The sequence below is a fragment of the Ensifer sp. Root558 genome, from assembly GCF_001427045.1.
Lineage (GTDB): Bacteria > Pseudomonadota > Alphaproteobacteria > Rhizobiales > Rhizobiaceae > Ensifer > Ensifer adhaerens.
In genome coordinates this window covers 111781-226547 of the sequence record NZ_LMGC01000001.1, presented here as the reverse complement: position 1 = coordinate 226547, position 114767 = coordinate 111781, and the positions used below count along the sequence as shown (strand labels likewise).

General features: G+C 63.5%; 103 protein-coding genes, 1 other RNA gene and 1 riboswitch (2 of these 105 only partly in view). Of the genes, 36 read left to right on the top strand and 68 right to left on the bottom strand.

Going from position 1 to position 114767, the window contains the following annotated elements; all coding sequences use genetic code 11:
- A protein-coding gene (locus tag ASD63_RS01085) for an EthD family reductase (RefSeq protein ID WP_034792570.1) crosses the window boundary here: on the bottom strand, positions 1-287 show its 5' portion. Its footprint begins 28 nt before the window's first position; the window shows 287 of its 315 coding nt (coding positions 1-287); it begins with the start codon at positions 285-287; its stop codon lies off the left edge, out of view.
- Here ASD63_RS01085 and ASD63_RS01080 point away from each other — a divergent pair.
- The 5 genes from ASD63_RS01080 (at position 280) to ASD63_RS01060 (ending at position 5814) form a co-directional block, all read left to right on the top strand.
- On the top strand, positions 280-657 hold the full coding sequence (locus tag ASD63_RS01080; protein WP_156623605.1) for a hypothetical protein: 378 nt from the start codon (positions 280-282) through the stop codon (positions 655-657). The genes ASD63_RS01085 and ASD63_RS01080 overlap by 8 nt on opposite strands.
- Complete coding sequence (locus ASD63_RS01075; RefSeq protein ID WP_034792564.1) at positions 633-1277, top strand: hypothetical protein; 645 nt, start codon at positions 633-635, stop codon at positions 1275-1277. Before ASD63_RS01080 ends, ASD63_RS01075 begins: the two co-directional genes overlap by 25 nt.
- A gap of 124 nt (positions 1278-1401) precedes the next feature.
- On the top strand, positions 1402-1809 hold the full coding sequence (locus ASD63_RS01070; protein ID WP_060528758.1) for a carboxymuconolactone decarboxylase family protein: 408 nt from the start codon (positions 1402-1404) through the stop codon (positions 1807-1809).
- 133 nt (positions 1810-1942) lie between these two features.
- Positions 1943-4408, top strand: coding sequence for a UvrD-helicase domain-containing protein (locus ASD63_RS01065; protein WP_034792560.1), 2466 nt, complete (start codon positions 1943-1945; stop codon positions 4406-4408).
- 155 nt (positions 4409-4563) lie between these two features.
- Positions 4564-5814 (top strand): adenylate/guanylate cyclase domain-containing protein, encoded by a 1251-nt coding sequence (locus ASD63_RS01060; RefSeq protein WP_034792559.1) that lies wholly within the window; start codon positions 4564-4566, stop codon positions 5812-5814.
- Positions 5815-5833: 19 nt separating this feature from the next.
- On the opposite strand, the gene ASD63_RS01055 is transcribed toward ASD63_RS01060, so the two are convergent.
- From ASD63_RS01055 to ASD63_RS01045, 3 genes are all read right to left on the bottom strand, one after another.
- The gene (locus tag ASD63_RS01055; RefSeq protein ID WP_034792558.1) at positions 5834-6295 is read right to left on the bottom strand and encodes a GNAT family N-acetyltransferase; all 462 of its coding nucleotides are present in this window, start codon (positions 6293-6295) and stop codon (positions 5834-5836) included.
- A gap of 42 nt (positions 6296-6337) precedes the next feature.
- Positions 6338-6973, bottom strand: coding sequence for an isochorismatase family cysteine hydrolase (locus ASD63_RS01050; protein WP_034792554.1), 636 nt, complete (start codon positions 6971-6973; stop codon positions 6338-6340).
- A 170-nt stretch (positions 6974-7143) separates the two neighbouring features.
- Positions 7144-7815, bottom strand: coding sequence for a phosphoribosyltransferase (locus tag ASD63_RS01045; protein WP_034792548.1), 672 nt, complete (start codon positions 7813-7815; stop codon positions 7144-7146).
- A gap of 333 nt (positions 7816-8148) precedes the next feature.
- Here ASD63_RS01045 and ASD63_RS01040 point away from each other — a divergent pair, with 333 nt between their 5' ends.
- The gene (locus ASD63_RS01040) at positions 8149-9393 is read left to right on the top strand and encodes a GGDEF domain-containing protein (protein WP_060528757.1); all 1245 of its coding nucleotides are present in this window, start codon (positions 8149-8151) and stop codon (positions 9391-9393) included.
- A gap of 153 nt (positions 9394-9546) precedes the next feature.
- A complete protein-coding gene (locus ASD63_RS01035) occupies positions 9547-10041 on the top strand; it encodes a CreA family protein (protein ID WP_034792543.1) in 495 nt (164 codons plus the stop codon).
- Between the two features lie 244 nt (positions 10042-10285).
- On the opposite strand, the gene ASD63_RS01030 is transcribed toward ASD63_RS01035, so the two are convergent.
- The 3 genes from ASD63_RS01030 to ASD63_RS01020 form a co-directional block, all read right to left on the bottom strand.
- Complete coding sequence (locus tag ASD63_RS01030) at positions 10286-10594, bottom strand: hypothetical protein (protein ID WP_034792540.1); 309 nt, start codon at positions 10592-10594, stop codon at positions 10286-10288.
- Between the two features lie 260 nt (positions 10595-10854).
- Positions 10855-11319, bottom strand: a complete 465-nt coding sequence (locus ASD63_RS01025; RefSeq protein WP_034792537.1) for a chemotaxis protein CheW — start codon at positions 11317-11319, stop codon at positions 10855-10857.
- Positions 11320-11321: 2 nt separating this feature from the next.
- Complete coding sequence (locus ASD63_RS01020; protein ID WP_034792534.1) at positions 11322-13421, bottom strand: methyl-accepting chemotaxis protein; 2100 nt, start codon at positions 13419-13421, stop codon at positions 11322-11324.
- Positions 13422-13791: 370 nt separating this feature from the next.
- Here ASD63_RS01020 and ASD63_RS35545 point away from each other — a divergent pair, with 370 nt between their 5' ends.
- The 3 genes from ASD63_RS35545 to ASD63_RS01010 all read left to right on the top strand — a co-directional run bounded on the left by ASD63_RS35545 (position 13792) and on the right by ASD63_RS01010 (position 15925).
- Complete coding sequence (locus ASD63_RS35545; protein WP_034792531.1) at positions 13792-13950, top strand: hypothetical protein; 159 nt, start codon at positions 13792-13794, stop codon at positions 13948-13950.
- A 338-nt stretch (positions 13951-14288) separates the two neighbouring features.
- On the top strand, positions 14289-14888 hold the full coding sequence (locus ASD63_RS01015) for an SCO family protein (protein ID WP_034792528.1): 600 nt from the start codon (positions 14289-14291) through the stop codon (positions 14886-14888).
- A 161-nt stretch (positions 14889-15049) separates the two neighbouring features.
- Entirely contained in the window at positions 15050-15925 is an 876-nt protein-coding gene (locus ASD63_RS01010; protein ID WP_034792526.1) for a 50S ribosomal protein L11 methyltransferase, read from the top strand.
- A 10-nt stretch (positions 15926-15935) separates the two neighbouring features.
- On the opposite strand, the gene ASD63_RS01005 is transcribed toward ASD63_RS01010, so the two are convergent.
- On the bottom strand, positions 15936-16391 hold the full coding sequence (locus ASD63_RS01005; RefSeq protein WP_051659252.1) for a hypothetical protein: 456 nt from the start codon (positions 16389-16391) through the stop codon (positions 15936-15938).
- A gap of 551 nt (positions 16392-16942) precedes the next feature.
- Between ASD63_RS01005 and ASD63_RS01000 the strand changes: the two genes are divergently transcribed.
- Positions 16943-18778, top strand: coding sequence for an aminopeptidase P family protein (locus ASD63_RS01000; RefSeq protein WP_034792524.1), 1836 nt, complete (start codon positions 16943-16945; stop codon positions 18776-18778).
- A gap of 121 nt (positions 18779-18899) precedes the next feature.
- Here ASD63_RS01000 and ASD63_RS00995 read toward each other — a convergent pair whose 3' ends face one another.
- The 5 genes from ASD63_RS00995 to panC all read right to left on the bottom strand — a co-directional run bounded on the left by ASD63_RS00995 (position 18900) and on the right by panC (position 22264).
- Positions 18900-19139 carry a hypothetical protein gene (locus ASD63_RS00995; protein WP_034792522.1) on the bottom strand — a complete coding sequence of 80 codons (240 nt, stop codon included), beginning with the start codon at positions 19137-19139 and terminating at the stop codon, positions 18900-18902.
- A gap of 182 nt (positions 19140-19321) precedes the next feature.
- Entirely contained in the window at positions 19322-19636 is a 315-nt protein-coding gene (locus ASD63_RS00990; protein WP_034792520.1) for an AzlD family protein, read from the bottom strand.
- A 2-nt stretch (positions 19637-19638) separates the two neighbouring features.
- Positions 19639-20355 (bottom strand): AzlC family ABC transporter permease, encoded by a 717-nt coding sequence (locus ASD63_RS00985; RefSeq protein ID WP_034792518.1) that lies wholly within the window; start codon positions 20353-20355, stop codon positions 19639-19641.
- 210 nt (positions 20356-20565) lie between these two features.
- Positions 20566-21387, bottom strand: a complete 822-nt coding sequence (gene panB / locus ASD63_RS00980; protein WP_034792516.1) for a 3-methyl-2-oxobutanoate hydroxymethyltransferase — start codon at positions 21385-21387, stop codon at positions 20566-20568.
- Position 21388: 1 nt separating this feature from the next.
- Entirely contained in the window at positions 21389-22264 is an 876-nt protein-coding gene (gene panC, locus ASD63_RS00975; RefSeq protein ID WP_034792514.1) for a pantoate--beta-alanine ligase, read from the bottom strand.
- Positions 22265-22513: 249 nt separating this feature from the next.
- Between panC and ASD63_RS00970 the strand changes: the two genes are divergently transcribed.
- The 3 genes from ASD63_RS00970 (at position 22514) to ASD63_RS00960 (ending at position 24401) form a co-directional block, all read left to right on the top strand.
- Entirely contained in the window at positions 22514-22813 is a 300-nt protein-coding gene (locus tag ASD63_RS00970; RefSeq protein WP_034792512.1) for a hypothetical protein, read from the top strand.
- Between the two features lie 320 nt (positions 22814-23133).
- A complete protein-coding gene (locus ASD63_RS00965) occupies positions 23134-23544 on the top strand; it encodes a VOC family protein (RefSeq protein WP_034793603.1) in 411 nt (136 codons plus the stop codon).
- 203 nt (positions 23545-23747) lie between these two features.
- Positions 23748-24401, top strand: a complete 654-nt coding sequence (locus ASD63_RS00960) for a CatB-related O-acetyltransferase (protein ID WP_060528756.1) — start codon at positions 23748-23750, stop codon at positions 24399-24401.
- Positions 24402-24435: 34 nt separating this feature from the next.
- Here the strand turns inward: ASD63_RS00960 and ligA are convergent, their stop codons facing one another.
- The 10 genes from ligA to aqpZ all read right to left on the bottom strand — a co-directional run bounded on the left by ligA (position 24436) and on the right by aqpZ (position 37935).
- Positions 24436-26589 (bottom strand): NAD-dependent DNA ligase LigA, encoded by a 2154-nt coding sequence (gene ligA / locus ASD63_RS00955; RefSeq protein ID WP_060528755.1) that lies wholly within the window; start codon positions 26587-26589, stop codon positions 24436-24438.
- Positions 26590-26664: 75 nt separating this feature from the next.
- Positions 26665-27654, bottom strand: coding sequence for a hypothetical protein (locus tag ASD63_RS00950; protein ID WP_060643522.1), 990 nt, complete (start codon positions 27652-27654; stop codon positions 26665-26667).
- 159 nt (positions 27655-27813) lie between these two features.
- Entirely contained in the window at positions 27814-29487 is a 1674-nt protein-coding gene (recN, locus tag ASD63_RS00945; protein ID WP_034792506.1) for a DNA repair protein RecN, read from the bottom strand.
- Positions 29488-29524: 37 nt separating this feature from the next.
- Positions 29525-30391, bottom strand: coding sequence for an outer membrane protein assembly factor BamD (locus ASD63_RS00940; protein WP_034792504.1), 867 nt, complete (start codon positions 30389-30391; stop codon positions 29525-29527).
- 173 nt (positions 30392-30564) lie between these two features.
- Complete coding sequence (lpxC, locus tag ASD63_RS00935) at positions 30565-31518, bottom strand: UDP-3-O-acyl-N-acetylglucosamine deacetylase (protein WP_034792502.1); 954 nt, start codon at positions 31516-31518, stop codon at positions 30565-30567.
- A gap of 334 nt (positions 31519-31852) precedes the next feature.
- Entirely contained in the window at positions 31853-33640 is a 1788-nt protein-coding gene (ftsZ, locus tag ASD63_RS00930; RefSeq protein WP_034792500.1) for a cell division protein FtsZ, read from the bottom strand.
- A 105-nt stretch (positions 33641-33745) separates the two neighbouring features.
- Positions 33746-35077, bottom strand: a complete 1332-nt coding sequence (ftsA, locus tag ASD63_RS00925) for a cell division protein FtsA (RefSeq protein WP_034792498.1) — start codon at positions 35075-35077, stop codon at positions 33746-33748.
- Positions 35074-36024 carry a cell division protein FtsQ gene (gene ftsQ / locus ASD63_RS00920; RefSeq protein ID WP_034792496.1) on the bottom strand — a complete coding sequence of 317 codons (951 nt, stop codon included), beginning with the start codon at positions 36022-36024 and terminating at the stop codon, positions 35074-35076. The genes ftsA and ftsQ overlap by 4 nt, the downstream gene beginning before the upstream one ends.
- Entirely contained in the window at positions 36012-36938 is a 927-nt protein-coding gene (locus ASD63_RS00915; RefSeq protein WP_034792494.1) for a D-alanine--D-alanine ligase, read from the bottom strand. The genes ftsQ and ASD63_RS00915 overlap by 13 nt, the downstream gene beginning before the upstream one ends.
- Positions 36939-37248: 310 nt before the next feature.
- Positions 37249-37935 carry an aquaporin Z gene (aqpZ, locus tag ASD63_RS00910; protein ID WP_034792491.1) on the bottom strand — a complete coding sequence of 229 codons (687 nt, stop codon included), beginning with the start codon at positions 37933-37935 and terminating at the stop codon, positions 37249-37251.
- Positions 37936-38255: 320 nt separating this feature from the next.
- Here aqpZ and ASD63_RS00905 point away from each other — a divergent pair, with 320 nt between their 5' ends.
- Positions 38256-39566: an MFS transporter gene (locus ASD63_RS00905; protein ID WP_034792460.1), complete on the top strand. Its 1311-nt coding sequence runs from the start codon at positions 38256-38258 to the stop codon at positions 39564-39566.
- A 167-nt stretch (positions 39567-39733) separates the two neighbouring features.
- On the opposite strand, the gene ASD63_RS00900 is transcribed toward ASD63_RS00905, so the two are convergent.
- From ASD63_RS00900 to ASD63_RS00810, 18 genes are all read right to left on the bottom strand, one after another.
- Positions 39734-40207 carry a hypothetical protein gene (locus ASD63_RS00900; protein ID WP_156623604.1) on the bottom strand — a complete coding sequence of 158 codons (474 nt, stop codon included), beginning with the start codon at positions 40205-40207 and terminating at the stop codon, positions 39734-39736.
- A 240-nt stretch (positions 40208-40447) separates the two neighbouring features.
- Positions 40448-41422 (bottom strand): UDP-N-acetylmuramate dehydrogenase, encoded by a 975-nt coding sequence (gene murB, locus ASD63_RS00895; protein ID WP_034792458.1) that lies wholly within the window; start codon positions 41420-41422, stop codon positions 40448-40450.
- Positions 41423-41424: 2 nt separating this feature from the next.
- Positions 41425-42834 (bottom strand): UDP-N-acetylmuramate--L-alanine ligase, encoded by a 1410-nt coding sequence (gene murC / locus ASD63_RS00890; RefSeq protein WP_060528754.1) that lies wholly within the window; start codon positions 42832-42834, stop codon positions 41425-41427.
- A complete protein-coding gene (gene murG / locus ASD63_RS00885; protein WP_034792449.1) occupies positions 42831-43955 on the bottom strand; it encodes an undecaprenyldiphospho-muramoylpentapeptide beta-N-acetylglucosaminyltransferase in 1125 nt (374 codons plus the stop codon). Before murG ends, murC begins: the two co-directional genes overlap by 4 nt.
- Positions 43956-43958: 3 nt before the next feature.
- Positions 43959-45113 carry a putative lipid II flippase FtsW gene (gene ftsW / locus ASD63_RS00880; RefSeq protein WP_034792447.1) on the bottom strand — a complete coding sequence of 385 codons (1155 nt, stop codon included), beginning with the start codon at positions 45111-45113 and terminating at the stop codon, positions 43959-43961.
- A 96-nt stretch (positions 45114-45209) separates the two neighbouring features.
- Positions 45210-46601 (bottom strand): UDP-N-acetylmuramoyl-L-alanine--D-glutamate ligase, encoded by a 1392-nt coding sequence (gene murD / locus ASD63_RS00875; RefSeq protein WP_034792444.1) that lies wholly within the window; start codon positions 46599-46601, stop codon positions 45210-45212.
- Between the two features lie 7 nt (positions 46602-46608).
- Positions 46609-47709, bottom strand: a complete 1101-nt coding sequence (gene mraY / locus ASD63_RS00870) for a phospho-N-acetylmuramoyl-pentapeptide-transferase (protein WP_034792441.1) — start codon at positions 47707-47709, stop codon at positions 46609-46611.
- 231 nt (positions 47710-47940) lie between these two features.
- A complete protein-coding gene (locus ASD63_RS00865) occupies positions 47941-49395 on the bottom strand; it encodes a UDP-N-acetylmuramoylalanyl-D-glutamyl-2,6-diaminopimelate--D-alanyl-D-alanine ligase (protein ID WP_034792439.1) in 1455 nt (484 codons plus the stop codon).
- Position 49396: 1 nt separating this feature from the next.
- A complete protein-coding gene (locus ASD63_RS00860) occupies positions 49397-50860 on the bottom strand; it encodes a UDP-N-acetylmuramoyl-L-alanyl-D-glutamate--2,6-diaminopimelate ligase (protein ID WP_060528867.1) in 1464 nt (487 codons plus the stop codon).
- Between the two features lie 66 nt (positions 50861-50926).
- Positions 50927-52675 carry a penicillin-binding protein 2 gene (locus ASD63_RS00855; RefSeq protein ID WP_034792437.1) on the bottom strand — a complete coding sequence of 583 codons (1749 nt, stop codon included), beginning with the start codon at positions 52673-52675 and terminating at the stop codon, positions 50927-50929.
- Positions 52675-53058, bottom strand: coding sequence for a hypothetical protein (locus ASD63_RS00850; protein WP_034792423.1), 384 nt, complete (start codon positions 53056-53058; stop codon positions 52675-52677). Before ASD63_RS00850 ends, ASD63_RS00855 begins: the two co-directional genes overlap by 1 nt.
- A gap of 6 nt (positions 53059-53064) precedes the next feature.
- Complete coding sequence (gene rsmH, locus ASD63_RS00845) at positions 53065-54090, bottom strand: 16S rRNA (cytosine(1402)-N(4))-methyltransferase RsmH (protein ID WP_034792418.1); 1026 nt, start codon at positions 54088-54090, stop codon at positions 53065-53067.
- A 14-nt stretch (positions 54091-54104) separates the two neighbouring features.
- Positions 54105-54545, bottom strand: coding sequence for a division/cell wall cluster transcriptional repressor MraZ (mraZ, locus tag ASD63_RS00840; RefSeq protein ID WP_034792415.1), 441 nt, complete (start codon positions 54543-54545; stop codon positions 54105-54107).
- A 556-nt stretch (positions 54546-55101) separates the two neighbouring features.
- An RNA gene (gene rnpB, locus ASD63_RS00830) (RNase P RNA component class A) lies at positions 55102-55501 on the bottom strand.
- Positions 55502-55607: 106 nt separating this feature from the next.
- Complete coding sequence (locus tag ASD63_RS00825) at positions 55608-56798, bottom strand: FAD-binding oxidoreductase (protein WP_034793594.1); 1191 nt, start codon at positions 56796-56798, stop codon at positions 55608-55610.
- Positions 56799-57088: 290 nt separating this feature from the next.
- Complete coding sequence (locus ASD63_RS00820) at positions 57089-57616, bottom strand: lytic transglycosylase domain-containing protein (protein ID WP_034792405.1); 528 nt, start codon at positions 57614-57616, stop codon at positions 57089-57091.
- A gap of 223 nt (positions 57617-57839) precedes the next feature.
- Complete coding sequence (locus tag ASD63_RS00815) at positions 57840-58604, bottom strand: N-acetylmuramoyl-L-alanine amidase (RefSeq protein ID WP_060528753.1); 765 nt, start codon at positions 58602-58604, stop codon at positions 57840-57842.
- On the bottom strand, positions 58601-59308 hold the full coding sequence (locus ASD63_RS00810; protein ID WP_034792391.1) for a DnaJ family molecular chaperone: 708 nt from the start codon (positions 59306-59308) through the stop codon (positions 58601-58603). Before ASD63_RS00810 ends, ASD63_RS00815 begins: the two co-directional genes overlap by 4 nt.
- A 430-nt stretch (positions 59309-59738) precedes the next feature.
- Here ASD63_RS00810 and ASD63_RS00805 point away from each other — a divergent pair, with 430 nt between their 5' ends.
- The 3 genes from ASD63_RS00805 (at position 59739) to ASD63_RS00795 (ending at position 62871) form a co-directional block, all read left to right on the top strand.
- A complete protein-coding gene (locus ASD63_RS00805) occupies positions 59739-60956 on the top strand; it encodes a pyrophosphate--fructose-6-phosphate 1-phosphotransferase (RefSeq protein WP_034792390.1) in 1218 nt (405 codons plus the stop codon).
- A gap of 128 nt (positions 60957-61084) precedes the next feature.
- Positions 61085-61720 (top strand): LysE family translocator, encoded by a 636-nt coding sequence (locus ASD63_RS00800; RefSeq protein WP_034792388.1) that lies wholly within the window; start codon positions 61085-61087, stop codon positions 61718-61720.
- Positions 61721-61836: 116 nt separating this feature from the next.
- Entirely contained in the window at positions 61837-62871 is a 1035-nt protein-coding gene (locus ASD63_RS00795; RefSeq protein ID WP_034792386.1) for a lytic transglycosylase domain-containing protein, read from the top strand.
- A 67-nt stretch (positions 62872-62938) separates the two neighbouring features.
- Here ASD63_RS00795 and ASD63_RS00790 read toward each other — a convergent pair whose 3' ends face one another.
- Positions 62939-64291, bottom strand: a complete 1353-nt coding sequence (locus ASD63_RS00790) for a serine hydrolase (RefSeq protein WP_034792383.1) — start codon at positions 64289-64291, stop codon at positions 62939-62941.
- Between the two features lie 129 nt (positions 64292-64420).
- Entirely contained in the window at positions 64421-65980 is a 1560-nt protein-coding gene (locus ASD63_RS00785) for an EAL domain-containing protein (protein ID WP_082572746.1), read from the bottom strand.
- A gap of 178 nt (positions 65981-66158) precedes the next feature.
- Between ASD63_RS00785 and ASD63_RS00780 the strand changes: the two genes are divergently transcribed.
- From ASD63_RS00780 to ASD63_RS00760, 5 genes are all read left to right on the top strand, one after another.
- Complete coding sequence (locus tag ASD63_RS00780; RefSeq protein WP_034792379.1) at positions 66159-67409, top strand: DUF3419 family protein; 1251 nt, start codon at positions 66159-66161, stop codon at positions 67407-67409.
- A 36-nt stretch (positions 67410-67445) separates the two neighbouring features.
- Positions 67446-68081: a class I SAM-dependent methyltransferase gene (locus ASD63_RS00775; protein ID WP_051659249.1), complete on the top strand. Its 636-nt coding sequence runs from the start codon at positions 67446-67448 to the stop codon at positions 68079-68081.
- 239 nt (positions 68082-68320) lie between these two features.
- Positions 68321-69112, top strand: a complete 792-nt coding sequence (locus ASD63_RS00770; RefSeq protein WP_034792376.1) for a GH25 family lysozyme — start codon at positions 68321-68323, stop codon at positions 69110-69112.
- A gap of 141 nt (positions 69113-69253) precedes the next feature.
- Entirely contained in the window at positions 69254-70483 is a 1230-nt protein-coding gene (locus tag ASD63_RS00765) for a lytic murein transglycosylase (protein ID WP_034793581.1), read from the top strand.
- Between the two features lie 294 nt (positions 70484-70777).
- Entirely contained in the window at positions 70778-71716 is a 939-nt protein-coding gene (locus ASD63_RS00760; RefSeq protein ID WP_060528751.1) for a DMT family transporter, read from the top strand.
- Between the two features lie 743 nt (positions 71717-72459).
- Here the strand turns inward: ASD63_RS00760 and metF are convergent.
- From metF to ASD63_RS00740, 4 genes are all read right to left on the bottom strand, one after another.
- The gene (gene metF / locus ASD63_RS00755) at positions 72460-73407 is read right to left on the bottom strand and encodes a methylenetetrahydrofolate reductase [NAD(P)H] (protein WP_034792372.1); all 948 of its coding nucleotides are present in this window, start codon (positions 73405-73407) and stop codon (positions 72460-72462) included.
- Between the two features lie 2 nt (positions 73408-73409).
- On the bottom strand, positions 73410-74429 hold the full coding sequence (locus tag ASD63_RS00750; protein WP_034792368.1) for a metalloregulator ArsR/SmtB family transcription factor: 1020 nt from the start codon (positions 74427-74429) through the stop codon (positions 73410-73412).
- Positions 74430-75033: 604 nt separating this feature from the next.
- Positions 75034-76683: an energy-dependent translational throttle protein EttA gene (gene ettA / locus ASD63_RS00745; RefSeq protein ID WP_034792366.1), complete on the bottom strand. Its 1650-nt coding sequence runs from the start codon at positions 76681-76683 to the stop codon at positions 75034-75036.
- Between the two features lie 209 nt (positions 76684-76892).
- Positions 76893-77675 (bottom strand): ribonuclease, encoded by a 783-nt coding sequence (locus ASD63_RS00740; protein ID WP_051659248.1) that lies wholly within the window; start codon positions 77673-77675, stop codon positions 76893-76895.
- 186 nt (positions 77676-77861) lie between these two features.
- Here ASD63_RS00740 and ASD63_RS00735 point away from each other — a divergent pair, with 186 nt between their 5' ends.
- From ASD63_RS00735 to ASD63_RS00725, 3 genes are read left to right on the top strand one after another with little or no spacing between them, the layout of a single operon-like run.
- Positions 77862-78797 (top strand): alpha/beta hydrolase, encoded by a 936-nt coding sequence (locus ASD63_RS00735; RefSeq protein WP_060528750.1) that lies wholly within the window; start codon positions 77862-77864, stop codon positions 78795-78797.
- A gap of 11 nt (positions 78798-78808) precedes the next feature.
- A complete protein-coding gene (locus tag ASD63_RS00730) occupies positions 78809-79762 on the top strand; it encodes a DMT family transporter (RefSeq protein WP_034792361.1) in 954 nt (317 codons plus the stop codon).
- 47 nt (positions 79763-79809) lie between these two features.
- Positions 79810-81456: a thiamine pyrophosphate-binding protein gene (locus ASD63_RS00725; protein ID WP_034792359.1), complete on the top strand. Its 1647-nt coding sequence runs from the start codon at positions 79810-79812 to the stop codon at positions 81454-81456.
- A gap of 309 nt (positions 81457-81765) precedes the next feature.
- On the opposite strand, the gene ASD63_RS00720 is transcribed toward ASD63_RS00725, so the two are convergent.
- The 3 genes from ASD63_RS00720 to ASD63_RS00710 form a co-directional block, all read right to left on the bottom strand.
- Complete coding sequence (locus ASD63_RS00720) at positions 81766-82116, bottom strand: cupin domain-containing protein (protein WP_034792357.1); 351 nt, start codon at positions 82114-82116, stop codon at positions 81766-81768.
- A gap of 63 nt (positions 82117-82179) precedes the next feature.
- A complete protein-coding gene (locus ASD63_RS00715; protein WP_034792356.1) occupies positions 82180-82518 on the bottom strand; it encodes a TIGR01244 family sulfur transferase in 339 nt (112 codons plus the stop codon).
- Positions 82519-82610: 92 nt separating this feature from the next.
- Positions 82611-83456 carry a DUF4432 family protein gene (locus tag ASD63_RS00710; RefSeq protein ID WP_051659247.1) on the bottom strand — a complete coding sequence of 282 codons (846 nt, stop codon included), beginning with the start codon at positions 83454-83456 and terminating at the stop codon, positions 82611-82613.
- A gap of 164 nt (positions 83457-83620) precedes the next feature.
- On the opposite strand from ASD63_RS00710, the gene ASD63_RS00705 reads away from it, so the two are divergent.
- From ASD63_RS00705 to ASD63_RS00690, 4 genes are all read left to right on the top strand, one after another.
- Positions 83621-85075 (top strand): L,D-transpeptidase, encoded by a 1455-nt coding sequence (locus ASD63_RS00705; protein WP_034792355.1) that lies wholly within the window; start codon positions 83621-83623, stop codon positions 85073-85075.
- A 386-nt stretch (positions 85076-85461) separates the two neighbouring features.
- Positions 85462-86751: an FAD-binding oxidoreductase gene (locus ASD63_RS00700; protein WP_034792353.1), complete on the top strand. Its 1290-nt coding sequence runs from the start codon at positions 85462-85464 to the stop codon at positions 86749-86751.
- A 262-nt stretch (positions 86752-87013) separates the two neighbouring features.
- Positions 87014-87379: a hypothetical protein gene (locus tag ASD63_RS00695; protein WP_034792351.1), complete on the top strand. Its 366-nt coding sequence runs from the start codon at positions 87014-87016 to the stop codon at positions 87377-87379.
- A 156-nt stretch (positions 87380-87535) separates the two neighbouring features.
- Positions 87536-88066 carry a dihydrofolate reductase family protein gene (locus ASD63_RS00690; protein WP_034792349.1) on the top strand — a complete coding sequence of 177 codons (531 nt, stop codon included), beginning with the start codon at positions 87536-87538 and terminating at the stop codon, positions 88064-88066.
- A 159-nt stretch (positions 88067-88225) separates the two neighbouring features.
- Here ASD63_RS00690 and ASD63_RS00685 read toward each other — a convergent pair whose 3' ends face one another.
- From ASD63_RS00685 to ASD63_RS00645, 9 genes are all read right to left on the bottom strand, one after another.
- Positions 88226-88768 carry a GNAT family N-acetyltransferase gene (locus tag ASD63_RS00685; protein WP_034793572.1) on the bottom strand — a complete coding sequence of 181 codons (543 nt, stop codon included), beginning with the start codon at positions 88766-88768 and terminating at the stop codon, positions 88226-88228.
- Between the two features lie 204 nt (positions 88769-88972).
- Positions 88973-90493, bottom strand: a complete 1521-nt coding sequence (locus ASD63_RS00680) for a globin-coupled sensor protein (protein ID WP_051659245.1) — start codon at positions 90491-90493, stop codon at positions 88973-88975.
- 269 nt (positions 90494-90762) lie between these two features.
- Entirely contained in the window at positions 90763-91482 is a 720-nt protein-coding gene (locus ASD63_RS00675) for a ParA family protein (protein ID WP_034792347.1), read from the bottom strand.
- A 187-nt stretch (positions 91483-91669) separates the two neighbouring features.
- On the bottom strand, positions 91670-92416 hold the full coding sequence (locus ASD63_RS00670; protein ID WP_051659244.1) for a ParA family protein: 747 nt from the start codon (positions 92414-92416) through the stop codon (positions 91670-91672).
- 238 nt (positions 92417-92654) lie between these two features.
- On the bottom strand, positions 92655-93800 hold the full coding sequence (locus ASD63_RS00665; protein ID WP_034792313.1) for an iron-containing alcohol dehydrogenase: 1146 nt from the start codon (positions 93798-93800) through the stop codon (positions 92655-92657).
- On the bottom strand, positions 93797-95182 hold the full coding sequence (locus tag ASD63_RS00660) for an aldehyde dehydrogenase family protein (protein WP_034793564.1): 1386 nt from the start codon (positions 95180-95182) through the stop codon (positions 93797-93799). The genes ASD63_RS00665 and ASD63_RS00660 overlap by 4 nt, the downstream gene beginning before the upstream one ends.
- An 84-nt stretch (positions 95183-95266) precedes the next feature.
- Positions 95267-96631 (bottom strand): glutamine synthetase family protein, encoded by a 1365-nt coding sequence (locus tag ASD63_RS00655; RefSeq protein WP_034792288.1) that lies wholly within the window; start codon positions 96629-96631, stop codon positions 95267-95269.
- Between the two features lie 192 nt (positions 96632-96823).
- Positions 96824-98371 (bottom strand): amino acid permease, encoded by a 1548-nt coding sequence (locus tag ASD63_RS00650; protein ID WP_034792285.1) that lies wholly within the window; start codon positions 98369-98371, stop codon positions 96824-96826.
- Positions 98372-98484: 113 nt separating this feature from the next.
- Positions 98485-99258: an N-formylglutamate amidohydrolase gene (locus ASD63_RS00645; RefSeq protein ID WP_082566243.1), complete on the bottom strand. Its 774-nt coding sequence runs from the start codon at positions 99256-99258 to the stop codon at positions 98485-98487.
- A gap of 175 nt (positions 99259-99433) precedes the next feature.
- Here ASD63_RS00645 and ASD63_RS00640 point away from each other — a divergent pair, with 175 nt between their 5' ends.
- The 6 genes from ASD63_RS00640 (at position 99434) to ASD63_RS00615 (ending at position 105379) form a co-directional block, all read left to right on the top strand.
- A complete protein-coding gene (locus tag ASD63_RS00640; protein WP_034792277.1) occupies positions 99434-100312 on the top strand; it encodes a MurR/RpiR family transcriptional regulator in 879 nt (292 codons plus the stop codon).
- A gap of 204 nt (positions 100313-100516) precedes the next feature.
- Entirely contained in the window at positions 100517-101623 is a 1107-nt protein-coding gene (locus ASD63_RS00635; protein WP_034792275.1) for an ABC transporter substrate-binding protein, read from the top strand.
- Between the two features lie 183 nt (positions 101624-101806).
- Positions 101807-102688 carry an ABC transporter permease subunit gene (locus ASD63_RS00630; RefSeq protein ID WP_034792273.1) on the top strand — a complete coding sequence of 294 codons (882 nt, stop codon included), beginning with the start codon at positions 101807-101809 and terminating at the stop codon, positions 102686-102688.
- A complete protein-coding gene (locus ASD63_RS00625) occupies positions 102685-103467 on the top strand; it encodes an ABC transporter permease (protein ID WP_034792271.1) in 783 nt (260 codons plus the stop codon). The genes ASD63_RS00630 and ASD63_RS00625 overlap by 4 nt, the downstream gene beginning before the upstream one ends.
- Positions 103468-103478: 11 nt before the next feature.
- On the top strand, positions 103479-104540 hold the full coding sequence (locus ASD63_RS00620) for an ABC transporter ATP-binding protein (RefSeq protein WP_034792269.1): 1062 nt from the start codon (positions 103479-103481) through the stop codon (positions 104538-104540).
- Between the two features lie 122 nt (positions 104541-104662).
- Positions 104663-104812, top strand: a riboswitch (FMN riboswitch).
- A 93-nt stretch (positions 104813-104905) separates the two neighbouring features.
- Positions 104906-105379 carry a 6,7-dimethyl-8-ribityllumazine synthase gene (locus ASD63_RS00615; RefSeq protein ID WP_034792248.1) on the top strand — a complete coding sequence of 158 codons (474 nt, stop codon included), beginning with the start codon at positions 104906-104908 and terminating at the stop codon, positions 105377-105379.
- Between the two features lie 251 nt (positions 105380-105630).
- Here ASD63_RS00615 and ASD63_RS00610 read toward each other — a convergent pair whose 3' ends face one another.
- The 9 genes from ASD63_RS00610 to ASD63_RS00570 all read right to left on the bottom strand — a co-directional run.
- On the bottom strand, positions 105631-106914 hold the full coding sequence (locus ASD63_RS00610; protein ID WP_034792246.1) for a low temperature requirement protein A: 1284 nt from the start codon (positions 106912-106914) through the stop codon (positions 105631-105633).
- A gap of 211 nt (positions 106915-107125) precedes the next feature.
- Complete coding sequence (locus ASD63_RS00605) at positions 107126-107569, bottom strand: RpiB/LacA/LacB family sugar-phosphate isomerase (protein WP_034792218.1); 444 nt, start codon at positions 107567-107569, stop codon at positions 107126-107128.
- 41 nt (positions 107570-107610) lie between these two features.
- On the bottom strand, positions 107611-108378 hold the full coding sequence (locus ASD63_RS00600) for a triose-phosphate isomerase (protein WP_034792216.1): 768 nt from the start codon (positions 108376-108378) through the stop codon (positions 107611-107613).
- Entirely contained in the window at positions 108375-109154 is a 780-nt protein-coding gene (locus tag ASD63_RS00595; protein ID WP_034792214.1) for a DeoR/GlpR family DNA-binding transcription regulator, read from the bottom strand. Before ASD63_RS00595 ends, ASD63_RS00600 begins: the two co-directional genes overlap by 4 nt.
- Before the next feature lie 100 nt (positions 109155-109254).
- Positions 109255-110193 carry a TIM barrel protein gene (locus ASD63_RS00590; protein WP_060528749.1) on the bottom strand — a complete coding sequence of 313 codons (939 nt, stop codon included), beginning with the start codon at positions 110191-110193 and terminating at the stop codon, positions 109255-109257.
- Between the two features lie 14 nt (positions 110194-110207).
- Positions 110208-111059 (bottom strand): TIGR01459 family HAD-type hydrolase, encoded by an 852-nt coding sequence (locus ASD63_RS00585; RefSeq protein WP_210339096.1) that lies wholly within the window; start codon positions 111057-111059, stop codon positions 110208-110210.
- The gene (locus ASD63_RS00580) at positions 111056-112342 is read right to left on the bottom strand and encodes an FGGY-family carbohydrate kinase (protein WP_060528748.1); all 1287 of its coding nucleotides are present in this window, start codon (positions 112340-112342) and stop codon (positions 111056-111058) included. The genes ASD63_RS00585 and ASD63_RS00580 overlap by 4 nt, the downstream gene beginning before the upstream one ends.
- On the bottom strand, positions 112339-113391 hold the full coding sequence (locus ASD63_RS00575) for a class II aldolase/adducin family protein (protein WP_034792208.1): 1053 nt from the start codon (positions 113389-113391) through the stop codon (positions 112339-112341). The genes ASD63_RS00580 and ASD63_RS00575 overlap by 4 nt, the downstream gene beginning before the upstream one ends.
- A gap of 10 nt (positions 113392-113401) precedes the next feature.
- Positions 113402-114767, bottom strand: partial view of a glycerol-3-phosphate dehydrogenase gene (locus ASD63_RS00570; RefSeq protein WP_090425622.1) — the 3' portion only. The gene runs 152 nt beyond the window's last position; only the last 1366 of its 1518 coding nucleotides appear in the window; its start codon lies off the right edge, out of view — the gene reads right to left on this strand; the stop codon is at positions 113402-113404.

Sequence of the window (114767 nt, the reverse complement as noted above, 5' to 3'; positions counted from 1 at the left end):
ACGATGGGCGCGATGTCCGTATAGTTGGCGACGTCCGCGGCAATCTCGGCGCGGTGGGGACCTAACGCCTCCTGGAATGTCTCGAGGCTCGGCGAGTAGACGTGGCACGCCGCGACGAACCCCGGCGCGCTTCCAGGCTCGCGACCCGCAAGGCCCTTATCGATCTCGTAGCGCAGGCAGGCATCGCCGAGCCGTTCCTGGATCAGTGGCATGTGGCGGGTGCGGTAGTAGTCGTGATCGAACTTCGAGCCGCCATCGGCCGGATAGTAGACGCTCATCTTGATCATGGTCGGGCTCCTGCCTGAACGCCGCTCCGAGCGTTCGAAGCTTCTTCTAGGTCACCGACCTGTAGAGCACAACCAGGTTTTGGCTGAAGCGAGTTTGACGAGAGCAAGGTCGTTTTCGCTGTGCTTGTCGAAGCCGGTGACGACGGCACGGAAGTTCCTGAGTGCTGACGAAGCGTTCGACGAGGTTGCGATAGCGACAGAGGAAGGTGCTGAAGGACGCGCATCGTTTGTGGACGGCAACGATGCCGCGGGGTTGATCGAGCGCGGCAAAGGAAGGCGCTTGTTTGCGGGCAAAAGTCTTCGGGAGTATCTTGGGCAGCGGTACGGACAATGGCGGGGGTCGTCATGGGGCCGCATGCATTTTGCCTGACATTCGCGCTCGTCTCCATGGGCCTGCTTCTTGCGGGGTGTCAGACCGTGACTGTCCAGGCGGACGACAAGACCGGCCCGACCACGAAACTCGAAATCACCGGCATCCTGGATGACCATGGCAATCCCGACCCGGTCTTCAACGACAGCGGCTGCTGTAACCGCCGCCGAAGCGTCCCCGATCTGGCCCCGCTCACCATTGCGGCTTCGGCCGAGGATCCCGAGAGCGGTGTGCGCGACATTGCCGTCTGGATCTGGGCCATCAAGCGGTGCCGCTACGACGACAGCACGGCGGATTTTCAGATCACGCAATCGACCGTGGCCGCTGCAGGCACGGCTTCGGGGACGTACCCACCCGGCAGTTCCGCGCCGCTCAGCCGCAGCTCGACGGCAACCGTTCGCATGGCCGACACACCCTATGGCGCCTGCAACCCCAAGACCGTCACTGACGCCAGTGGCCAGACGCGCGTGGTTGCCGCGCAGCCGACGGGCTTCTGCGGCCGCAGGGTCTTCATCGTCACGCAGAACGGCAACGCCTATCAGGGTTCGAGCAAGGGCGTGCTGTTTACGACCGGACCATTCGGCTCGAACAATCAGCCGTGCAACGAAATCCCCAACTGAACGCATCGGCGACGGCTTCCCCAAAACGCAGCGCTGGCAATCGCCGCGACGTCGGCTATCGTCACCGCTTCAGGCGACAGGCCGGCCCGCACACAACCGCCGAGAACAACAGCGAAGGAGCCCCATGAGCACCGTATCCCCGCCTCAGAACCCGGAAGCCGATCCGCGTGTCAAAGCCGTGTTCGACGACATTCGCACCACCCGCAAATCCGACTTCATCAACAATATGTGGCTGTGGCTCGCCTTCGATCCGGAGCTCCTGGAACAGACCTGGCGCGACGTGAAGGCCGTGATGGCAACGCCCTCGGCGCTCGATCCGCTGGTCAAGGAGATGCTCTATATCGCCGTCTCCGTCACCAATGGCTGCGGCTACTGCGCCCATTCCCATACGGCGGCGGCAAGGGCGAAAGGCATGACCGACGCCGAGCATGCGGACCTGCTCAGGATGATCTCGCTTGCCGCCCGCACCAACCAGTTGGCGACGGCGCTGCAGGTGCCTGTGGATACCGCCTTCGACAAGACAAAAGAATAGACCGCGCGACCAAGAATAAGCGGTCTCGAAATCGCCTGTCTTTCCACAGGCTTGGTGCGGCTGGCGCAGAAAACGGAATAAAAGAAGAACATCCTTTCTGGCCTTTCCCCACCGAATCACTACATTGAGCCGCATGATGAGTGGTTTCGACGATATTCCCTTCTTCGACGAGGAGCCGGCGCCGCGCAAGCAGCAGCCCGCCCCCGCAGGTATTCCGGCAACGGGCGGCATCGCCGCGCGCGCCATGGCGGCGCGCGATCGCGCCCAGCCGCGCCCGGACTATCTCTCCGGCCTCAACCCGGAACAGTCCGAAGCGGTCGAGACGCTCGATGGCCCCGTGCTCGTGCTTGCCGGCGCCGGCACCGGCAAGACCCGGGTGCTGACGACCCGCATCGCCCATATCCTTTCGACCAACCGCGCCTTTCCCTCGCAGATCCTGGCGGTGACCTTCACCAACAAGGCGGCGCGCGAGATGAAGGAGCGCATCGGCGTGCTCGTCGGCCATGCGGTCGAAGGCATGCCCTGGCTCGGCACCTTCCACTCGATCGGCGTCAAGCTGCTGCGTCGTCACGCCGAGCTCGTCGGCCTGCGTTCCGATTTCACCATTCTCGACACCGATGACGTAGTGCGGCTGATCAAGCAGCTCATCCAGGCGGAAGGCATCGACGACAAGCGCTGGCCGGCCAAGCAGTTTGCCGGCATGATCGACGGCTGGAAGAACAAGGGCCTCGATCCCGCCCAGATCCCCGAGGGAGACGCCCGCGCCTTTGCCAACGGCAAGGGCCGCGAACTCTATGCTGCCTACCAGAACCGGCTCTTGACGCTGAACGCCTGCGACTTCGGCGATCTTCTTTTGCACCCGATCCGCATCTTCCGCATGCATGCGGATGTGCTGAAGGACTATCACGACAAGTTCCGCTACATTCTCGTCGACGAGTACCAGGACACCAACACGGCGCAGTACATGTGGCTGCGGCTGCTTGCCCAGCGCCCCAAGGGCGTACCGCAGAACGTCTGCTGCGTGGGCGACGACGACCAGTCGATCTATGGCTGGCGCGGCGCGGAAGTGGACAATATCCTGCGCTTCGAAAAGGATTTCCCGGGCGCCAAGGTGATCAAGCTTGAGCGCAACTACCGCTCGACCGAGCACATTCTGGGCGCTGCCGGTCACCTGATCGCCCACAACGAGGGCCGCCTCGGCAAGACGCTCTTTACCGACCGCACCGATCCGGATGATGAGAAGGTGCAGGTGCACGCCGCCTGGGATTCCGAAGAGGAAGCCCGCGCCGTCGGCGAAGAGATCGAGCAGTTGCAGCGCAAGAGCCACAAGCTCAACGACATGGCGATCCTTGTGCGCGCCTCGTTCCAGATGCGCGAATTCGAAGACCGCTTCGTCACGCTCGGCCTCAACTACCGCGTCATCGGCGGCCCGCGCTTCTACGAGCGCCTCGAAATCCGCGATGCCATGGCCTATTTCCGCCTCGTCTGCCAGCCGGCCGACGATCTCGCCTTCGAGCGCATCGTCAACACGCCGAAGCGCGGTCTTGGCGACACCACCGTGCGCACGCTGCACGACTATGCCCGCGCCCGCGACATCCCGATGCTGGCGGCGGCCTCCGAGATCATCGAGACCGACGAGCTGAAGCCGAAGGCGCGCAAGGCGCTGTTCGACGTCGTCACCGATTTCCGCCGCTGGCAGAGCCTGCTGGAAACGACCGTGCACACCGAGCTTGCCGAGCAGATCCTCGACGAGAGCGGCTATACGGCCATGTGGCAGAACGACAAGACGGCGGAAGCCCCCGGACGGCTGGAAAACCTGAAGGAACTCATCCGCTCGATGGAAGCCTTCGAGAGCCTGCGCGGCTTCCTCGAACACGTCGCTCTGGTCATGGATGCCGAGCAGAACGAGAACCTCGATGCCGTCTCGATCATGACGCTGCACTCGGCCAAGGGCCTGGAGTTCGATACCGTCTTCCTGCCCGGCTGGGAGGAAGGCCTGTTCCCGCACCAGCGCGCGCTTGATGAGGGCGGCCGCTCCGGCCTTGAGGAAGAACGGCGCCTCGCCTATGTCGGCATCACCCGCGCCAAGCATCGCTGCCACATCTGGTTCGTCTCCAACCGCCGCATCCACGGCCTCTGGCAGTCGACCATGCCGTCACGCTTCCTCGAGGAGCTGCCGCTCGCCCATGTGGACGTGGCCGAGAATGAACAATCCTATGGCGGCTATGGTCGCGGCGGCTACGGCCAGTCGCGCTTCGACAAGGCTGATCCCTTCCAGAACAACTACTCCACGCCCGGCTGGAAGCGCGCCCAGCAGCACCGCTCCGACGCCACCCGCGACAACTGGGGCACCCGCTCCGGCCACGCGGTCGAGCGCATCGGCTACGGCGAAAGCGGCCCGCGCGGCCGCACGATCGACGGCGAGCTGGTGGCGAAATCGACGGCCACCGAACCCTCGCGTTTCTCGGTCGGCGACCGCGTCTTCCACATGAAGTTCGGCAACGGCAACATCGCCGCCATCGAAGGCAACAAGCTCACCATCGACTTCGACCGCGCCGGCCAGAAGCGGGTGCTGGATGGATTTGTGGAGAAGGCGTGAGGAGGTCGAAGCCCTCCTCACGTGCACTCCCTATGGACTGCACAACCATCGATCTCATGGCGCCAACCGGCGAAGTGCAATAATATTGCGGGCACAATTCTCGCGTTTGAACGAAACCATGTACCGATCTCCCTCGACGCAAAGTGGGTGGAGACATGTCCTGGACGAGCGCTGTTCGCAGCCTGCTGGAGCTGGGCGCCGCAAATGTTGCGGAGGGTGACCGTGAAGGCATCCTCGTCGCGAATGTCGCGGCCTGTGTGATCGTCGTCACCACCACGAGCTTTGCCCTCATCTACGCACTCTATGGCGAGCCGAGCCTCATTCCCCTCGTCTATGCCAATCTCGCCCTAGCCGTCGCGGCCGCCATGACGCCGCTTTTTCATCGCTTCGGCCGCGTCGCGTCAGGGCTTTGGGAATTCGGTATCTGCGTGGTGGTCCTCGTCTGGATCGCCTCCTATGTCGGTCGGGACTCCGGCGTCCTGCTGACGCTGCTCGGCGTGACGCCGGTCGCCTTCGCGATCCTCGGGTTTCAAAACATGGCGCTGGTCACGGTCCTCAGCGCCATGGCTGCGATCACGGTCATCGCCGCATCCATCGCGTTTCCTCAGGCGCGGTCGGGTGTCTATGACGACACCCGTTTCCTGCAACTCCTCCATTCGTCGTCGATCATCACGCTCACGCTCATGTGCTTCGCAACGATCTACTATGCCTTCCACCTGGCGAGAGAGGCGCAGGGGCGGCTCGCCCGCCTGATGACGTCGATCATGCCGGACGAGATCGTGGCGCGCCTGCTGAGGAACGAGCGTGAAACGATCATCGACGAATTCGAGCATGCGACTGTTGTCCTGATCGACATCGTCCAGTTCGTGGCCCTGTCAAACAGCCTGGGGCCGGAACGGACGGTCAACCTGCTCAACGAGCTCTTCAGCGAGTTCGATCGCCTGGCCGCAGCAACCGGTGTCGAAAAGATCAAGACCATCGGCGATGCCTATCTTGCGGTGGCGGGCGTGCCCGCCCGGCACCCCACGCCCGAGAAGGCGGCGGCAGTGTTCGGCTTCGGCGCCATCGCCGCGGCCCGCGAGATCGGCGAACGCCATGGCGTCGTCCTCAAGCTGCGCGCTGGCATGGCCTCGGGATCGGTAACGGCTGGCGTGCTTGGGCGAGCGAAATACGCCTATGATATCTGGGGTGCACCCGTGAACCTTGCCGCGCGCCTGGAAGCGATCGGCAAGCACGGCTGCATCACCACCACCGCAGAAATCAGGCAGCGACTAGGCGAGTCTTTCCTGTTCATTTGCTCCGGCCGCGAGGACATCAAGGGCTTCGGCCCGACTGAGATCTGGACCTCGCGGATGCTGGATCCCGATGCATGTGCCCCTGGCATCCGCGCACACACGGCGAAGTGAGCAGCCGAAAGGAGAGCCCTCAGACCGCCTTGCGATAAACGAGAAACCCCGACTTCTCCGCCACCTTGTCGTAAAGCGTCATCGCCGTCTCATTGGTCTCGTGCGTCATCCAGTAGACGCGTGGCGCGCCGACGGCACGTGCCGCCTCATAGACGCCCTCAATCAACGCTCGTCCGACGCCCTTGCCGCGGGCTTCCGCATTGGTGAAGAGGTCCTGTAGGTAGCAGTTCGGCTGGATCATCGTCGTGCTGCGGTGGAAGAGGTAGTGCGTAAGCCCGATCAGCCGCCCTTCGCTCTCCGCCACCAGCGCATGCACCGGCTCGTAGGCGTCGAAAAAGCGCGACCAGGTCATGGCGGTGATCGCCGGGTCCAGCGCGGTTTCGCCGGAGCGGCCGTAGAAGGCGTTGTAGCCGTCCCAGAGCGGCAGCCATTGTTCGTAGTCGGTCCGGGCTATCGGGCGGATGTGAAGCTTGTCGGTCATTTGTCGGTCCTGTGATCGATTGGATGGAGCGGCACTGCGGCCCTAGCGTTTGGTCATCGCGGCGGTGATTGCCTGAACGTCGGTCATGATCGCATCGCCCATGAAGGCGATGTTTTCCATCGCGCGCTCACCGGCCTCGTGATGCCCTGCCCCGCAGGCGTCACGCACGACGACGGGCACCAGGCCGAGATCGGTCGCATGGCGCACGGTCGGGTCGATGCCGATTTCCGTGGCGATACCGCAGATGGCGAAGGAAGTAAGCCCGAGGTCGCGCAGGATCATGGCGAGCGGCGTGCCCTCGAAGGCGGAAAACGTGATCTTGTCGAGGATCGCCTCGTCGTCACGGGGCGCAAGTTCGGGCACCAGCTCGGAGCCCGGCGTGCCGCGCAGAAACCAGGGGTGCACCGCATCCGGATCGTCTGTCCGCTGCCAGGCCATCGCCTGGCGTAGCTGGAAGGCGCCCATCAGCGGCCTCGGCATCGACAGATGCCGGAGAAAGATCACCGGAAACCCGCCGGCCCGCGCAGCGTCCAGCACCTTCAGCACCTTGGAAAGCACCGCCGGGCCGTTCTTGACCTGATTGGTAATCCCCACCTGCATGTCGTAGACGATGAGCGCCATCCGCTCCGGCCGGCAGAAATCCTCAAGCGTCTTTCCGATTTCCAGTTTCGCGGCCATGACATCTCCTCCGGGCTCCTCCTCTGGCGCCCCTCTCCCGGCAACATCGCGCGCCGGGAATGTGGCGCGGGAGAAGGAGGCTTGCAAGACGGTTTCGGCCGCCTCGCGCAACTATTCGGATGCCTGGCGGAAATCGCGGCAACCGGAGCCCGGCTTGCCCGGAACATGGATCAATCGCGCTCGTTGCGCAGCCGCGCCTTCTCCATCAGCGCCAGCACCTCTTCGTCCGCCGTCTGTTCGAAATTGCGGTAGTACAGGCCGACGGCACGGAACGCGAAGGGCGTGGCGAGGCAGACGATGCGATCGACCTGGCTGCGCAGTTCGGTAAGTTCGCTTTTCGGCGCTACCGGAACGGCAAGCACGAGGCGCCCCACCCCCATTCGCCGCAGCGCCTTGATCGCCGCCCGCACGGTGCCGCCGGTGGCGATACCGTCGTCGACGAGGATTACATCACGGGCTCGGGACGACGCCGGCGCGCGGTCGCCGAAATAGAGCGTGCGGCGGCGCAGGATCTCGGCGCGCTGGCGCTCCGTTTCGGCCTCCAGATAGCCTTTCGGCGGACGGACCAGCCGGATCGCCCGACGGTTGAGCACCAGTTCCGGCTCCTCGCCATCGACCAGAGCGCCCAGACCGAATTCCTCATGCCCAGGCGCGCCGATCTTGCGCACGATCAGGATTTCCAGCGGCGCCGCAATATGGACGGCGATTTCATAGGCGACCGGAACGCCTCCGCGCGGCAGCGCCATGACGAGCGGATCGTCAAGCCCCTCGTCTTCGACCGCGCGCGCCAGCTGGCGCCCGGCATCCGCCCTGTCCTCGAAGAGCCACGTTGCCGTGAACATGTCGCCTCTCCCGGTTCGTCCTCCTGCGTGAGTATCGGGCCCTGAAAACAAGGGGCGCGCATGCCTGGCCCGAGGCTCGGATCGCGCTGCCCGAAGGGCCTCACCCCGGGGCTGCGGGCGGTACCGTTCATGCACGCCTCTTCGCCTGCCGGCGTGCCGCCCCACGGTTGATCGGGCGCCGCTGTGAACAACCGTGCCAATCCCGACCAATCGCTAAAATTGCAACGGATTTCGCCGGGTTTCGTTAAGGCGCCATCGCTACCAATTGGCGTCACATATCTGGCTGAGACGCAAGCCGCCTTTGTTGATTTTAGCACGACAGGCCGTTTCGAAATGAGCTTTCTCCCTGCCATATCGATCATCGCTCTTCTGGCGATGCTCCCGGTGCTGATTTCCCTGCGGGCCTCCATGGTCGAGGGGGGCACGGATTTTGCAGCCGCCTGCGCCATCGCAGCGGCGGCAACGCTGTTTCTGATGCTGTCCGAGATCCCGGCGCTGCGGCCGTTGTCGCTGATCGGCATCGTCTTTCTCATTGGCGCCTGTCTTTTCGTGCTCTCGGGCTTTCACCGGGCGCTCGGCGTCCTCCGGCCGATGTCGACGCCGCTGGTCGCTGCCGCCTCGATTTCGGCCGTGGTGGTGCTGATTGCCGCCTTCGGCCCGCACAGCGCGACATTGCACGCACTGTCGGCCGTCGGCATCGCCGCCGCCTTCGTGCTGATCATCGCCGTCTGTTCGCAGCACCGGCGCGCAGCGCCCGGGCCGATCGAGCGCCTCTGCGTCATCGGCTGCGCCGCCATCGGCTGTTCCGCCCTGATTGCGGTCACGATTTTCTCGCCGATCGCCCACGGGACCGCCGAAACCCCGCTTGCGTCGGCCAGCTGGGACTTCGCCTGCGTCGTGCTTAGATATTTCTACCTGCCTGTGCTGTTCCTCGGCGTGATCCTGATGATCCAGAACCGGGTGATCACCGACCTCAAGAGCGCCATTGCCCGCGATGAGTTGACGGGCGCCCTGTCGCGCCGCGCGCTGCTCGACCTCGGACAGCGGGCGCTGGCAGTGGGTTTTGCGCGCCAGAGACCCGTCACCTTCCTGCTGCTCGATCTCGATTATTTCAAGCAGATCAACGACCGCTACGGCCATGCGGTCGGCGACACGGCGCTCGGCCACTTCGCCGGCACGGTCGCCGCCTGTCTCAGCGGGCGCGGCACGCTCGGGCGCATCGGCGGCGAAGAGTTCGGCATCGTCCTGCCCAATCACTCGGAAGATGCCGCCTTTGCGGTGGCCGAGGAGATCGGCCGCACGGTGCGCGATACGCCGATCGGCCGCTTCGACCGCCCGATCCGGCTGACAGTGAGCATTGGCCTTGCCGAGGCCGAGCCCGGCGATACTATCAGCGACATCATGATCCGCGCCGACATGGCGCTCTACGACGCCAAAGCCGACGGCCGCGACCGCTGCACCATCGCCGGCCGCTTCCAGCCCGAGGCCAGCGCACGGGCTCTTGCCGCCGCCGCCGCGCAAATGCGCGCTGCCGACCACCGAAACCTCGAGCCGCAGCTTCTTCGCGGCACCGGTTGAGCCGGCACGCCTTGTAAAGCCAATTCCCGAACCTATGTGAACCTGGCTGCCCGAGCGCATGCCTTCCCGGGGATTGCCTCGGCAAAAACATGCGTCAATTCAAAATGCTACGGCGACCTTGCGTGAGACGTCAGGCGCTGCAGGAGGACATCCATGTCGCGTTCGCTTCGTGCGCTCTTTTTTGCCGGCCTTGCCATAGCCGCCACAGCCCTGCCCGCTCGCGCCGAAACAGTCGGCGAAGTCGGGGTCGACTGGCTCGGCAACGACATCATGATCGATGCCGTGAGCGACCCGAAGATCAAGGGTGTGACCTGCCACGTGACCTATTTCGACCGCAGCGTCATCGACCGGCTGAAGAACGGCAACTGGTTCGAGGATCCGTCGAACAATTCGATCGCCTGCCGGCAGACCGGCCCGATCGAAATCGGCGACATCGATCTTTCCAAGGAAGGCGAGGAAGTGTTTCGCGCCGGCTTGTCGCTCGTCTGGAAGAACCTGCTCGTCACACGGATCTACGACCGAAGGAACGATACGCTGATCTATCTGGCGCATTCGCGCGAATTGACGGATGGCTCTGCCAAGATGTCGATCACCACCATTCCGCTCTACGGCCAGACGGTCAATTGGCAGAACGGCAAGCCGCAGTAGGAGCGGTCCCTGCCGCCGGTATCGGCGTGCAAGGCGATCGGTCAAAGGTTGAAAGCGCCCGCCGCTTTGCGGGCGCTTCCGAAACCTCTTCGGTGCGAAACAGGGAGAAGTCTGGGAGCAACCCGTTCCGCTTTTGTAAGCACCTGACGTTCCGTGCGTTCACACGAACCTACGTGAACTCCCTGGCGCATTCATGCCAAATCGAATTTCCGCTTTCAACGTTTCCACTTCACCGCGGGATGATCTAGTAGGCCGTCGGCGGAACGATGCCCTGGTAGTAGTCGCCATCACCGCCCTGGTATCCGCCATAGGGGTTGCGATCACGGTAGACCGGCGTCGGCGCCGGCGCCGACATTCTGTTGATGCTGCCCGTCGACATCGTGTCAACCGAAGCGCTCGGCCGCTTCATTGGCGTCATCATCTTGTGTGTGTTCTGCGTTCCGGGAGGATTGTTGACGTCGATGCCCTGGTAATAGCTGTCGGCCAAGGCCGGTCCGGCGATGACCATCGTAACGGAGAGCACGGCGGCGAGTTTCCTGAGAGAGATTGTCATAGGTTCAACTCCTGTTGACGGGACCAGGCACCCGGCCTCCGTTCGGGCACCCGGCAACACCGGTAAAGTAGTACAAGTAACCCGCCCAGCCACTTGACGTTTTGTCACAATGGCATCGCCCAAGCGTGAAGTTCATTGCCGAAGTTTAACTTGACCGTATCGTTCCAGTACGTGCGGAAACGGTCTGAAAACACGCCGAAACGCAAGAAAGCCCCGGCGCCGATGCACCGGGGCTTTCTCAGATAAGGAACAAGCTTGCGTCAGGCGGCCTGGGCCAACTCGTCCGCAATGACGGTATCGAGGTTGAGGAAGCAGACCATGGTCTTTTCCAAAGCGACGATGCCGCGGCAGAAGGCGCGCTGCGCTTCCGGGATGATCTCCGGCGCCGGCTGCAGCGCCTCGCTCTTGATCGTCATCATGTCCGAGACCTGCTCGACCAGGAGGCCAACGAGCTTGCCGGCGATGTCGGTGACGATGATCGCCGAGCGCTCGGACGGCTCGGTCATCTTCATGCCGAGGCGGGCCGCCATGTCGATGACCGGGATCACCGCGCCGCGCAGGTTGATGAGGCCGAGCACGTAGGGCGGCGTATGCGGCATCGGCGTTACCGGCGCCCAGCCGCGGATTTCGCGGATCGCCATGATATCGATGCAGAATTCCTGGTCGCCGAGGTGGAACGACACGATTTCGAGATAGGCGCCGGACTGCTTGATTGCGTTGCTCATGTTCAGAATTCTTCCCAGTTTTCACCGGAGGCCGTCGTCGACGGCACCGAGCCCGGTTTGTTGCCGAATGCGCCCGCAAGCTTGCCCATCAGGGCCTTGGCGGGAGATGGAGTTGGAAACGAGGCCATTTTGGCAGCGCCGATCTTGCGCAGCGGCACCGCTTCGCTGGTGCCCTTGGCTGCCGGCCGCTGAACGGCTGAAACCGAAGGTGTTTTCGTCTGCACCGGCGCAGCGGTCCTCGCCGCGGGCGTCACAGGCGCCGGCGCCGCCGTCGGCATGGCGCGCTGCATCGTGTGCCCTTCGCGGAATTGGCCGACGAGGTCCGTCAGGCGTTCGGCGTCCTGCGCCAGCGTGTGGCTGGAGGCATTGGTCTGCTCGACCATGGCGGCGTTCTGCTGCGTCATCTGGTCGAGTTGGCCGACGGCCGTGCTGATCTCGTTGAGACCCGTCGACTGTTCGCGCGCCGCCATCACGATCGCGGTCATCAGTTCGTTGATGCGCGCGACATCAGTGCCGATCCGCCCGAGCGCCTCGCCGGTCGCCTGCACCAGCTTGACGCCGGTGCCGACCTCGCTGCCGGAGCGGCTGACGAGCGCCTTGATGTCCTTGGCGGCACCGGCGGCGCGCTGCGCCAGCTCGCGCACTTCCTGCGCCACGACCGCAAAGCCCTTGCCGGCTTCGCCCGCGCGCGCCGCCTCGACGCCGGCATTGAGCGCCAGAAGGTTGGTCTGGAAGGCAATCTCGTCGATGACGTTGATGATCTTGCCGATTTCGTTCGAGGCACCCTCGATGCGGGCCATGGCGGCGATCGCCTGGCCGACGATGCGGCCGGACTCCTCGGCATTGGTGCGGGTCTGGTCGACCATCTGGCTCGCCTCTTCGGCGCGCTGGGTCGCGGTGCGGACCGTCACGGTGATTTCGTCGAGGGCTGCCGAGGTCTGCTCCAGCGAAGCGGCCTGCCGCTCGGTGCGGCGCGCCAGGTCGTCGGCCGCCGTGCGCATCTGCCGCCCGTTGGATTCGATCGAAAGCGCATTGTCCTTAACGCTCGAAAGCACCACGCGCAGCCGCTCGACCGTCTGGTTGAAGTTCTGCCGGAGCTGGTCGAGATTGCCGTCGAACGGTCGGTCGATGGCAACGGCAAGGTCACCCTCGGCAAGCTGGGTCAGCGCGCGGCCGAGATTGTCGATCGCCGCCTGGATACGGCGCACCGCCTCCTCGCGCTCCTGCTGCTGCTGTTCGCGTTCCTTCTCGATCTCGCGGCGGCTGTGGGCAGCACTCTGTTCGAGAGACTGCTTTTCGATCGCCGACAGGCGGAAGAGGTCGACGGAGCGCGCCATGGCGCCGATTTCGTCGCCGCGGTCGAGCGCTTCCAGCTTGGTCGAAAGTTCGCCCTTCTGGATCCGCTGCATGCCATCGCGCAGGGAGAGAATGCCGCGCCTGAGCGTGCTGCCATGGAACCAGAGCAGATAAAGCAGCGTCGCCATGGCGATGAGGCCGGAGGCGAGCTGAAGCTGGAACGCCTCGTCGGAGGTGGCGCGCGCCTCGGCAACGCGCGTCTGAACCAGCGTCGCTGCCGCTTCGGAGAGGCTGGCGAGCGCCGTGGCGACCCGTTCGCCGGCACCGTCGATCGCGTCGTCGATCTTGCCGAAGTCGTCAGCCGAAGCCTTGCCTTCGATCAGTGCCTTCAGGTCCGTTCCGATCGCCCGGCGCAGTTCCGCCACATCGGCGTCAAAGGTCGAAAGCGCATCGCTGCCGCCAATGAGGCCGGCAAGCGCCTTGATATCGGTCGATTTCGTCTCAAGCAGTTTCAGGATCTCGGCGATGCTGGCGGCGCGCGCCGGCTGGATCGCGCCCTCCTCGCGGTCGATGATGCTGTCCATCGCATTGAGCACGAGATTGGTGGTCGCAAGCCGGACCTCGTCGACCGTGGTCAGCCCGTTCTGCGCGGCGAGCGCGCCCTGCAGGGCATCGTTCGCCTGCCGGCCCTCGTACCAGGCGACTCCGAGCACGGAGCCAAAACCGACGAAAGCGGCACCGGCAAGCGTTGCCAGCCGCTGGCTTACGGAAAGATTGCGCTTCAATGGGGAAGATGCGGCGGTCATAGACATTCCATGCTCACGGACCCGGCGCGGGCCGGATCCTCCGTTAGGATCGATGCGGAAAACCGGGCTCGATCAAACCGGATGACCTCATGTCATGTCGGAGCACAACGCTCCCCCGCGCTGGAAAAACACTGTCAAACAGACCTTAAACATTCGCTAAGGCGCCCCGCCGATCCCCAGGGAAAACGCCTTATTTTCGAGATCGCGCATATTTACTGCAAGCGCCGGTTTTCCCGGCATTTGAGGGCACAATCCATCAGCACGCCGGGTGCCGGTTTTGACACCGATCTCGTGACAGGCCCAGACAGACCCACGGTCCGCCGGCAGCGCGCCCGCTTCCCCTTGCCGCCCGAACTGTTATGATGATGCCATGAACACGAAGACTGAGCGCTCGATCCGCCTTCCTCTCGTCGCAACCCTTGCGGCCGCGATCGCCGTCGTGCTGCTGCTTGCCTTCCGCGGCTGGATGGAAAACGGCGCCGAGATGTTCCTGGCACTCGCCCAGTCCGGCCTTTCCTGGTGTTTTTAGCGCGGCCACGCTTCTAAGTTTTGCCCCTTACCCTAACCTTCTCCCCGCTTGCGGGAAGAAGGGACGAGAGCGAGCGAAACGTCGCCGTGCGGTTCTTCTGCGGTGGGTGTTGGCGCACTGAGGCTCATTGTCGGAGCGGGAGGTGGCCGTGCGGTCCCTTCTCCCCGTCACGACGGAAGGTCGCGGCAGCGGGATGAGTGGCAGCCACCCGACAAAATGCTCGCCCCGCTGCCACAACCTGCGGCAATTGTCCCATTTGCGCGGGGTGCGTGAAGGCGGTATCAAGGGCCAATCAACCGGACACGGCCGTCCTCGGCCCCAACAAATCGGTAGCACGCATGAAAACCATCCGCATCGTCCTTTGGGCCGCCGTCGTCGTCATGGCGGGTATCCTGGGCTGGCTGACCTATGAAATGACCCAGTCGAAACAGCAGGCCGCCTCCGGCCCCTTCGGCGTTCCCTTCACGCTGGTTGCCCAGGACGGCAAGGAAATCACCGAGAAGGCCTTCACCGGCAAGCCGACCGCGCTCTTCTTCGGCTTCACCCATTGCCCCGAGGTCTGCCCGACGACGCTGTTCGAACTGAACGGCTGGCTGGAACAGGTCGACCCCGAAGGCAACAAACTGCAGGCCTATTTCATCACCGTCGATCCCGAGCGCGACACCCCGGAAATCCTCGGCCAGTACGTCTCCAACGTCTCCAAGCGCATCACCGGCATTTCCGGTCCGGCCGACAAGGTCATGGAGATGGTCAAGGGCTTCCGCGTTTACGCCAAGAAGGTTCCGGTCGACGCCGCAAAGCCCGACGGCGACTATACCATGGACCACACCGCATCGGTGTTCCTGCTCGACGCCAACGGCAAGTTCTCTGGCACCATCGCCTATGAGGAAAACCCGGAGACGGCGGTAAAGAAGCTGGAAAACCTGACCAAGGGCTGAGCCCTTCGATCCTGACCTGAAGATGCAAGCGCCGGCCCCGTCCGGCGCTTTGCCTTTGTAGGGCAATCGTGATAGCGCACAGCACACGATTGCCGACGCTTGAGCGCACCCCTTTCAGGGCTTGGTGCGGGCGGCGGATTTGCCAGCCGAAGGACGGACCCTTGAGCGAGATCAGACTTTTCGTCACCACCACCGAGAAGCAGGCGGAAGCCGTGCTCGACCGCATGAGCGAGGTCTTCGGCGAAGAGGACTATGCCATCGGCACGACGGAAGTCGACGAGAAGCGCGACATCTGGGAAGCCTCGATCTACATGATGATGGTCGACGAGGAGAGCGTGGGCGAACGTCTCACCGAAGCGCTCTCTGAAAACTTCGCTCATCTCCCGATCGAGCGCGAAGTGCTGCCGGATATCGACTGGATCGCCAAGTCACTCGAGGGCCTGGCGCCGGTGCGCGCCGGTCGCTTCGTCGTGCACGGCTCGCATGACCGCGACAAGGTCAAGACCGGCGAAATCGCCATCGAGATCGACGCCGGCCAGGCCTTCGGCACCGGCCATCACGGCACCACCGCCGGCTGCCTCGAAGTGCTGGCGACCGTCGCGCGCACCCGCACCGTGCGCAACGTGCTCGATCTCGGCACCGGCAGCGGCGTGCTGGCGATCGCCGCCTGGAAACTGATGCACGTGCCGGTCCTTGCCACCGACATCGACCCGATCGCCACCCGCGTCGCCGAAGAAAACGCCCGGGTCAACGGCGTCGTTACCGGCATGACCTTTGCGACCGCCCCTGGCTTTCATTCGACGGCCTTCAGCACCAACGGCCCCTTCGATCTAATCATCGCCAACATCCTCGCCCGCCCCTTGATGAAGATGGCGCCGCAGCTCGTCGCCAACCTCGCCCCCGGCGGCTCGGTGATCCTCTCGGGCATCCTTGCCGAACAGCGCTGGAAAGTGCTCGCCCATTACAACGGCCAGCACCTGCGCCACGTGCGCACCATCTGGCGCAACGGCTGGGTAACGATCCATCTGGAGAAGTGAGGCCCGGCCGCTAATCTTGCGTGACCATGACATCCTCAATTAATGTCGTCGGCGTTCCACGCGCAAACAACCAATCCCGCGCCAGGCATTCGAAGGTGTCGTCGCGAAGATAGAACAGGAAATGCCTGTTCGCCGTCTCCGGCATGGGTGCCGGGCGCCAGCTCGATACCTGGTCGCGCAGCGGATCGTCGCCCACCAACTCGTAAAACTCACCCCACTTGGGAGCGAGCCTGCTGTAACGGCATTGGCCGCGAAACCAACCCTCGTCATTGGTCGCTCCGAGTCGCCAGGCTTGGCATCCGCCGAACGTGAGATAACCGATCTCATCCTCGCGCGCCGGATGCCCCCAAAGAGCCAGCCGAAAGCAAAGCTGGATTAGGCTTCCTGCCGCGCGGACTTCCACCGCCGGAACATTCGGATCAGCGTTCCAGTTTTCGTTGAGTTGTATGAAGCTCAAGCTTGGCAAGCGAACTACCTCACGACCGTATCGATTCGGCTGGAATGATACTTCTTGCCGTGACCAACCAAACCGAAAAACGAAAAGGCCGCCTCGTCCATCATGACGGGCGGCCTTTCGAAACTAAGGCGATGCCAGAGGCATCGCCTGCTGGTTGGCTTGTGGCCAACCATGCCCGCGAGCCTGAGGAGGAGGAGTGCTCGAGCGGGCGTCTACCGTTCCGAAGCTGACCACCCTTGAGGGAGGAGGAGAACAGAGTGACCAACTATTCTCGGAACCGCAGCTTTTTGAACCACCGGATGTTTGTCCGTGTTCGTTGAGGCGGCTTATAAACTATTATTCCGATAGAGAAAGAGTTTTTTGAGCATGGGTGCCATGCGCTGAGCGCATATGTATGGTAAATGAGCAATTGCCCTCCTATCAGGGTGCAACCGCAGCGTTGCGCGGACCGGGAATCAGGCCACCATGCAGGATATCGCCTCTTTCCCGGCAAGGGCGATTTCCGCTAACATAGCCCATCTTTTCCCGCGGTTTGCCGCTCAATCTACCGGAATTCCCTCATGTTTCAGTCATTTGAAGTCACCTCCACGCCGCAGTTCGGCAAGGAGCGCACCGAAGCCCTGCGCGCGTCCTTCGCAGCCCTCGGCATCGACGGCTTTCTCGTGCCGCGCGCGGACGAGTTCCAGGGCGAGTATGTGCCGGCCTCCTCCGAGCGCCTGTCCTGGCTCACCGGCTTTACCGGCTCGGCCGGCGTCGCCCTCATCACGCGGCGTGAAGCGGTCGTCTTCGTCGATGGCCGCTACGTCACGCAGTTGAAGGAGCAGGTCGACGGCGCGGTCTTTACTGGTGGCGACCTCATCGGCGAGCCGCCGCATCTCTGGTTGGAAAACCATGGAGCCAAGGGCTTCAAGCTCGGCATCGATCCCTGGGTCCACACCGGCGCCGAAGTGCGCCGGCTGGAAAAGGCGCTCGCTTCCCTCGGCGGTTCGCTCGTCTTCCTCGATCACAACCCGCTCGACAGGATCTGGACGAACCGTCCGGCTGCCCCGCTCGGGAAGGTGACGATCCAGCCGATCGAACATGCGGGCACGCTTGCCAAGGACAAGATCGCGACGATCGCAGCCGGCCTTTCCAAGACGGGCGCCGAAGCCGTCGTGCTGACCGACCCCTCCTCCGTCGCCTGGACATTCAACATCCGCGGGTCCGACGTGCCGCACACGCCGCATCCGCTGGCCCGCGCCATCATCCACGCCGACGGCCGCGCCGAACTTTTCCTCGACAAGCGCAAGACCGGCATCGAGCAGGAGGCCTACCTCACCCAGATCGCCGACATCGTCGCACCGTCGACCTTCGACGACCGTCTGCGGGCTCTCGGCACCGCCGGCGCCTCCGTCATGATCGATCCCGATCTCGCCTCCTTCGCCATTTCCGAACTGATCCGCGCCAAGGGCGGCAAGGTCGTCGAAGCGGTCGATCCCGCCCGCCTGCCCCGCGCCCAGAAGAACACGGCCGAGATGGAAGGCTCGAGCCGCGCCCATCTGCAGGATGGTGCGGCCATGGTCGAGTTCCTCGCCTGGCTCGACAGCCAACAGCCCGGCACAGTCACCGAGATCGGTGCCACCAACCAGCTGGAAGCTGCCCGCGCCACCGTCGGCGAGCGCATGCAGAACCCGCTAAAGGACATCTCCTTCGACACCATCTCCGGCGCCGGCGCGCACGCGGCGATCATGCACTACCGCGTCACCACGGCCACCGACCAGGCAATCGAAGCGGGCACCATGTTCCTGATCGATTCCGGCGCGCAGTATATCAACGGCACCACCGACATCACCCGCACGGTGGCCGTCGGCGCCGTGCCTGAAGAGCAGAAACGCTTCTTCACCCTGGTGCTGAAGGGCATGATCGCCATCAGCACGGCGCGCTTCCCCAAGGGCTCGCGTGGCGTGGATCTCGACCCCTTGGCGCGCATCGCGCTCTGGAAGGCGGGCGCCGACTATGCCCACGGCACCGGCCACGGCGTCGGCTCCTATCTCTCGGTGCATGAAGGCCCGCAGCGCATCGCCCGTCTTTCGACGCAGGAACTGCTGGCCGGCATGATCCTTTCCAACGAGCCCGGCTACTACCGCCCCGGCGCCTTCGGCATCCGCATCGAGAACCTCATCGTGGTGCAGCCGGCAACGATGGTTGATGGCGGCGACCTGCCGATGCTCGGCTTCGACACGATCACCTACTGCCCGATCGATCGCCGCCTGGTGCTGCCGGCGCTTCTGACCGACGAGGAACTCGCCTGGCTCAACGCCTATCACGCCGAGACGCGCGAAAAGTTGATGCCGCTGCTGGCCAGCGACGAGACGCGCGCCTGGCTGAAGGCCGCAACGGAAGCGCTGTCGCGCTGAGTCATGCTCTCTGCTGGGCTCCTGCTGTCGCGGGAGCCCATAAAACGAGCCGTCGCGCAGCCGATAGCGTGCTGCGCCCTCACCCGCCAGACCTTGGTCTCCGGACGTCCTGGTCTCTCGTTCAGATGCCCAGAAGCTTCTTCGCTTCGCCAAGCGTTGCCTCCGAGGCGGCGTGATCGCCAGCCTGGTGCTGTGCCTCACCCTTGGTGCGCAACTCCTTGACCTTGGCCATGTCGGCATCGGACAAGGAAGCGGTCTGCATGGCTGCATCGATCGCCTTCATCATGGTCGGGCATTGATTGGCAAAGGCCGTTGCCGGCGCTAGCGCCAGCAAAAGGGCAATAGAGATCCTGGTCAACATGGTCGCTCCTCCACTGCCGGGAGGCTTCATGCTGCGGTGACGTCGTACGCCACCTAACGAGGGGGGATATGTCCTGCCTCTCCGGCAACGGCAGAGATGATAGTCCAGGATGCGCGCGCCGCCAATCGAAACGGGCGCAACACATCCGTCCACGGCTTCGCACACCGCCGCGGACGGGCGTCCTACATCACCAGATGCCGGATCACCATGACCACCACCCAGCCGATGACGAGCATACGCAGTGTTGAGAGATTCAGCCCGAGCGCGATGGCAAAGGCGACGAACATGGCGATCGTCACGTCGAGCCCGCCATAGACGAAGGCCGGCGCCACCAGCGTCGTCAGAACGGCTGCGGGAACGGCGTTGAGCGCCGCCTCCAGCCGCGGCGGGATCTCTTTCATCTGGGTGATCAGGATATAGCCGCCGACACGCGTCAGGAAGGTCGCAACGGCCGCCGCGATGATCAGGTAGATGAGGTTCAGGTGTTGCGGATCCATGTTCACGCCTCCTTCTCGACACCCGTCGGTGCCACTGCCCGCTCGCTTGGCGGCAGACAGGCGGCAAGAATGATGCCGGCTAGTGCTCCGATGCTGACATGCCATGGCGAGCCGACGAAATGCATGCCGGCGACGGATGCAAGCCCCGAGACGATGACGATCGGCAGGAACCGGTCACGCTTGCGGAAGCCCATGACGAGACCCATGAAATAGACCGGCAGCAGGACATCAAGGCCGATCGCCTTGGGGTCACCGATCATCTGCCCGAAGATCGCGCCGACCAGCGTGTTGATGATCCACGGGATGTAGATCACGAGACCGAAGCCGAGATACCAGGCAAAGGTGATCGGCAAGCCGCGCTCGCCGCGCTTTTCGGTCTCGGCATATTGCGGATCGACCAGCAGGAAGAATGCGAGGAACTTCTGCCCGAAGGTGAAGTGCCGGACATATTTGGCGATCGAGGCCGAATAGAGCACGTGGCGGAAGTTGACCGCAAAGACGGAGAGCACCACCAGCCAGGGCTGGACGTGATTGCCGAAGAGCTCGATGCCGACCATCTGGCTAGCGCCGGCATAGACGGTCGCGCTCATGAACACCGCATCGGCAATGGTGAAGCCATTGTCGACCGCAAGCGCCCCGAACAGCGCACCGAAGGGCGATGCTGCCAGCATGATGGGAAAGCCGCCGCGGACCCCTTCCCAGAATTCATCTTTTTTCATGGAAACCTCCGCCGGCCGAGGCGATGACGCGCCATGCGGCCGGTGCCGGACTGATAGGCGCTTGCGCCCCCGGCAACAATTCAAATGCGCTGATACAATGATTGAATTTTATGATGCCTCGGCGAACGAGGCTTGAACAAAAGGCGCACCGATCAGGAAAACGATGCGCTTTATCGCTTGGAATAAGCGCCGGCGCGGGCCAGCCGCCCCTTACTTCTTGACCTGGAACGTATGCTCGATGCCGGGGAACGTGCGCGCCTTCACCTCGTTCGCATACTCCTCGGCAGCCTTCGAGATCGCCGGCGCCAACTCGGCAAAATGCTTGACGAAGCGTGGCTTGAAGTCGTTGAAGAGGCCGAGCATGTCGTCGGAGACGAGGATCTGGCCGTCGCAGGCAGGCGACGCGCCGATGCCGATCGTCGGCGAGCGCAGCTCCGCGGTAATGTCGCGGGCCACCGGCTCGACCGTGCCCTCGATGACGATGCCAAACGCTCCGGCATCGTCGATCGCCTTGGCGTCGCGGCGGATCTTTGCCACTTCCTTGTCGTTGCGGCCGACCGAGCGATAACCGCCGGTCGTGTTGACGAGCTGCGGCATCAAGCCGACATGGCCGAGCACCGGAATGCCGCGGCTGACGAGAAACTCGACCGTCTCGGCCATCTCCGCCCCGCCCTCGAGTTTCACTGCGCTGCAGCCGGTTTCCTTGAGGATACGCGCCGCACTGCGGAACGCCTGCTCCTTCGATTCCTGGTAGGAGCCGAAGGGCATGTCGATGACGACGCAGGCCTGCTGCGAGCCGCGCATGACCGCTTGGCCATGGGCGATCATCATTTCCAGCGTCACGCCGACGGTCGTGTCGAGGCCATAGAGCACCATGCCGACGGAATCGCCGACCAGCAGAAAGTCCACATGCGGATCGAGCAGCCGCGCAATCGGCGTCGTATAGGCCGTGAGGCTGACGATCGGGCGCTCGCCCTTCAGCGCTTCGATGTTGGCGGGGCTGAGCCGGCGCTTGGCGGTCTGCACGCTCATGTCAGGCAACCTTTGCAAATGATGCGGATTTCGGGGCGATCACGCGATTGTCGAGCAGCTTCGTCGTGCCGAAGCGGACGAAGAGCAGAAGCAGCACCGGCCGGTCGCCGATCGTTTCGATCGTCTCCAGCGTCTCGGGATCGCGCACCGCTACGACCTCGGGCTTCGCCAAGGGCTCGCTCGCCAGAAACTCGGTCACGGCCTTTTCGAGTTCGACGACATCGCTGACGCCGGAGGCAACGAGGTGCTGCGCCTCATCCAGCGCCTTCGGCACGATCGCCGCGGCACGCCGCTCTTCGGCCGTCAGGTAGACATTGCGCGACGAGCAGGCGAGCCCGTCGGCCTCGCGCACCGTCGGCACGCCGATCACGGTCACCGGCTGGGCGAGATCGTCCACCATGCGGCGGATGATCTGCAGCTGCTGGAAATCCTTCTCGCCGAAATAGGCGCGATCGGGCCCAACGATGTTGAAGAGCTTGGTGACGACGGTGGCAACACCGGCGAAATGACCGGGGCGCACGGAGCCCTCGAGCTCGCTGCCAAGCGTCGGCACGTCGACGACCGTCTCCATCGGCCGCGGATACATGTCGGCAACACCCGGCGCAAACAGATAGTCGACGCTGCCCGCTTCGAGCATCGCCTGGTCGCGGGCGAGATCGCGCGGATACTTGGAAAGATCCTCGTTGGCGCCGAACTGCAGCGGATTGACGAAGATGCTGGCGACGACGACGTCGTTTTCCTCGCGGGCCCGGCGCATCAGCTCCATATGGCCGACATGCAGGTAGCCCATGGTCGGCACGAAGCCGACCGTCTTGCCGGCGCGTCTATGCTCGGCAAGCGCTGCACGCAGCTCGGCGATGGTGGTGAAAGTCTTCATCTCCGGACCCTCCAATCCGCGCCGGCGCCCTGCCCTTTGGGATGCTGGCGCGCTGCCTTCGCAGATGGCCGCGCCCTGCTCCGCGAAAAGGCATTTGCATAAAATTCGGCTGCAATCCTCTATCTTGTGCAGCGCAAAAAAACAATCGGATTGATGACAGCTTGGTGACGCTCAGCCGCGCTTGACTTCCACCGGCAGCCTGTCACGGTTGGCGATCGATGCCACCTGCAACCCACGCTGGAGAGCAAGATGAAACCCTGCCTGCGCCTTCTCGGCGTTCTCGTCCCGACGCTTGCCTTCGCCACTGCGGCCGAAGCAAAAATCCCGCTGGTCAACGCCACCTGCCCCGGCAAGATCGAGGTCCATGCCGACGAAGGCGGCCCGATCTACATCAACGGCAAGGAAGCCAAGCTCAAGGTGTTCAACGAGAACTACTACGAAGCGCACGGCGCCGGCGTCACCATCTCGCTCAGCATCAATCCCGACGGCTCGCCGAGCGTGTCCTACACCGGCAAGGGCGGCGCCAACGGCGTGTGCACCGTGAAGTGACAATAACATCGAGCAGCGGCGCGCGCCCTTGGGGCCGCTCGCAGCCGCTAGCACCGTCGATCCTATTTGCAGCATCGAAGCAGGTCTCGCTCCGCTTGAAGACCTGTAGTTGCACCCCACATCAGCCCGGCTCAAAAAATCTTTGAGCCGGTGTCGGGATCGTCGACCGGCATTCGTCCTTAGGGCAACTCCAGGAAAAGTGCGACGCGGTTTTCCGTCCGGAGTTGCGCCAATCAAAGAGTTGGATCGCTTCGCGGTTTCGCCGAAACAACGAAGTGATCAGATCCGTAAAACACGAAATCCATTCCAAGGAGCATTTCATGCGCATGATTTTCGTAAATCTGCCGGTCAAGGATCTGAAGGCCTCGCGCGCGTTCTTCGCCGCCCTCGGCTTCACCTTCAACGAGCAGTTCTCCGACGACACCGCCGCCTGCACGGTGATCTCGGACAATATTTTCGTCATGCTTCTGACCGAGCCGAAGTTCCGCGACTTCATCACCGGCGAGATCAGCGACGCCCGGAAAGGAACCGAGGTCATTACCGCCCTTTCCGCGTCCAGCCGCGCTGAATGCGACGACATGCTCGCCAAGGCGCTCGCTGGCGGCGCCAAGCCCTGGAAGCCGGCGCTCGACTACGGCTTCATGTACGGCATTTCCTTCCAGGACCTCGACGGTCACGTCTGGGAATTCATGTGGATGGACCAGGAAGCCGCCCAGCAGCAGGCCTCCTGATCTCGCGCAGTGCCCCGAACTTTGCGCCTGCCGCCAAAAGCGGCGGGCGTTTTTGTGTGATGGAGTGATCGCAGTGCCCGCCAAAGCTTCCGGTCGGCGCCCGATTTGAGAAGAAAGCGACCGGTGAATCCGATAGTTGGGACGGGATACGAATGGCGAGCGACGCGCAGCTTCGCTTGCAAGCATTGAGAATGAGGAACCCCATGTCCACGAAGGTCGAAGCCAAGCATTGGTCCAAGGTCGAGCTCTTGCATGAGACAGTGCGCAACCCGAACATTCACGTGCGCGGCAGCAACAGCTACTACAGCAACGCCTGGACCGGATCCTTCGAGGAAAGTGTCGTTCGCTACCTCTATGGCGACGAATACAGCCTCAGGGCCTGGGAACCGCAATGGCCAATCGATCAACTGCTGATCGGCGACTATGTCGCGATTGGCGCCGAGGCGGTGATCCTCATGGGCGGCAACCACACCCATCGCACCGATTGGGTGAGCCTCTATCCCTTCCTCGATGTGATCGGCGAAGCCTATGTCGGCAAGGGCGACACCGTCATCGGCGACGGCGCCTGGATCGGCATGCGCGCCATGATCATGCCGGGTGTGACGCTCGGCGAAGGCGCCGTCATCGCGTCGGGTGCCATCGTGACGAAGGACGTTGCGCCCTACACCATCGTTGCGGGGAACCCTGCCCGCCCCGTGCGCCAGCGTTTCCCCGCGACCGATGTCGAGACGCTGATTGCGCTCGGCATCTACCAGTGGGAACGGTCAAAGTTCGACGCATTGCGCCGTTTCATCTGCGCCGACGATATTGCCGCCCTGAAAGCCGCCTCCGAAGAGTACGACAGCAGGCAGGCGTAACGACGCTCTGCCGATTGCATGCAACCGGCGGGGATTACCCGCCGATCAGCGCCAGCCACTCGTCCTCGTCCATGGTCGCGACGCCGAGTTCGCGGGCCTTGTCGAGCTTGGAGCCGGCACCCGGTCCGGCAACGACGATGTCGGTCTTCTTCGACACGGAACCTGCCACCTTGGCGCCGAGGCTCTCGGCCTTGGCCTTGGCTTCATCGCGCGTCATCTTTTCGAGCGAACCGGTGAAGACGACAGTCTTGCCGGCGACCGGGCTGTTTGAGGCAACCGGTGCTTCCGCTGCCTCCGGCGTCACCTCCAACAACAGCCGGGTGACGACTTCGAGGTTGCGCGGCTCCTTGTAGAACTCGACGATGGCACGGGCGACCACCTCGCCGATGCCGTCGATGCTGTTGAGTTCATTCCAGGCGTCGCCCGTAAACGTCGACGCGTCGCGCATCGCCTCGCCGAAGTGCTCGTAGGTGCCATAGGAACGCGCCAGCAGCTTTGCCGTCGTCTCGCCCACATGGCGAATGCCGAGCGCATAGATGAAACGCTGCAGCGCGATCGAACGGCGCGTATTGATGGCGTCGTAAAGCTTGCGCACGCTGACGCGGCCGAAGCCGTCGATGTTTTCGAGCTTGGTGAGCGACGCCTCCTGGCGTTTCTCCAGCGTGAAGATATCCGGCGCCGTGCGGATCATCAGCGTCGGGTCTTCGCTTTCGAAGAAGAACTCGATCTGCTTCGAACCGAGGCCCTCGATGTCGTAGGCGTTGCGCGAGACGAAGTGCTTCAGGTGCTCGACGGCCTGCGCGCGGCAGACGAAACCGCCGGTGCAGCGGCGCACCGCATCTACTTTGCCGGTCTTCTCGTTGATGTCGCGCACCGCATGGCTGCCGCAGACCGGGCATGTGGTCGGGAAGCGATAGGGCTCGCTCCCCGCCTTGCGCTCGTCCATGACCACGTCGACGATCTGTGGAATGACGTCGCCGGCGCGCTGGACGATCACCATGTCGCCGATGCGGATGTCGCGGCCCTCGCGGATCGCCTCGCCCGAATTACCGAGACCCTTGATGTAATCCTCGTTGTGCAGCGTCGCGTTGGTGACGACGACGCCACCGACCGTGATCGGCTCAAGGCGTGCCACCGGCGTCAGCGCGCCGGTACGGCCGACCTGGATGTCGATCGCCGTCAGCCGGGTGAAGGCCTGCTCGGCAGGAAACTTGTGCGCGGTTGCCCAGCGCGGCGAGCGCGAACGGAAGCCGAGGCGGGCCTGCAGGTCGAGCCGGTCGACCTTGTAGACGACGCCGTCGATATCGTAGTCGAGATCCGGCCGTTCGCGCTCGATGTGGTGGTAATGCTCCAGCAGCGCGTCGGCCGAGGAGAGCCGCTGCATCAGCGGGTTAACCGGGAAGCCCCAGCTCTTGAACACCTCGACCATGCCCATCTGCGTGTCGGCGGGCATTTCCGAGATCTCGCCCCAGGCATAGGCAAAGAAACGCAGCTTGCGGCTCSCCGTCACCTTGGCGTCGAGCTGGCGCAGCGAGCCCGAAGCGGTGTTGCGCGGGTTGACATAGAGCGGCTTGCCGAGCGCCGCCATCTCGGCGTTGAGCGCGGCAAAGTCCGATTTCGCCATATAGATTTCGCCGCGCACCTCGACGACATCGGGCGCACCTGCCGGCAGCGTCTGCGGGATCATGCCGATGGTGCGGATATTGGCGGTGACGTTTTCGCCAGTCGTGCCGTCGCCGCGGGTCGCGGCCGTCACCAGCCGGCGGTTCTCATAGCGCAGCGACATGGAGAGCCCGTCGATCTTCGGCTCGGCGGTAAAGGCGATGGAGTTGTCCGGCAATTGGCCGAGGAAACGATAGACCGAGGCGACGAAATCGCGCGCGTCCTCGTCGGAAAACGTGTTGTCAAGCGACAGCATCGGCCGGGCGTGCACGACCGGCTGGAAGGTGACGGAGGGTGCAGCACCCACCTTCTTCGAGGGGCTGTCGTCGCGGATGAGTACCGGAAAGCGCTGCTCGATCGCGTCGTTGCGCCGCTTCAGCGCGTCATAGTCCGCATCCGAAATCTCCGGCGCGTCCTGGCCATGATAAAGCGCGTCATGGCGCGCAAGCTCGGCCGCGAGAAAGGCAAGCTCTTCGGCCGCTTCCGTTTCATTGAGATTCTCGACGGGTTTCAATTCTTGGGACATGCGCGACGACTCCGGATTCGAAGTCGTTTTGTAGAGCAACTGATGGGAAAGAAAAGACCGTCCGGCGCCGTCGGCTCACGCGCCAATGGCATTGACGGCCCCCGGCGCGAGCCCGACAAGCGGCCTGACATCCAGTTCGCACCAGCGTTCATAGCGCCTCTGATAACGGCAGCGGATGGCCTCGAGATCCTTTTTCTGGACACCACGCTTGCAGTAGATCCATTTGCCTTCCGCCTGGCCACGCATCACCCGGCTCACCGGCTGCAGACCGAACATCTTCAGGATCGCGGCCCCGCCCTTGTCCCAGCCGATGCTGTAGATGTCGATGCCGTCGGGCGGGAACGTGTGGTGTTCGAGGATCGCCGAAACCGTCGCCCAGACGAGAATGCCGTTCTGCCTGCGGCGCTCGGCGCGCATGGAATCGAGCAGGAAGCTCATATTGAGGATGGTCGCGAGATAGACGACCTTCGCCTTTCGCGCCTGCGGATGGGCAAGCAGCCCGCTCGCCAGCAGGTTGCCGAAGGCATAATGCCCCTGCAGGAACAGCTTGAAGTGGTTCTTCTCGAAGGCGTAGTAGTCGATGAAGCCGAAGATGTTGCCGTCGAGGTCCTGCAGGCAGATCAGGCTGTAGGGGTCGGAATGGAACGCCCTCATATCCTCTTCGGGATCGATCGCGCCGCTGCGAAACACATCCTGTGCCTTGCGGACCACCTCATAGGCAACCGCCGTCGGCGCCGGGACGCGGACAAGATAGGAACGGTCCCCGTGCGCACAGGGCGCCACAAGCGCCAATGGCGTGACTTCGTCCGCGTTCGGCGGCTGAGGATCGGCCTCCTCCTCCGCCAGCCCGACCTGCGAGGCGTGTCGCAGCCTTGCGACAAGAGTTGCTGCAGTCACGGCGATCGCAATGCACGCGAACACCCCGAAGCCACCCAGTTCCTGGTTCGCTTCCTTTATCGTCAGGATAAGGCCGGCATAGGCGAGCGCGATGAGCAGGATCAGTTCCGGATGCGCACGCATCTGCGCAAACCGGATCTCCAGTCTATGCTCAAGTTTCTCCCACATGCCCGAAGTGCCCCAACCGCAGAGGAAATAGAACACGGGTGCAGCGGCGCAACAATTCAACCAAAAGGCTTAGGAAGCCCAAGACCGTAGGTTCAGATGAACATTCTGAGGACATCGCATCCTTCAGCCGCCAATGCTTCCACTTGGCGCCAGGATGATCTAGCCGTTGCCGGAAAGCAAGCGAGCGGCAGCCGCCCTCGCCTCTTCGGTGATCGAGGCGCCGGCAAGCATGCGGGCGATTTCCTCGGTGCGCGCCTTGTCGTCCATGCGGGCGACACGGGTGGAAATCATCTCGGCCTTCTCGGTCGAAGGACCCTTGGAGATCAGAAGATGCGTTGCCGCACGGGCCGCGACCTGCGGCGCGTGGGTGACGGAGAGCACCTGCACCGTTGCCGAGAGCCGCTTCAGCCGCTGGCCGATAGCATCGGCCACCGCACCGCCGACACCGGTGTCGATTTCATCAAAGACGAGCGTCGGCGCCGAGCCGCGATCGGCAAGCGCCACCTTCAGCGCCAGCAGGAAGCGCGAAAGTTCGCCGCCGGAAGCCACCTTCATGATCGGGCCCGGCCGCGTGCCGGGGTTGGTCTGGACGTGGAACTCGACGAGGTCGATACCGTCGACCGTCGGCAGCGACGGATCGCTTTGCACCTCGACCATGAAGCGTGCCCGCTCGAGCTTCAACGCCGGCAGTTCGGCCATGACAGCGTCGGAAAGCGCGGTCGCGGTATGGCGACGCTTTTCGGAGAGCGAGCGCGCCGAAGCGTCGAACGCCACCCGCGCCACGCCGACTTGTGCATCGAGCTGCTTCAACTTTTCCTCGCCGGCATCGAGATCGGCGAGATCGGAAATCATGCGAACGGCGAGTGCCGGCAGTTCCGTGACCGGAACCGAATATTTGCGGCTGGCGGCGCGCAGCGCGAACAGCCGCTCCTCCACCCGCTCCAGTTCCTTCGGATCGAACTCCGTGTTGCGCAACGCCCGCTCGACCGACATCTGCGCGTCCGAAAGCTGGTTGAGCGCACCGTCGAGCAACTCGACCGTTTCTTCGAGCAGGCCCGGCGCCTCCTGGCTCTTGCGCTCGAGACGGCGCACGAGTGAGGCGATCAGCGGAACCGGCGAAGCGTTGCCGTTCAGGAACTCCGAGGCCTCGTTGATGTCGCCGGCGATGCGCTCGGCCTTCATCATCCGCGCCCGGTTCTCGGCAAGCTCGTCCTCTTCGCCGTCGCGGGGGCTGAGCTTCTCCAGTTCTTCGACCGAAGACCGAAGGTAGTCCGCCTCGCGCGCGGCCGCCTCGACCCGCTCGCGGTGCTTCTTCAGGCCGCGCTCGGCATCCTTCCAGGCGCGATAGAGTTCGCTCACATGCGCCGCTTCTTCGGCGGTGCCACCGAAGGCGTCGAGAAGCGTGCGGTGCGCGTCGATATCGACGAGCGCGCGGTCGTCGTGCTGTCCGTGAATTTCGACCAGCATCTGGCCAAGCTGGCGCATCAGCTGGACGCTGATCGGCTGGTCGTTGACATAGGCCTTGGTGCGGCCGTCGGCCGACTGCACGCGACGAAAGATCAGGTCGCCGTCGTCGTCGATGCCGTTTTCCCTGAGCATCAGCCGCGCCGAATGCCCCATCGGCACGTCGAAGACCGCCGTCACCTGCCCCTTGTCGGAACCGTGGCGAACGAGCGAGCCATCGCCGCGCCCGCCAAGGGCGAGCGACAGGCTGTCGAGAAGGATGGACTTGCCGGCCCCGGTTTCACCGGTCAGCACCGAGAGCCCGGCGTCGAAATTGAGATCGAGCCGTTCAATCAGGACGATATCGCGGATCGAAAGCTGGGCAAGCATCCGGGGTTATATCTTCCTTGAAGGGCGCCGATAGATATCAGGCGCCGACGAGTTTCTTGGCGGCGCGCGAAATCCAGGAGTTGCCGCTTTCACGCGGCTCAAGGCCACCCGACTGCAGCAGCTTGAAGCTATCGTTGTACCACTGGCTGTCCGGGTAGTTGTGACCGAGAACGGCGGCAGCGGTTTGCGCCTCCTGGGTCACGCCCATCGCGAAATAGGCTTCCGTCAGGCGCGCCAGCGCTTCTTCAACCTGGTTGGTGTTCGGATACTGCTCGACGACGACGCGGAAACGCGACACGGCGGCAAGGTATTCCTTACGCTCGAGATAGTAGCGGCCGACCTGCATCTCCTTGCCGGCCAGCTGGTCGCGGGCAAAGCGGATCTTCGACTTGGCGTCGTCGACATATTCGGAGTCCGGGTAGCGGTCTACGACCGCCTGCATGGCTTCGATCGCCTTGAAGGCCGGCTTCTGGTCCTGCGTCACCGCCGGGATCTGCTTGGTATAGGCGAGACCCTGGATGTACTGCGCATAGGCCGCGTCTTCCGACTGCGGATAAAGATTGAGGTAGCGGCCGGTGGCGTTGATCGCCTCCTGGTACTGACCGTTACGGTAAGAAACAAAGGCGTTCATGACCAGCGCCTTGCGGGCATATTCCGAGAACGGATGCTGGCGGTCGAGCGCTTCGAACTTGCGCGCCGCCTCCGTCGTCTTGCCGGCATTGAGGTTGGCGAGGCCCTGATTGTAGAGCACTTCCGGCGGATCGGTTTCGGCCGTCAGCTTGGTGATGTCGATATCGGGATCGTTCTGGCAGGCGGTAATCAGGGCGCTGCCGGCAACGGCCGCGACAATGACGGCGGCGACGCGCGCTGACTTTTTCAAATCCACAGAAACTGCAAGAACCATCGGATATTCCCGTTCCATTCTGCGGGCATGGACCCCGCCAGACATGCGCTTTTAGAGCAAGTTACCTTGAGACCGCAACGTCATGATCGGTGATTCATGCAAATTTGTGGCAGCTCTATCATGAAAATGCCGGCCTTTCGGCCGGCGACTGGAGGAGATGATGACTTTTCTTGTTATGCGGACCAGGGCGCGAAGCCCGGAGCTGCCACTGCAACCATATCGCGCGCGCGGGTACGCTGGCGCGGGGTTGCCGTTTCGACGACTTCGTAGGCCGTCGGGTCGCTGAGAAGTGCCTTCAGCGCGTTGGCGTTCATCTTGTGGCCGCCGCGGTACGAGCGGTAGCAGCCGATGAACGGCGCGCCGGCGAGCGAGAGGTCGCCAACCGCATCGAGCGTCTTGTGGCGCACGAATTCGTCGGTGTAGCGCAGGCCCTCGACGTTGATCACCGTGTTGTCGTCGGAAATGACGACGGAGTTTTCGAGCGAGGAGCCGAGCGCAAAACCAGCAGCCCAGAGGCGTTCGACATCGCGCATGAAGCCGAAGGTGCGGGCACGCGACAGCTCGCGCTTGAAGACCGAAGGCGTCATGTCGCCCTTCCAGGCCTGGCGGCCGATCAGCGGGCAATCGAAATCGATCTCGACCTCGAAGCGCATGCCGTCATAGGGCGTGAACTCCGACCAGGAGGCACCCGATTCGATGCGCACCGGCTTGACGATGCGGATGTAGCGACGCTTGACCGCAAGGGCGCGAACGCCCACCTGCTCGATCGCGTCGATGAAGGGTTCGGAGCTGCCGTCCATGATCGGCATTTCGGCGCCGTGCACTTCGACCGTGAGGTTGTCGAGGCCGAGCGCGTAGATCGCCGCCATCACATGCTCGATCGTGGCGATCGAAGTCGCCGGCGACATGCCGAGAACGGTGCAGAGATCGGTGTTGCCGACCTGCGAGGAAACCGCCTTGTATTCGCTGACCCGGCCGTTGGAGAGAACGCGCTGGAAAACGATGCCCGCATCGGCTTCGGCCGGATGGAAGGTGATCGACACTTCCGCACCGGAATGAACGCCAATTCCCTTGAGCGTTACCGGGCTTGCAATCGTCGTCTGAAACCCGAGCAATTCGATTCCCATTCTCGTCACTTTCAATACCTGTGGCCAATGGCCAAAACCTGCTGGTGGACGCAACGATCTTCAGGGCACAAGAAAGATGCCCGAGAGTCCCGGCTCAACGACCGGTCCTCTGCGTTTCGAACAGACAGCGCTTGATCGAATCGCATGCGTCCCCAATTCCGAGTCTGAAAATAGGAGTTTGGAGGCACCATTCCAAATCACTGTTCGTTTCGCTTTGTTACGCATTTGCGACGGTCCGTAACATCGAATCAAACACCTGAAATAATGAACAAAATGCAAAAATGCCCGGGCAGTTGCCCGGGCATTCGGCAAGGTGAAGGAACGAGCCTTCCAATCAGTTCGATTGACGGCGCAGGAACGCCGGGATTTCGAGCTGATCATCTTCTTGCGGGCGCGCCTGCGGCGAAGCGCGACCGTGATCGTCAAGCTGGCCGCGGCGCGGCGCATAGAGGCTCGCTTCCGGCGAGAGCGGCCGGCGCTGCTGGGAAGCAGCGGTCGGGGCGGAAGCCGTCATGTCGGCGGCTGCCGGGGTCTGTTCGCGGTCACGCAGGCCGAGCGAGCTGGTGATGCGGTTGAGCAGACCCATCGGGCCGCGCTCTTCCTGCATCGGGGCAGCCGGCTGTGCGCGGCGGTCCATCTCTGCCTTTACGACCGGCGGAAAGTCTTCGACCTTCGGCATGCGAACCTGTTCCGGCTGCTGGCGCATGACCGGAGCGACGGGCTCCTGGCGCATGATCGGCTGCGGCTGGGGCTGAACCGGCTGCATCTGCGGCTGCGGCTGGCGCATGACCGGAGCGGCCTCTACCGGTGCAGCACCGGCGAAAAGCTTGCTCTGGGGACGAAAGTTGTCGTCGTGCATCGGCTGCTGAACCGGGGCCTGGGCCTGCACCTGGGCAGCCCGGGTCGCGATGTCGAGCTCGCGCTCCATTTCGGCTTCGCGGATGGCGGCTGCGATCTGGTCGGCGGTTGCCTGCTGCTGCATCGGCTGCTGAACCGGCTGTGCGACCGGCTGCTGCATCACCGGCTGGTGAACCGGGGCCGGCTGGTGCTGGGCAACCGGCTGCGGCTGCTGGGCCGGAACGGCGGCGGACGGGCGGACGACCGGCTTTGCTGCTACCGGACGAAAGTCGGCGGAACGACCCGCCACCTCCGCGGCCGTGCGGTCGATGCCGGTGGCAACGACCGAGACGCGGATGAGGCCTTCGAGGTCTTCGTCGAACGTCGCGCCGAGGATGATGTTGGCATCCGGGTCGACTTCTTCGCGAATACGGGTAGCCGCTTCGTCGAGTTCGAACAGGGTGAGGTCGCGGCCGCCGGTGATCGAGATCAGGAGGCCTTGGGCGCCCTTCATCGAGGTTTCGTCGAGCAGCGGGTTGGCGATCGCGGCTTCGGCGGCGGCCAGTGCGCGGCCTTCGCCCGAAGCTTCGCCGGTGCCCATCATGGCGCGGCCCATTTCGCGCATCACCGAGCGGACGTCGGCGAAGTCGAGGTTGATGAGGCCTTCCTTGACCATGAGGTCGGTGATGCAGGCAACGCCCGAATAGAGAACCTGGTCGGCCATAGCAAACGCGTCCGCAAAGGTCGTGCGGTCGTTGGCGATGCGGAAGAGGTTCTGGTTCGGGATGACGATCAGGGTGTCGACCGACTTCTGCAGTTCGGCGATGCCCTGGTCGGCGAGCCGCATGCGGCGCGCGCCTTCGAAATGGAACGGCTTGGTGACGACGCCGACCGTCAGGATGCCCTTGTTGCGGGCGGCCTGCGCGACGATCGGGGCTGCACCGGTGCCGGTGCCGCCACCCATGCCGGCGGTGACGAAGCACATGTGGGTGCCGTTGAGGTGATCGATGATCTCATCGATGCACTCTTCGGCGGCCGCACGGCCGACTTCCGGCTGCGAACCGGCGCCGAGACCTTCGGTGACGGCAACGCCCATCTGGATGATGCGCTCGGCCTTGGTCATGGTCAGTGCCTGGGCATCCGTGTTGGCGACGACGAAATCGACGCCCTGGAGGCCTGCGGTGATCATGTTGTTGACAGCATTGCCGCCGCCGCCACCTACACCAAAGACGGTGATGCGGGGCTTCAGCTCCGTGATATCCGGCTTCTGCAAGTTGATAGTCATAGTCCCGTTCCTTCTGGTTTCTGGCCGCCTTGCCGAGCCGGCCAAATCTTTCAAAGTCCTAGTTTGTCTTCACCCGGCCCCGTCCCTGTCGGAGCCGGCCGTCACTCAAAAGCTCTCTTTCAGCCACTGGCCCATGCGGGCGATGCGGCCGTTGCCGGCGCCGAGCGCCGAGAACATGCCGCCGTGGGAGGCATGGGTCTCGAGGTCGGCGACCTGCGGATAGATCATCAGGCCGACCGCCGTGGAGAAGGCCGGGCCCTTGGCAGCGGCCGGCAGCCCGGAAACTCCGAGCGGACGGCCAATGCGAACATTGCGGGCGAGGATGCGGCGAGCCGCTTCCGGCAGGCCGGTCAGCTGGCTGGCGCCGCCCGTCAGAACGATTCGCTTGCCGACGATCGGGCTGAAGCCCGAGCGCTGGATGCGATCGCGGATGAGTTCCAGCGTCTCTTCGATGCGGGCGCGCACGATGCGCGACACAAGTGCGCGCGGCACATGCGTCGGCTGATCGCGGTCGTCCTCGCCGATCGGCGGAACCGATACGATGTCGCGTTCGTCGGCGCTGTTGGGCAGAGCCGACCCGTGCACGACCTTCAGCCGTTCGGCATCCTCGATGCGGGTCGAAAGACCACGCGCCAGATCCGTCGTCACGTGATGGCCGCCGAGGCTGACAGCGTCAGCGTGAACCAGCTTGCCTTCGGCAAAGACCGAGATCGTCGTCGTGCCGCCACCCATGTCGATCGCCGCACAGCCGAGCTCGACCTCGTCGTCGACGAGAGCGGCAAGACCGCTGGCATAGGGGGTCGCCACCATGCCCTCGACCGAAAGGTGGGCGCGGTTGACGCAGAGTTCGAGGTTCTTGAGCGCTGCCCGTTCGGCCGTCAGCACATGCATGTCGACGCCGAGAACGTCGCCGAACATGGCGAGCGGATCGCGGATGCCGCGCTCGCCGTCGAGCGAGAAGCCCGTCGGCAGCGAGTGCAGGATGGCGCGGTCGGAGCGCAGCGACTGCTGGCCGGCGGCGGAGAGAACCTTGCGCAGATCATTGGCGTCGACTTCCTGGCCGCCGAGATCGATCGTCGCCGTATAGACGTCGCTCTGCAGCCGGCCGGCCGAAACGTTGACAATCAGGCTGTCTATGGTGAGGCCGGCCATGCGCTCGGCCGCATCCACGGCGAGCCGTACGACGCTCTCGACCGCATCGAGGTCGGCGACGACGCCGTTCTTGACGCCGCGGGACTTCTGGTGGCCGATGCCGATGATTTCGACGCTATGCGTACGGTTGGGCAGGATCTGGCTTTCGGCGCGCGGCGTCAGCCGGCCGATCATGCAGACCACCTTGGTCGAACCGATATCCAGCACCGAGACGACATGAGACCGCTTCGAGGAAAGCGGCTTCAGGCGCGGCAGGCCAAAGCTGGAGGAACCGAATAGACTCATATGCGGCCTTCTTTCTTCTTTTCGGTCTCCTGCGCCTTCAGCATCTTGTCCCTCGCCTTCAAGGCAACTTCGCGCCGGGTCACTGCGTCCGGCGTCAACTGAACTGTTGTTCTGTCTTCGAGCCTCAGATCCACGGCAGCGATATCGCGATCGAGGAGCTGGTGCTGGCTTTCCATGTCGGAGAGCACCTTCATCGCCCGGGCGACGTCGTGCTCCGGCAGCTTGACGACGATGCTGTTGTCGAGGCGCAGGTCCCAGCGGCGGCCGGCCACGCGCACGAAGGCCTTCACGCGCGAGCGGATCTCCGGCCAGCGGGAAAACTCGTCGTAGAAATCGGCAGCCGCCGTTTCGGCGTCACGGCCGACGAAGAGCGGCAGAGCGGCAAACTTGTTGTCGCGCAAGGGCGCGATCACGCTGCCGCTGCGCTCGATCAGCGAAAGATCCGAACCGTGCTGCCAGATGCCGAAGGCCTTGCGCTCGGTGAGGCTAACCTCGATCGTGCCGGGATAGATCTTGCGAACGGTGACGCCCTGCACCCAGGGCATTTCCGCAATCAGCTTGCGTGCCTCGGCGATATCGAGCGCCACCAGCGACGTCGTGCCGTCGAGGCCGAGCTGCTGGAGAATGTCGATTTCCGAGGTCTGGTCGTTGCCGGAAACCTTGACGTCTTCGATCGCGAAGCCTGCGGCCGTGGTCGAGGCCTGCGCGAAATTCTGCGTATGGCCGCCGAGCGACATGCCGTAAAAGCCGGTGGCGGCGAAAAAGGCGATCGCCGACAGCGTGCCGGTATAGGCGGGAAAGCGGATGCGGCCAGCGCCGAGGCTGACGAAGAAGCGCACGACGCGACGAAGCGGACGCGGCAGTACGCGCGCGCCATCCACATCGACGGCGGCGGCGCCATCGAGGTGACGAACCCTCTTGCCCCTTTTGCCCCTCAACGCAAACACGACGCGTCCTCCACCATCCAACTCAAAAACTCACCGAAGCTGTAGCCGGCATGCGCGGCCATCTCGGGCACCAGGGAGGTCGGTGTCATGCCGGGCTGGGTGTTGATCTCCAGCCAGATCAGCTCGCCCTCGGCGGAGGAACTGTCATCGAAACGAAAGTCGGATCGGCTGACGCCCCGGCAACCGATTGCCTGATGCGCCTTCAGAGCGAGTGTTTGTATTTTTTGGTAAATATTTGGTGAAATCTGTGCCGGAATGACGTGACGCGAACCACCTTTTACATATTTGGAATCATAATCGTAGAAGGCATGGCCCTGCGGGATGATTTCGGTGACGCCGAGCGCCTTGTCGCCCATGACACCACAGGTCAGTTCTCGGCCGGCGACATAACGCTCGACCATGATTCGGTCGCCGTAACGCCATTCGCTCGATGTCACCACCTGCGGCGGATGCGACTGATCTTCCTTGACGATGACGACACCGAAGCTGGAGCCTTCGGAAACCGGCTTGACCACGTATGGCGGCTTCATCGGGTGCTTCGGACCAAAGGCATGGCGATCCATGACCTGCGCATCGGCAACTGGAATGCCCGAAGCAGCCGCAACGTGCTTGGCCTGCGCCTTGTCCATGGCGAGCGCCGAGGCCAGTACGCCGGAATGGGTGTAGGGGATCTCAAGATATTCGAGGATGCCCTGGATCGTGCCGTCCTCGCCGAACGGTCCATGAAGGGCGTTGAAGGCAACGTCGGGTCGCAGCGCGGCCAGCGTCTCTGCGACATTGCGATCGACGTCGATCCGGGTGACGCGATAGCCGGCAGCCTCCAGGGCATCCGCACAGGCAGCCCCGGACGACAGGCTAACCGGTCGCTCCGAAGAAAATCCGCCCATCAGGACAGCCACATGCTTGCCGTTCATTCAAACCCCCAGACAATACGCCACTATCGCAAGGTTTCCTTGCGTCTGGCTGGCTCCCGCCCTCGCGAGTCAGCTGCGCCATTGGGGTCACTAGAACGTCATTAAGGTTAACGAACCGTTTACTTTCGTTAACCCCGGTCAGGAAATGAAACGCCGCCTGCAGGCGCAAGCGCATGTGGAACAAGGCATTTTAGCGAGAGATCAAAGGGTTGCGGAGTAATCTTGAATCTAATGCATAAACAGAAGAAAAAATGAAAAAACCCGCCGCAGCCAGGGCGGCGGGTCTATGCCTGACGGCATCCGAATTGGATCAGTCGTCATCACCGACAATCTTCCAGACGATGCCGGCGATCGCCGCGCCGACGATCGGCGCCACCCAGAACAGCCACAATTGCGCGACCGCCCAATCGCCGACGAAGAGCGCCTGCCCCGTCGAGCGGGCCGGATTGACCGACGTGTTCGTCACCGGGATCGAGACCAGATGGATCAGTGTCAGCGCCAGGCCGATGGCGATCGGCGCAAAGCCCGCGGGCACTCGGCCATGGGTGGAGCCGAGAATGATGAACAGGAAGAAGGCGGTTAGCACCACCTCGGCAACCAGCGCCGCCGTCAGCGAGTAGCCGCCCGGCGAATGCGCGCCGTAACCGTTGGCAGCGAAGCCACCGAGCTGGAAATCCCCCTTGCCGCTGGCGATCAGATAGATAACCGCCGCCGCGGCGATGGCACCCAGCACCTGGGCGATGACATAGCCGACAAGTTTGTGCGCCGGGAACTTGCCGGCAACCAGCAACCCCACCGAGACGGCCGGATTGAAATGCCCGCCGGAAATGCCGCCGACCGCATAGGCCATGGTCAGCACCGTCAGGCCAAAAGCAAAGGAGACGCCGAGATAACCAATACCGACCTCAGGAAGGGCAGCCGCCAGCACGGCGCTGCCGCAACCGCCGAAAACGAGCCAGAATGTACCGAGAAATTCCGCAGAAAGCCTTTTGAACATGCATTCGCTCCTGAAAAACGAAGCCGATCGCTTCGCCGTCGAGAGTTTGCCACAATTTGATTCTCGTCAATCCGGGTTGTCCCGCCAAACAAAGCTCCCGCAAAACGTGAAAATCTGCCTACGGCAAAGCAGTTGAGGCGCAAGCGAAAAGGCCGTCCCGCGCCGCGGCCCCAGGGCGGAGCGCCGACAGAATAATGATGCGCATGACGCCGATATCGTTCGCACTTCTTACGATATCAGGGTTTCGTCATGTCGAAACTTGCGTTAAGACGCCCGCACCCGCCTCCCAAGACGGTCTTACATCCATAGGAACAATGATAATGACAGACGCGACAACCTCCCTGTCGCCGAAGGACAATGCGTCAAAGCACGCGGCAGTGAACTCCCCTGCCCGGGTGCTGTTCGCAAGCCTCGTCGGCACGACCATCGAATTCTTCGACTTCTACGTTTACGCCACCGCCGCCGTTTTGGTGTTCCCGCACCTGTTCTTCCCGGGCTCGGACCCGACCTCGGCAATGCTGCAATCCTTCGCGACCTTCTCGATCGCTTTTTTCGCCCGCCCCTTCGGCGCCGTGATCTTCGGCCACTTCGGCGACAAGGTCGGCCGCAAGGCGACGCTGGTGGCGGCGCTGATGACCATGGGCATCTCCACGGTCGTCATCGGCCTTCTGCCGACCTATGCCACGATCGGCGTCGCAGCTCCGCTGCTGCTCGCGCTTTGCCGTTTCGGCCAGGGTCTCGGCCTTGGCGGCGAATGGGGCGGCGCAGTGCTGCTTGCCACCGAGAATGCGCCTGAGGGCAAGCGCAGCTGGTACGCCATGTTCCCGCAGCTCGGCGCGCCGATCGGCTTCATCCTGTCGGCCGGCACCTTCCTGATCCTCGGCGAAGTGATGAGCAACGAAGCCTTCCTCGCCTGGGGCTGGCGCGTGCCGTTCATCGCCAGCATCCTGCTCGTCGCCGTCGGCCTTTATGTCCGCCTGAAGATCACCGAAACGCCAGAGTTCCAGAAGGCCGTCGACAAGCACGAGCGCGTGCAGGTGCCGATCGCCGAGATCTTCCGTTTCCACAAGCGCAGCCTGGTGCTCGGCACTTTCGTGGCGCTTGCGACCTTCGTGCTGTTCTACCTGATGACCGTCTTCTCGCTCTCCTGGGGCACGGCGAAGCTCGGCTATTCGCGTGAGCAGTTCCTGGTCGTGCAGATGACCGGCGTCGTCTTCTTCGGCCTGATGATCCCGGTTGCCGGTATCCTCTCGGACCGCTACGGCCGTCGCATGATCTTGATCATCACCACCATCGGCATCGGCGTCTTCGGCCTGTTCATGGCCCCGCTTCTTGCCGGCGGCCTTGGCGGCGCCTTCCTGTTCTCGATCATCGGCCTCGGCCTCATGGGCCTCACCTACGGCCCGATCGGCGCAGCGCTGGCAGCCCCCTTCCCGACCTCGGTGCGCTACACCGGCGCGTCCATGACCTTCAACCTCGCCGGCATCTTCGGCGCGTCGCTGGCGCCGTACATCGCCACCTGGCTCGCCACCAACTACAGCCTCGATTACGTCGGCTACTACCTGCTGGCCGCCGCCGCCATCACGCTTCTGTGCCTGGTGCTGTCGACGGAAGACGAGGTTTCGGCCTGATCACGACTGGCCCCGCCTAGCGCGGCCGATCACAACCAAGAAGGGCCGCAGCGGCAACGCTGCGGCCCTTTCGTTTGGCGCCCTCTGTTCGCGAAGCCTCCGAAGCCAATCCGATGACGATCGCAGCACGCGGCGGGCCAGCGCCAGCAAAGCGCTGGCTGCTCGACTCACTGCTGCTCCATGAGGTCCGGATCGTCGGCGCAGTCGCCGGTCATGGCGCAGCTAGAGCCGACCTGCCGCGTGGACTTGGGAAGACGCGCAATCAACTCGCAGCGATGCATCGATTCCGCGAAAATATTGTCGACCTCCGTGCCGTCGATCATGACAACGCCGTTTCGGATGGCTGGGTGAGTGCCGTTCGCGATCTTCATCGCGACGATGCGGATGGCAGCGTTGGCGTAGTGGCATGGCCCCATTGAGAGTGCGATCTGCTGCCAACCGGGCGTCGCGTTCGCTTGCTCCGGCTGCTCATAGAACTTTGCCAGCATGTCGAGGAAATCGCCGTCTTTCATCCGGATCTGTTCGGCCAGCTTTGCAAGCTCGATCTGGTCGCCTGATTTTACGAGATCGGCAACCCTGGCTTCGAGACGCTGGGCGTCAGCACCGTCACCGAGCGAGGCGACGGCAGCTTGCAGACGCACCTCATCCATAGCTTTGACGGGCGCAAAGAACGCAAGATTGGCCAATAGGGATGAAACGGCGAGCAACCTCGCATACGACAGTCTTTGCAAGCAACGCACTCGAGCTTTCTCCTCGACCGTGATTGAGTAGGGACCCCGGCATTCTGCAAAGGCGCTGGCAGCCGCTTGCCGCCCGCCGGAAAAACAAGAGGCCGCAGCGCTTCCGCCACGGCCTTTCAGATTACGTCTCGCAACCGAGCCTTACGCGATGCCGCGGCCGAGGAACTCCTTGATCTCGTAGCCCGGCATGAAGTTGCCGATGCGCTTGATCTCCCATTCGAGCCGGACGCCGGAATGTTCGAGCACGCGCTGGCGCACGGTTTCGCCGAGATATTCGAGCTCGTAGCCGGTCGCCTGGCCGGTGTTGATCATGAAGTTGCAGTGCAGCGGCGACATCTGCGCGCTACCGATCATCATGCCGCGGCAGCCGGCCTCGTCGATCAGCTTCCAGGCCGAGTGGCCCTCCGGGTTCTTGAAGGTCGAGCCACCGGTCTTTTCGCGGATCGGCTGCACCGTTTCGCGATGCTGGCGCACGGCATCCATGTCGGTGCGGATCTTGTTCTTGTCCTCGGCGTAGCCTTCGAACACCGCGTGGGTGAAGATGAGGTCCTTCGCCGCCGCCGAATGGCGGTAGGCATAGCCCATGTCGGCATTCGACAGCACATGCTGGTTGCCCTGACGGTCGACCGCGTGCACCTCGACGACCCGCTCGCGGGTCTCGGCACCATTGGCGCCGGCGTTCATGCGCAGCGCGCCGCCGAGCGAGCCGGGAATGCCGTAGTAGAAGTAGAAGCCGCCAATGCCGTGATCGAGCGCCATGGCCGCGATGTTCTTGTCCGGGCAGATCGCGCCGGCCTTGATGCGGTTTTCGCCGACCAGTTCCAGATCGCCAAAACCCTTGGCCGACAGCCGGATGACGACGCCGGGAATGCCGCCGTCGCGCACCAGCAGGTTCGAGCCGACGCCGACAACCATGACCGGCACTTCAGCCGGGACCAGCTTCAGGAAGGTGATGAGATCGTCGGTGTCGTGCGGCTGGAACATCAGCTCGGCAAGACCGCCGGCGCGGAACCAGGTGACACGATCCATCGGCGCATCCGGCGTGATACGGCCGCGCACAGCGCTGACGCCACTTCCGAGCGATTCCAGTAGTTTCTGACCGTTGACCTGTTTCATGCTCAATTTCCTGAAATATCCGCGAGTTCCTTAGGCAGGGCAGCCGCCCAGTAGGTGATGCTGCCAGCCCCCAAGAGAACCACAAAATCGCCGGGCTGTGCAATCTTGCTGACAACCGGCGCGATTGCCTCCGGACCGGAGACGTAACGGGCGTCGCGATGGCCACCCGCCTTGATGCGATCGACCAGTTCCTCGGCCGTTGCGCCCGGAATGAGGTCTTCGCCGGCCGCATAGACAGGCGCGATCAGGATCGTGTCGGCATCGTTGAAGCAGGCCGAAAAATCTTCAAACAGGCTCGAAAGGCGCGAGTAGCGGTGCGGCTGGTGCACGGCGATGATTCGGCCCCGGCAGGCCTCGCGCGCGGCGCGCAGCACCGCCTTGATCTCGACCGGATGGTGGCCGTAGTCGTCATAGACGCGCACGCCGTTCGTCTCGCCGGTCAGCGTGAAGCGGCGCTTGACGCCGCTGAAGGAGGCAAGCCCCTTGGCGATCGCTTCCGGGCTGACGCCGAGGCGCTGCGCAACGGCGATCGCCGCGGTCGCATTGGACACGTTGTGGCGGCCGGGCATCGGCAGGCGAAGGTCCTTCATCGGGATCACCTGGCCGGTGCGCCGGCGGCGGATCTCGATGTCGAAGACGGAGGTGGCGCCGTCCATGCGGATGTTGTGGAAGCGCACGTCGGCCTGCGGGTTCTCGCCGTAGGTCACGACCTTGCGGTCCTCGATCTTGCCGACCATGGTCTGCACTTCCGGATGGTCGAGGCAGAGCACGCCGAAACCGTAGAAGGGCACGTTCTCGACGAACTGGCGGAACGCGGCGCGCACGGCATCGAAATTGCCGTAGTGGTCGAGATGTTCCGGGTCTATATTGGTGACGATTGCAACGTCAGCCGGCAGCTTCAGGAAGGTGCCGTCGGATTCGTCGGCCTCAACCACCATCCACTCGCCCTCGCCCATTCGGGCGTTGGTGCCATAGGCATTGATGATGCCGCCGTTGATGACGGTCGGGTCGAGCCCGCCGACCTCGAGCAGCGCTGCGACCATCGAGGTCGTGGTCGTCTTGCCATGCGTGCCGCCGATCGCGATCGCATTGCGGAAGCGCATGAGCTCGGCCAGCATCTCGGCGCGGCGCACGACGGGAAGGAACTTCTCGCGCGCGGCGATCAGTTCCGGATTGTCCTTCTTGATCGCGGTCGAAACGACGATCACCTCTGCTTCGCCGAGGTTTTCCGCCTTGTGGCCGACGAAGACCTCGATGCCCTTGGCGCGCAGGCGCTGCACATTGGCACTGTCGGACTGGTCGGAACCCTGGACCTTGTGTCCGAGATTGTGCAGCACCTCGGCGATGCCGCTCATGCCGATGCCGCCGATACCGATGAAATGGACCAGCCCGATGGTTTTCGGCATTTTCATGAGCGTGTTTCCCTGAATTTCTCGACTGTCAAACCGCTGGCAATAGCCTCTACGAGGGATGCAAGCAAGCTTGCTGCGTCCGGCTTGCCGGTTTCCCGGGCATTTGCCGCCATCTCCGCGAGCGATTGCGGCTTGGCGATCGCATCATTGAGGATGCCGGCGAGACGGTCGGCGGTGAGTTCGGCCTGCGCGATCACGCGTGCGCCACCCTTGGCGGCAAGGGCGGCTGCATTGGCCGCCTGGTCGTGATCGAGCGCATAGGGATAGGGCACGAGGATCGCCGGCCGGCCGATGACCGCAAGCTCCGATACCGTCGAGGCGCCGGAGCGGCAAATGACGAGCTGAGCGCCGGCGATGCGCTCGGCCATATCGGTGAAGAACGGCGAGACCTCGGCGGGCACACCGAGCTTCTCATAGGTGGCGATCACGCCGTCCCTGTCTTCCGGCCGGGCCTGCTGCGTGACCTTGAATCGCTGGCGAACCTCGTCGTCCAGACGGCAGATCGCCTGCGGTACTGCCTTGGAAAAATACTGTGCGCCCTGGCTGCCGCCGAAGACGACGAGATGGAATGGCGCGTCGCCGACAGCCGACACATAGGGCGTGTTGGCGGCGGCTAGCACCGCCGGGCGAACGGGGTTGCCCGTCGTCACGGTTTTCGCGGCAAAGGCGCCCGTGCCCTCCGGAAGAAAGCCACCGGCGATCGCCTTGACGCGCGAGGCCAGCGCCTTGTTGGCGCGGCCCATGACGGCGTTCTGCTCGTGGATGATCGACGGCACACCCATGCCGGTTGCCGCCAAGAGCGGCGGCACGGTCGGGTAGCCACCGAAGCCGACGACGGCCTTGGGCTTCAGCCGGGCAATCAGCTTTCTCGCCGCGCGCATGCCGCTCCACAGCGTCCAGAGCGATTTGACGACGCTGACCGGGTTCTTCGAGCCGATTGTCGCCGAAGGCACGACATGAACCTCGTCGGCCGGGAACTTGCCGGCATAACGTTCGGCGCGGCTATCGGTGACCAGATGCACCGAATAGCCCATGGCCTTCAGCTCGTGGGCCAGCGCTTCTGCCGGAAAGAGATGGCCGCCGGTACCGCCGGCGGCAAGCAGGATGATGCCTTTAGTCATATTTTACTCCGCCGGCACGCCAATGCCGGACCGAAACAGGCTGCGCTCCACGGCGCGCTTCTCCGGGCGGTGACGGGTCAAGGCCAGGATGAAGCCGGCAGTGACGCAGATCGCCACCATGGACGAGCCACCATAGGAGATCAGCGGCAGGGTCATGCCCTTGGCCGGAAGCAGTTCGAGGTTCACGCCGATGTTGATCATCGACTGGATGCCGATCTGAAGCACCAGGCCGGCAACGGCGAACCGGTTGAAGTCGTTGCGTTCGCGGAAGGCATGGTTGAGGCCGCGCATCACCAGGAAGGCGAAGATCAGCACGATGACCATGCAGAAGACGATGCCGAATTCCTCGGCGGCAACGGAAAAGACGAAGTCGGTATGGCTGTCCGGGATGATGCGCTTGACGATGCCTTCGCCCGGGCCCCGGCCGAACCAGTCGCCGCGGATGATCGCCTCGCGGGCGGTATCCATCTGGAAGGTGTCGCCTTCGCCCGTCAGGAACTTGTCGATACGCGCGGCCACGTGCGGCAGCAACGTATAGGCGACGAAGAAGCCGCCGAGGGCCGCACCGCCAAGCAGGATGATCCAGAGCCAGGGCATGCCGGCCATGAAGAACATGCCGCCCCAGACGGCGGTGGTCAGGATCGTCTGGCCGAGGTCGGGCTGGGCGACAAGCAGGGCCGCGACGATGCCGAAGAGCAGGATGGCAAAGAGATTACCGGGGATTTCCGGCTGGCGCGCATGTTCGGAAAACAGCCAGGCACAGACGACGACGAAGGCCGGTTTCATGAACTCCGACGGCTGGATCGAAATCCCACCGAGCGAAATCCAGCGCATCGAGCCCTTCACCTCTTCGCCGATGAAGAGCACCAGCACCATCATGCCGAGCGAACCGGCAAGAAGCAGAATCGCCGCGCGCCGGACCTGGCGCGGCGAGAGGAAGGAAATCCCCACCATCACCACCAGCGACGGCAGAAGGAAGAGTGCGTGACGCCGGACGAAGTGGAAGCTGTCGAGGCCGATGCGCTCGGCAACCGCGGGGCTCGCCGCAAAGGACAGCATGAAGCCGACGCCCATCAACAGGATGAAGGTCGCCAGAAAGAACCTGTCGATCGTCCAGAACCAGTCGGCCACGGGGCCACGTTCGGCTCGGCTTACCATCTTGTCAGTCCCCTTCTCCGGCGCCCATCGCGCCCACGTCCGAAATCCCGCACCACCTTCCGCATCGACCGGCACGCATGCGCGCCGGCCGAGGGATCAAATCAGCATCGTCACGCCTTCGATCGCGCGCACATGGCCGACGAAGGCATCACCGCGTACCTCGAAGTTCTTATACTGGTCGAAGCTTGCGCAAGCCGGTGAGAGCATCACCGCCGAGCCGCCCGTCTCGTCCCTGCCGGCATCGGCCGCGGCATGCGCTACCGCCTGCTCCAGCGTGCCCGAGATCTCATAGGGAACCGCTTCGCCAAGCGTCGCGGCGAAAGCCGGTGCGGCCTCGCCGATCAGATAGGCCTTGGCGATCTTCGGGAAGAAGGGTGCAAGCGTCGTGATGCCCCCTTCCTTCGGCAGACCGCCGGCGATCCAGTAGATGCGGTCATAGCTCGAAAGCGCCGGCGCCGCCGCATCCGCATTGGTCGCCTTGCTGTCGTTGACGAAGACCACCGTACCCTTGCGGCCGACCGGCTGCATGCGGTGCTTGAGACCGGGGAAGCTCTTCAGGCCGGCGTGGATTTCCGCCGCGCTGACGCCGACCGCAAGGCAGGCCGCGATGGCCGCGGCTGCGTTCTGGGCGTTGTGACCGCCGCGCAGCGTCTGGATGCCGTCGAGATCGACGAACAGGCCGGAAGTGCCACCTTCAGCCTTCAGGATGCGCGAGCCCTCGGCATAGAGGCCGCTTGCCAGCACATGGCGACGGGAGATCCGCACGGTCCTGGTGCCGGCGCGCTCGACCCGATCGGCGATCAGCGCCGAGAAACTGTCGTCGACACCGACGATTGCCGTGCCGCTACCGGCGACCAGCCGTTCCTTGATGTCGGCGTAATGCTGCATCGTGCCGTGGCGATCGAGATGATCGGGTGTCAGGTTGAGCAGAATGCCTGCCGTCGGGTTCAGCGTCGGCGCCAGATCGATCTGGTAGGACGAGCACTCGACCACGTAGAAGCGCCCGGCCTTCGGAGGATCAAGCGTCAGCACCGCGGTGCCGATATTGCCACCGAGCTGCGTGTCTCGGCCGCTTTCCTTGAGGATATGTGCGATCAGCGCCGTCGTCGTCGATTTGCCGTTGGTGCCGGTTATCGCGATGAAGGGGCAATCGGGCGCATGCGCCCGGCGTTCGCGCACGAAAAGTTCGACGTCGCCGATGATCTCGACACCAGCCGCATGGGCAAGATCCACAGTCCAGTGCGGCTTGGGATGCGTAAGCGGCACGCCGGGCGAAAGCACGAAGGCGGCAAAGGCCGCCCAGTCGACGGTGCGCAGGTCCGCCGTCGGCACGCCTGCGGCCGAAGCCTTGGCGACGCTATCCGGGTTGTCGTCCCATGCGGTAACCTGGGCACCACCGGCGACGAGCGCCTGCGCGGTCGCAAGGCCCGAACCGCCGAGACCGCAGAGAGCGACTTTCCTGCCCTTGAAGGAAGTGACCGGGATCATCGTCCGCTCACCGCAGCTTGAGGGTGGAGAGGCCAACCATCGCCAGGATGACGGCGATGATCCAGAACCGGATCACGACCTGGCTCTCGGTCCAGCCCTTCTTTTCGAAGTGGTGGTGGATCGGCGCCATCAGGAAGACGCGGCGGCCGGTGCGCTTGAACCAGAAGACCTGGATGATGACCGACAGCGTCTCCATGACGAAGAGGCCGCCGATGATGATCATGACGATCTCGTGCTTGACGGCGACGGCAACGGTGCCAATCAGGCCGCCAAGCGCCAGCGACCCGGTGTCGCCCATGAAGATGGCGGCCGGCGGCGCATTGAACCAGAGGAAGCCGAGGCCGGCGCCGATGACAGCGCCGAGGATGACGGCAAGCTCGCCCGTGCCGGGCACGAAATGGATCTGCAGATAGTTGGCGAAGACGGCGTTACCAGCGAGATACGCGATCAGGCCGAAGGCGGCAGCGGCGATCATCACAGGCACGATCGCAAGACCGTCGAGACCGTCGGTCAGGTTCACGGCATTGCCGGCGCCGACGATGACGAAGCCACCGAACAGCACGAAGAAATAGCCGAGATTGACGATCAGGTCCTTGAAGAAGGGGAAAGTGACGGAGGAGCCGAAAGTGGAGCCGGACGGACCGCCCGAAAGCGAGGCCTGCATCATGAAGAACACGGCGATCGCCGCGATCACGAATTCGATGCCGAGGCGTGCCTTTCCGGAAAAACCCTTGTCCGACTGCTTCGTAACCTTGAGGTAATCATCATAGAAGCCAATGGCGCCGAAGCCGAGCGTGACGAGCAGCGTCGAGACCACGTAGACGCTCGACAGATCGGCCCACAGCAGCGACGAGACGACGATGCCGGCCAGGATCATCAGGCCGCCCATGGTCGGCGTGCCGGCCTTCTTGAAATGCGTCTGCGGCCCGTCGGCGCGGATCGGCTGGCCCTTGCCCTGGCGGATGCGCAGCGAGGCGATCATCGCGGGCCCGAAGAGGAAGACGATCATGGCCGACGTGAAGAGCGCCGCGCCGGTGCGGAACGTGATGTAGCGAAAAAGATTGAAAAACTGAAAGTGGTCCGCCAGTTCCACAAGCCAAATGAGCATAAGGGACCTTTCCCCAAAGGTTTCCTGCACAATGATGCAGCAGTTTAAAGTGTTACAGCGAAGCTTTCCCGCCCCGGGAGACGCGGCGCCGTAGTATTTCGAAACACGTCCAACAGAATCATCTGAAAAACGATACGCGCTTGCATGCGAAAGTGTTAGGGCGCGCCGCCTAACCTCAAACTGTATCCACCGCGCCATCATGGGCGGTTCCGCCGGCTTTTATTACGCCGGCTACCCCTCGGCTTCGGTTCCCTCGGCCCCGTATTCCTCGGCTTGCGTCTCCGGATAGCTCTCGATCAGCGCCTGCACGATCTTGGCGCAGCCGGTTCCCTTGGACGACTTGACCATGACAACGTCGCCCGGCGCGACAGCGGCCAGCGCATAGGCTTTGAGGTCCTCAACGCTCTCGCGATAGATCACCGAAACTTCGGGCGGAAGCGCGTCGCGCAGGTGCGCCATCAGCGGTCCGGCGAGCCAGACATCGGTAATACCGGCTTCGATGAGCGGACGGGCAAGGGCCGCATGCACCTCGGCCGCGTGTTCGCCCATTTCGAGCATGTCGCCGAGCACGGCGACACGACGGCCGCCGACCGGCGGCTCGCTGTCGCGCAGCAGCGAAATTGCCGCCCGCATCGAGCTCGGATTGGCGTTGTAACTCTCGTCGATCAGCTTCAGCGTACCGCCGCCGATCGAAAGCGTGTGGCGCCGGCCCCTGCCCGTTTCGGCCTGCATGGTTGCGAGCGCCGAAGCCGCATAGTCGAGATCGCCGCCAGCAAGCTTCACCGCTGCGAGAACCGCAACGGCATTCTCGGCGATGTGACGCCCGGGGGCACCGATCGCGACTTCCAACGTGCGACCGCCGATGCCGGCCCAGAGAATGGAACCCTCCGCACCGCCGCTGAATTCAACCAGCCGGAATTCGGCCTTCGGGTTGGCGCCGAAGGAATGGATGTGGCTGACGCCGGCCGCTGCCGCGGCGTCTTCGAGCAGCTTGTACTGCGGGCTGTCGTGAATGATCAGCGCGTGGCCGCCATTGACGACGCCTTCGAAGATCTCGGCCTTGGCTTCGGCGATCTGGTCGAGGCTCTCGAAATTGCCAAGATGGGCGGCAGCGATGCTGGTGACGATGGCCACATGCGGGCGCACCATGGCGGTCAGCGGCCGGATCTCGCCCGGATGGTTCATGCCGATTTCGAAGACGCCGAAATCGGTTGCCTCGGGCATGCGCGCAAGCGTCAGCGGCACACCCCAGTGATTGTTGAAGGAGGCGACCGACGCATGTACGCGGCCCTGCGGCTGAAGCACGTGGCGCAACATCTCCTTGGTGGTCGTCTTGCCGACCGAACCGGTGACGGCGATGATCTTGGCGGCACTGCGGTCGCGCGCCGCACAGCCGAGCCGGATCATCGCTTCGAGCACGTCGTCGACGACGATCATCGGCGCATTCAGCCGTCCGAGCGCCGGCAGCTTGCCTTCGCTGACGACCAGCACCGCGGCGCCATTGGCGAGCGCGATACCCGCATAGTCGTGGCCATCCACGCGATCACCCTTGATCGCGAAGAAGGCTTCGCCCTTGCCGATCGAGCGGCTGTCGATGGAGATCCCCGAGATGCCTTCAGGCAGATTGCCGACCGGCCGGCCATTCATGGCGGCCAGGAGATCGCTGCTTGTCCAGAGCCAGTTCAAATCACAAGCCTCCCAATGCCTTGCGGACCTCCGCGTGATCCGAGAAGGGCAACGTGACGGAGCCGATCGTCTGCCCCTCCTCGTGCCCCTTGCCGGCGACGATCAGCGTGTCGCCGGTCTTCAGCATGCCGACCGCCGTGCGGATCGCCGTGGCGCGGTCGCCGATTTCGATGGCGCCCCTGGCCGCCGCCATGATTTCGGCGCGGATCACATCGGGCACTTCCGAGCGCGGATTGTCGTCGGTCACGATCGTCACGTCGGCAAGCCGGGTGGCGATCTCGCCCATGATCGGGCGCTTACCCTTGTCGCGGTCGCCGCCGCAGCCGAACACCACGACGACGCGGCCGGTCGTGAACGGCCGCACCGAGGCGAGCACGTTTTCCAGCGCATCCGGCTTGTGGGCGTAATCGACATAGGCGAGCGCGCCGTCCCTGGTCTGGCCGACCAGTTCAAGACGACCGGAGGCCCCCTGCAGCTTTTCAAGCGCGGAGAAGGCAGCCTTGGCGCTGATGCCGGTGGACATGGCAAGGCCGGCCGCCACGAGCGCATTGGCCACCTGGAAGTCGCCGGCAAGCGGAATGTGGATTTCGAAGATGTCGTCGCCGACATGCACTTCGGCCGACTGCTTGTGGCGGAAGTGCTCGACCCGCTTCAGAGAAATGTAATCGCCCTTGCGGCCGACCGTTCGCACGTCGAGCTTGGCCTTGCGGGCAGCAGCGATCGCCTGGTCCGACCACTGGTCGTCGGCAAAAATCACCGCGGGCGCGCCCTTCGGCAACAGCGCCTCGAACAGCCGCATCTTGGAGGCCATGTAGTGCTCCACCGTCGGGTGGTAGTCCATGTGATCGCGGCCGAGATTGGTGAAGGCGGCAGCCGACAGGCGCACGCCGTCGAGCCGGCTCTGGTCGAGGCCGTGGCTGGAGGCCTCCATCGCCGCATGGGTGACGCCGGCATCGGCAAGTTCGGCGAGCAGCTTGTGCAGCGACACCGGATCGGGCGTCGTCAGCGAGCCGTAATCGTTACGCCCGGGTGCGACGACGCCGGTCGTGCCGATCATCGCGGCTGCAAGACCGGAATGCGCCCAGACCTGGCGGGTGAAGGAGGCGACCGAGGTCTTGCCAGCGGTGCCGGTGACGGCGACCATGGTTTCCGGCTGGCGGCCATAGAAGGCAGCGGCAGCGCGGGCGAGAAAGGCGCGAGGTTCGGAAAGCTTCAGGACCGGCGCTGCCGAAGTGTCGACGTCTGAGCCAGCTTCGGTGACGACGGCGACCGCGCCGCGCTTCAGGGCATCGGCGACATAGGCGCTGCCATTGGCCTTGCTGCCGGAAACGGCGACGAAGAGATCCCCTGGCTGAACCTGCCGGCTATCGGCCGTCAGTCCGGCAACGTCGATATCGGCGGCAGCGCCGCTCAGTTGCGCCGAAAGTTCCGGGAAGCTCGATCCCGCCAGGTCTTTGATCTTCATGAACGCACGTCTCGCATCGATTTCGATCCGCAAGAATCGCGAATCGTCCGCTTTCTCATTTCATGTCTAATAAGACACAAGCAAGGCAGAACCGTCTTCTCCAAATTTTGGTTCGACACCGAGCAGCGGCGCAGAGCGGCTGATGATGTCGCGAACCATGGGAGCCGCGTTCGAGCCTGCGGTGCGCCCGCCACCCTCGCCGGTCTTCGGCGCGTCGATGAAGGTCAGCACGATGTATTTCGGGTTGTCGATCGGGAAGGCCGCGAGGAAGGCGTTGAAGTTCTGGTCGCTGGCATAGCGGCCGTTGACCACCTTGTCGGCCGTGCCGGTCTTGCCGCCGACGTTGAAGCCCGGCACCAGTGCGCGCTTGCCGGAGCCCGCAATGCCGTTCCAGCGAAGCAGGAAGCGCATGTCGTCGCTGGTGCTCTTCTTGACCACCGATGTGGAGACGGCGTCGGCCTGCTCCTCGGTGCGCGGCAGGAAGGTCGGTTCGATCAGCTTGCCGCCGTTGACGAGTGCAGCACCCGCGACCGCCGTCTGCAGCGGCGTCGTCGAGACGCCGTGACCGAAGGAGATGGTGACCGAGTTGATCTTCTTCCATTCGCGCGGCTGCGTCGGGGATTTCACTTCCGGCAGTTCGGTCGGCAGCTTCGAAAGCAGGCCGAGGCGCGTCAGGAATTCCTTGTGGCCGGGAATGCCGACGAGATCGGCAATCTTCGCGGTGCCGATGTTCGACGAATACTGGAAGATTTCCGGGACAGTCAGCACGCGGCGCTTGCCGTGGAAGTCCTTGATGGTGAAGCCGCCGATACGGATCGGCGCCGAGGCGTCAAAGCTGTCGTTGAGCGTCACCTTGCCGGAATCGAGGCCCATGGCGATGGTGAAGGTCTTGAAGGTGGAGCCCATTTCGAACGTGCCGTTCGACATGCGGTTCATCCAGCCCTCTTCCGCCCCTTCGGCCGGTTTGTTCGGGTCGTAGTCGGGAACGGACGCCATTGCCAGCACTTCGCCGGTATGCACGTCGAGCACGACGGCGCCGGCGGCGAGCGCCTGGTAGTTCTTCATGCCGGCGTCGATGACGTCGCGCACGATGTTCTGCACGCGCACGTCGATAGAAAGCTTCACCGGCTCGAGCTTGGCGTCGCTGGTCATGCCGATCGCGGCAAGGTCGGCCAGCCCCTGGCTGTCGATGTAGCGCTCCATGCCGGCAACGCCGCGGTTGTCGATGTTGACGTGGCCGAGGATATGCGCGGCGGTGTGGCCGCCGGGATAGAAGCGGCGCTTTTCCGGGCGGAAGCCGACGCCGGGAATGCCGAGCGCCAGGATCTCCGACTGCTGCTTCGGGGTCAGCTGCCGGCGCAGCCACTGGAAGCGCGATTTCGACTTCAGCTTGTTGTAGATTTCGCGGGCGTTGATGTCGGGCAGCACCGTCGACAGCCGCTCGACCGCTTCGTCGGCATCGACGATCTTGTGCGGCTCGGCATAGAGCGAGACGGTGCGGATGTCGGTCGCGAGGATCTCGCCGTTGCGGTCGAGAATGTCGGGGCGCGACGCCATCAGGTTGTCGGCCCGGCCGATGCTGGAAACGGTTTCGGGTGCCGCCATGCCGTATTGCACCAGGCGGCCGCCGATGACGGCATAGACGATGCCGAAGCTGGCGATCACGATGGCGACGCGGTTCTTCGCCTGGTTCGTGGTCTTCTTGCGCGTCCCCTGAAAGGTGACGTTGACGCCGCTTTCAGCCGGTCGGTTGTTGCCGCCCGCCGAGAAGTGCGCCTTGCTTTTCAACACCATGATGCGGGAGAGAAACGACATCAGCGCGCCACCGAGCCAGTTGCGATCTTATCGGTCTTTTCGATGATGGCAGCGATGCCATCCTTGGCCGACTTGTCCTCGGGCACGGGCAGATCGGCCTTCAGCATCGGCAGTTCCTGCGGCTGGGCGAGCTGTGTCGAGGGGGTCGGCACGAGTTGCAGGTCGGCTCCGAAGGCACCGACGAGGCGCTCCAGGCGGTTCGGTTGGGTCAGAAGCGCCCAGTCGGCCCGCAGCAGATCGATCGTGTCTTCCTCGAGCTTGATCGCCACGTCGAGCTTGCGGACTTCCTCAAGCTTGTTTTCGGCGCGGTGCTTGATCGTATAGGTCACCGTGGCCGCGGCCGTCATGACGACGATCAGAACGATATCGAACGTTCGAAGCATGTCTTGTCAGCCCCCCAGCCGTGCAAGGCTTGCCAGTTCCGGCAGATTGAAAATGGACAGATCGTTTCCCGGCGACGCGGCTTGCGTGCGGATACCGGCGCGAAGCTTGGCAGAGCGGGCGCGCGGATTGAGGGACGCTTCTTCCTCGCTGGCTGCCACCATAGGCTTGCCAACTGGCGTGAAGGTTGCGGCACGCGCGGACACCATCGGCAGGTGACGCGAGCCGCTGGCCTTGCCGGAGCGGTCCTGGAAGAAGGCCTTGACGATGCGGTCTTCGAGCGAATGGAAGGTGACGACGACAAGACGGCCGCCGGGCTTCAGCGCTCGCTCGGCCGCAAACAGCGCCTCTGCCAGTTCGCCGAGCTCGTCGTTGACGAAGATGCGCAGCGCCTGGAAGACGCGGGTGGCGGGATGGATCTTGTCCTTGGCCTTGCGCGGCGTCACCACCTCGATCAGGCCGGCAAGATCGCGGGTCGTTTCGAAGGGCTGCTCGGCCCGGCGCTTCTCGATCGCACGCGCGATGCGGCCGGCCTGCTTCTCTTCACCGAGAAAGCCGAAGATGCGGATGAGATCAGAGACCTTGGCGCGATTGACGACATCGGCCGCCGAAACGCCCGAAGCCGACATGCGCATGTCGAGCGGCCCCTTCTTCTGGAAGGAGAAGCCGCGCTCGGCCTCATCGATCTGCATGGAGGAAACGCCGATATCGAGCACGACGCCATCGAGCCCGCCTTCGGGCGCATGGGCAGCAAGATCGGAGAACTGTGCATGAACGAGCTTCAGCCGGCCGGCCCACTCGGCGACCTGCGCCTGCCCTGCGGCAATCGCCGTCGGGTCGCGATCGAGCGCGATCACGTCGGCACCGGCCTTGAGGATTGCGGAGCTGTAGCCACCGGCACCGAAAGTGCCATCAAGGATGACCTTGCCGGGCGCGGGCTCGAGAGCCGCAAGCACCTCGGGCAAGAGAACGGGAATGTGACGAACCGGTCCGCCTTCGGCTTCAGAAACACCTCCGCCTTGATCCGTCACCATTCCCTCTCTCCATTCTATTCTGGACGCAACCCCCGTGACTTGCGCCCTTCCCGGGCCGCCGCCTGCGCCTTTTGAAAGGCCTGCGGCTCCCAGAGCTGAAAATAATCGCCCCGCCCGACGAACATCACGTCGGTCGAGATGCCGGTGAAGTCGCGGATAAAATCCGTCATCATCAACCGGCCTTCCGGATCGAGCTTCACAAAGACGCCACCCCCGTGAACCAGCAGCGACATCTCGTTGGCTTCCGGAGAAAATGGATCCTCGGCCGCCATCTGCTTCTCGAACCGATCCAGGAGCTCCGGCCCGCCGACGCTGATCGCCGGAAAGACGAAATCCTGAAAACAGTATAGCTCCCGAACGCCCCCATCCGACAGCACGGAGCGAAACGCCGAGGGAACAGAGACCCGCCCCTTCGCATCGATCCGATTGGTGGCATGTGACAAGAAGCGGTTCATAACGCGAAACGGCCGCCCAAGACTGACGGGCCACGATCATCGACCCGCGAGAACACGTCACTCCGCACGCAAGACCGCCCCGCCGAACAGTGGAATGTCCGACCACCCTCCGAAGCCGGAAGGCATTGGAATCTTGCGATATTGGGCCGCGAAGCAGCCCCTGCGCAGTGCCATTATGGGATATCATGGGACCATATGGGCGTCAATGGGAATGGATCACAAACAGCCGTCGGGCTGATCAAATATTGATAGGTTGTTAAGTTTAACGAAGGGTTACGAAGAGACCCCCACTGTGCGGGAATGCGACGGTCGAACGGCTTCAAATCGTTGAAAAATCAGAATGTGAGAAAAAGCGCAGAAACACCGTTGCGCAGAGGCGCTTGCGCGTCATCGCAAGAGAAGAATGCACGGCGGCAACGACACAACCGCCTAAACCTGCACCGCTGCCGGCCGCAAAAATGGCATGCGGATCAGCCCGATTTGCAAGGCGCGATCCGCGCGCGCTGAACCGTTCGGCCCGCATTGAGAGAGAGAGAGAGAGAGAGAGAGAGAGAAAATCGCCAGTTGGCCTGTAAGCCGGGTTCTGTATGGCCCCGTCACCCGAAGGCAACGGAACGTGGCAGCCATTCATCTGGGACTACGTTTGCACGCAGCCTCTTGCAACCCACCCGGATGACTGGCCCGGAAACAGGCTGGGCGCTTGCGCGTCCGCGTCATCCCTATTCGGTCTTGCTCCCGGTGGGGTTTGCCGTGCCGTCCATGTCGCCATGTCCGCGGTGGGCTCTTACCCCACCCTTTCACCCTTACTCCGCAAGCGGAGCGGTTTGCTTTCTGTGGCACTTTCCCTGAGGTCACCCTCGCCGGACGTTATCCGGCACCGTGCTTCCGTGGAGCCCGGACTTTCCTCCCCCCGCGGCCTTTCGGCACTTGCGGAGAGCGGCTGCCCGGCCAACTGGCAGGCGCTCCTTAACGCAAGCCCCCGCCCGGCGCCAGAAAAAACGGCAGTGTTTTTCACGCTGCCAACAGGGCAGATCGGTCGAGACCGGGTGGATGCCGCCGCACCTAGCGAAAGGCGACCGCGAAGTCGGCGTCATATTCGGGCTCATCGATCCGGCCATTTTGCACAAGGACAGCGCCGAGCCTGCCGATCTCGTCGGAGCTTTTTGCCGCCTGGCCGTTGCCGCCGGTGACGACGGCGATGCGGTCGCCCTCGGCAAAGCCGATATAGGGCAGCCCGTCGCGGGTAAACGAGGTGACACAGGGTGAAAAGCGGGTGGAGACCGGCCGGAAATCAGGCATCACCTCGGCCAGCAGCCGACGCAGATGCTCGGCCGCTGCCGCACCGCCCGGTCCGCGGAACCAGTGCCGTATCGCCGGCTCGTCACCCAGGATCCTGTCGATCGGATCGCCGCCGATCTTGATGTAGGTCCTGCCGTCGGCATAGCCGACCGGCGGCAGCAGGTAGTAGCTCTTCTCCTGCTCGGGTGCTGCACCGATCAGCGAGGGCATGCCCTCGAAGTCAGGCAGCTCGCTCGCCGCCACCTCCGCGAACAGCACCGTGCGAGCTTTGACCGTCAAGTCGATCGGCCGCGGCAGCAGTTTGTCGGACAGGGAAAATCCGCCGGCCGCAACGATGACCCGGCCCGCTTCCAGGCGCACGCCCGAGACCGTCGTGACGACAACGCGATCGTCCGCTTCGGAGACGGCGCCGACCTCGTCGCGCACGATCCGTGCGCCGGCCTTCTCGGCACAGATGACCTGCGCCGCAACGAGCGCGCGTGGATTGATGTAGCCGGCGCCAAGGCGTTCATAAACGCCGGCCGTGCCCTCGGGAAAACGGAACCAGGGAAAGCGCCGCGACAGCGCCTCGCTGTCATAGAGCGGCGCTTCGACGCCGAGCGCATCCCGCGCCTTTTCCACCTGCTCGATATAGTCGTAGCTCGAGCCCGGCGCTGGCCCCGCCATCAGGCAGCCGACCTCGTGATAAAACCGGATGCCGCTTTCGCGTTCGATCTCGTCGTAGCGCTCGATCGAGCGACGGGCGAGACGCGCCCAGACGGGGTCGTCGTCGATCGTGCGGGTGATGCGGGCATTGTCGTAGTGGCTGGAAAAGACGCCGGAATGACTGGCCCAGTCGGTCGGCTCGTCAGGACCGACGAGCGCGACGCCAGCACCCGAGAGCGCCAGGTGCCGGGCAGCCGCAGCGCCCATCATGCCCTTGCCGACGACAATGAAATCAAAGCTTTCCGACATGCTCATCCCCGCTCCGCTGACACGGAAGGAGGTAGCATATCGGTGCTCTTAGGGCACCACCACTCAAGGATTTAATTGGTGCGCCGGAACGCGAGACCTGTCCGGCTGGAGCATCCGCCATTGCCGCGTGGCCGGCGGACGATGCTCTCTCGTCGCGTGGGCAAATGGATCACCCACGCCTGTCAGGGACTAGAGCATTCCGCCCTCAAGCGGAAACACCGAGGCGGCCAGATGCTCTAGAATTGGGATGCCAAAGCGCCCCTCGTGCGTTCGCTGGAACGCACGGCGTTCTAGTCGATGATGTCCTGGACCTTGCCGCAATAGCGTTTGGAAACCGGGTTCATGCGCTTGGCGCCATGGCCGGCATTGTACTTGAGGATCGTGCCGCAGGTGGTGCCGCCCGAAAGCTCATGCGCCATGGCGAGATACTTCATGCCGAACTTGATGTTGGTTTCCGGGTCGTAGAGACCCTTGGAGGAGCCCGAATAGCCCATCATGCGCGCCGTGGCGGGCTTGATCTGCATCAGGCCGATCTCGCCGGCGCTGCCGCGTGCCTTCGGATTGAAGTTGCTTTCGACCTTGACGACCGCATGCGCCAGATCGACGGGAACGCCGTACTGCTTCGCATAGCTCTTGATCAGGGCCGTATACTGAACGTTCTGCGGAAGGTCCGGTTTCGGGAAGCCTGTGGTCCGGGTGACGGTCGGGATGGAAGAGGTCTTGATGGTCTTGTCGACATTCCCCGCATACGACGTACCCATCCCGGCGAAGAACATGCCAAGGCATGCCGCCACCGCAGCAACAGACGATATTCTCATGTAGTTTGAATTCTCCGGTCTGGGGATTGGACCGAAGCGCACCCCGCTTCGAGCCTCACGTCCCGATCGTTTCATTCACAGGACGTGAGCGTTGCGCCCCGAAGTTCCTGCAGTTTCAATGAGCGGGAAATGAACGGCGCATCATGGTAAACATGTGGCAAAGCTAAAAAAACATGCCACGAACATCCGGAAAACAGGCTTCGGGACGAAAAATTCTTCCGCGTCAGGCGATAAATTGCGGCAGCCCGGAAAGCAGGCGATGGAGCGTATCGAGGGTTGAGATGTCGGCGATGCCGTCTACCCTCTGTTGCCGGAAATGCCTTTGGAACGCGGCGACGGTGCCCTCGGTTTTTTCGCAGAAATCACCAGTCACTTCAATGCCGTAGCCATAGAGCGACAGCATCGACTGGATGGCCTCTACCGGCTGACCGCGGTCGCCGCGCTGAAAGAAGCGCCCGCCGCCGATCGGAGCCGGCTCAACCCAGTGCCCGACCCCTTCACGGTGAAGAACATGCCAAGGAAATTTTTCTCCCGGATCAACCTTGCGAATGGGGGCGATATCGCTGTGCGCCAGCACCCTTTCCGGGGCGATCGACCACCGCTGGCCACAGTCCCGACACAATTCGACGACCGCATCGATCTGCTTCTTCGGGAAATCCGGCAACCCGCCGGGGTGGCCCGGGTTGGCGATCTCAATACCGATCGAACAGGAGTTGATGTCGGTCTCGCCCTTCCAGTAGCTCTTGCCCGCGTGCCAGGCACGCAGCGTCTCAGGCACGAGCTGGTCGACGCGTCCGTCCTCATGAACGAAATAATGGCTGGAAACCTGGCTCTCTTCGCGACAAAGCCATTCGAGCGCCGAAGCGCCCGTTGCCATGCCGGTGTAGTGCAGCACGATCATATCCGGTGCCCGCCTGTCGGCGCGGTCGCCAAAATTGGGCGACGGCATGAAGCGAGCCCCCGGATAGTCGCAGTATTTCGAAGTCATGCGGCTCGGCGTTCTTTCTCGATCGCCTCATAGGCGGCGTTCAGCGCCGCCATGCGATCATTGGCGATCGCGTGGAATTCTTGCGGTACGCCGCGCGCCACCAGCATATCCGGGTGGTTTTCGGAAACCAGCACACGGTAGCGCTTGCGGATGTCGGCGAAATCATCCTTACGCGAAACGCCGAGCACCTGATAGGGGTCGCGACCGTCTCCGTGCACATGGCGGGCCATGATGAGCTCGAAATGCGCCTCGTCCATGCCGAAGATCTCGGCGACCCGCACCAGGAACGCCAGTTCGCGCTCATGAACTGCACCGTCGGACTTGGCGATGTGGAACAGGCCGTCGACGATATCCTCGAGGATCGGGCAGTTTTCTTCGCAGGACGAACACAGCGACGCCATCTTCTCCGCATAGGCCTCGTAGCCGGCGACGTCCTGGCGCGCCAGATTATAGAGACGCGCGACGTTCTGCGCCTGGTCGGGCGGGAACTGGAAGATGTCGCGGAAGGCGGCGACCTCGGCCTCGCTGACGATGCCGTCGGCCTTGGCCATCTTGGCCGAAAGCGCGATCATCGCGACGGAGAAGGCAACCTTGCGCCGTGTCTCCGGGTCGCCCTCAAACAGGGTACGCACGGCCTCGACCACACCGGCAAGCGCATTGCCGGTGGCGGTAACGATTTTGAGGAGGCTGTCCCAGAATGACATGCGAGAATCCCTGTCTCTCCAGCGTATAGCATGGACTTGTGTGGTGGCAAATTGCAAGCGGTGGGATGGTCCGAACCACGAGGATGACGAATTTGTGATGGCACCTCACTATTGTCAATCCATCGATTGGAACTTGCGACAGCTGGTAGACGGAAAGCTGTTCCCTTGGGAACAACCTAGCGATCCGAAGCGGCGAATTTATGCCGAAAAACACACCAAATGCACCGGCCGCGAAGGCCGCGCCGCCCGATTGCGCTCCTCCGGCTGCGACAATCGGCGCGACACCGAGCCCGCCCCGCGTTTCCGACGGCGCCCAGCAGCCGTTCTCGCGCAGCCTCGACACAACATCCACAGGCCCGTCATTTAAATTCCATCTGATTTGCGCTATGGAGGCCGCACCCATCGCATGCCAAAGTCCCGAGGAGGAAACATGGCCAAGAAAAAAGTCGCAATGCTGACGGCCGGCGGGCTCGCGCCCTGTCTGTCATCGGCCGTTGGAGGACTGATCGAGCGCTATACGGACGTAGCACCCGAATATGAGCTGGTCGCGTATCGCTCGGGCTACCAGGGCGTACTCCTTGGAGACCAGATCGAAATTACGCGCGACATGCGCGAAAAGGCCCATATCCTGCATCGCCATGGCGGCTCGCCGATCGGCAACAGCCGCGTCAAGCTCACCAACGCCGCCGACTGCGTCAAGCGCGGCCTGGTCAAGGAAGGCGAAAACCCGCTGCGTGTCGCAGCCGAGCGCCTTGCCAAGGACGGCATTTCGATCCTGCACACCATCGGCGGCGACGACACCAACACGACCGCTGCCGACCTTGCCGCCTATCTCGGCGCCAACGGCTACGACCTGACCGTGGTCGGCCTGCCGAAGACCGTCGACAACGACGTCGTTCCGATCCGCCAGACGCTCGGCGCCTGGACGGCTGCCGAATACGGCGCCCGCTTCTTCGACAATGTCAGCAACGAACAGAGTGCCGCCCCGCGCACGCTCGTCGTCCATGAAGTCATGGGCCGCCATAGCGGCTGGCTGACGGCAACCACCGCCCGCTCCTATATCCAGATGACCGACGACAAGGAATTCGTCGACGGCTTCATGATGAACCGCCAGATGAAGAACATCGACGGCCTCTATCTGCCGGAGATGAAGTTCGACCTGCAGGGCGAAGCCGATCGCCTGCGCAAGGTTATGGACCGCACCGGCTTCGTGACGCTGTTCGTCAGTGAAGGCGCCTGCCTCGACGCCATCGTCGCCGAGCGGGAAGCAGCCGGCGAGACCATCAAGCGTGATGCCTTCGGCCACGTGAAGATCGACACGATCAATGTCGGCAACTGGTTCTCCAAGCAGTTTGCAGCCCTTCTCGGCGCCGAACGCTCGATGGTGCAGAAATCTGGCTACTACGCCCGCTCGGCCCCGGCCAACGGCGACGACCTGCGCCTGATCCAGGGCATGGTCGACCTTGCCGTCGAAAGCGCCCTCAACAAGGTCTCGGGCGTCACCGGTCACGACGAAGACCAGGGCGGCAAGCTGCGCACCATCGAATTCCCGCGCATCAAGGGCGGCAAGCAGTTCGATACCTCCACCAAGTGGTTCGGCGAGGTGATGGATGTCATCGGCCAGAAGTGGAAGGCCCAGAAGCACTGACCGACACTTGCCGGCGGGTGGATATGCCACCCGCCGACAACGCTTGATTAGACGTTGACGGCTCCGCGTTTCCGTGGCTGGCTCGGCGAATTGATTGCCGAACACCACCTTCAGCGCGGAGCTTTTTCATGTCGTTCGAACACTGGTTTGCCTTTGCCGCGGCCTCGGCCGTGCTGCTCGCCATCCCCGGCCCCACCATTCTCCTCGTCATTTCCTACGCGCTCGGCCATGGCCGCAAGACGGCGGGCGCGACGGTCGCCGGTGTGGCGCTCGGCGATTTCACCGCCATGACCGCCTCCATGCTCGGCCTCGGCGCCCTGCTTGCCACCTCTGCCGCCATCTTCACCGTCTTGAAATGGGTGGGCGCTGCCTATCTTATCTGGCTCGGCATCAAGCTCTGGCGCGCGCCGGTGGCCGCCGGCGGCGACGCCGACCTCGAAACCACGTCGACGGAACGCCCGCTTCGCATCTTCTTTCATACCTATGCGGTGACTGCGCTGAACCCGAAGAGCATCGTCTTCTTCGTCGCCTTCCTGCCGCAGTTCCTCGATCTCAGCCAGCCGCTCTTTACCCAGATGGCGATTTTCGAGCTGACGTTCCTCACGCTCGCGATCCTCAATGCCAGCCTCTATGCAGCCCTTGCGACCGCCGCCCGCAGCACGATTTCCAAGCCGAATGTGCGGCGGATCGTCAACCGCGCCGGCGGCTCCATGCTGATCGGCGCCGGGCTTTTGACGGCCACGATGAAGCGGGCCACGGCCTGAAATTCGACCCCACGCTTGCCGCCGCCAGCCTCATAGGTTAATGGAGATTCACGCTTGGCGGCTGGCAACCGCTGGTTTGCAGGGGCTACGGGGCCCAGAAGCACGAAAGTGACAGAATGGCGAATTACCGTATTTCCCTTTCCAAACAGACGTTTGGCGTGGCAGCTTTGTTGTCGGCGACCATCGTCTCGGGATGCTCAACGGTAGAGCACACGTCGCTGGCAGACCTCACGGCCGTGCAGACGGTTACGCCCCTCGCAAAGCCCGGCACCGAAATGACCGCCTATGCACTGCCGACGCCCGACGGCGCCGCCACCGCAACGAGCGCGGCCTTGACAGCTCAGACCGCTGGCGTCGCCGCCACCTATCCGGTCGCGACCGATCTGGCACAGGGTGCGGAAGCAGCACCCGCACTGGTCGCGGTCCCCGCGGCCAAGCCGGGCGACACCATGGCGCTTGCCATGGTTGCCCCGACGACGCAGACCGGCGCCAGCGCGGCGATTGCCGCAGCGGAAGCCCCCTCGCCCGCCGACTCCACTCAGGTGGCATCCGCCGCCCTCTCGCCGGCGGCAACCAAGACCGCTCGCGTCCAGGATCTGCCGGTCTCGACGCTCGCAGTTGCAGCAGCAATGGAATCGGACTTCGACACCGGCGAACCGGTCGGCCTCGAAACTCTGGTCGCCAACCGCATGATCGTTCCGACCGAGCGCCCGAAGACCGGCGTCATCGGCTCGACGGTGGCCGCAGTCGCCAACGTCATCCCGGATTCGATGAAGTTCACCAAGACGCCGACGAGCTCGCGTCCCGAACTCGACAAGATGATCAAGTACTATGCCGATCTCAACGGCATTCCGGTGGAACTGGTGCACCGCGTCGTCAAGCGCGAGAGCAACTACAATCCGCGCGCCTACAGCAAGGGCAATTACGGCCTGATGCAGATCCGCTACAACACCGCCAAGGGTCTCGGCTATGACGGTCCGGCGGAAGGTCTGTTCGACGCCGAAACCAACCTCAAATACGCGACCAAGTATCTGCACGGCGCCTGGATGGTGGCCGACAACCAGCATGACAGCGCAGTAAAGCTCTATGCCAGCGGCTATTACTATCACGCCAAGCGCAAGGGCCTGCTCGAAGAGCTCGGCATGAAGTAAGCCGGCCACCCGGCTGGCCCGAAGCGAAGCTGCTTCTCGACGGCTCTGGAATATCCTTACGAGGCGCTCAATCGAGCGCCTCTATTATTTTGGCGTTGAGTGTCTGCACGTCATAGCCGAGCCGCGAAGGCGTAAGCCCCAGCCGCACGACCGCCAGCTTCAGCGAAGGCACCAGCATGATCGCCTGGCCGTCATGCCCGAGCATCCAGAAGGCATCTGCCGGGAAACTGCCCGTTCCCGCCCGCGCGCCGTTTTCCTCCAGCCATACCTGGCCCTGGCCGTATTTGCCGCCCGATGCCTTGGTCGGCGTGCGCATGAAGGCGACATAGTCCTTCGGCAGCATCGCCCTCCCCTTCCAGACACCGTCCTGCAGCAGGAGCTGCGCGAACCGCGCCCAGTCCTGCGTCGTCGCATACATGTAGGAGGAACCGACGAAGGTGCCGCTCTCGTCCGTCTCCAGGACGGCGCTCGTCATGCCGAGCGGCGCAAACAAAGCGTCATAGGGAAAGGCAAGCGCTGCCGTCGGATCGTCGAAGGTGCGCATCCAGATCCGCGACAGCAGCGTGCTGGTGCCGCTGGAATAGCTGAAGTTCGTGCCGGGCTTTGCACCCAACGTCCGCGTCGCGGCAAAACCCGCCATGTCCCTTTCCAGATAGAGCATGCGCGTCACGTCGGTGACGGCGCCATAATTCTCGTTAAAGGCAAGCCCGCTCTGCATCCCCATCAGGTCCGCAAGCGTGATGCCCGCCCGCTCGTCCCCGGCCCATTCCGGCAGCAAGTCGCCCTGCGACACGTCCATGCGCCCTTCTGCAATCCTGAGGCCAATCAGCGCCGCCGTCACCGATTTGGTCATCGACCAGCCGAGCAACGGCGTCGAACGGTCGAAACCCTGGCCATAGGTTTCCGCCACCAGTTGGCCGTCGTGGATCACGGCGATCGCCCGCATGCCCGGCCCGGCGAGGTCAGCGTCCTCGACGAGCTTCTGCAAGGTCGGCTCGATCACGGCCCCCTCGCCTTCGGGCCAGGCCACACCCGGCACGGGCGCCGCTGCGGCGGTTTTCGTTTCGATTGGTGCCAGAGCCGCGGCATCGCCGTCCGGCAGGCTGGCGCAGCCGGCACCCGGACGATAGGCCGCGTAACCGGGTGCGGCAAAACCGAGGATGCGTGCCGTCACCAGCTGTTTCTCTTTGTCGACACCGACGCGCACCAGCTTGAGCAACGGGTGGCCGGGGGCCTGCACGTCGTCGGCGAGCACAGCCTGGGCATCGCGTCCGGCGATGAAGACGTTGGAACAGACGATTTTTGCCGCATAGCCGTCGCCGACCTTCAGCAGTTGCGGCGGCGCCAGCGCAAGCCAACCGAACAGACCGACGACGATCAGCGCCAGCACGGCACCCGAAATCTTCAACAAACGTCCCATGCGATCCTCCGGCCTGATGCGCAAAGAGAACCAGCATTTTGCTGCAAGGGAAAGCCCCGGCCGCCTCAACTTTTCATATTGGAAAAACGCACAAGCAGTCGAAAAAAGTGCAGCGCTTCGAGCTCTCGCTCACGCACTCGCAGAGAGGCGCGCCTCTCCCGCTTCGCCGTCGCCGACGAGCACCGACACGTCGGCCATAACAGGCGAAACCCAGGGACCGCGGATCTCGGCAGCGCCACAGGCCCGCGCGCAATCCGCCTCGCTCTCCTTCTCGACACCGCTGACGGCGATCGAAAGCCGCAGCACCTGTCCGGTCTTGATCAGGCAGGCGAGCAACGCCACGCTGCGTTCGCTGCCATGTGCGGCCCGCACGGCGGCGAGATCGACGGTCACCTGGTCGGGCTGCACCTCCGAGATCTGGTTCAGGGGCAGCGACGAGGCGGAGCCGCCGCCAAGCGCGACGCGAACGCCGAGCGCGCGCAGCCCCCGCAAGTTTTCGGTGACGATGACGAGATCGTCCGTCGAGACGCCCTCGGCGACCTCGATCGTCAGGCGTTCCGGCGAAAGGCCAGCATCCGAAAGGCACCGCTCCACGTGCGTGACGAAATCGCGGTCGCGCAGTTGCGAGACGAAGGGCGCAATCGTCAGCCCTTTCGGGAAAGACCAGCCGGCCGCCTGCCTGCAGGCGGACTGAAGCGCCCAGGCGGCAAGCGCCAGCGTAGTCGCGCTCTGCTCCGGCGGCTCGAACGTTTCCGCGCCGATGACGCCGAGATGCGGATGCCGCCAGCGCAGCAGCGCCTGGAACCCACCGATGGAGCCGCTTTCGATGCCGAGGATCGGCAGGAATGCGAGAAAGAACTCCTCTGCCTCGAAACCGCGCGTAAGATCGCGCTCGGCTTCCGCCCGCTGCCGCACGGCATGGCTCAGGGTTTCCGAGTGGAAGGCATGACTGTTGCCGCTGATCGCCTTGGCTTCGTAAAGCGCCAGGTCCGCCCTTTTCAACACGTCGGATGTCGATTTGTCCGACCGCTCGATGAAGGCGATGCCGATGCTGCAGCCTGAAGCGATGCGCGTTTCCCCGAGATCGAACGGCGCTTCGAACAGCTTTTCCACCCGCGTTGCGAGCATTTCCGCATCGGCCTGAGACGGCGCGCACGCGGCCGCAAGCACGAACTCGTCACCGCCGAGGCGGTAGACCGTCGCCTCGCCGGCAAAGGCACGCCTGAGCCGGGCGCCGAACAGAGCCAGCAACCGGTCGCCGGCGTCATGTCCCAGCGTGTCGTTGATCACCTTGAAGCGATCGAGATCGAGAAGAAGCAAGGCGTTGCGCGCAAACGCGGCACCTTCTGCGCTGAGTGCCTGGCTGATATCGGCCTCGAGCGCAGCGCGGTTTGCAAGCCCAGTCAGCTTGTCGCGATGGACTTCGTTGCGCAGGCGACGCTCGGCGCGCCGCGCGGCACGCAGCTCCAGCTCAAGCCGGCGCGAGTAGCGCCAGCGATAGAAGGAGCCGCCGAGGATGAAAGGCATGGCGCCGGCCGCCATAACGGCAGGGACGTCCCAATGCGGCGCCATCTGGTCGGGAAGAGCGGTTCCGCTGGCAAGCCACGCCACAGAAACCAGAGCCCCCAATGCCGCGCCGGCAGCCGCAAATCGCTGCTCGGGCTTCGGCAGAAACGTACCTAACATCATGTCGACGCCCCCCGTATGTAAGGCGGTGCTAGCACGTCAGGGTTTAATGAATTCTTATGGGTGAAAAATTGTAGATTTGCGTTCCGGAGACCGCCCCAGCCCTGTGAGAAAGCCCGTCATCAAAGTGTAGCCGAGTCACTTTAGAAGCGCCTAAGTTTCAACTGGATGACCGTCTGAGATGAATGAAATCGCTTCCGACGTTGGCTTTGGCAGAAAAAATCCGAAGCTGAAAAACGCCCTGCTCCAGCACAAGACCCTCTCCCTCGCAGGCTTCTCGGAACGTCTGTTCGGCCTGCTCTTTTCGGGCCTCGTCTATCCGCAGATCTGGGAAGATCCGATCGTCGACATGGAGGCGATGCAACTGACCCCGGAAAGCCGGATCGTCACCATCGGCTCCGGCGGCTGCAACATGCTGACCTATCTGTCGGCCGGCCCACGGAAAATAGACGTCGTCGACCTCAACCCGCACCATATCGCGCTCAACCGCCTGAAGCTCGCAGCCTTCCGCCATCTGCCGAGCCACAAGGATGTCACGCGCTTCCTGGCGATCCAGGGCACGACGACCAACGTCCAGGCTTTCGATCTATTCCTCGCGCCGAAGCTTGATACAGCGACGCGCAGCTACTGGACCCGCCGCGACATGACCGGTCGCCGGCGTATCGGCGTCTTTGGCCGCAATATCTACCGCACCGGTCTGCTCGGCCGCTTCATTGCAGCCAGCCACCTGCTTGCCCGCCTGCACGGCGTCAATCCGGAGGACTTCGTCCAGGCGCGCTCCATGCGCGAACAGCGGCAGTTCTTCGACGAGCGCCTGGCGCCTCTCTTCGATCGTCCCGTCATCCGCTGGATCACCGGGCGCAAGAGCTCCCTCTTCGGCCTCGGCATTCCGCCGCAGCAGTTCGACGAGCTCGCAAGCCTGAGTGCCGAAAAGTCGCTCGCCGCCGTTCTGCGCCATCGCCTGGAAAAGCTCACCTGTCACTTCCCGCTGCGCGAAAACTACTTCGCCTGGCAGGCCTTCGGCCGCCGCTACCCGCTGCCGCATGAAGGCGACCTGCCGCCCTATCTCGACGCCGGCGCCTATGAGGCGATCCGCAACAATGCCGAGCGCGTCGAGGTACATCACGCAAGCTTCACCGAGCTTCTCGCCGGCAAATCCGCCGGCTCGGTCGACCGCTATATCCTGCTCGACGCGCAGGACTGGATGACCGACCAGCAGCTGAACGACCTCTGGACCGAGATCACCCGCACGGCGGATGAGGGCGCAGTCGTGATCTTCCGCACGGCGGCGGAAGACAGCATCCTGCCCGGCCGTGTCTCCCCGGCCCTGCTCGACCAGTGGCACTACGATGCCGAAACCTCGCTACGGCTCGGCGCCGAAGACCGCTCCGCCATCTATGGCGGCTTCCACATCTACCGCAGGAAGGGCTGAGACGTGCAACAGGCCGGGATCTCCCACGCGCGGCGCATGGACCACATGTACCGCTATCAGCGGCACTTCTACGATCTCACGCGGAAGTACTACCTCTTCGGCCGCGACACGCTGATCCGCGACATGAACCCGGCCTCCGGTGCCTCGGTGCTTGAGGTCGGCTGCGGCACCGGCCGCAATCTGGCGCTGATCGGCCGCTGTTTCCCGTCGGCCCGCCTGTTCGGGCTCGACATATCCCAGGAAATGTTGACCTCGGCCGGCGCGAAGCTCAACCGTGGCGGCAACAGGCGCGCCACGCTGCATGTCGCCGACGCAACGGACTTCGATCCGGCGATCTTCGGCGAAAGGGGTTTCGATCACATCGTCATCTCCTACTCGCTGTCGATGATCCCCGACTGGCAGAAGGCGATCGACGCGGCGATCACAGCGCTTAATCCGGGCGGCTCGCTGCACATTGCCGATTTCGGCCAGCAGGAACGCCTGCCGACGAGCTTCCGCCGGGCGCTGCACGGCTGGCTCAACCGCTTTCACGTGACGCCGCGCGAGCGGCTGTTCGACGTGTTACGCGAGAAAGCCCGCGAAAATGGCGCCGATCTCGAGCGGCGCACGATCGGCCGCGGCTATGCCTGGCTCGCCGTCTATCACCGCCCTTCCGTGGCGATCGCCGACTGAACGGCAGGCGGTTTACACAAAGGTTTTGCATCCCGCCTGAGGGCAGCCATTCCGGCAAGCGCCGAAACCGCCTGGTTTTCGGCGCTTTTGCGCTTTTCTGCCGTCCGCAATTCCCGCTTGAGCTAACTCAATTTTTACGATGATATGGTGAAAATGGGGTTCACGCCTCACTGGGGAAATCACCGACAGGAAGCCATCGTGTGAGGCAGGATCATCGATCGTCTCTAGACAGGAAAATCATGCGCCGGCTTCTCCTGGCTCTCTTGCCGCTTGCCACCCTTCTTTCCGGCTGCTCGTCGACCGACTATGACCTGATGCAGACGGCATCGATCCCGCCGCGCTTCCACGATACGGACCCGCAGAACTTCGGCGACCGGACCCCGCAGCACCACAATATCCACGGCATCGACGTTTCGAAATGGAATGGCGATATCGACTGGATGAAGGTGAAGAACTCGGGCGTCTCCTTCGCCTTCATCAAGGCGACGGAAGGCAAGGACCGGGTCGATACCCGCTTTCCCGAATACTGGCAGAAGGCACGGGCCGCCGGCATCCCTTATGCGCCCTATCACTTCTACTATTTCTGCTCGACCGCCGACGACCAGGCCGATTGGTTCATCGCCAACGTGCCGAAGAGCGCCGTCTACCTGCCGCCGGTTCTCGACGTCGAGTGGAACGGCGAATCGAAGACCTGCCGCCATCGCCCGACGCCGGACGAAGTGCGCGTCGAGATGAAGCGCTTCATGGACCGGCTCGAAGCCCATTACGGCAAGCGCCCGATCATCTACACCTCGGTCGACTTCCACCGCGACAATCTCGTCGACCAGTTCAAGGAACATCACTTCTGGGTGCGCTCGGTCGCCAAGCATCCGGGTGAGGTCTACGTCGAGCGCCGCTGGGCGTTCTGGCAATATACCAGCACCGGGGTCATCCCCGGCATCGACGGCGCCACCGATATCAATGTCTTCGCCGGCTCGGCGAAAAACTGGAAGAACTGGGTCGCCGCGGTCTCGCAGCCGAAGCAGAACTGACATTCCTGCCGACAGGTGCGGCAGGAAGACCCATTTTCTTCTTTCGGTCATAATGCTCTGAGAGAGCAACGACAGATTTCGCAGCGATTTGATTGCCCGTGGTGGTGCAAGGCGCCCCACGGCAAAGAAAGGAATTTCATGATGACCCGCACAGCCCGGCGCGCGCTTGCCTCCGTCGCTCTTCTGGCGCTGACCGCCTCGGCCGCCGCCGCCCAGACCGCAGCCTCGACAGGCGCGAAGACGGCATCCCCGGCCGTTGCCTGCGGTGGCGATCTCGCAACCTTCCTTCAGGGCGTGAAGGCCGAAGCGGTCGCCAAGGGCGTTCCGGCCGATGTCGCTGACCGGGCGCTCGCCGGTGCCGCCATCAATGAAAAGGTGCTCAGCCGCGACCGCACCCAGGGCGTCTTCAAGCAGACCTTCACCGAATTCTCCAAGCGCACCGTCAGCAAGTCGCGCCTCGATATCGGCCAGCAGAAAATGAAGGAATATGCTGACGTCTTTGCTCGCGCTGAGAAAGAATTCGGCGTGCCGGCCCCGGTCATCACCGCCTTCTGGGCGATGGAGACCGACTTCGGCGCCGTCCAGGGCGACTTCAACACCCGCGACGCGCTGGTGACGCTGTCCCACGACTGCCGCCGTCCAGAGATGTTCCGCCCGCAGCTGATCGCGGCGATCGAGATGGTCCAGCATGGCGACCTCGACCCGGCGACGACGACAGGCGCCTGGGCCGGCGAGATCGGCCAGGTGCAGATGCTGCCAGAAGACATCATCGCCTATGGCGTCGATGGCGACGGCGACGGCCACGTGAACCTGAAGAAGAGCTCGCCCGACGCGATCCTGACCGCCGCCAAGTTCATCCAGAGCCTCGGCTACAAGGCTGGCCAGCCGGTAATCCAGGAAGTCAGCGTTCCCGAGCAACTCCCCTGGGAAAAGACCGGCCTGCAGCCGGGCATGAAGGCCAGCGACTGGTTCGCGCTCGGCGTCAAGCCGCGCAACGGCGACACCGCCTTCGGCAACCTCGAAGCCTCGCTGGTGCTGCCGCAGGGCCGCAAGGGCGTGGCCTTCCTCACCTACCCCAACTTCAACGTCTATCTCGAATGGAACCAGTCGTTCATCTACACAACATCTGCCGCCTATTTCGCGACCCGTCTCGGCGGCGCGCCGACCTATGAAGGCGGCAATCCGGAACCGGGCCTCGACGACACCGGCATGAAGGCACTGCAGAGCAAGCTGCAGACGCTCGGCCACGATGTCGGCAAGATCGACGGCATCCTCGGCTCCGGCACCCGTGCGGCACTCCAGAAGGAGCAGCTCCGCCTCGGCCGTCCGGCCGACGGCTGGGCGACGCTCGAACTCCTGAACGCGCTTTAAGCCCGAACCGCAGTTTCAAAACCATGACCCCGGAGATCGGATCGATCTCCGGGGTTTTTTCATGCCACAACGACCGACCGGATCCCGGTTGATGAGAGCCCACCGGCTCGCCCCCACGCATGCGGCCCTCATCATCGCCGCAAGAACCGGGTGGTTCCGCCGGGCGTGCCGGGTTATGTATCATGTGTCGGAGCACAACCGATCCGGGAGCGGTAACCAGGCGCTTGCGCCATGGCGTCCACCCGGCGGAGGGAGACTGACGCCACCACGCAATCAGCACGGATAGGCATCACCATGAATGCGCGAAGCACCGTCGATGGCAATCAGATGAGCGCCGGGACCTGGGCGCTGCTTGCCCTGCTCGGCCTGATCTGGGGCGGATCGTTCTTCTTCGCCCGCGTTGCCGTCGCCCATGTGCCGCCCTTCACGCTGGTGTTCCTGCGTTTGGGCCTGGCAGCCCTGGCGCTGCATATCTACATCCGCGGCCGCTTCGGCATGTACGAGGCGCTTGCCGGCCGCTGGCGCGAATTCGCGCTGATGGGGCTGATCAACAACGCCATTCCGCACGCCTTCATCTTCCTTGGACAAACCCATATCGGCGCCGGACTGGCGGCGATCCTCAACGCCACGACGCCGGTCTGGACGGTGATCATCGCCAACATGGCGACCGAGGACGAGAAGCTGAGTTCCGCCAAGATCGCCGGCTGTCTGCTCGGGCTCGCCGGCACCGTCGTCCTGATCGGGCCGAGCGCCGTTGCCGGTCTCTTCGGCACCACAAGCAGCGTGCCGCTCTGGGCGCTGCTGCTGCCGGTGCTTGCCGCCATCAGCTATGGTTTTGCGGCGACCTACGGCAAACGCTTCCGCGATCTCGCGCCTCCCGTGACGGCCGCAGGCCAGCTGACCGCCTCGACGCTGATCGCGCTGCCGGTGGCCGCCTTTACGGACACGCCCTGGCTGCTGCCGATGCCGCCCGTCGAGGTGATCCTGTCGATCCTCGGCCTGGCGCTGGTTTCGACGGCCTATGCCTACATCTTTTTTTTCCGCATCATGCGCGCGGCCGGCGCCACCAATGCCTCACTGGTCACCCTGCTGGTGCCGCCAAGCGCGATCCTGCTCGGCTACCTCTTTCTCGGCGAGACGCTGCAGGCGGCCGATTTTGCCGGCATGGTGCTGATCGCCCTTGGCCTCGCCGTGCTCGACGGTCGAATCCTGCGTTTCAGGCGGGTCGCCTGACATCTGATCGTGGTCGGTTACAGGAAAAGCCCACACACCTTGAGTGCTTCGCACCGCGTGAAAAAGACATGGTTTGCGGGGGAATCGACGGCCGATTTTCGTCCCGCTCCGGGCCACTCACGCACGGTAACAAACGTTTATATTAACCTTGGTGAAGCGATTGTGAAAAAAATGTGGCAGCCTGGAAAATTAAATAAAATCAGAACTATAGGCCTGTGAATAAGGCAGCGCCGGCTCACGCATTTCGCACTGCAGCACAAGTTTCCCTTTAACGTGTCGTGATTTCGCCCTATGTTTTAACGCGTTAACGCAGGGAGGGTCTTCCATGGGCCTTACACATTCGCTGAATGTCATCATGATCAGTGCAGCGTTCGTATTCGTGGCCACGATGCTCTTCATCTGAGGAGCGGCCGCTGAGAGTCCAAACCGAATAGGGACTTAAATTTCCGGGAAACCATTTTGCAGCACCAAGCCAGTTAGACCGCCAAGAGAGCATAAGGTCTAGACGCTGCGACAAACGAGAAAGCGCCTGAAGATCGATCTTCGGGCGCTTTCCTTTTTGGTGGATGCTGTAGCGATCGGGACGCTTGCTGCGACCGCAGCCGAAGAGACCCCAAAAGGCATGGAGCCATACCAAAGCGCGGCGGCGACCTCTGTCTGCCAGGACACGCGGCGCGTTCGCAGCCATTCGGAAGTTCAACATGGCGAAGCGCACCTTGCCCGTCGCAAGGTGCGAGCGAAGGTCAGGCGGCCGCGCCGGCCGCCACCATCCGCGGTGCATCGATCGCGCCCACCGCTTCCACAGAGGCCCGCTCGAAACCGACGAGATCCAGCACGGCTGTCACCAGCGGCGTGCGGTTCATCGAATAGATATGGAAATCGCGTACGCCGCGCCGGGCGAGATCGACGATCTGCTCGGCGGCGATGTGGGTCGCCTCCTTGAAGCGCTCGACCGGCTGGTCCTCGAGATGCACGAGCCGCGTGACGATCGCCTCCGGCACGGTGGCGCCACAGAGGCCAGCGAATTTCTGCACCTGCGCCAGATTGTTGATCGGCAGAATGCCCGGCACGATCGGGATGTTGACGCCAGCGCGCCGCACTCGTTCGAGGTAGCGCTCGAAATCATTGTTGTCGAAGAAGAATTGGGTCAGGGCCCGGGTTGCGCCCGCATCGACCTTGCGCTTCAGCATGTCGATGTCAGCGGCGACGTCAGGGCTTTCCGGGTGCTTCTCCGGATAGGAGGAGACGGAAATCTCGATGTCGTCCCCGCGCGCACGGATCGCCCGCACGAGGTCGGTGCTGCTGGCGTAACCCTCGGGATGCGGCTGGTAAGTGCTGCCGATGCCGCCCTGGGGATCGCCGCGCAGCGCCACGAAGTGGCGGACGCCGAAGCTGAGATACTCGTCGATCACGGCATCGACCTCCGCCTTCGGCGCGCCGACGCAGGTCAGGTGCGCAGCGGTATTGGCAAAGCCGCTTTCCGCGATCAAGCGCCTGACCGTCGTCAGCGAACGCGCCTTGGTCGAGCCGCCGGCGCCGTAGGTGACGGTGATGAAGGCCGGACCGAAGGCCGAAAGGTCGTCTGCCGTCTGGAAGAGCTGCGCTTCCATCTCGTCGGTCTTGGGCGGGAAATATTCGAAGGAGAGCCGGAGATTGCCGCGTTCGGCCGGGTAAAGCGTCTGTGCCGTCATTATTATACTCCCCCCGCCTGGACACGCGGCCGCGGCGTTTCATTCTCGTTCACGGCCCGCCGATCACGCGCGAGCCAGATCGTCACCGTCAATTTTCCATCATTCGCCCCCTCAGGCGAAAGATCCGTGGTCTTCTCGAGCACAAGGCCAGCCTTCGCCAGCCAATCGGCCATCGCCTGGTGCGAGAAGCCGAGGCGCGCATGGGCGTGCTCGTCGCGCAGATGCTCAAGTCCGTGCGGCGCGAAGTCGATGATGACCAGCCGTCCACCCGGCATCAGCATGCGCGCGGCTTCCGCGATCGCGGCTTCCGGCTCTTCGAGGAAATGCAGCACCTGGTGAATGGTGACGAGGTCGAAGGTCTGGCCGTCGAGCGGCAGGTTAAAGATGTCCCCATGGCGGATCGACGCCTTGGTGATGCCAGCGCGATCGAGATTGGAGCGCGCCACCGCAAGCATGTCGCGGCTGGCGTCGACGCCGATACCGCGCCGATAGAGGCCCTCGAAGAGCTGCAGGATGCGGCCTGTGCCGGTGCCGAGATCGAGCAAGCTTTCGACCGGCTCGTCGCCCACCATTTCGCGCAGCTTCGCCTCGACGTCACGCTCGCTGACATGCAGGCGGCGAAGCTCGTCCCAGCCGGCGGCGTTGCGGCTGAAATAGGCCTGCGCCTTCTCCGAGCGCGCCTTCTTCAAGGTGGTGAGCCGGGCTGCATCACGCGCCAACACCGCGTCGTCGACGGAGGCGGAGGCCAGCATCGCCCGCACGAGCCCGACCCGGGCACCGTCCTGACGGAGGCGGAAATAGGCCCAGGCGCCCTCCTGGTAGCGGTCGATCAGCTCGACCTCCGCCAGCAGCTTCAGATGCCTGGAAATGCGTGGCTGCGATTGACCGAGAATTTCGGTAAGATCGGTGACGGTCAGATCGCCGGCGGCGAGAAGCGCGACGAGACGCATGCGGGTCGGCTCGCCCGCCGCCTTCAGCACGTCCACCAACGCATCCAGACCCAGTTCTCTCTGCAGAGCCATAGCGATCCCCATCAACACATAAAGATATGTTTATGTGATTTGCGGTGGTGACGCAAGCGGATTTGCGCGGAGAGGCCAAACAATGGCGCCGGCGGAACGGATGCTTGTGTATGGACGCCATGCGCCCCAAACGATGTCTCGGGCGGCACGTCAGGAGACCTGCGAAGGTCCCGCTAGTAGGCCGACTTCACGACCCGAATGAGGGCAGCCCCACGCAACCGTGACAAACCCGGCGCCCTTCCCGGTGTTGGGACGCCACCCTATCCGCGCCTCTGCCGCCCGAGGTACGCGTCATCCGCCAGCCCATCTCGCCGCAGCGATAGACAAACCTGCAAACGCCCGTTCGCGCCCGCCATCGGGACGGCAATCGCAGAGCTGATCGCTACGCCGACCCCTGGAGCGTCCCGCACGTTCATCCCCCACGCGGGCACAGCGATAAACAGACCCTGGCGCGCAACCGAGCGACAGCTGGTCTTCGCCTCAGGTCAGGAGACAAAGGAAAACGGGCGAAGCCTGCGCCTCGCCCGTTCCTAGAGCAAATGTTGCAGCGCCCGCTTCAACGGACGCAGCAAGGTCCAGCGCCACGATATGGCGGCGGCTGAAATCAGCGCGTCAGGCGCTTGTAGGTGACGCGCTTCGGGTTGACCGAGTCCGGGCCGAGGCGGCGGATCTTGTCCTTCTCGTAGTCTTCGAAGTTGCCTTCGAACCACTCGACCTGGCTGTCGCCTTCAAAAGCGAGGATGTGCGTTGCCAGGCGGTCGAGGAACATGCGGTCGTGGCTGATGATAACGGCGCAACCGGCGAAGTTTTCGAGCGCGATTTCGAGCGCTGCCAGCGTCTCGGTGTCGAGGTCGTTGGTCGGTTCGTCGAGCAGCAGCACGTTGCCGCCGTTCTTCAGCATCTTGGCGAGGTGAACGCGGTTGCGCTGACCGCCCGAGAGGTTGCCGACCTTCTGCTGCTGGTCGCCGCCCTTGAAGTTGAAGGTCGAGCAATAGGCGCGCGAGTTCATCTCGTGCTTGCCGAGCTTGATGACTTCAGCACCGCCGGAGATTTCTTCCCAGACGGTCTTGTTGCCGTCGAGCGCGTCGCGGCTCTGGTCGACATAGCCGAGGTGCACGGTATCACCGATGCGGATTGAGCCGCTGTCGGGCTGTTCCTGGCCGGTGATCATGCGGAAGAGCGTCGTCTTACCGGCGCCGTTCGGGCCGATGATGCCGACGATGCCGCCCGGCGGCAGCTTCAGCGACAGGCCGTCGATCAACAGGCGATCGCCATAGCCCTTGGTGACGCCTTCCATCTCGATGACCACCTGGCCGAGACGTTCGCCGACCGGGATGATGATCTGCGCGTCGCCGGGGCGCTGGTTTTCCGCCGCGTTGACCAGTTCGTCATAGGAGCGGATACGCGCCTTGGACTTGGCCTGACGAGCCTTGGGGCTGGATGCGATCCATTCCTGTTCGCGAGCGATCGCCTTCTGGCGGGACGCCTCTTCGCGACCTTCCTGCTGCATGCGCTTGGCCTTCGCAACCAGGTAGGCCGAGTAGTTGCCCTCGTAGGGGATGCTGCGGCCGCGGTCGAGCTCGAGGATCCAGCCGGTGACGTTGTCGAGGAAGTAACGGTCGTGGGTGATCATCAGCACGGCGCCCGGATACTCGCGCAGGTGCTTTTCGAGCCAGGCGATCGTCTCGGCGTCGAGGTGGTTGGTCGGTTCGTCGAGGAGCAGCAGGTCCGGCTGCGAGAGCAGCAGCTTGCAGAGCGCAACACGACGCTTTTCACCGCCCGACAGGTTGGTGACTTCCGCGTCGCCCGGCGGGCAGCGCAGCGCTTCCATGGCCATTTCGACCTGACTTTCCAGATCCCAGAGGTTCTGGCTGTCGATGATATCCTGGAGCTTGGCGCCCTCTTCCGCCGTCTCGTCGGAATAGTTCATCATCAGTTCGTTGTAGCGGTCGACGATCGCCTTCTTCTTGGCGACGCCTTCCATGGCGTTTTCAAGCACCGTCTTCGTCGGATCGAGCTGCGGCTCCTGCGGCAGGTATCCGACGGTCGCACCTTCGGCCACCCAGGCCTCGCCGGTGAATTCCTTGTCGAGGCCGGCCATGATGCGCAGAACCGTCGACTTACCGGCGCCGTTCGGGCCGAGGATACCGATCTTGGCATCCGGGTAGAACGACAGATGAACGTTCTCGAGAACCTTCTTCGCGCCGTAGGACTTATTAAGTCCGGCCATATGATAGATGAACTGACGTGCCATGAGGGAATGCTCCGCAGGGATAAGGAAATTTGCCCGCTATGTAGGCGAATTATAGGAAGGGGGCAATGATCAAAGGCATCCGCCCCCGCCCTATCCCAAAACGAACATCCCGATCGGAACGCCCGGCAGGCTCTCCCGGAAGGCGCCTAAAGCCGGCGCGGTCAAGGCCGCACCATAAGGCGCTGCCATGGCCGACCGGGCGAAACGCCCTACCCGCGACCGGCAGTATCGGCGATACCCTTGGCGCACTTGAACTCGGTCGTGCCTGCGGCCTGGATCAGCGGCCCGAGGCTCGCAGCCTTCATGACATCGCCCGTGAGCCCGATCGTCAGCCCGGTGATGATGCTGCGGCCCTGCACGGTCTGGCAGCGCATGCGCACCCGGTCGCCGGCTCCAGCGCCAAAACTCTGGTCGAAGGCCTGCTTGATCGCCGCCTCATCGAGTTCCGCACCCACACGCTGGCGGAAAAGTGCCCCGACCGCCGAGCGGTTGAGCTCTTCCAGCATGCGCAGCTGCACCGAGAAATAGTCGTCGACCGAGCCGCTCTGGCAGGTGCCGCTTCGCAGCCACTGGTGCCGGTCGAGACCGGATTGCACGCCGGGCATGGCGATAAGCAGCCGCGCCGCGGTGTCGTCGGCCATGGCAAGCTTCGGCAGCTCCAGCCAGCTGCCCTTGCGGTCGGTTGCCCGCGCTTCTGCCGCGACCCCGCAATAGCTCTTGCGCAGCGGCCACAGGCCATGCAGCGAGAGGTTGGTGGCATCGAAGCGTTCCGCCGTCTGGCTCTCGCATTCCTTGCGTTGCGGCCGCGTCTCGCAGAAACCGGGCTGCCAGCTGACCGCCAGCACGTAGTCGGTGCGGCTGGTTGAACTCGCCGGCGGAGCACCCTTGGATGCGTCTTCACCGGCAGCAAAGGCGCCGGAACCAAGCAACAGCGTCAGCGCTGCCAGGATGCCCGCCACAGAACCTGATATCGCTTTACAAAAACGGACCATGATATCCTCCCGCAAAAACAAAACGGGAACAAATATCGCCCAAAACGGGAAAATTGCAACCCCTAATGTAATGCACCGTCAAATCGCTTGTGACCTCATGCGCAACGATCAACAAGCGGCGATTGCCTTTGCCACGCAAATCGATTTGAAATCTCAAAGGTCTGTCGATTGCTTCCGGGAGTAGAGATGTTCGGGCAGGTGAAGACGCATCAGAGCCCGACCGGTGCCAGCTTGAGCTGGCGGCATTTTCCGGCAACCACAGAAGCCCGCGGCATCCTTCTCGTCAGCCATGGCCTTGCCGAGCATTCCGGCCGATATGCCCGCTTTGCCGAGGCGATGGCCGGCCACGGCTTCCATGTCTATGCCCACGACCATCGCGGCCACGGCGCGACGCAGGCGCCTGACGCCCAGCTTGGGATGTTCGCAAGCCGCGACGGCCTCGACAAGATATTCGCGGACATCCGGGCAGTGCGGGAGATTGCGACCACCGCCCATCCGGGCTTGCCGGTCATCCTCTTCGGCCATTCCATGGGTGGACTGATCGCGCTCAATGCCGCCGAAACCGATCCCGGCCTCTACGATGCGCTTGCCGTCTGGAACTCCAACTTCCGGCCGGGCCTTGCCGGCCGTGGCGGACAGGTGATCCTGAAGATCGAAAAGGCGCTCAAAGGGTCTGACGTGCCGAGCCCGCTTCTGACCAAGCTCACCTTCGGCATGTGGGGCGGCGCCATCAAGGATCGCAAGACCGATCTCGACTGGCTGTCGCGCGACGATGCCGAGGTCGCCAAATACGCCGCCGACCCGCTCTGCGGCTTCGATGCGACGGTCTCGCTCTGGCTCGATCTTTTCCGCCTGTCCTTCGATGGAGCCCGGCCCGACCGGCTGGCGCGGCTCCGGAAAAACCTGCCCATTCATCTCGTCGGCGGCAGCGCTGACCCGTCGACCGAGATGGGCAACGCCGTCCGCTGGCTTGGCACGAAGATGAAAGCCGCCGGTCTCAGCGACGTTAGCGTCACCGTCTATGACGGCATGCGCCACGAAACACTGAACGAACTCGGCCGGGACGAGGCGACGGCCGACTTTGCCGCCTGGTGCCTGCGCGCCGTCGCAGGGCGGCGCTGACCGGAAATATCATGGCCGACATGTCGCTTCCCAAGATCGCCGCCGACCACAACCGCATCTCCTTCGGGCTGACACTGATGGTGATCTCGGTGCTTCTGTCGCCGCTGATCGACATCTTCGCCAAGCTCGCGATCGCCACCGTTCCCTCGGCCGAAATCACCGCCGTGCGCTTTCTGCTGCAGGTCGTCTTCATCCTGCCGATCGTGCTCTTCCGCGGCAGCCTGTTTGATCTCACCTGGAAGAAGACCGGGCTGCACGCGTTGCGCGGCGGTCTGCTGGTCGTGACCATGCTCTCCTTCATTACCACGCTGAAGGTCATGGAAGTCGCCGACGCGATCGCGATCTTCTTCGTCGAGCCGATCATCCTCACGATCCTTGGCAGCATCTTCCTGAAGGAGACGATCGGCTGGCGGCGCTACACCGCCTGCGGCGTCGGCTTCTTCGGCGCGCTGCTCGTCATCCAGCCGAGCATGCAGGAGGTCGGCTGGATCGCCCTTCTGCCTGTTGTGGCCGCCTTTGGCCTTGCCGTTTTCCTGCTCGTCACCCGCATGGTCGCGCAAAATGAGGACCCCTGGTCGATGCAGTTTCACGCCGGCGTCTGGGGCGCGCTCTTCTGTCTCGTGCTGCTTTATTTCGGCGAAGGCACCGGTTCCGGCATCTTCGATCCGGTCTGGCCAGAAGGGTACACCTGGTATTACCTGCTCGGCGTCGGCGTCACCGCCACCATTTCAGGCGTGCTCGGCGTCTATGCCTATCGCGCCGCCCCGGCCTCGGTGCTGGCGCCGCTGCAGTATCTCGAAATCGTTTCGGCCACGATCTTCGGCTGGCTCGTCTTCGGCGACCTGCCCGACGCGCTGAAGTGGCTCGGCATCGCCATCATCATCGGCTCCGGCCTCTACATCATCTGGCGCGAGCGCCGCGTGCACAAGGACACGAGCGTCGCTCCGGTGTCGCCAGCCATCTGACAACAAAGCCATCTGAAAACAAAAGAAAGACCATCGGGAGGAATATCATGAAAACTGGAGGTCAGCTCATCGTTGACGCGCTCGTCGCCAACGGGGTGAAGCGCATCGCCTGCGTGCCGGGGGAAAGCTATCTCGCCGTGCTCGACGCGCTCTACGACACCGACATCGACGTGCTCGTCTGCCGCCAGGAAGGCGGGGCCGCGATGATGGCGGATGCCTGGGGGCGGCTGACCGGCGAGCCCGGCATCTGCATGGTGACCCGCGGCCCTGGCGCGACCAACGCTTCCGCCGGCCTCCATGTCGCCAAGCAGGATTCGATCCCGATGATCCTCTTCATCGGCCAAGTGCAGAGCGAAGCGCGCGAGCGCGAGGCCTTCCAGGAGATCGAATACCGCCGCGCCTTCACCGAGGTCGCCAAATGGGTGGGCGAGATCGACGATCCCGCCCGCATTCCGGAATTCGTCACCCGCGCCTTCGCGGTCGCCACGTCCGGCCGCCCCGGCCCTGTCGTGCTGACGCTCCCCGAGGACATGCTGACCCGCAGCGCCGAGGCGCCCGCCGCCAAACCCTACCAGCCGGTCGAGGGTCATCCAGGTCCGGCGCAGATGAAGCGGCTCGGCGAAATGCTGAGCAACGCCAAGCGCCCGATCGCCGTCCTCGGCGGCACTCGCTGGACAGCGGAAAGCGTTGCTGAATTCCAGCGCTTCGCTGAACGCTGGAAGCTGCCGGTCGGCTGCTCCTTCCGTCGCCAGATGCTGTTTGATCACCTGCACCCGATGTACGCCGGCGACGTCGGCATCGGCATCAACCCCGCTCTGGCAAAAGAGGTCAAGGAAGCGGATCTCATCCTGCTTATCGGCGGCCGCTTCTCGGAAATGCCCTCGTCCGGCTACACGCTGATGGACAGCCCCTACCCGCACCAGACGCTGGTGCATGTGCATCCTGACAGTTCCGAACTCGGCCGTGTTTACAGGCCGGAGCTGGCGATTGCCGCCAGCCCGCGCGACTTCGTCGCCGCGCTCGAAAGCCTTGCACCGCCGAGCGAACCGAGCTGGTCCGCACGCACCGAGACCATGCACGCCGCCTATCTCAAGTGGTCGACCCCGCCGGAAACCGGCCCGGGCGCGGTGCAGATGGGCCCGATCATGAACTGGATCGAGGCGAACGTGCCGGAGGATACGATCTTCACCAACGGCGCCGGCAACTACGCCACCTGGGTGCATCGCTTCCACCGCTTCCGCCGCTACGCCACCCAGGCAGCCCCGGCTTCGGGCTCAATGGGTTACGGCCTGCCGGCGGCGGTCGCCGCCAAGCAGCTGCATCCGGATCGCGAAGTCATCTGCTTTGCCGGGGATGGCTGCTTCCTGATGCACGGCCAGGAATTCGCAACCGCCGTGCGCTACCGCCTGCCGATCATCACCGTCGTCGTCAACAACGGTATCTACGGCACGATCCGCATGCACCAGGAGCGCGACTATCCCGGCCGCGTCAGCGCCACCGATCTCACCAACCCGGATTTCGCAGCCCTTGCCCGCGCCTATGGCGGCCACGGCGAGACGGTCGAGAAGACGGAAGAGTTTGCCGACGCCTTCCTCAGGGCGCGCGCCAGCGGCAAGCCGGCGATCATCGAGATCAAGCTCGATCCCGAAGCGATCACCCCGACGCGCACGCTAAGCGAGATCAGGGCGGGCTGAGCAAGTCTTGTTCGTGAAGGGTCCAATCACGGCGCAGACGCGCCGTGATTGGATTTCTGTGACAAGCACAGGAATGAGGGCGATGGAGCATTTGCGATAGGGCCCTTCTACCCACGCGCCCGCGCTTCTGTGCCTGCGAGCGCGCGGGCGAAGCGACGCTTCTCAGGGCGTCGTGCGCCAATTGAACGCCGATCGGCCACCATTATACCTCCCTCATTCCTGCGTTTGTCACAGGAGTCCAGCAGCGCCGCCTCGGCGGCGCGGGGAACGATCACGCCCGCTAACTGCCTGCGAGATACGTCCAGCCGCTTACTCCAGCCATTCCGTCGAAAACGCACCGGCCTCATGCAGATCGGTCGTCTCCAGGCGCCCCGGCCCGAGGTTCTCGAACTTGTGCGGCACATTGGCCGGCGCCACGACGATCTGACCGGCCTCGGCATCGATGATGCGGTCGCCGACGGTGAAGCGGGCGCGGCCGACGCGGACGATGAAGGTTTCCGGATAGGGATGGCGGTGCAATTTCGGCCCGTACCCGATCTCGTCGGTGGAAACGAAGATCACCGAAAGGCCTGCGCCATAGGCGCCGCCCTCGAATTCGCCCTTCCAGGCGTCGGGCTCATCCGCCCATTGCTCCCGCGAAATGAGATACGCTTCGGCCATGCCGATCCTCCACTGTCAGATGGAACGATGCGGCCGAGCGCGAGAGTTTGGATTTTGCGTGGCTCAGCCGCGGATATGCTGGGTCTGCTGGTAGACGGCCGTCGAGCGCGCGCCGGAACGGCAATAGCCGAGCATCGGCCGCTGGAACTCGTCGAGCGCGTCGACCATGCTCTTCACGGCATCGGCGGTCACGCCCATCGGGCCGACGGGAATGTGCTTGGTTTCGATGCCGAGTTCTTCGGCACGGGCGGCGATGGAATCAAAGGTCGGCTGGTCCGGCGCCTCGAAGTCCGGGCGGTGGCAGACGATGGACTTGAAGCCGAGCGCCTTGATCTGGTCGAGGTCCTCGACCGCGATCTGGCCGGTAACCGAGTATTCGTCGTTGATCTGGCGGATGTCCATGGTCGTCTTCCTTGAGGCAAATTTCCCGGCCTCTGATGTAGGCGCAGCCTTATCTCCCGTCAATTCAAAAGCCGCATCGTCAAGGCGCAGGATCAGACGACCGAAAAGGCGATGGCGTAGCTGCGCGCCTCGCCCGGCTGAAGCGGTGTCAGTTCCCCGGCCGCGGCCAACTCCGGCCGTTTGGCGATCCGGTGCGATACCGGCTCGATGCTGATCACGTTGGCCTCGCCGCGCTGGCAGCGCCACATCTGCAGGAAGGGCAAAGTATCGGCCCGGAACCGCACTTTCAGATTTCGGCCGCCGAGCCCCGCGAGATCCGCAAGCGTGACCTCCGACCAGCCATCGGAACCGACGGCCGCCGGCAGGCAGAAATGTGCGCTCTCGCCGGTGCCGAAGCACCAGGCGCTCTCCCCGCCTGCAAGCGAAGCGCTGACGATGCGGGTCTCGTCCCCGAGCAACCGGCCGCCAATGTTGAGGTGATACATCATGACAGGCGGAAAGGCGGTGACGCCGGAATTGACGACGCGATCTTCGAGCACCACTTCGTGCCGCGCGGCATCGATTCGCCAGCGCCGCTCGACCCGGGCCCGCCCGCCATCGGCGAGCGCCACCTCGATCGTCGCCGTGCACTCGGCCCCGTCGCTCGCCATCTCCATGTGGCTGACGGCTGTTCCGGCCAGTGACCCGTGCAGCGGATAGCGTGCGCCTTCCGCGCCACCTTCGATCGCCTCGGGATGGCGGATATGGTCTGGACCGCAGGTAAAGAGAAAACCGGCCAGCGCCCGGTCGATCCTCGGGTCCCCATCCGACGGGATCGCAGCACCCGGCGACAGGTCGACGCCGTCGACGACGAAGGCGGCGATATCGAGCGCCGAGAGCCGGTCGAACAGCACATGATTCTCTTGAAAATCCTGTGGTTCTTCGAGCGTCTTCAGCATGTTCTCTTCCTCAAATCGGCCGCAGAATCACTGCAATCACAAAGAGATGATAGCTGAGGAGAGACGCATTTCACCGGTTGAAGCCCGGGATTGCGCCGCCTAGATAGAATTTAACTGCTTGTTCATGATGAATTCATTTTTTTCACATTAACGTCGAAATCGAAATGTATCGCGCCACATTCACCACAATGAAAACAGGTTCTCTCGTGACGTCAGCGACCCGCACAGGCCTCTCGCTCCTCGCCGCAGTCGGCTTTCTTGCCGTGGATCTGACGGCCGCCTTCGCGCAGGACTATCGCGGCTACAATCGCTATGGCGACGATGTCATGCTGGTCACGCCCGACGGTGAAATCCTCGATTATGTACCCCGCTCCGACGAAGTGCAGACCATGCGCGACAGCCGCGGCCGCACGCTTCTGATCGACAGCTGGGGTAATGTGGTCGCAACCGTGGTGCCCAATAATCGCGGCCGCCAACGCGACTACGGCGGCAACCGTCAGGGCGATTACGGCGGCTATCGCCGTCAGGGTGACGTGGATATCTATTCCAACCGACGCTACCGGGAAACCGAGCGCGGCTACGGCTATTCCGAGCCCGGCGACGTCACCGGCTCCGTTCCCGACTACCGCGACGTCGTTCCGCCGTCGACCGACGGCAACGAACTGCCAAACAGCCTACCCGGCCTGATCGACGGCACCCAGGAGGCTTCCGTCGATCCGAACGACGGCAACCCAATGCGCCAATCGATGCCGCCCGCGATCTCGGTCAAGTCGAAGTCGCGCGCCGAGATCACAGCACTTCAGGTCTTCCTCGACCGCGAAGGTTTTTCGCCGGGCGTGATCGACGGCAAGATGGGCTCGAACGTCACCAAGGCGATCGAAGCCTTTCAGCAGTCGACCGGCGAAACGCTCGATCCCAACAACACCGACGACATTCTCGAGCGGCTGCGGATGAACGGCGGCATGCCGATCACCAGCTACACGATCACGGCCGCCGACGCCGCCGGCCCCTATGTCGCGTCGATCCCCGAGGATTACGCGCACAAAGCGATGCTGCCGCACATGTCCTTCACCTCGACGACGGAAATGCTCGGCGAGAAGTTCCACATGGACGAGGCCTATTTGCGCGAGTTGAACCCGGGCGTCGATTTCACCATTCCAGGCACGATCATCAAGGTGATCAACCCCGGCGCCAACAAGACCGGCAAGGTCGCCCGCATCCTCGCCGACAAGGCGCGCAAGCAGGTGCTCGCCTATGACGACGCCGGCAAGCTGATTGCCGCCTATCCGGCAACGATCGGCTCGTCCGATACGCCGTCTCCGTCAGGCACGGTCAATGTCGAGCGCATCGCGCTCAATCCGGGCTACACATACAATCCGAAGATCAACTTCAAGCAGGGCAACAACGACAAGATTCTGACCCTGCAGCCGGGCCCGAACGGTCCCGTCGGCACGGTCTGGATCGCGCTCTCGAAGCCCACCTACGGCATTCACGGCACGCCGGAACCCTCGAAGATCGGCAAGACCCAGAGCCATGGCTGCGTGCGCCTGACCAACTGGGACGCGACCGAGCTTGCCAAGATGGTGAGCACGGGCGTCACGGTCGAGTTCGTCGACTGAGCGAAGCCGGCCGCCCGTTAACCGAACCGTTGTTTTTTTGGCATTTTTCTTGAGGCTTCCCCCAATTGGGTGAGTGACTTCGCGCCTGCAGCATAGATGATGGAGTTGCCTGGCCGACCATCCACGACGAGGCACTCTTTTTTAAATTTCTTTGCGCCGACCCGTCGGCTAAATCGTTTCAGACCTATCCATTTACGAAGACCGCAGCTGCCGACGACCCAGCTGCGGTTTTTTTTCGAGCGCCGGGTGCAAAAGCCCTCCCGCCGCTCTCCCCGTCCATCATGACTTCATGAAACATTGTCATGAGAATTTTTCCGGCAATCGGCTATCACCGGATATCTCAACGACAATGGCCGACCTGCGGCCGCACTTGAAGGATGGCCTGAATGGCGACGGAGCGCACCCTGCCCAACCTCTGGCATGCGACGGCACCGGCCGCCCCTGAGACCAGGCCGCTCAGCCAGGACCTGACGACCGATGTGGCGATCATAGGCGGCGGCTTTACCGGCCTCTCGGCAGCGCTGCACCTGGCCGAAAAAGGCGTGAAGGCAACGGTCATCGAAGCCAAGATGATCGGCTTTGGCGGCTCCGGCCGCAATGTCGGCCTCGTCAATGCCGGCATGTGGGTGAAGCCCGACGACCTGATCTCGACGCTCGGCCCCGAGGCCGGCAACCGGCTGCTGACCGAACTCGGCGACGGCCCTTCGATGGTCTATGCGCTCGTGGAAAAACACGGGATGCCTTGCGAGGCGGTGCGCAACGGTACGCTGCACATGGCCGTCGGCAGCGAGGGCGTCACCGAGATCAAGGACCGCGAAGCGCAGTGGCAGAAGCGCGGCGCGCCGGTCGAGGCGCTTTCGGCCGAGCGGGCGCACGCGCTCACCGGCGCTGAAGGTTTTTCCGGCGCCCTGCTCGACCGCCGCGCCGGCACCATCCAGCCGCTCGCCTATGCCCGCGGGCTCGCCCGCGCTGCCCTTGCCGCCGGTGCCGAGATCTACACCGACACGCCGCTGACCGGTGCGGAGCACCAGGGCGACAGCTGGGTACTGAAGGCCGGCAACAACACGGTCCGCGCGAAACAGGTGATCCTCGCCACCAATGCCTATGGCGGCCTCTTCGCCGAGAGCCCCTGGCAGGCCCATACGCAGGAACTGACGATCCTGCCCTATTTCCAGTTCGCCACCAATCCGCTGCCGGACGCCGTCGCCAAGCGCATCCTGCCGGAGCGCCAGGGCACTTGGGACACCGGCCTCGTCATGACCTCCTTCCGCATGGACCAGCAGAACCGGCTGATCTTCGGCTCGATCGGCCGGCTCGACGCGATCGCTGAAGGCACGCACCGCGCCTTTGCCGCCCGCTCGCTGCGCAAGCTCTTCCCCTTCATCGGCAATTTCCGGTTTGAGTACTGGTGGGACGGCCGCATCGGCATGACCACCAACAACCTGCCGGCCATGCACACGCTCGCCCCCAACGTCGTTTCCGTCAGCGGCTACAACGGCCGCGGCATCGCGCCGGGCACCGTCTTCGGCCGCGCACTCGCCAGCCACGTCACCGGCGAAACCTCGGCGATCCCGCTCGCCGAAACGCCCGTGACCCCGGACACCTGGCGCGGCGTGAAGTCCGCCTTCTACCACGCAGGCGCCCAGGCCAAGCACTTCATCGACCGTCGGTTCTGAGGTAGCGCACGGTGCTGACCGTTCATTTCGGTTCGCGACCATGCCATGCGGTTTCGCCACGGGGTGAAATGCGCGCCAGCCGGATTGCGCCGGCCCATGCTGACCTATCTTGAATATTGAAACCCTGAGGTGTAGCGACCGCCGCGGGTACCCCTCCAAACCTGCTGCCGGGTTGAAGGGCCGCGGAACTTTACTCGACGACCATGTTCATCAACGTCGAAGCGTAATCGGCAGACTTCGACCAGGAGCATCGGATCGTCTCATGCTGCACCCGCAGGTCAGGTTCTCGCCGTCCAATATCGCCGCCCTGAAGAAGTCCCTCCGGGATCGTTACCCGCACATCAAGTCATCCCACCTGGACGAGGCAATCGCCGCGTCGTTCGGCTTCAAATCCCATGCGGCATTGCGCCCGGCGCTGCTTCAGGTCGTCAACCACGCCCGGCTGATCGTCATCACCGATCATATGTTGCTTCTGCTTCGGCTGGAGGAACTGGGATACCGAGATATCGACGCCGGAGACTTGCGCCACCTGATGTGGGACATAAAATTCCCCGACCACTGGTACGATCAACACCTTGAAAAGGCCGTGACGAAACGCAGACGGCCGACAGCGGCCAATTCGCAATAGCGCAGCAGCGACCATCGGTGGCCCGTGCACGGTAGAGACCGTCGATGGCAAAGCCCAAAAACCGCTTGCGATTTGAAATCAGTCGGCTTAGCGTTGACCGATTGCACGTCGCAAGCAGACCCGTGCGAACGGGCCATTCGAGACAAGGAACTGGCCATGGCTAAGCTCGTGTTCGGAATGAACCAGTCGCTGGACGGCTACGTCGACCACATGGAGTTTGCGCCAAGTCCCACGCTCTTCCGCCATTTCATCAAGGAGGCCGAACAGCAGACGGGCAGCCTGTACGGCCGTCGGATCTATGAGATCATGCGCTACTGGGACGACGAGCATCCGGAATGGGATGCGGACAGACAGGCCTTCGCAGCCGCGTGGCGAAAGCAGCCGAAATGGGTCGTCTCGCGCTCCTCGGCGTCCGTCGGCCCCAATGCCCGGCTCGTCGACGGTGATCTTGCGGGCGCCGTGCGCAAGCTGAAGGCCGAGCACGACGGCGAGATCGAGGTGGCGGGCCCCGTCCTCGCGCACAGCCTCACCGAACTGGGCTTGATCGACGAGTACCGGATCTACCTGCACCCGGTCGTCCTTGGTCACGGCAACCCCTATTTCGCCGGCCCCCGCCCGCGGCTCCGCCTGATCGCTCATGATCGGATCGGCGAGGACGTGGTGCGGCTGGTCTACGTTCCCGCTTAGTCGCCGGACTTGCCGGTCCCGTCAGCGCGCGGCTCTGTGCTTCGCGCTAACGGCGTGAAATCCGCATTCGACCCGGTTCGTTTTTCAGCTGCGACCTTGGCTTTCAAGCCAGGTGAGCGCGCCGCGAACTGCGGCGGCAAGCTGGTGCTGCCTTTGCCCTCACTCGGAGCGTCTCCAGCGATATGACCAACCGTCGATCCTTTCTCCGGTGGCCTTCAGCAACAAGGCGTCAGGCAGGAACTGGCCACGCACCAGGCCAATCTTTTCGAGAACACGGCAGCTGCTCTCATGTGCTGCCGCGCATATGGTATGAACCTCGGATAGGGGTGACTGCTGCTTGACCCAATGCATAATCGCAAGACCGGCTTCCGTCGCCAGCCCCCGTCCCCAATAGGCCGGACCGATGCCATAGTGAATTTCCGCGCCGTCCCCATCCACAAACATGAGGAAGAGGCCCATCGGCCGCTGGTCGCTGCGGTCGATGATGCTCCAGATGAAGCGGTCACCATCCGCCCAGCTGCTTTCTCCCCACGCATGGATGACCGCCTCGGTGCTGGATTGTGCGGGATGAGCGCCGCGCGGCAAAAATCGTGCTGCCATGCTGTTGCCGGTGTATTCCGTAAACACGGACGCCGCGTGTTCAGAGCGGGCTGCACGCAGGTGAAGACGGCTTGTCTTTAGTTCAACGGGCGGCGTGATCAACTTCAGGTGTCCGGGCGAGGCAGAGCGCGGACATCTTAATTCCATCGGGACAAAGAGCGAAAGCCACCATCGATCGCTTCCGGCGTAGAAAGTCCCTGGCCGCGCGGTGAAGCTGCCCCCAACATCACTGCGCCGCGATCAGCAAAGCAAAACGCCTCGGATCATCCCTGACCCGAGGCGTTGTCTCTCGAACGGAAGGCGCGATTACGCCGCTGCGCGGTAACCCGAGCCGGCGCTGACCTGCACCTGACCCGACGTGCGGAACGCCCGCAGACGCGTGGCGATGTGCTCGGCCTCTCCCGTCAATGCCTGGCTTGCGGCGTTCGCCTGCTCGACCATGGCGGCGTTCTGCTGGGTGATCTGGTCCATCTGGGTAATCGCGGTGTTGACCTCCTGCAGGCCGGTTGCCTGTTCGGCGGTGCTGGCGCGGATGGCGCCGAAGACGGAGCTGACTTCGACGACCTGGGCGACGATCTGCTGCAGCGACTGCGCCACCTGATTGACCGAATTGACGCCGTCGTCCACCTGGCCGCGCGACTTGGCGATCAGGCCCTGGATGTCCTTGGCCGCTTCGGCGCAGCGCTGGGCCAGCGCCCGGACTTCGGAGGCGACAACCGCAAAGCCCCTGCCCGCCTCGCCGGCGCGGGCCGCTTCGATGCCGGCGTTCAGCGCCAGGAGGTTGGTCTGGAAGGCGATCTCGTCGATGACGTCGACGATCCGCGCGATGCTGGCGGAAGACGTCTGGATCTCCTGCATCACCTCGATCGCGTGGCTGACGATCTCGCCGCTCTGTTCGGCATTGGCGCGGGCGGCAATCACGGTCGAGTTCGCCTGGTTGGCGCCTTCGGCCGTCTGCTTGACCGTGCGCGTCACTTGCTCGACGGCAGCGGCCGTCTCTTCAAGGTTGGCCGCCTGCCGTTCCGTGCGCCGGGCCAGATCGTCGGCAGCCGCCGCAATCTCCTTGGCGCTCGTGTGGATCTGGCTGGCGCCGGCCTCGATGCCGCCGATGGCGCGTGCAAGCTCGCCGATCGCGTGGTTGAAATTTTCGCCAAGCTCCTGATAGGCAACCGGCAGGTCCCCACCGATGCGTGCCGTCAAGTCGCCATCGGCGATCTTCTTCAGCGCCGCGCCGAAGGTCTTGCTGATCAGCGCGCGTTCGGCAGCCAGCACTTCTTCCTGCACCGCACGTTGCTTGGTGACGTCGGAGGCGTCCATGTAGACGGAGATCGACAGATCCATGTCGAGGAAGACGCCCTTGATCAGGCTCGACAGCATCGCGCCCATGTCCTCGGCCGAGGTCCCCTTGCGCGAGAACAGGCCGGCCTTCGGCCAGTGCGCCTTGACGATTTCGGTGATCAGATGCTCGGCGATCAGCGCGTAGCCGCCGATGTACCAGCGCGGCTCGAGCCCGATGCGGGCGTGCACCAGGCCGATGGTGCGAACCTTGGCGCTGTAATCCTCGTTGAAATTGGCATCGACGATATTGGCCCAGTGGCCGACCTGGGCGCCCTTGGCGCGGTCGATATGAGCGTCGGAGGAGAAGAAGCGCTTGGTCTCGGGCGTCGTCTTGACCTTGACGTAGAACTTGTCGAGCGCGGGTTTAAGTTCCTTCTCGAGGATCGGCTTCAGCGCCTTCAGGCTCGTCTTGGCGGCGTCATCGAGCGCCATGAAATTCAGACGACCGGCAACGTCTTGCGTGCCGGCAGCGGCGTGTTCCGTTTTCATGCGCGAACTTCCCTGCATGCTCATTTCTGGATCATGGAGACAGGATCTAGGGCGCTGCAGCGTCTGAGATCATGGCCGCAATCATGGCGGCTGGTTGCCCTGTTCAGTCGGTCGCAGGGGCAAGCTGTGTCCTGGGCCACTGATAGAAGCGCAGGGTAAAGGAAGCCTTACGCGAAACAGCTATTTCGCGAGGCCTGAAATACAACTCAACCGGAACTGACGAATATCAATTCCGGTTGATACGCAATAAACGGTGGAACGGCGAAGGATCAGGCGGCGTTTCGCGAAGCCCAGGATGGCATGCGCGCAGCCCAGGAGCGGCGCGTCTTGACCGGCATCAGCGCCTGCACTTCCTTGGCGAGGGCTGCTGCGTTTTCCCGCGCCTTGTCGAGATTGCTGACGCGGTTCGGATCCATCGTCTGCAGCGTGCCGCCAAAATCGAAGATCTCGCGATAGGCGGCGCGCTCGACGATCGGCGTGTCGAGAACCGAGACGCCGCGCTCGGCGAGCATCGCCTTGATCGTCTGCAGCGCACGCGTGGTGACCAGCGAATTGACGCGGGTGAGCACCACAGAATGGTTGATGCGCAGGCCCGAACGGTCCTGGATCTGGCGGATCAGCTCAAGAATTTGAGCCGCACCCTTGGCATCCATGGCGCAGCCCTGCACCGGGATCAGCACCTGGTCAGAGATGGCGAGTGCAAGTGCTACGATCTGGTCCTTGGCGCCCGCGAGATCGATGACGATATAATCCGCTTCGTCCTTCGCCTCGCGGATATGACATTCGAGCGAGCCGGGCGTGATGTGCGAAATGACGGTGAGGTTGGCGATATGGCCGGAAGCCTCCGCCCAGCTGGTGATCCAGCGCTGCGGATCGGCATCGAGGACGACTACCCGGTGCCCCTGCCGCGCCAGTTCCGTCGACAGGATCAGCGCCGCGGTCGTCTTGCCCGCACCACCCTTTGCATTGGCGAAAGTGATGACCGCCATGATATTCCCCATTCTATGCCTGTATCGCGCTGAACCGGACGGCCACAGCCGGTGGTTCGCTTCTTAACGAAACCTTACAGAATTTGGTTAACGAAACGGTAACGCCGGCACGTCAAACCTGACAGTCGGCCTTAAGGCTGCGTGCCAGAGACACTGCTATGGTGATGAAAATGCTGGAGTTCTGGCCTCAGACCGGCAAAACTGCCGGTTCGCTCACGTGCTGTGATCGATAGCACATCGACGAGAACGGCCCGTGCCGCACCGCCTCGCCTGTCGGGCTGAGCAGGGTCAGCACGTCATTCGCAAACGCCTGGGCGTTGGCCTGCGCCTTGGCAAGGTTGCTGACCTTCGCGGGGTCGAGAGAGGAAAGCGTGTCGCCCCGCTCAAAGAGTTCGCGGAAGGCCGTACGCTCCACCAGCGGGGTATCGACGAGCCGGATCCGGTTCTCCGAAAGCAGCAGCTTGACCCGGCGCATCGCCCGCGTCGTCACGATCGGGTTGACCCGGGTCAGCAGAACCGCGTGGTTGATGTTGGCGCGCGCGTTGTTCTCGATGTGGCGGATCAGGTCCAGCACCTGGATGGCGCCGCGCGCATCCATCACACAGCCCTGCACCGGGATCAGCGTCAGGTCCGAAAGACCGATCGCCAGCGCCACCAGCACGTCGGCCGCCCCGGAGAGATCGATGATCACATGCTCGACCTGACCGCGCAGCCGCCGGAGATGATCGCTGAGCGTGGTTGTCGCTACACCTGAGAGAACGAAGAGATTGCCATCGTTGCGGCCGTGGCGGAACCAGTCGGTCATGCAGGCGAGTGGATCGCAATCAAGAACCGCAACGCGATCGCCGCGCCGGGCGAATTCGCAGGCAAGCAGCAAGGCTGCCGTTGTCTTGCTGGCTCCCCCCTTCGCATTCGCGAGGGATACAATCGCCATCGGTCGACCCTAACTCAACGCAGGCCCGGATTTTCGCGGGCCGATACATACGCACACCCTAATGCAAGCGTTCCAGACCGCGGTAAACAAAGCGTAAAGAAAACGCCCCGCGAGCCCGAAACGTGACAGTTCGATGACGATTAGGTGACAGATCCGCCGCAATGGCAAGTGGTATTTTTGGGCTAACTAAACCGATAGGCCGACGCCTTCGCCTGGGGGCAAAGGCGTCGGGAATTGGTCAGATGCACTCGCGGAAGAGCTTCTTCGCGGCGTCGAGCGTCAACTCGACCGGGTTGCCGCCGGCCGTCGGGTCGACGATCGCCATCTCCGACATTTCGTCGATCCGGTCGGTGCCAACGCCGAGGGCTGCGAGCTTGTCCGGAACGCCGAGTTCCTCGCGCAACTTCAGCACGTAGTCGTAGAAGCCGTCGAAGCCACCGGAAATGCCGAGATAGGCGGCAGCGCGCACTATTCTGTCCTCGATCGCCGGACGGTTGAAACGCAGCACCGGCGGCATCACGACCGCATTGGTCATGCCGTGGTGGGTGTTGTAGATCGCGCCCACCGGATGCGACAGCGAGTGGATGGCGCCAAGGCCCTTCTGGAACGCGACGGCACCCATGGCGGCCGCACTCATCATGTTGGCGCGCGCCTCGATGTCGGTGCCGTCCTTGTAGGCGCGCGGCAGGTATTCCTTCACCAGCCGCATGCCTTCAAGCGCAATGCCCGCAGACATCGGGTGATAGAAGGGCGAGGAATAGGCTTCCAGGCAATGGGCAAAGGCGTCCATGCCGGTGCCCGCGGTGATCACCTTGGGCATGCCGACCGTCAGTTCCGGGTCGCAGATCGTGACTGCCGGTAGGAACTTCGGATGGAAGATCACCTTTTTCACATGGCTTGCCGAATTGGTGATGACGCTGGCGCGGCCGACTTCAGAGCCGGTGCCGGCGGTGGTGGGCACTGCAATGATCGGTGCAATGCCTGAGACGCTCGCCCGCGTCCACCAGTCACCGATATCCTCGAAGTCCCAGACGGGGCGGCTCTGCCCGGCCATGAAGGCGACGCACTTGCCGAGGTCGAGGCCAGAGCCGCCGCCGAAGGCGACGACGCCGTCATGGCCTCCATCCTTGAACGCCTTCACGCCGGCGGCGAGATTAATGTCGTTCGGGTTCGGATCGACGTTGGCAAAGATCGCGCGGCCGAGGCCGGCGGCCTCGAGGATATCGAGCGCATTTTGCGTAATCGCCATCGGCGCGAGGCCCCGATCGGTAATCAGCAGCGGCTTCTTCATGCCGACCGCCTTGCAATGGTCGGCAAGCTCCTTGATCCGGCCGGCACCGAACTTGATGGACGTCGGATAGCTCCAGTTGGCGGTGATGGTCATGCGGTGACTTTCTTCAGATGATAGGATTTCGGACGGGTGAGGTTCTGGAAGCCGATGACCGAAAGCGAGCCGCCGCGGCCGGTTTCCTTGACGCCGGTCCAGCAAAGCGCCGGGTCGAGATAGTCGGCGCGGTTCATGAACACCGTACCAGTCTCGATGTCGGCGCCGATGCGCGCGGCACGCTCGGCATCCCTGGTCCAGAGCGATGCGGTAAGGCCATACTGGCTATCGTTCATCAACTCGATCGCCTGGCTGTCGCTATTCACCTTCATGATGCCGACGGCAGGGCCGAAGGTCTCTTCGCGCATGAAGGCCATGGAGTGGTCGACATTTACGAGGATCTGCGGCGCGAGATAGGCGCCGCCGTCGTCGGCAGGGAAAAGCTTCGGGTCGATCAGAGCCTTGGCGCCCTTGGCAACGGCGTCGGCGATCTGCTCGCGCACGGTGGCAGCAAAACGCTTGTTGGCCATCGGCCCCAGCGTCGTTTCCGGATCGAGCGGATTGCCGAGCTTGTAGTTGGAAACCCAGGCGACCGACTTCTCGACGAAGGCGTCGTAGAGCTTTTCGTGCACGTAGATGCGCTCGATGCCGCAGCAGCACTGGCCAGAATTGTAGGTGGCGCCGTCCATCAGCGTGTCGACGGCCGCGTCGAGATCCGCGTCTTCCATGACGTAGCCCGGATCCTTGCCGCCGAGTTCGAGACCGAGACCGGTAAAGGTACCGGCCGCCGCCCGTTCGATCGAACGCCCGCCTTCGACCGAACCGGTGAAGTTGACGAAATCGAAGCTCCTGGCCGCAATCAGCGCCGCCGTTGTTTCGTGGTCGAGGAAGATGTTCTGGAAGACGTCGGCGGGAACGCCGGCCTCGACGAAGGCGCGCACCATGCGTTCGCCGACGAGGATCGTCTGGCTCGCATGTTTGATGATGACCGTGTTGCCGGCCATCAGCGCCGGCGCGACCGTGTTGATCGCGGTCATGTAAGGGTAGTTCCAAGGTGCAACGACGAAGACGACACCGTGCGGCTCGCGGGCGATGCGGCGCTCGAAGCGGTCGCTCTCCTCGATCACCAGCGGCTTCAGTGCATCGGCGGCGATGGTCGCGACATAGTTCGAGCGCTCGTTGAAGCCCTTGAATTCGCCGCCATAGCGCACCGGCCGGCCCATCTGCCAGGCAAGCTCCGGCACCACTTCGTCGACCATCTCGTTGAGGCGCGCGACACCGGCCAGAACCAGATTGACGCGCTCGTCGAGCGGACGGCGCGCCCAGGCCTTCTGCGCCTGGCGGGCGCGGGAAACCACCTGCTTTGCCATGTCCAGCGGCATCGCCGGGCGTTCTGCGTAGACCTCGCCGTTCACCGGCGAAATGCACTTGATCATGCTCATGATCGTCTTCCTGCTTTCATTGCGAATGATGCGATGGCCGCTCCGGTCAGGAACGGCCATCCTTGTGAATGATTATGTCGCGGGTCAGGCCCGTTCGAAACCGCGTGCGACCTCCCAGTCGGTGACGCGGCGATCATATTCTTCCTGCTCCCAGCGCCCTGCCCGTGCATAGTGCTCGATGACCTCGTCGCCGAAGGCGGCGCGCAGCATCTTCGATTCCGTCAGCGCGGCCGTCGCATCGCGAAGCGTGCGCGGGATCTCGCGCACGTCCTTGCCGCCATAGGCATCGCCGACGAAGGGCGCTTCCAGTTCCATCTTGTTTTCGATACCGGAAATGCCCGCCGCGATCAAAGCGGCGAAAGCGAGATAGGGATTGAGATCGGAGCCGCCGACGCGGCATTCGATACGGATCGCCTTGGTGTCTTCGCCGCAGAGACGATAGCCGGCCGTGCGATTGTCCTTGCTCCAGACCGCCTTGGTCGGCGCGAAGGTACCGGCCATGAAGCGCTTGTAGGAGTTGATGTAGGGGGCGAGGAAATAGGTGATCTCGCTCGCATGGGTGAGAAGCCCGGCCACGTAATGGCGCATCATCTCGGACATGCCGTATTTGCCGCTCTCGTCGTAGAACTTCGACGACTTGCCGTCCGCGCTCCAGAGCGACTGGTGGATATGCGAGGACGAACCGGCGGCCGCATAGTTCCACTTGGCGAGGAAGGTGATGGCCTTGCCGCGCGACCAGGCGATTTCCTTGCAACCGTTCTTGATGATCGCATGCCGGTCGGCCATCGTCAGCGCGTCGGCATAGCGTACGTTGATCTCTTCTTGGCCGGCCGACGCCTCACCCTTGGAATTCTCGACCGGAATGTCTGCACCCTGGAGACCGTTGCGGATCGCCCGCATCACGTCCTCTTCCTTGGTCGTCTGGAAGATGTGGTAGTCCTCGTTGTAGCCGCTGACGAGCTGCAGGTCGCGATAGCCGGACTGGCGGGCGTCGTCATAGGACTGGTCGAAGAGGAAGAATTCGAGCTCGCTCGCCATATAGGCCTTGAGGCCCATCTTCTCGAGACGCGCCACCTGCTTCTTCAGGATCGCCCGCGGCGAATGCGGCACTTCCTCATGGGTGTGATGGTCGAGCATGTCGCAGAGAACCAGCGCCGTGCCTTCGAGCCAGGGGATGCGGCGAAGCGTCGAAAGGTCCGGCTTCATCGTATAGTCGCCGTAGCCTTTTTCCCAGCTTGTCGCCTTGTAGCCGGGAACGGTCTCCATCTCCATGTCGGTCGCCAGCAGGTAGTTGCAGCTATGCGTTTCCTTCCAGGCGCCATCGACGAAGAACTGCGCGTGGAAGCGCTTGCCCATCAGCCGGCCTTGCATGTCGACCTGGCAGGCGAGCACCGTATCGATGCGGCCGGCGGCGACGTCTTCCTTCAACTCGTCAAACGTATAGCTCATCAACTTCCATCCCATGTTTTGTCACGCGGCCGTTCCCTTGAGGTCACGATATTTTTTGGCCGCGTGAACGTGATCAGCTCGAATTGTCTGGCGCGGAGTGCGGGCCGGAAGCCGCGCACATTGTTTTCGATTTCGTCCGGCCCCAAAGAAAAGGCGGAAGTCGCGGTCGCGCTTCCGCCCTTTTGTCGTTGATCAGATCTGGCCGACGGCCTTCTCTGCAGCGGCGATCTCTGCCTGGCGGCGTGCCACTTCGTCACCGATCGGCGGGCCGCGGAAGCGGCGGCTCTCGAAGCCGAACCAGACAGCGCCGGTCAGCACCAGGAAGCCCACGGTGATGTAGAGTGCCCAGTCGTTCGGCGGCTGCACGCCGAGGATGAAGATCAGCACCATGGCGATGATCGAGAGCACCGCGAACAGCTTGAACATGCTCTCGCCGAGGTTCCACGGACCCATCTTGTCCCACTTCGAAGTGCCCCAGGCGAACAGGCCGAGGGTGATCGGGATCGCGAAGGAGAAGAACAGGAAGATGACCGTGCACGAAACGACGATGGTGTAGACCGGCGTCTCGCCGATCGAGACCAGCGACGAGCCCCAGACGAACAGGACCGACAGGATCGAGCCGATCCAGATCGCGGCAACCGGCGTGCGGTAGGTCGGGCTCACCTTGGCAAGCGCCTTGGAGGCCGGCAGGCCGCCGTCACGCGAAAACGCGAAGATCATGCGCGACACCGAGGTCACCGTTGCCAGGCCGCACAGCCACTGGCTGACGAGGATGGCGAGATAGAGGATGTCCTTGATGATGGGGTGCACCTGCGCATCCATTGCCCAGAAGAACACGTTCCAGCCCTGCTTGGCGGCTTCGTCCATGTTCGGGATCATCAGCACGAACGAGCACAGCATGATATAGCCGAAAAGCGCCGACCAGAGCACCGACGAGACCATGCCACGCGGCACCGAATGGGCGGCTTTGACCGTCTCTTCGGAGGTGTGCGCCGAAGCGTCATAGCCGGTGATCGTGTAGATCGGCAGGAGCAGGCCGAGTAGGAACACCCAGGTGCCCGAGGTCTGAGGCCACACGTTGCCGCCGGCTTCACCGGAATAGTTGGAGAAGGTGAAGAGACGGGCGATGTCGTAGCTGTCGGCTGCGACCAGGCACACGAGCGCCAGCAGGATCGACGTCGCGAAGATCAGGTAGCCCGAAAAGTCGGTGAGCTTGGCTGTCAGCCCGATGCCCATGTGGTTTACCAGCGCCTGCCCGCCGGTGATGATGGCCAGGAAGACGATGCGCGTCAGCGTCGTATCGGCGAGGCCGAAATAGGGCGTGCCGAAGGAACCCATGAAGAAATAATAGGTGCCGACGTTGATCGCACCGAGAACGGTGACGAGACCGAGCAGGTTGAACCATGCTGTCAGCCAGCCGGTGAAGCGGTTGCCGAGGATCGAACCCCAGTGATAGAGGCCACCCGCCGTTGGATAGGCCGAGCTGATCTGTGCCATGGCAACGGCGAAAACCAAGGAGATGAAGCAGCCAAGCGGCCAACCGATGCCGATCGCGGCGCCCCCCGCGCCGGCGGTCGCCTGGGCGAGCGAGTTGATGCCGCCCGAAAGAATGCAGATGATCGAGAACGACACCGCGAAGTTCGAGAACTGGCTCATGCGCCGCTCGAGCTCCTGGGCATAGCCCATCGAGTGCAGGACGCTCATGTCCTGCTTTTTGTCTGAATCACTGTAGTCCGACATTTTTCTTCCCCTGATTTCTTCAGACCACACCGCCCCATTGCGGCAGGGTCCCATCAACCACCTGCCCCGGTTGGCCGGAACAGGACCGCGGCAACGCCGCTCCCCAGGGTCTTTTATTGTGCTGAAACAGCCGCAGCGCCTTTGCGCAGCAGCCCTTCCAGGTAATCGGCCATGACCCTTTGGCCGATGTCATTGCGAATGAGATCGTTGCGGATCTCGATCATCACATTCGGCAGTCCGTTGTGGACGCCATATTCGATCAGGCTATGGGTAACGCCGTCGGCCGGCCCATAGGGCTCGTTGCGCCGGATGTCGTAGGCAACCTGCCCCTTGGTGGCAGTCGCGAGCATATGGTCGGCAAGCCGGCTGTCGGCATCGTGAAGCACGCCGACTTCGACGGCGCGCGGCTTGCCGAAATAGACGGGCGTGAAACTGTGCATCGTCACGAGAACAGGCGGGCGTCCCGCGGCCTTGCGATCGGATACGAACCGGGCGACGGCATCGTGGAACGGCCGATAGATCTCGTCGACCCGCGCCTGGCGCTCGTCGGCCGACATCGTCCGGTTTCCCGGGATCTCGTAGACCTCGCTGACAGCAGGCATCGCCGCGTCCGCTTCCGGCGGTCGGTTGCAGTCATAGGCAAGGCGGGAGAAGCGCTGGTAGATCAGGGACCCGTCGAGCTTTGTTGCGAGCAGCTTGGCAACCGCAAGCGCACCCGGGTCCCAGGCAATATGACTTTCGAGCGCCTGTTCGCTGAGGCCAAGCGTGCCCAGCCGTTCGGGAACGAGGCGCGAGGCATGCTCGCAGACGAGCACAATATCGCCTTTGCCTGCGGCGTTCTCGATCGCAACCGGATCGCCATCTGCTTCGGTCAAAAGTCGCGTCAACACCGGCATCCCCTCTTGCCCCGTTAGACGTTCGTTAATGAAAAGAATTCTTCAGAGGATGACGCATGTCAATCAAAATCTGAAACGATCTCTTCAAAATTGCGATTGACTCCAATTGTGACAGCGATGTTTAATCTGTCACAAACCGGCTTAAGATCGGTTCAGGGGAGACAATTTGAGCAGCAAGGCGACGTCCACCACCGTGTCGGATGTGATCAACGCCCACTTCACCGTGCTGACCCGCGCGGAGAAGCAATTGGCAGAGACGCTTCTCGACAATTATCCCGTTTCGGGACTCGGTTCGATCACCACGGTTGCCGAGAACGCCGGCGTTTCGACACCGACGGTCGCCCGCATGGTGCAGAAGCTCGGTTTCCGCGGTTTTCCGGATTTCCAGGCAAGGCTGCATCAGGAATTGGAAGCGACGATTTCCAATCCGATCACCAAGCACGACCGCTGGGCGGCCAATGCGCCCGGCACCCACACGCTCAACCGCTTTGCCGACGCGATCACCAGCAATCTGCGCGAGACGCTGACCCAGATCGAGCCGCAGGAATTCGACGAGGCGGCCGCGCTGATCGCCGACCGCAAGCGCAGCATCTATCTGCTCGGCGGCCGCATCACCCGCTCGCTCGCCGATTATCTCTTCACCCACCTTCAGGTCATTCGGCCGGGGGTCACCGAAATCGCCACCAATGCCAGCGCCTGGCCGCACTACGTGCTCGACATGCGCCAGGGCGACGTGCTGATTCTCTTCGACATCCGCCGCTACGAGCAGGAGATGGTGACGCTTGCCAAATCCGCCCGCGAGCGGGGTGTCGAGATCATCCTTTTTACCGATCGCTGGAGTTCGCCGGTCGCCAAGTCCGCCTCAAGGGTGTTTCGCTCGCAGATCGAGGTGCCCTCGGCCTGGGACAGTTCCGTCGTCATCCTGTTCTTGATCGAGGCTCTGATCGAGGCCGTTCAGAGTTCGAACTGGGACGAAACCCGGGATCGGATGAAGACGCTCGAGGGCCTGTTCGATTCCACCCGCATCTTTCGCAAACCGGTCTAGGAGAATTCGCCGACACGTTCACAGGATTTCATGCAGTTATGCGACAGTGGCCCGCCGAAGCCAAAAAAGAAATGTTCTTCCAACGACATACGCGGCGCGAACGGATAAACCCCTGTCACATTACTTTCATCGCATCTCTTTAACAGCTTCGCCGAAATCGACTGAAACCCAACGAATTTGACTAAACCCATAAGGAGAACTCCAGTGATTTCAAAAACCCAACGCCTGCTTTCGCTCTCCACCGCCATTTTCCTGGCGACGACGGCAATCGCCGCTGCCGAACCGAGCGCCGAGCTCATCGAAGCCGCCAAGAAGGAAGGCATGCTGACGACCGTCGCCCTGCCCCACGACTGGTGCGGCTACGGCGACGTCATCGCCTCCTTCAAGGCCAAGTATCCGGAAATCCAGGTCAACGAACTGAACCCGGACGCAGGCTCGGCCGACGAAGTCGAAGCCGTCAAGGCCAACAAGGACAACAAGGGCCCGCAGGCGCCTGACGTCGTCGACGTCGGTCTCGCCTTCGGCCCGCAGATGAAGGCCGAAGGCCTGCTGCAGCCCTACAAGGTCTCCACCTGGGACGAGATCCCGGACAGCGTCAAGGACGCCGAAGGCTACTGGTACGGCGACTACTACGGCGTCATGTCCTTCCTCGTGAACAAGGACCTCGTCCAGAACGCACCGAAGGACTGGGCTGATCTGCTGAAGCCGGAATATGCCGGCCAGGTTGCTCTCGCCGGTGACCCCCGCGCCTCGAACCAGGCGATCCTCGGCGTTCTCGCCGCTGGTCTCGCAAAGGGCGCAAAGTCCGGCAAGGAAGCCGGTGAAGCTGGTCTCGGCTACTTCGCCGAACTGAACAAGGCCGGCAACTTCGTTCCGGTTATCGGCAAGTCGGGCACGCTCGCCCAGGGCTCGACCCCGATCGTCGTTGCCTGGGACTACAACGCGCTCGGCTGGGCAAAGACCCTCAACGGCAACCCGCCGACCGAAGTCGTCGTTCCGGCCAGCGGCGTTCTCGCCGGCGTCTACGTTCAGGGCATCTCGGCCTACGCGCCGCACCCGAACGCAGCGAAGCTGTGGATGGAGCACCTCTACTCCGACGAAGGTCAGCTCGGCTGGCTCAAGGGCTTCTGCCACCCGACCCGCTTCAACGCCATGGTCAAGGCCGGCAAGGTTCCGCAGGAGCTGATCGACGCCCTGCCGCCGGCAGCCGCTTACGAGAAGGCCTACTTCCCGACGCTCGAAGAAGTCGACGCCAACAAGGCTGCCGTCACCGGCGGCTGGGATTCCGTCGTCGGCGCGAACGTTCAGTAAGCCTTTCCACAGACATGTCGCCCCGACCGGTTTTCCGGTCGGGGCGCATAGGTTATTCGTAAGAAATTCAAGTCCTTGGAGCGAGATCTGGGAGCCGTGCGCGGCTTCGTCGGTTTCCCGCTTCTTGCTTGCAACAATCGATAACGCCCGCGTGGAAAACGCGGCTTCAGGGGCGCGAACGGAATGTCATCTGCTAAACCCGACGCCAGCCCGCCGGCGCGTCGCCTACCGCTTCACTGGCTGGGCATTCTTCCCTTTGCCGCCTTCGTGACGCTGTTCCTGCTTTTGCCGACGATGAAGATCGTGGTCGGCGCGTTTCAGACGCCCGATGGCAGCTTCACGCTCGACAACATCCGCGGCCTGTTCACGCCCTCGATTCTGGCTGCCTACTGGATCTCCATCAAGATCAGCATCGCCTCGGCGCTTCTCGGCTGCCTGATCGGCTTTGCCATGGCGTCCGCCATCGTCTTCGGCGGCTTGCCGAAGGGGATCCGCGGACCGCTCCTGACCTTCTCCGGCGTCGCCTCCAACTTCGCCGGCGTACCGCTCGCCTTTGCCTTTCTCGCGACGCTTGGACCTGTCGGCATCGTCACCGTCTTCCTGCGCTCGAACTTCGGGCTCGACCTCCGGATGCTCGGCTTCAACCTGCTGTCCTTCTGGGGGCTGACGGTCACCTATCTGTTCTTCCAGATCCCGCTGATGATCCTGATCATCACGCCGGCACTCGACGGCCTGAAGCGCGAATGGCGCGAGGCCGCCGAGATCCTCGGCGCCACCGGCCTGCAATACTGGCGCATGGTCGCCTTCCCGATCCTGCTTCCGTCGCTGCTCGGCACGCTGGCGCTGCTTTTCGCCAATGCCTTCGGCGCCGTTGCGACCGCGATCGCACTCACCGGCTCGTCGCTCTCGATCGTGCCGATCCTGCTCTTTGCCCAGATCCGCGGCGACGTGCTCGGCAACCCGCATCTCGGTTACGCGCTCGCCTTCGGCATGATCGTCGTCACCGGTATCGCCAACGCGATCTACATCTGGCTGCGCAGCCGCAGCGAAAGGTGGCTGAAATGAAGAAGATCTGGGCCTGGGGAGCCCTCGTTTTCGGCCTCCTCTATTTCACCCTGCCGCTCATTGGCATGACCAACTTCTCCTTGAAGATGCGCCGCGGCGAATACTCCTTCGACGCTTACCAGAAGGTCTTCGCCGACCCGCGCTTCCAGGAGACCTTCACCTATTCGGTGCTGCAGGCCTTGTTCACCATCCTCTTCGGTGTTCTGCTCGTCGTGCCGACAGCCTATTGGGTCCGCCTCAAGCTGCCGCGGCTGCGCCCCGTCATCGAGTTCATAACGCTGCTGCCGCTGGTCATCCCAGCGATCGTCATCGTCTTCGGCTACATCCGGCTCTACAACACCTCGAGCTGGCTGCCGTTGACGGGCTCGCTCACCGGCACCAACATCCTCCTGATGTTCGGCTATGCGACGCTTGCGCTGCCCTACATGTACCGCGCGGTCGACACCGGCCTTCGCACCATCGACGTCGCCACCTTGACCGAGGCCGCCCAAAGCCTCGGCGCCGGATGGACGACGATCCTTGCCAAGATCATTCTGCCGAACGTGCTCGTCGCCGTGCTCTCGGGCGCCTTCCTGACCTTTGCCATCGTCATCGGCGAGTTCACCATGGCTGCCTTGCTCAACCGCCCGGCTTTCGGCCCCTACATGCAGCTCCTGGGCGCCAACCGCGCCTATGAACCGGCCGCACTCGCCGTCATTGCATTCGGCATCACCTGGGGCTGCCTCGGCCTCATCCAGCTCGTCTCGCGCTTTCAAAAAAGCGCGCCTCCTAAGGCCTGAGGACCGCACCCATGAGTTTCCTGTCACTCACCAGCATCAAGAAGTCCTTCGGCCCGGTTCACGTCGTGCACGATTTCAACATGGACATCGAAAAGGGCGAGTTCGTCTCGTTCCTCGGGCCATCGGGCTGCGGCAAGACCACGGTCCTGCGCATGATCGCCGGCTTCGAAAGCCCGACCAGCGGCAAGATCGTCATCAACGGCCGCGACCAGAACTCGCTGAAGCCCAACCAGCGCAACATCGGCATGGTGTTCCAGGCCTATGCGCTGTTTCCCAACATGAACGTGCATGACAACGTCGCCTTCGGCCTCAAGGTCGCAGGTACAGACAAGTCGGAGATCGACGCGAGGGTGAAGCAGATGCTCGGGCTGATCAAGCTCGAGCACCTGGCGGACCGCTTCCCCTACCAGCTCTCCGGTGGTCAGCAGCAGCGCGTTGCGCTTGCCCGCGCCATTGCGGTCAAGCCGCAGGTGCTGCTGCTCGACGAGCCGCTGTCGGCGCTCGACGCCAAAATCCGCGTGTCGCTGCGCGAGGAAATCCGGCAGATCCAGCAACAGCTCGGCATCACCACCGTGTTCGTGACCCATGACCAGGAAGAAGCGCTGTCGATCTCCGATCGCATCGTCGTCATGAATGCCGGCCGCGCCGACCAGATCGGCACCCCCTTCGAAATCTACAACACGCCGTCAACGCGTTTCGTCGCCTCCTTCGTCGGCACGCTCAGCATCATCGAAGGCAAGGTCGCGGACCCGGCCGCGGGTGCCGTCACGATCGGCAACCAGCAGATCGCGCTGAAGGATCCGATTGCCGGCATGAAGGGCGGCGACAGCATATCGCTGGCGCTTCGTCCCGAAGCGGGCTCGATCGCCGAGGGCGCCACGGGCGACACGTCGCTTGCCGGCGAGGTCGTCTCGACGAGCTTCCTCGGCTCGGTCATCCGCACGCGCCTTCGCGTCGGCGGCGACGTCATCTCCTTCGACATGTTCAACAATCCGGGTGTGGCCCCGCCGGTTTCCGGCGACAACGTCACGCTGCGCTTTGCCGCCAAGGACCTGCTGGTCATTCGGGAGTAGGCCGATTGACGCCATCGGAACGATTTCTTCCGATGGCTCCAAACACTGGAAAAATCTGTCGTGATTTCTGGCATTTTCGTCGCACCGTGCGTTTGACCGCGCGCGGTCGCGCTATATAGTCGCGTTGTTCTCAGGGCGGGGTGAAATTCCCCACCGGCGGTAGCGGCCGAAAGGCCGAAGCCCGCGAGCGCCTCAGGGTTTCGCCCTGGGGGTCAGCAGATCCGGTCAGAATCCGGAGCCGACGGTCACAGTCCGGATGGAAGAGAGCAAGCAGCAACGTGGGTCCCCGCGACGGGACCTCGCGCGCATGCATGTTCGCCCGACGGGATCATTGGAAAACGCCAAACCCTGAAAGGCTTGAGACCATGACCATTCTTTCCCACCCCGCCGCCAAGATCGCGATCGTTCGTGCCCGCTGGCATGCCGATATCGTCGGCCGCTGCGTCGATGCCTTCGTCACGCAATGGACGAAGCTTGGCGGGTCGGCCGCCGACGTCGAGATCTTCGACGTACCCGGCGCGCTCGAAATCCCGCTGCATGCGCAGACGCTGGCCAAGACCGGCCGCTATGCCGCGATCCTCGGCACCGCCTTCGTCGTCGACGGCGGCATCTACCGCCACGATTTCGTCGCCGGCACCGTGCTCGACGGCATGATGCGCGTGCAACTCGACACCAATGTGCCGGTGCTTTCCGCCGTACTGACGCCGCACAATTTCCAGGAAAGCGAACCGCTGATCGCCTTCTTCCGCGAGCACTTCGTTACCAAGGGTACGGAGGCGGCCAACGCCTGCGCCCAGATCCTCGACGCCCGCGCCAAGCTGGCGCTCGTCAACGCCTGATCGGCGAGATGCGCTTGAGGTTGGCTCGCCCCTCATCCGCCCGGTGAAGGCTCGCCCCTCATCCGCCCGGTGAGGGGAATGCCCCTCATCCGGCCTGCCGGCCACCTTCTCCCCGCCTGCGGGGAGAAGGCTAGCGTGAGGGGGCAGCGGCAGGGGCGAACAGCGCCAAACGCTGCGCTTGAATCAACCTCTGAACCACCTGAATCGGCTCACCAGCTTGAGCCGGCAACGCGCTGTTTCGACTCGCAAAATCAATGCGCAGCCTCGTTCTTGCGCAGGCTGCGATCCAGTGCCGCCACGCGGTGCCGGTGCCCCGCCACCTCGTAGCCGACGATGGTGACGACGGGCGCGAGCATCAGGATGATCAGGCACTTGGCCATGTCGAGCCCGGCCATGGCCGCGACCACTGACGCGGCCAGCACCACTGCCGTGCCCGCGAGCAGCCAGAGATGCAACCGCTCCACCTGCTGCATAAGATAGGCGTACATCGCATAGAGCAGCCCGATGTAGCACGCGACGGGCACCGCAACGGTCAGCACCGTTGCGACCGAGCCGATATGCGCCTTGTGCTCGATGTAATAGGCCGCCACATGCAGGCCGGCGCCAGTCGCCACGATCGAGGCGAAGATCGGCATGTGGCCGTAGCCCCAGACGAAGGAGCGTTTTTGACGGTGCCGGTGCAGGATCTCGGCGCTCGGCAGCAGAAAATAGATCCACCACATGCCGAAGGTGAGCCCCGTACCGGCGAGGCAGACGAGCGCGACATCGAGGTTCCAGCCCTGCCCTTCGACCACGGCGGAGATTGAGGCGACCGTGCCGACCACCCCTTCCCCAAGCGCGATGATCGCGAGCAGCCCGTAGCGCTCGGCGATGTGATGGGCATGCCAGGGCGTTCCGCCGTAGCGCATCTCGGCGACATAGGGGCCCAGCATCTCGATCGCCGTCAGCCCCACGACCATGACGAAGGTCACCAGCAGCGAGAAATCGAAGAAGATCAGAACGACCCAGCCAAGCTGGGCGAGGCTGATTGCTTTGACATAGGCCATGCAGGCATCCCGTCGGGCCGGGTCCTGCCGGCTGGCGCGCAGCCATTGGAAGAGCATTGCCACCCGCATGACGACATAGCCGAGCACCATGATGCCGTTGTCGAGATGCTCACCCTTGTCGATCGATTCGAACATTGGCGGCAGGGCGATCGCAAGGATCAGCACGCCGACCATCTGCACCATGGTGACGATGCGGAATACCCAGTCGTCCGTGTCGTAGGCGGAGGCAAACCAGCTGAAATTGATCCAGGCCCAGCAGATGGAGAAGGTCGCAAGCGCGAAGCCGAAGAGGCCGGAAAAGAAGTGCCCTTCGGCCAGGAAATGAGCAAGCTGCGAAGCCGCCAGGCTAAAGGCGATGACGAAGGTCAGGTCGAACAAGAGTTCGAGCGTCGTCGCCGTCCTGTGATGTTCATGCGTGTCGCGACCGCTCATGCGCGCCACATGGTGGTGCGCGCTTTGATGCGGCTCGGTCGGGGTGGTTTCACTCATGCGGCGACGCCCTTCAATTGACGATCCGCAAGAATATTCAAATATTTGCAGAAGCTTCGTCAAGGCGAAGCGGGAGACCGGACATGAAAACGCCCGGCATCGCTGCCGGGCGTGTCGTCACGATGCCTGAGGGAGGATCAACGGCATCGCGAGATAAGGTAGGCCTTGAACCGGGAACCGGATGCAGACGGCAAGCCGCCCGCCCCTTCCCTCAACCGGCTCTTGCGGCATCCAGGCGATTGATCGCCTCGACATTGCCGGCTGAAGAGCCGTTCGGGTCGAACTCGGACGCGAGCCAGGTGTCGACGATCGACTTTGCCAGCTCCGGACCGATGACGCGGGCGCCCATGGTGATGATCTGGGCGTTATTCGACTTGGCGGCCCGCTCGGCCGAATAGGTGTCGTGCGTCAGCGCCGCGCGGATGCCCGGCACCTTGTTGGCCGAGATGCATACACCGATGCCGGTACCGCAGAACAGTATGCCGCGGTCATGCTTGCCCTCGACAACCTGCTGCGCCAGGTTCTGTGCGAGGTCCGCATAGAAGCCGGACTGGCTGAGATCCACGACTTCCACGTCGCTGCGGCCACCGAGATGGGCGGCTATGACATCCAGCAGGGGCTTGCCGGCGCTGTCGGCTCCGATTGCAATCTTCATGATTGTTCCTTTCGTTCTTCTTGAGCTGCAACGGCCGGGGCTCAGATCGCCTTGGCGACACGCTGCAGAATGTCGAGATAGCCAGTGACGTCCCAGGCGGAGCGGCCGATGAAGAGGCCGTCGATATGCGCCTGGGTGATCAGTTCTTCGCAATTGCCGGGGTTGACGCTGCCGCCGTAGAGCACCGGCACGCGACGGCCGAGGGCGGCTTCCGCCACCTCTGCGATGCGCTTGTGGCGCTCGTCGGCATAGTCAGCCGTCGCCGGAATGCCGTTGACGCCGATCGCCCAGACCGGCTCGTAGGCCAGCAGGATCGTCGCCTTCTTCGCCGCGCCTTCGAGAAGTGCCAGCGCGCCTTCGACCTGGCGCTTCAGCACCTGATCCGCCTCGCCCGCTTCGCGCTCAGAAAGCGTCTCGCCGATGCAGATCAGCGGCACCAGACCATGGCGCACGGCGGCTGCCGTCTTCAGGCCGACGGTGCGGTCGGTCTCGCCGAAATGCTCGCGCCGCTCGCTGTGGCCGAGCTCGACCACATCGAGGTTGCAATCCGCAAGCATCAGCGGCGACACCTCGCCGGTCCAGGCGCCGGCATCGTCCCAATGCATGTTCTGCGCGCCGACCTTGACGCTGGTGCCGGAAAGTCGCGCCTTGACCTCACGCACCGCCGTGAACGGCGGAATGACGAAGCGCTGGATGCGGTCGTCGCGCGAAGCGTCGGCAGCCGCCAGGCCGTCGGCAAAGACCATCGCCTCGGCAAGCGTCTTGTTCATCTTCCAGCTGGTGCCGACCCACAGGCCTGACTTGCTCATGCTTTCTCCTTGAGATTGTCGATCCTGACCAGCCGGATGCCTGCCTCTTCGAGCGGTGCGGCATGTTCGGCCGAAACTTCAGCGCCGGTCAGCACCGCGTCGAAGGAATCGAGCCCGGTCAGGAAATGGAGCGCAGAGCGCCCGAATTTGTCGTGGTCTACTAAGAGGTATTTGCGCTTGGCCGCCTTCACCATCAGGCGCTTGGCCTGCACCACCTCCTGGTCCTGGTGGAAGGCCGTGGTGCCTTCGATGGCAGAACTCGAGAGAAAGGCGATATCGACGCGCAGCGACCGCAGCGCCTCGTCCGTGACGATGCCGAAGAAGCCGTTGAACTTCTTGCTGTATTGGCCGCCGAGCGCGATGACGTTGATGCCCGCAGCACCTGAGAGGCTGGTGATCACGCCGAGATTGTTGGTGATGACCGTCAGCGGCCGGATGTCGCGGATGCAATCGGCGATCGCGCCGGTGGTCGAACTGTCGTCGATGAGGATGCTCTGCCCCGGCTCGATCAGGCTCGCCGCATGTTCGGCGATCCGCCGCTTTTCGGAGATGGCGATCTTTTCGCGGTAGCGGAAATCGCTTTCGAATTGCGGGCTCGACTGGATCGAGGCGCCGCCATGGACCTTGCGCAAGAGGCCCGCTTGCTCGAGGTCGTCGAGGTCGCGATGCACTGTCATCTTGCTGACGCCGAAGCGCAAGGAGAGGTCTTCGACGGAGGCCGTTCCGGCCTCCATCAACACATCCATGATCGCCTGTCGCCTGTCTTCCGGCTTCATCGTCTCGGTCCCGATCCCGCGCAGCCTCGACCACGCTCACCGTGAGAAGGTAACACCTATTTGTGATATTTCAATTTATCTAACGTGATTTTGTGATCTTTCAGTGTGATTTTTCTGTGCGATTGAAGCCCGTATCGATATGCGGCTCCCAGAATTCGACCGACTCCCGGATCATCTCGACGACGTTGTGGTCCGTCGGCTCGCGTTCGCGGAAGGAAAGCTCCAGGCAGATCTCGTTGTCGGTGCCGCCACCGGCCTTGACCGCGCCGATCAGCCTCTCCGGCGTGATGCGGCCGTCGCGGTTGTAGGCGGCGGTGAACGGCCAATGACCGCCCTTGTTCATCGAGGATTGCTTGATGTGGATGATCGGCGAGCGCTCAGGGAACGCCGCCGCCCAGGCATAGGGATCGATGTCGTTGGGGTTGTCGGAGGTGACGTCGCCGTGGTCGATATCGACCATCATCTTCATCGGGATCGGCAAATGGGCTTCGGCGAGCCGCCGGTCGAGCGCACGGCATTCCTCGATCGTGTGGCCGAACTCGCGCCCGACCGACATCGGCTCCCAGAAGACATAGGAGAGCCCCGCCGCCTTGCCGTGCTCGGCAACTTCGCGCCAGCAATCGATGGCGATCCGCATCATCGCCTCGCGCCGCGACGGGTCGTCGTAATCGCGAAGCGTGAAGATCGCGAACTGCGTGCCCATGCCCGAGGCGCCAAGATCGGCGGAGATATCGGCGAAGGTCTTGAACCAGTCGACATAGTAGCGCCTGACATCCGGGTCCGGATGGCCGAAATGATTGAGCCGACCATAGGGGCCGGTCATGCCGGAGGTGATCTTCACGCCGGTACGGTCGAGCGCCCGACGAAACTGCCTGACGGTCTTGGCGATCGTTGCCGCCGGCCAGCCGGGATTGACGAACTCGTGGGTGAGCTGAACGTAGCCGATGCGGATCTTCTCGGCGATCGTGTCGATCAGGTCGTCAGGCTCGGCGAAGCGGTTGACCAGCGGATTGGTGTTGAGCGACAGCGTGAAGGCCACGACCTTACTCCCGGCTACCAGAGAAATTTCGGAAGGATGAAATCGGGGTTGGCGCCGTGTTCGGCAAAGAGCTTGCGGCGCTCCGCGTCCGAGGCGCGCTCCAGGATCCCCGTCGTCACCAGTATCGAGCGAAGTCCCGCGCTCGCGGCACCGGCAATGTCATGCTCGATGCTGTCGCCGATCGCGCAGACACGCGTCGGATCCGGATGGCCGAGGAATTCCAGCGCGGCTGCATAGATGTCGGCAAAGGGCTTGCCGATCCAGCGCACACTGCCGCCAAGCTCTTCGTAGAGCTCGGCGATACGCCCGGCGCCGAAGGCGGTACCTTCCTTGATCAGCATCACCTTGTCCGGATTGGTGCACAGGCAGGGCACGCCGCGTCTGGCGGCCGGCGCCAAAAGCGCCTCGTAGTGGGAAAGCGGATGGACATCGCCCTCGCTCGCGGCGAGCAGCACGAAATCGGCATCGGCACCACTGGTCGTGCGTTCGAGGTCTAACCCCGTCAGCGGCGAGAGGTCACCGTCGCGACTGATCAGCAGGCACTTGCGCCGCCCACCGGTGGCACCCTCGCCCTCCCGCCTGAGAATCTGCCAGGCGACCTCGCCCGAGGTCAGGAACCAATCCCAGCTCCCCGCGACGAAACCGAGATCGACGAGGCGACGGTCGTTTTCCGCCGAGCGCTTGCCGGAATTCGAGAGGATGATGATGCGCTTTCCCGCATCCTTCAGCTTGACCAGCGTTTCGGCCGCACCCGGATAGGGCCCGCGGCCATCGCGCAGCACGCCGAACTGATCGATCAGGAAGGCGTCGTAGCGATCGGCAATCTCGCCAAGCCTCGCTATCGCAGTCGTTTGAGCAAACGTCACAGCACACCAGCCTTTCTGGCACCGGCCAGCGCCAGCCGTGCCGTGCCGGCCGCCGCCTCCTCGGACAGGACGGGCAGGAACGGCACGCCGAGCTTGCGCGCCCGGATCGCGCTCCAGGCCGCGTTCTTGGCGCCGCCGCCGACACTGCGAAGCGATCGGAGCCCCGGTCCGCCAAGCGACGCCAGCCGCTGATAGGCGAGGCTCTCGACGCCGGCGATGCCCTCGAAGATTGCCTTGAGGAAGGTCGCGTCATCGGCCGGCCGCGGGCTCATGCGCGGGGCGAAATCCGGATCGGCGATTGGGAAGCGCTCGCCGGGCTTCACCAGCGGATAATAATCGAGCCCGGTGTCGACGGCCGGATCGATCCCGGCCGAAAGTGCAGCGATCCGCTCCGGCGAGAAATGCTCGGCCAGCACCACCCCGCCCGTATTGGACGCCCCGCCGGCGAGCCACATCTCGCCGATGCGGTGACTGTAGAGCCCGTATTCCGGCGCAAACAGCGGACGGTCGGACAGCATCTTCGCTGTCAGCGTCGTGCCGAGCGCGCTGACGCCGTCGCCCGGCTGATCGGCGCCAGTGGCGAGAAACGAGGCGCATCCGTCCGTGGTGCCGGCAACGACCACCACCTCGCTTGAAAGCCCGAAGGCTCCGGCCGCTTCCGGCGAGATCGTCGCGATCGGCGCACCAGCCGGCAGCACATCCGGCAGCAGTTCGACGCGGGCGCCGGTCTTTTCCATCCAATCCGGCCAGGACCGCGACACGGGATCGTAGCCGGTCTTCAACGCATTGTTCTCGTCGGAGACATCGTAGAGCCCGGTGAAATGCCCGGCCAGCCAATCGGCCTGATGGATCACCCGGAACACGCCCGGCACAGTCTGGAAAGCGAGAAGCTTGGCAAGGCCGGATGTGGCGCCATGGGCCGCACTTTCGCGCGGCGCATAGGCAGAGACCGCATCGAGCGGTGCGCGGTCGGCAACCGGGTCGTTGTACATCATAGGCGTTGCCAACGGCGCGCCCGCATGATCGACCGGCAGCATCGTGCCCGATGTACCGTCGATCGAAAGTGCAACGACCTTCTGCCTGTCGGTACCCCCAAGCGCTTCTTCGAGCGCCGCCTGCACGGCCTTCCACCAGCCGATCGGATCGCGGTGATCCGCAGAAAAAGCCGAGAGCTTCGCTGCACCCGATGCCACGACCGTGCCGTCCGCCGCCATCGCGACCGCACGGGCGCCAGAGGTGCCAAGGTCGATGCCGACGACCAGCTTGCGATTGTCACCGCTCATTGCAGCACCTGTCCGGCGCGGTTGAGCTGCTGGCGGTATTTCTCGGCGTCCCAGCCGAGAAGCTCGGCGTTCTCCGCCTCGGTCAGGTAACGTAACCGTGCGTCCGCTGGAATGCGTGCCGTCACGTCGGCAAGGCACCGCGCCATGGCGAAGGCACCGGCAGAAATCTCCTTCTGCACGAGCACGCCCTTGCCCGGGAAGAGCAGCAAGGGCGGCAGGCTGTCGCCGCTCGCACGCCGCTTCGTCTCGATCGAAAGCGCGGTCTCGCCGGGCGCGGCCACCGACACCCCCTTGCCGAGGAAGATGACATGATCGGGATAGAGACTGCCGCCGGCAGCAAGCCGGCAACTGTCGAGATCGGCGGCGACCGAATGCAGGGCAATGTCCTCCGGCAGCCGGTAATCGCTGTCGACCGCAAGCCGACCGAGCGACGCGAGATCGGCGGCCAGCGCCTGCCGACGCGTGCCGGTCAGGCGGCGGGTAATGTCGGTGAGCAGGATCGCCGCGTCGACCACGGTTTCAGCGGCGACGACCAGGCCGTGATTGCCGAGGATCAGAACCGACGTGTTGTCCTGCATCCGCTCAGCGATTGCTCTTGCAAGCGGCAGGCCCGGGCGGGCATAGGGCACGAAAACATGGGGGTAGCCGGCAAGCCGCTCAGCAGTGATCGCCGCACCGTTGGTCTGCACCGCCGTCGCGATCGTCTCGACGCAGTGCACATGCACCACCACCTTCTGCGGCATCAGCGCATGCACGGTGGTTTCGATCGAGGGGCGCAGGCCCGAAGGGTTGCGCTCGGTTATCACGAAATCCTGCGCCTTCTCGGTTGCCGGGTCGTTCGCTTCCAACGCATTGAGCAAGGGCTCGAGTGCCACCGGCACCATGACGTCGCGCTGGCGCGCATGCGCCAGCCACAGGCCCGAGGCCTTGATCCAGAGCGTACCGCCCTCCTTGATCGAGGTATTGCCGCCCGCCCCCTGCACCAGCAGCGGATCCGCCCCGACGCGGGCCGAAAGATCGAGAAGCGCTTCGAATTCCAGACTTCGCATCCGTTCTCCTTCAGGCCGCGGCCTGCTGGCGGTCCAGCCAATGAGTAAAGGCCTGCCGCTCGGCCGGCGTCATGTGCAGGCCATGCTTGGTGCGCCGGTCGAGAATGTCGTCCGCCGTCAGCGCCCATTCGTTTTCGATGAGGAAACGCGCCTCGCGCTCGCGAAAGAGCGAACCGAAAGCCGGGCCGAGATCATCAAGCGATGTAGCGCCGGCAAGCAGCGCATGCGTGCGGGTGCCATAGAGCCGCGCATAGTGTTTGACGAGATCCGATGGCAACCAGCGATAGCGCGCCTTCAACTCACCCAGGAACAGATCGAAATCGGCCGCCGCCATGTCGCCGCCCGGCAGATGCGCCTTCGCCGTCCAGGCCGGCCCCATCTTGGGGAAAAACGGCTTCAGCCGCTCCAGCGCATGTTCGGAAAGCTTGCGGAAAGTGGTGATCTTGCCGCCGAAGACCGAGAGCAACGGCGCCTGGTTGTCAGTCGCATCGACCTCGAAAATATAGTCACGGGTGACGGCCGAGGGGTTTTCGGCATTGTCGTCATAGAGCGGTCGTACGCCGGAGAAGCTGTAGACGATATCGTCCGACGTCAGCTGCTGCTTGAAGTAGCGGTTCACCGATTTCAAGAGATAGGCGATCTCGTTGCCGTCGGCGGTCACGTCCTCCGGACGGCCTTCGTAGGGGATATCCGTCGTGCCGATCAGCGCCAGGTCGTTCTGGTAGGGATTGATGAAGATGACCCGCTTGTCCGGGTTCTGCACCAGATAGGCCTGCCGCCCCTCCCAGAATTTCGGCACGACGATGTGGCTGCCCTTGACGAGGCGCACGCTGCGGGTGGAGTTCAGGCCCCCGATCCGGCCGATGACGTCGTTGACCCACGGACCGGCGGTGTTGACGACACAGCGCGCCCTCGCCTCGGTCTTGGCGCCGGTGCGCGTGTCGGTCATCTCGATAAACCAGAGCCCGTCCCGCCTTCGGATCGCGCTGCAGGCGGTCCGGGTCAACACCCGGGCGCCACGAGCAGTGGCATCGAGCGCGTTGAGCACCACGAGGCGCGCGTCATCGACCCAACAGTCGGAATATTCGAACGCTTTGCGATAATCGCGCTTGATCGGCGCGCCCTCGGGCGCCGTCGCAAGGTTGAGGCTGCGGGTGCCCGGCAGGCGTTTGCGCCCGCCGAGATGGTCGTAGAGGAACAGCCCGAGCCGGACGAGCCAGGCCGGGCGGTCCTGAGGGTTATGCGGCAGCACGAAGCGCATCGGCCAGATGATATGCGGCGCGGACTCCAAAAGCACCTCGCGCTCGATCAGCGCCTCGCGCACCAGCCGGAACTCGTAATATTCGAGATAACGCAGGCCGCCATGCACCAGCTTG

Excerpts from the sequence above, each read along its gene's own strand:
- ASD63_RS01075 (WP_034792564.1), top strand. The coding sequence starts at position 633 with ATGGGGCCGCATGCATTTTGCCTGACATTCGCGCTCGTCTCCATGGGC.
- ASD63_RS01070 (WP_060528758.1), top strand. The coding sequence starts at position 1,402 with ATGAGCACCGTATCCCCGCCTCAGAACCCGGAAGCCGATCCGCGTGTC.
- ASD63_RS01065 (WP_034792560.1), top strand. The coding sequence starts at position 1,943 with ATGATGAGTGGTTTCGACGATATTCCCTTCTTCGACGAGGAGCCGGCG.
- ASD63_RS01060 (WP_034792559.1), top strand. The coding sequence starts at position 4,564 with ATGTCCTGGACGAGCGCTGTTCGCAGCCTGCTGGAGCTGGGCGCCGCA.
- ASD63_RS01055 (WP_034792558.1), bottom strand. The coding sequence starts at position 6,295 with ATGACCGACAAGCTTCACATCCGCCCGATAGCCCGGACCGACTACGAA.
- ASD63_RS01050 (WP_034792554.1), bottom strand. The coding sequence starts at position 6,973 with ATGGCCGCGAAACTGGAAATCGGAAAGACGCTTGAGGATTTCTGCCGG.
- ASD63_RS01045 (WP_034792548.1), bottom strand. The coding sequence starts at position 7,815 with ATGTTCACGGCAACGTGGCTCTTCGAGGACAGGGCGGATGCCGGGCGC.
- ASD63_RS01040 (WP_060528757.1), top strand. The coding sequence starts at position 8,149 with ATGAGCTTTCTCCCTGCCATATCGATCATCGCTCTTCTGGCGATGCTC.
- ASD63_RS01035 (WP_034792543.1), top strand. The coding sequence starts at position 9,547 with ATGTCGCGTTCGCTTCGTGCGCTCTTTTTTGCCGGCCTTGCCATAGCC.
- ASD63_RS01030 (WP_034792540.1), bottom strand. The coding sequence starts at position 10,594 with ATGACAATCTCTCTCAGGAAACTCGCCGCCGTGCTCTCCGTTACGATG.
- ASD63_RS01025 (WP_034792537.1), bottom strand. The coding sequence starts at position 11,319 with ATGAGCAACGCAATCAAGCAGTCCGGCGCCTATCTCGAAATCGTGTCG.
- ASD63_RS01020 (WP_034792534.1), bottom strand. The coding sequence starts at position 13,421 with ATGACCGCCGCATCTTCCCCATTGAAGCGCAATCTTTCCGTAAGCCAG.
- ASD63_RS35545 (WP_034792531.1), top strand. The coding sequence starts at position 13,792 with ATGAACACGAAGACTGAGCGCTCGATCCGCCTTCCTCTCGTCGCAACC.
- ASD63_RS01015 (WP_034792528.1), top strand. The coding sequence starts at position 14,289 with ATGAAAACCATCCGCATCGTCCTTTGGGCCGCCGTCGTCGTCATGGCG.
- ASD63_RS01000 (WP_034792524.1), top strand. The coding sequence starts at position 16,943 with ATGTTTCAGTCATTTGAAGTCACCTCCACGCCGCAGTTCGGCAAGGAG.
- ASD63_RS00995 (WP_034792522.1), bottom strand. The coding sequence starts at position 19,139 with ATGTTGACCAGGATCTCTATTGCCCTTTTGCTGGCGCTAGCGCCGGCA.
- ASD63_RS00990 (WP_034792520.1), bottom strand. The coding sequence starts at position 19,636 with ATGGATCCGCAACACCTGAACCTCATCTACCTGATCATCGCGGCGGCC.
- ASD63_RS00985 (WP_034792518.1), bottom strand. The coding sequence starts at position 20,355 with ATGAAAAAAGATGAATTCTGGGAAGGGGTCCGCGGCGGCTTTCCCATC.
- panB (WP_034792516.1), bottom strand. The coding sequence starts at position 21,387 with ATGAGCGTGCAGACCGCCAAGCGCCGGCTCAGCCCCGCCAACATCGAA.
- panC (WP_034792514.1), bottom strand. The coding sequence starts at position 22,264 with ATGAAGACTTTCACCACCATCGCCGAGCTGCGTGCAGCGCTTGCCGAG.
- ASD63_RS00970 (WP_034792512.1), top strand. The coding sequence starts at position 22,514 with ATGAAACCCTGCCTGCGCCTTCTCGGCGTTCTCGTCCCGACGCTTGCC.
- ASD63_RS00965 (WP_034793603.1), top strand. The coding sequence starts at position 23,134 with ATGCGCATGATTTTCGTAAATCTGCCGGTCAAGGATCTGAAGGCCTCG.
- ASD63_RS00960 (WP_060528756.1), top strand. The coding sequence starts at position 23,748 with ATGTCCACGAAGGTCGAAGCCAAGCATTGGTCCAAGGTCGAGCTCTTG.
- ASD63_RS00950 (WP_060643522.1), bottom strand. The coding sequence starts at position 27,654 with ATGTGGGAGAAACTTGAGCATAGACTGGAGATCCGGTTTGCGCAGATG.
- recN (WP_034792506.1), bottom strand. The coding sequence starts at position 29,487 with ATGCTTGCCCAGCTTTCGATCCGCGATATCGTCCTGATTGAACGGCTC.
- ASD63_RS00940 (WP_034792504.1), bottom strand. The coding sequence starts at position 30,391 with ATGGTTCTTGCAGTTTCTGTGGATTTGAAAAAGTCAGCGCGCGTCGCC.
- lpxC (WP_034792502.1), bottom strand. The coding sequence starts at position 31,518 with ATGGGAATCGAATTGCTCGGGTTTCAGACGACGATTGCAAGCCCGGTA.
- ftsZ (WP_034792500.1), bottom strand. The coding sequence starts at position 33,640 with ATGACTATCAACTTGCAGAAGCCGGATATCACGGAGCTGAAGCCCCGC.
- ftsA (WP_034792498.1), bottom strand. The coding sequence starts at position 35,077 with ATGAGTCTATTCGGTTCCTCCAGCTTTGGCCTGCCGCGCCTGAAGCCG.
- ASD63_RS00915 (WP_034792494.1), bottom strand. The coding sequence starts at position 36,938 with ATGAACGGCAAGCATGTGGCTGTCCTGATGGGCGGATTTTCTTCGGAG.
- aqpZ (WP_034792491.1), bottom strand. The coding sequence starts at position 37,935 with ATGTTCAAAAGGCTTTCTGCGGAATTTCTCGGTACATTCTGGCTCGTT.
- ASD63_RS00905 (WP_034792460.1), top strand. The coding sequence starts at position 38,256 with ATGACAGACGCGACAACCTCCCTGTCGCCGAAGGACAATGCGTCAAAG.
- murB (WP_034792458.1), bottom strand. The coding sequence starts at position 41,422 with ATGAAACAGGTCAACGGTCAGAAACTACTGGAATCGCTCGGAAGTGGC.
- murC (WP_060528754.1), bottom strand. The coding sequence starts at position 42,834 with ATGAAAATGCCGAAAACCATCGGGCTGGTCCATTTCATCGGTATCGGC.
- murG (WP_034792449.1), bottom strand. The coding sequence starts at position 43,955 with ATGACTAAAGGCATCATCCTGCTTGCCGCCGGCGGTACCGGCGGCCAT.
- ftsW (WP_034792447.1), bottom strand. The coding sequence starts at position 45,113 with ATGGTAAGCCGAGCCGAACGTGGCCCCGTGGCCGACTGGTTCTGGACG.
- murD (WP_034792444.1), bottom strand. The coding sequence starts at position 46,601 with ATGATCCCGGTCACTTCCTTCAAGGGCAGGAAAGTCGCTCTCTGCGGT.
- mraY (WP_034792441.1), bottom strand. The coding sequence starts at position 47,709 with ATGCTCATTTGGCTTGTGGAACTGGCGGACCACTTTCAGTTTTTCAAT.
- ASD63_RS00860 (WP_060528867.1), bottom strand. The coding sequence starts at position 50,860 with ATGAAGATCAAAGACCTGGCGGGATCGAGCTTCCCGGAACTTTCGGCG.
- ASD63_RS00855 (WP_034792437.1), bottom strand. The coding sequence starts at position 52,675 with ATGTCGTTTCTCTCCCGCATCATGGTGTTGAAAAGCAAGGCGCACTTC.
- ASD63_RS00850 (WP_034792423.1), bottom strand. The coding sequence starts at position 53,058 with ATGCTTCGAACGTTCGATATCGTTCTGATCGTCGTCATGACGGCCGCG.
- rsmH (WP_034792418.1), bottom strand. The coding sequence starts at position 54,090 with ATGGTGACGGATCAAGGCGGAGGTGTTTCTGAAGCCGAAGGCGGACCG.
- mraZ (WP_034792415.1), bottom strand. The coding sequence starts at position 54,545 with ATGAACCGCTTCTTGTCACATGCCACCAATCGGATCGATGCGAAGGGG.
- ASD63_RS00825 (WP_034793594.1), bottom strand. The coding sequence starts at position 56,798 with ATGTCGGAAAGCTTTGATTTCATTGTCGTCGGCAAGGGCATGATGGGC.
- ASD63_RS00820 (WP_034792405.1), bottom strand. The coding sequence starts at position 57,616 with ATGAGAATATCGTCTGTTGCTGCGGTGGCGGCATGCCTTGGCATGTTC.
- ASD63_RS00815 (WP_060528753.1), bottom strand. The coding sequence starts at position 58,604 with ATGACTTCGAAATACTGCGACTATCCGGGGGCTCGCTTCATGCCGTCG.
- ASD63_RS00810 (WP_034792391.1), bottom strand. The coding sequence starts at position 59,308 with ATGTCATTCTGGGACAGCCTCCTCAAAATCGTTACCGCCACCGGCAAT.
- ASD63_RS00805 (WP_034792390.1), top strand. The coding sequence starts at position 59,739 with ATGGCCAAGAAAAAAGTCGCAATGCTGACGGCCGGCGGGCTCGCGCCC.
- ASD63_RS00800 (WP_034792388.1), top strand. The coding sequence starts at position 61,085 with ATGTCGTTCGAACACTGGTTTGCCTTTGCCGCGGCCTCGGCCGTGCTG.
- ASD63_RS00795 (WP_034792386.1), top strand. The coding sequence starts at position 61,837 with ATGGCGAATTACCGTATTTCCCTTTCCAAACAGACGTTTGGCGTGGCA.
- ASD63_RS00790 (WP_034792383.1), bottom strand. The coding sequence starts at position 64,291 with ATGGGACGTTTGTTGAAGATTTCGGGTGCCGTGCTGGCGCTGATCGTC.
- ASD63_RS00785 (WP_082572746.1), bottom strand. The coding sequence starts at position 65,980 with ATGATGTTAGGTACGTTTCTGCCGAAGCCCGAGCAGCGATTTGCGGCT.
- ASD63_RS00780 (WP_034792379.1), top strand. The coding sequence starts at position 66,159 with ATGAATGAAATCGCTTCCGACGTTGGCTTTGGCAGAAAAAATCCGAAG.
- ASD63_RS00775 (WP_051659249.1), top strand. The coding sequence starts at position 67,446 with ATGGACCACATGTACCGCTATCAGCGGCACTTCTACGATCTCACGCGG.
- ASD63_RS00770 (WP_034792376.1), top strand. The coding sequence starts at position 68,321 with ATGCGCCGGCTTCTCCTGGCTCTCTTGCCGCTTGCCACCCTTCTTTCC.
- ASD63_RS00765 (WP_034793581.1), top strand. The coding sequence starts at position 69,254 with ATGACCCGCACAGCCCGGCGCGCGCTTGCCTCCGTCGCTCTTCTGGCG.
- ASD63_RS00760 (WP_060528751.1), top strand. The coding sequence starts at position 70,778 with ATGAATGCGCGAAGCACCGTCGATGGCAATCAGATGAGCGCCGGGACC.
- metF (WP_034792372.1), bottom strand. The coding sequence starts at position 73,407 with ATGACGGCACAGACGCTTTACCCGGCCGAACGCGGCAATCTCCGGCTC.
- ASD63_RS00750 (WP_034792368.1), bottom strand. The coding sequence starts at position 74,429 with ATGGCTCTGCAGAGAGAACTGGGTCTGGATGCGTTGGTGGACGTGCTG.
- ettA (WP_034792366.1), bottom strand. The coding sequence starts at position 76,683 with ATGGCACGTCAGTTCATCTATCATATGGCCGGACTTAATAAGTCCTAC.
- ASD63_RS00740 (WP_051659248.1), bottom strand. The coding sequence starts at position 77,675 with ATGGTCCGTTTTTGTAAAGCGATATCAGGTTCTGTGGCGGGCATCCTG.
- ASD63_RS00735 (WP_060528750.1), top strand. The coding sequence starts at position 77,862 with ATGTTCGGGCAGGTGAAGACGCATCAGAGCCCGACCGGTGCCAGCTTG.
- ASD63_RS00730 (WP_034792361.1), top strand. The coding sequence starts at position 78,809 with ATGGCCGACATGTCGCTTCCCAAGATCGCCGCCGACCACAACCGCATC.
- ASD63_RS00725 (WP_034792359.1), top strand. The coding sequence starts at position 79,810 with ATGAAAACTGGAGGTCAGCTCATCGTTGACGCGCTCGTCGCCAACGGG.
- ASD63_RS00720 (WP_034792357.1), bottom strand. The coding sequence starts at position 82,116 with ATGGCCGAAGCGTATCTCATTTCGCGGGAGCAATGGGCGGATGAGCCC.
- ASD63_RS00715 (WP_034792356.1), bottom strand. The coding sequence starts at position 82,518 with ATGGACATCCGCCAGATCAACGACGAATACTCGGTTACCGGCCAGATC.
- ASD63_RS00710 (WP_051659247.1), bottom strand. The coding sequence starts at position 83,456 with ATGCTGAAGACGCTCGAAGAACCACAGGATTTTCAAGAGAATCATGTG.
- ASD63_RS00705 (WP_034792355.1), top strand. The coding sequence starts at position 83,621 with ATGTATCGCGCCACATTCACCACAATGAAAACAGGTTCTCTCGTGACG.
- ASD63_RS00700 (WP_034792353.1), top strand. The coding sequence starts at position 85,462 with ATGGCGACGGAGCGCACCCTGCCCAACCTCTGGCATGCGACGGCACCG.
- ASD63_RS00695 (WP_034792351.1), top strand. The coding sequence starts at position 87,014 with ATGCTGCACCCGCAGGTCAGGTTCTCGCCGTCCAATATCGCCGCCCTG.
- ASD63_RS00690 (WP_034792349.1), top strand. The coding sequence starts at position 87,536 with ATGGCTAAGCTCGTGTTCGGAATGAACCAGTCGCTGGACGGCTACGTC.
- ASD63_RS00680 (WP_051659245.1), bottom strand. The coding sequence starts at position 90,493 with ATGAAAACGGAACACGCCGCTGCCGGCACGCAAGACGTTGCCGGTCGT.
- ASD63_RS00675 (WP_034792347.1), bottom strand. The coding sequence starts at position 91,482 with ATGGCGGTCATCACTTTCGCCAATGCAAAGGGTGGTGCGGGCAAGACG.
- ASD63_RS00670 (WP_051659244.1), bottom strand. The coding sequence starts at position 92,416 with ATGGCGATTGTATCCCTCGCGAATGCGAAGGGGGGAGCCAGCAAGACA.
- ASD63_RS00665 (WP_034792313.1), bottom strand. The coding sequence starts at position 93,800 with ATGACCATCACCGCCAACTGGAGCTATCCGACGTCCATCAAGTTCGGT.
- ASD63_RS00660 (WP_034793564.1), bottom strand. The coding sequence starts at position 95,182 with ATGAGCATGATCAAGTGCATTTCGCCGGTGAACGGCGAGGTCTACGCA.
- ASD63_RS00655 (WP_034792288.1), bottom strand. The coding sequence starts at position 96,631 with ATGAGCTATACGTTTGACGAGTTGAAGGAAGACGTCGCCGCCGGCCGC.
- ASD63_RS00650 (WP_034792285.1), bottom strand. The coding sequence starts at position 98,371 with ATGTCGGACTACAGTGATTCAGACAAAAAGCAGGACATGAGCGTCCTG.
- ASD63_RS00630 (WP_034792273.1), top strand. The coding sequence starts at position 101,807 with ATGTCATCTGCTAAACCCGACGCCAGCCCGCCGGCGCGTCGCCTACCG.
- ASD63_RS00625 (WP_034792271.1), top strand. The coding sequence starts at position 102,685 with ATGAAGAAGATCTGGGCCTGGGGAGCCCTCGTTTTCGGCCTCCTCTAT.
- ASD63_RS00620 (WP_034792269.1), top strand. The coding sequence starts at position 103,479 with ATGAGTTTCCTGTCACTCACCAGCATCAAGAAGTCCTTCGGCCCGGTT.
- ASD63_RS00615 (WP_034792248.1), top strand. The coding sequence starts at position 104,906 with ATGACCATTCTTTCCCACCCCGCCGCCAAGATCGCGATCGTTCGTGCC.
- ASD63_RS00610 (WP_034792246.1), bottom strand. The coding sequence starts at position 106,914 with ATGAGTGAAACCACCCCGACCGAGCCGCATCAAAGCGCGCACCACCAT.
- ASD63_RS00605 (WP_034792218.1), bottom strand. The coding sequence starts at position 107,569 with ATGAAGATTGCAATCGGAGCCGACAGCGCCGGCAAGCCCCTGCTGGAT.
- ASD63_RS00600 (WP_034792216.1), bottom strand. The coding sequence starts at position 108,378 with ATGAGCAAGTCAGGCCTGTGGGTCGGCACCAGCTGGAAGATGAACAAG.
- ASD63_RS00595 (WP_034792214.1), bottom strand. The coding sequence starts at position 109,154 with ATGAAGCCGGAAGACAGGCGACAGGCGATCATGGATGTGTTGATGGAG.
- ASD63_RS00580 (WP_060528748.1), bottom strand. The coding sequence starts at position 112,342 with ATGAGCGGTGACAATCGCAAGCTGGTCGTCGGCATCGACCTTGGCACC.
- ASD63_RS00575 (WP_034792208.1), bottom strand. The coding sequence starts at position 113,391 with ATGCGAAGTCTGGAATTCGAAGCGCTTCTCGATCTTTCGGCCCGCGTC.